The organism is Streptomyces sp. NPDC044002 (assembly GCF_056434525.1).
Genome location: NZ_JBWKEZ010000017.1, coordinates 1 through 109,604, shown reverse-complemented (window position 1 = coordinate 109,604; position 109,604 = coordinate 1). Strand labels below are relative to the sequence as shown.

Annotated in this window: 119 protein-coding genes and 4 tRNA genes (1 of these 123 running past the window's edge); 94 read left to right on the top strand and 29 right to left on the bottom strand. The window is 70.3% G+C overall.

What is annotated here, in order from left to right; all coding sequences use genetic code 11:
- The 5 genes from AC07A6_RS15830 to AC07A6_RS15810 all read left to right on the top strand — a co-directional run.
- Positions 1-998: the 3' portion of an NADH-quinone oxidoreductase subunit N gene (locus tag AC07A6_RS15830; protein WP_478777441.1), read on the top strand. It extends 547 nt beyond the left edge of the window; the window shows 998 of its 1,545 coding nt (coding positions 548-1,545); its start codon lies beyond the left edge, outside the window; its stop codon occupies positions 996-998.
- A 211-nt stretch (positions 999-1,209) separates the two neighbouring features.
- A complete protein-coding gene (gene htpX / locus AC07A6_RS15825) occupies positions 1,210-2,073 on the top strand; it encodes a zinc metalloprotease HtpX (RefSeq protein WP_478777440.1) in 864 nt (287 codons plus the stop codon).
- A complete protein-coding gene (locus AC07A6_RS15820) occupies positions 2,070-2,462 on the top strand; it encodes a YccF domain-containing protein (protein WP_469227163.1) in 393 nt (130 codons plus the stop codon). The genes htpX and AC07A6_RS15820 overlap by 4 nt, the downstream gene beginning before the upstream one ends.
- Positions 2,459-3,562: a barstar family protein gene (locus tag AC07A6_RS15815; protein ID WP_478777439.1), complete on the top strand. Its 1,104-nt coding sequence runs from the start codon at positions 2,459-2,461 to the stop codon at positions 3,560-3,562. Before AC07A6_RS15820 ends, AC07A6_RS15815 begins: the two co-directional genes overlap by 4 nt.
- 50 nt (positions 3,563-3,612) lie before the next feature.
- Complete coding sequence (locus AC07A6_RS15810; protein WP_478777438.1) at positions 3,613-4,134, top strand: SMI1/KNR4 family protein; 522 nt, start codon at positions 3,613-3,615, stop codon at positions 4,132-4,134.
- Here AC07A6_RS15810 and AC07A6_RS15805 read toward each other — a convergent pair.
- From AC07A6_RS15805 to AC07A6_RS15795, 3 genes are all read right to left on the bottom strand, one after another.
- The gene (locus AC07A6_RS15805) at positions 4,112-5,356 is read right to left on the bottom strand and encodes an APC family permease (protein WP_478777437.1); all 1,245 of its coding nucleotides are present in this window, start codon (positions 5,354-5,356) and stop codon (positions 4,112-4,114) included. The two genes, AC07A6_RS15810 and AC07A6_RS15805, sit on opposite strands and share 23 nt — an antisense overlap.
- A 66-nt stretch (positions 5,357-5,422) precedes the next feature.
- Entirely contained in the window at positions 5,423-6,850 is a 1,428-nt protein-coding gene (locus AC07A6_RS15800) for a SulP family inorganic anion transporter (protein WP_478777436.1), read from the bottom strand.
- A gap of 256 nt (positions 6,851-7,106) precedes the next feature.
- Complete coding sequence (locus AC07A6_RS15795) at positions 7,107-7,595, bottom strand: YajQ family cyclic di-GMP-binding protein (RefSeq protein ID WP_362460472.1); 489 nt, start codon at positions 7,593-7,595, stop codon at positions 7,107-7,109.
- A gap of 204 nt (positions 7,596-7,799) precedes the next feature.
- Here AC07A6_RS15795 and AC07A6_RS15790 point away from each other — a divergent pair.
- A tRNA-Tyr gene (locus AC07A6_RS15790) sits at positions 7,800-7,881 on the top strand.
- Positions 7,882-7,987: 106 nt separating this feature from the next.
- Here the strand turns inward: AC07A6_RS15790 and AC07A6_RS15785 are convergent.
- Positions 7,988-8,497, bottom strand: a complete 510-nt coding sequence (locus AC07A6_RS15785; protein WP_362460475.1) for a hypothetical protein — start codon at positions 8,495-8,497, stop codon at positions 7,988-7,990.
- A gap of 106 nt (positions 8,498-8,603) precedes the next feature.
- Between AC07A6_RS15785 and AC07A6_RS15780 the strand changes: the two genes are divergently transcribed.
- Entirely contained in the window at positions 8,604-9,044 is a 441-nt protein-coding gene (locus tag AC07A6_RS15780) for a DUF3574 domain-containing protein (protein ID WP_478777435.1), read from the top strand.
- Between the two features lie 55 nt (positions 9,045-9,099).
- On the opposite strand, the gene AC07A6_RS15775 is transcribed toward AC07A6_RS15780, so the two are convergent.
- Complete coding sequence (locus AC07A6_RS15775) at positions 9,100-9,756, bottom strand: SDR family oxidoreductase (RefSeq protein WP_362460481.1); 657 nt, start codon at positions 9,754-9,756, stop codon at positions 9,100-9,102.
- A 54-nt stretch (positions 9,757-9,810) separates the two neighbouring features.
- Positions 9,811-11,076 (bottom strand): amidohydrolase family protein, encoded by a 1,266-nt coding sequence (locus AC07A6_RS15770; protein WP_362460484.1) that lies wholly within the window; start codon positions 11,074-11,076, stop codon positions 9,811-9,813.
- A 310-nt stretch (positions 11,077-11,386) separates the two neighbouring features.
- Between AC07A6_RS15770 and AC07A6_RS15765 the strand changes: the two genes are divergently transcribed.
- The 11 genes from AC07A6_RS15765 (at position 11,387) to AC07A6_RS15715 (ending at position 18,824) form a co-directional block, all read left to right on the top strand.
- A tRNA-Thr gene (locus tag AC07A6_RS15765) sits at positions 11,387-11,459 on the top strand.
- A gap of 48 nt (positions 11,460-11,507) precedes the next feature.
- Positions 11,508-11,580: transfer RNA gene (locus AC07A6_RS15760), tRNA-Met, on the top strand.
- A gap of 86 nt (positions 11,581-11,666) precedes the next feature.
- Positions 11,667-11,831 (top strand): 50S ribosomal protein L33, encoded by a 165-nt coding sequence (gene rpmG, locus AC07A6_RS15755; protein ID WP_007265873.1) that lies wholly within the window; start codon positions 11,667-11,669, stop codon positions 11,829-11,831.
- A 214-nt stretch (positions 11,832-12,045) separates the two neighbouring features.
- Positions 12,046-12,498 carry a MaoC family dehydratase N-terminal domain-containing protein gene (locus AC07A6_RS15750; RefSeq protein ID WP_362460488.1) on the top strand — a complete coding sequence of 151 codons (453 nt, stop codon included), beginning with the start codon at positions 12,046-12,048 and terminating at the stop codon, positions 12,496-12,498.
- 1 nt (position 12,499) lies between these two features.
- Positions 12,500-12,928 (top strand): MaoC family dehydratase, encoded by a 429-nt coding sequence (locus AC07A6_RS15745; RefSeq protein ID WP_362460491.1) that lies wholly within the window; start codon positions 12,500-12,502, stop codon positions 12,926-12,928.
- Between the two features lie 699 nt (positions 12,929-13,627).
- A complete protein-coding gene (locus tag AC07A6_RS15740; RefSeq protein ID WP_362460493.1) occupies positions 13,628-13,921 on the top strand; it encodes a hypothetical protein in 294 nt (97 codons plus the stop codon).
- 687 nt (positions 13,922-14,608) lie between these two features.
- Positions 14,609-15,163 carry a TetR/AcrR family transcriptional regulator gene (locus AC07A6_RS15735; RefSeq protein ID WP_362460496.1) on the top strand — a complete coding sequence of 185 codons (555 nt, stop codon included), beginning with the start codon at positions 14,609-14,611 and terminating at the stop codon, positions 15,161-15,163.
- Between the two features lie 81 nt (positions 15,164-15,244).
- Positions 15,245-16,720: a DHA2 family efflux MFS transporter permease subunit gene (locus tag AC07A6_RS15730; protein WP_478777434.1), complete on the top strand. Its 1,476-nt coding sequence runs from the start codon at positions 15,245-15,247 to the stop codon at positions 16,718-16,720.
- Between the two features lie 150 nt (positions 16,721-16,870).
- Positions 16,871-17,269 carry a DUF3291 domain-containing protein gene (locus tag AC07A6_RS15725; protein WP_362460503.1) on the top strand — a complete coding sequence of 133 codons (399 nt, stop codon included), beginning with the start codon at positions 16,871-16,873 and terminating at the stop codon, positions 17,267-17,269.
- The gene (locus tag AC07A6_RS15720) at positions 17,270-18,370 is read left to right on the top strand and encodes a UDP-N-acetylmuramate dehydrogenase (protein WP_362460506.1); all 1,101 of its coding nucleotides are present in this window, start codon (positions 17,270-17,272) and stop codon (positions 18,368-18,370) included.
- A gap of 1 nt (position 18,371) precedes the next feature.
- Positions 18,372-18,824: a hypothetical protein gene (locus tag AC07A6_RS15715; RefSeq protein WP_050779686.1), complete on the top strand. Its 453-nt coding sequence runs from the start codon at positions 18,372-18,374 to the stop codon at positions 18,822-18,824.
- Here the strand turns inward: AC07A6_RS15715 and AC07A6_RS15710 are convergent.
- Positions 18,778-19,797, bottom strand: coding sequence for an adenosine deaminase (locus AC07A6_RS15710; RefSeq protein WP_362460511.1), 1,020 nt, complete (start codon positions 19,795-19,797; stop codon positions 18,778-18,780). The two genes, AC07A6_RS15715 and AC07A6_RS15710, sit on opposite strands and share 47 nt — an antisense overlap.
- Before the next feature lie 294 nt (positions 19,798-20,091).
- Positions 20,092-21,318: a pyridoxal phosphate-dependent aminotransferase gene (locus AC07A6_RS15705; protein ID WP_362460514.1), complete on the bottom strand. Its 1,227-nt coding sequence runs from the start codon at positions 21,316-21,318 to the stop codon at positions 20,092-20,094.
- Between the two features lie 195 nt (positions 21,319-21,513).
- Here AC07A6_RS15705 and AC07A6_RS15700 point away from each other — a divergent pair.
- The 10 genes from AC07A6_RS15700 to AC07A6_RS15655 all read left to right on the top strand — a co-directional run bounded on the left by AC07A6_RS15700 (position 21,514) and on the right by AC07A6_RS15655 (position 34,910).
- Positions 21,514-21,586 (top strand) — tRNA-Trp (locus AC07A6_RS15700).
- Positions 21,587-21,691: 105 nt separating this feature from the next.
- Complete coding sequence (gene secE / locus AC07A6_RS15695) at positions 21,692-21,973, top strand: preprotein translocase subunit SecE (protein WP_042801552.1); 282 nt, start codon at positions 21,692-21,694, stop codon at positions 21,971-21,973.
- An 84-nt stretch (positions 21,974-22,057) separates the two neighbouring features.
- Positions 22,058-22,987, top strand: coding sequence for a transcription termination/antitermination protein NusG (nusG, locus tag AC07A6_RS15690; protein ID WP_362460518.1), 930 nt, complete (start codon positions 22,058-22,060; stop codon positions 22,985-22,987).
- A 170-nt stretch (positions 22,988-23,157) separates the two neighbouring features.
- Complete coding sequence (gene rplK, locus AC07A6_RS15685; RefSeq protein WP_007265885.1) at positions 23,158-23,592, top strand: 50S ribosomal protein L11; 435 nt, start codon at positions 23,158-23,160, stop codon at positions 23,590-23,592.
- Between the two features lie 87 nt (positions 23,593-23,679).
- Positions 23,680-24,408 carry a 50S ribosomal protein L1 gene (gene rplA / locus AC07A6_RS15680; RefSeq protein WP_125817862.1) on the top strand — a complete coding sequence of 243 codons (729 nt, stop codon included), beginning with the start codon at positions 23,680-23,682 and terminating at the stop codon, positions 24,406-24,408.
- Positions 24,409-24,563: 155 nt separating this feature from the next.
- A complete protein-coding gene (locus AC07A6_RS15675) occupies positions 24,564-25,481 on the top strand; it encodes an SCO4651 family lipoprotein (RefSeq protein WP_478777433.1) in 918 nt (305 codons plus the stop codon).
- A gap of 284 nt (positions 25,482-25,765) precedes the next feature.
- Positions 25,766-26,296: a 50S ribosomal protein L10 gene (gene rplJ, locus AC07A6_RS15670; RefSeq protein ID WP_054222541.1), complete on the top strand. Its 531-nt coding sequence runs from the start codon at positions 25,766-25,768 to the stop codon at positions 26,294-26,296.
- 110 nt (positions 26,297-26,406) lie between these two features.
- Positions 26,407-26,790, top strand: a complete 384-nt coding sequence (gene rplL, locus AC07A6_RS15665; RefSeq protein ID WP_478777432.1) for a 50S ribosomal protein L7/L12 — start codon at positions 26,407-26,409, stop codon at positions 26,788-26,790.
- Between the two features lie 575 nt (positions 26,791-27,365).
- Positions 27,366-30,848 carry a DNA-directed RNA polymerase subunit beta gene (gene rpoB, locus AC07A6_RS15660; protein WP_478777431.1) on the top strand — a complete coding sequence of 1,161 codons (3,483 nt, stop codon included), beginning with the start codon at positions 27,366-27,368 and terminating at the stop codon, positions 30,846-30,848.
- Positions 30,849-31,010: 162 nt separating this feature from the next.
- Positions 31,011-34,910: a DNA-directed RNA polymerase subunit beta' gene (locus tag AC07A6_RS15655; RefSeq protein WP_007265891.1), complete on the top strand. Its 3,900-nt coding sequence runs from the start codon at positions 31,011-31,013 to the stop codon at positions 34,908-34,910.
- A gap of 61 nt (positions 34,911-34,971) precedes the next feature.
- On the opposite strand, the gene AC07A6_RS15650 is transcribed toward AC07A6_RS15655, so the two are convergent.
- The 6 genes from AC07A6_RS15650 to AC07A6_RS15625 all read right to left on the bottom strand — a co-directional run bounded on the left by AC07A6_RS15650 (position 34,972) and on the right by AC07A6_RS15625 (position 43,276).
- Positions 34,972-36,012: a M48 family metalloprotease gene (locus AC07A6_RS15650; RefSeq protein ID WP_478777430.1), complete on the bottom strand. Its 1,041-nt coding sequence runs from the start codon at positions 36,010-36,012 to the stop codon at positions 34,972-34,974.
- Positions 36,009-36,956 (bottom strand): hypothetical protein, encoded by a 948-nt coding sequence (locus AC07A6_RS15645; RefSeq protein ID WP_478777429.1) that lies wholly within the window; start codon positions 36,954-36,956, stop codon positions 36,009-36,011. Before AC07A6_RS15645 ends, AC07A6_RS15650 begins: the two co-directional genes overlap by 4 nt.
- A 16-nt stretch (positions 36,957-36,972) precedes the next feature.
- Positions 36,973-39,105: a hypothetical protein gene (locus AC07A6_RS15640; protein WP_478777428.1), complete on the bottom strand. Its 2,133-nt coding sequence runs from the start codon at positions 39,103-39,105 to the stop codon at positions 36,973-36,975.
- The gene (locus AC07A6_RS15635) at positions 39,102-39,893 is read right to left on the bottom strand and encodes a hypothetical protein (RefSeq protein ID WP_478777427.1); all 792 of its coding nucleotides are present in this window, start codon (positions 39,891-39,893) and stop codon (positions 39,102-39,104) included. The genes AC07A6_RS15640 and AC07A6_RS15635 overlap by 4 nt, the downstream gene beginning before the upstream one ends.
- 124 nt (positions 39,894-40,017) lie before the next feature.
- Positions 40,018-40,731: a Crp/Fnr family transcriptional regulator gene (locus AC07A6_RS15630; RefSeq protein ID WP_478777426.1), complete on the bottom strand. Its 714-nt coding sequence runs from the start codon at positions 40,729-40,731 to the stop codon at positions 40,018-40,020.
- A 61-nt stretch (positions 40,732-40,792) separates the two neighbouring features.
- The gene (locus AC07A6_RS15625; RefSeq protein ID WP_478777425.1) at positions 40,793-43,276 is read right to left on the bottom strand and encodes a YfhO family protein; all 2,484 of its coding nucleotides are present in this window, start codon (positions 43,274-43,276) and stop codon (positions 40,793-40,795) included.
- Between the two features lie 401 nt (positions 43,277-43,677).
- On the opposite strand from AC07A6_RS15625, the gene rpsL reads away from it, so the two are divergent.
- From rpsL to glmM, 41 genes are all read left to right on the top strand, one after another.
- Entirely contained in the window at positions 43,678-44,049 is a 372-nt protein-coding gene (rpsL, locus tag AC07A6_RS15620) for a 30S ribosomal protein S12 (protein ID WP_007265893.1), read from the top strand.
- Between the two features lie 2 nt (positions 44,050-44,051).
- Positions 44,052-44,522: a 30S ribosomal protein S7 gene (gene rpsG / locus AC07A6_RS15615; protein ID WP_007265894.1), complete on the top strand. Its 471-nt coding sequence runs from the start codon at positions 44,052-44,054 to the stop codon at positions 44,520-44,522.
- 39 nt (positions 44,523-44,561) lie between these two features.
- Positions 44,562-46,694, top strand: coding sequence for an elongation factor G (gene fusA, locus AC07A6_RS15610; RefSeq protein WP_362460555.1), 2,133 nt, complete (start codon positions 44,562-44,564; stop codon positions 46,692-46,694).
- 150 nt (positions 46,695-46,844) lie between these two features.
- Positions 46,845-48,038 (top strand): elongation factor Tu, encoded by a 1,194-nt coding sequence (gene tuf / locus AC07A6_RS15605; RefSeq protein WP_125817857.1) that lies wholly within the window; start codon positions 46,845-46,847, stop codon positions 48,036-48,038.
- A gap of 179 nt (positions 48,039-48,217) precedes the next feature.
- Complete coding sequence (locus AC07A6_RS15600; RefSeq protein ID WP_478777424.1) at positions 48,218-49,228, top strand: hypothetical protein; 1,011 nt, start codon at positions 48,218-48,220, stop codon at positions 49,226-49,228.
- A 477-nt stretch (positions 49,229-49,705) separates the two neighbouring features.
- Complete coding sequence (gene rpsJ, locus AC07A6_RS15595; protein ID WP_003948644.1) at positions 49,706-50,014, top strand: 30S ribosomal protein S10; 309 nt, start codon at positions 49,706-49,708, stop codon at positions 50,012-50,014.
- 14 nt (positions 50,015-50,028) lie between these two features.
- A complete protein-coding gene (gene rplC, locus AC07A6_RS15590; RefSeq protein WP_007265899.1) occupies positions 50,029-50,673 on the top strand; it encodes a 50S ribosomal protein L3 in 645 nt (214 codons plus the stop codon).
- A gap of 4 nt (positions 50,674-50,677) precedes the next feature.
- Positions 50,678-51,328 (top strand): 50S ribosomal protein L4, encoded by a 651-nt coding sequence (gene rplD / locus AC07A6_RS15585; RefSeq protein WP_042812330.1) that lies wholly within the window; start codon positions 50,678-50,680, stop codon positions 51,326-51,328.
- Positions 51,328-51,651, top strand: coding sequence for a 50S ribosomal protein L23 (rplW, locus tag AC07A6_RS15580; protein ID WP_007265901.1), 324 nt, complete (start codon positions 51,328-51,330; stop codon positions 51,649-51,651). Before rplD ends, rplW begins: the two co-directional genes overlap by 1 nt.
- Positions 51,652-51,690: 39 nt before the next feature.
- Positions 51,691-52,527, top strand: a complete 837-nt coding sequence (rplB, locus tag AC07A6_RS15575; protein ID WP_007265902.1) for a 50S ribosomal protein L2 — start codon at positions 51,691-51,693, stop codon at positions 52,525-52,527.
- A 12-nt stretch (positions 52,528-52,539) separates the two neighbouring features.
- Entirely contained in the window at positions 52,540-52,821 is a 282-nt protein-coding gene (gene rpsS / locus AC07A6_RS15570; protein WP_007265903.1) for a 30S ribosomal protein S19, read from the top strand.
- 43 nt (positions 52,822-52,864) lie between these two features.
- The gene (rplV, locus tag AC07A6_RS15565) at positions 52,865-53,212 is read left to right on the top strand and encodes a 50S ribosomal protein L22 (RefSeq protein WP_007265904.1); all 348 of its coding nucleotides are present in this window, start codon (positions 52,865-52,867) and stop codon (positions 53,210-53,212) included.
- Positions 53,212-54,051: a 30S ribosomal protein S3 gene (rpsC, locus tag AC07A6_RS15560; RefSeq protein ID WP_007265905.1), complete on the top strand. Its 840-nt coding sequence runs from the start codon at positions 53,212-53,214 to the stop codon at positions 54,049-54,051. The genes rplV and rpsC overlap by 1 nt, the downstream gene beginning before the upstream one ends.
- A gap of 5 nt (positions 54,052-54,056) precedes the next feature.
- Positions 54,057-54,476, top strand: coding sequence for a 50S ribosomal protein L16 (rplP, locus tag AC07A6_RS15555; RefSeq protein WP_007265906.1), 420 nt, complete (start codon positions 54,057-54,059; stop codon positions 54,474-54,476).
- On the top strand, positions 54,476-54,700 hold the full coding sequence (gene rpmC / locus AC07A6_RS15550) for a 50S ribosomal protein L29 (RefSeq protein ID WP_007265907.1): 225 nt from the start codon (positions 54,476-54,478) through the stop codon (positions 54,698-54,700). The genes rplP and rpmC overlap by 1 nt, the downstream gene beginning before the upstream one ends.
- Entirely contained in the window at positions 54,700-54,981 is a 282-nt protein-coding gene (gene rpsQ, locus AC07A6_RS15545) for a 30S ribosomal protein S17 (RefSeq protein WP_007265908.1), read from the top strand. The genes rpmC and rpsQ overlap by 1 nt, the downstream gene beginning before the upstream one ends.
- A gap of 99 nt (positions 54,982-55,080) precedes the next feature.
- The gene (gene rplN, locus AC07A6_RS15540) at positions 55,081-55,449 is read left to right on the top strand and encodes a 50S ribosomal protein L14 (protein WP_003956455.1); all 369 of its coding nucleotides are present in this window, start codon (positions 55,081-55,083) and stop codon (positions 55,447-55,449) included.
- Positions 55,450-55,451: 2 nt separating this feature from the next.
- Positions 55,452-55,763, top strand: coding sequence for a 50S ribosomal protein L24 (gene rplX, locus AC07A6_RS15535; RefSeq protein WP_007265909.1), 312 nt, complete (start codon positions 55,452-55,454; stop codon positions 55,761-55,763).
- Positions 55,763-56,314: a 50S ribosomal protein L5 gene (gene rplE, locus AC07A6_RS15530; RefSeq protein WP_030298216.1), complete on the top strand. Its 552-nt coding sequence runs from the start codon at positions 55,763-55,765 to the stop codon at positions 56,312-56,314. The genes rplX and rplE overlap by 1 nt, the downstream gene beginning before the upstream one ends.
- 5 nt (positions 56,315-56,319) lie before the next feature.
- On the top strand, positions 56,320-56,505 hold the full coding sequence (locus AC07A6_RS15525; protein WP_003956452.1) for a type Z 30S ribosomal protein S14: 186 nt from the start codon (positions 56,320-56,322) through the stop codon (positions 56,503-56,505).
- Between the two features lie 223 nt (positions 56,506-56,728).
- Positions 56,729-57,127 (top strand): 30S ribosomal protein S8, encoded by a 399-nt coding sequence (gene rpsH, locus AC07A6_RS15520; protein WP_007265911.1) that lies wholly within the window; start codon positions 56,729-56,731, stop codon positions 57,125-57,127.
- 20 nt (positions 57,128-57,147) lie between these two features.
- Positions 57,148-57,687, top strand: a complete 540-nt coding sequence (rplF, locus tag AC07A6_RS15515; protein WP_007265912.1) for a 50S ribosomal protein L6 — start codon at positions 57,148-57,150, stop codon at positions 57,685-57,687.
- A 2-nt stretch (positions 57,688-57,689) separates the two neighbouring features.
- The gene (rplR, locus tag AC07A6_RS15510) at positions 57,690-58,073 is read left to right on the top strand and encodes a 50S ribosomal protein L18 (RefSeq protein ID WP_007265913.1); all 384 of its coding nucleotides are present in this window, start codon (positions 57,690-57,692) and stop codon (positions 58,071-58,073) included.
- A gap of 45 nt (positions 58,074-58,118) precedes the next feature.
- Positions 58,119-58,721, top strand: coding sequence for a 30S ribosomal protein S5 (rpsE, locus tag AC07A6_RS15505; protein WP_007265914.1), 603 nt, complete (start codon positions 58,119-58,121; stop codon positions 58,719-58,721).
- On the top strand, positions 58,721-58,903 hold the full coding sequence (rpmD, locus tag AC07A6_RS15500) for a 50S ribosomal protein L30 (protein WP_005313525.1): 183 nt from the start codon (positions 58,721-58,723) through the stop codon (positions 58,901-58,903). The genes rpsE and rpmD overlap by 1 nt, the downstream gene beginning before the upstream one ends.
- 2 nt (positions 58,904-58,905) lie before the next feature.
- Positions 58,906-59,361 carry a 50S ribosomal protein L15 gene (rplO, locus tag AC07A6_RS15495; protein WP_362460570.1) on the top strand — a complete coding sequence of 152 codons (456 nt, stop codon included), beginning with the start codon at positions 58,906-58,908 and terminating at the stop codon, positions 59,359-59,361.
- Between the two features lie 188 nt (positions 59,362-59,549).
- Complete coding sequence (gene secY / locus AC07A6_RS15490) at positions 59,550-60,863, top strand: preprotein translocase subunit SecY (RefSeq protein ID WP_478777423.1); 1,314 nt, start codon at positions 59,550-59,552, stop codon at positions 60,861-60,863.
- A complete protein-coding gene (locus AC07A6_RS15485) occupies positions 60,863-61,510 on the top strand; it encodes an adenylate kinase (RefSeq protein WP_478777422.1) in 648 nt (215 codons plus the stop codon). The genes secY and AC07A6_RS15485 overlap by 1 nt, the downstream gene beginning before the upstream one ends.
- Before the next feature lie 101 nt (positions 61,511-61,611).
- Entirely contained in the window at positions 61,612-62,463 is an 852-nt protein-coding gene (gene map, locus AC07A6_RS15480) for a type I methionyl aminopeptidase (RefSeq protein WP_125817852.1), read from the top strand.
- Positions 62,464-62,612: 149 nt separating this feature from the next.
- Complete coding sequence (gene infA, locus AC07A6_RS15475) at positions 62,613-62,834, top strand: translation initiation factor IF-1 (RefSeq protein ID WP_003956442.1); 222 nt, start codon at positions 62,613-62,615, stop codon at positions 62,832-62,834.
- A gap of 62 nt (positions 62,835-62,896) precedes the next feature.
- Entirely contained in the window at positions 62,897-63,010 is a 114-nt protein-coding gene (gene rpmJ / locus AC07A6_RS15470; protein WP_003956441.1) for a 50S ribosomal protein L36, read from the top strand.
- A gap of 196 nt (positions 63,011-63,206) precedes the next feature.
- Positions 63,207-63,587, top strand: a complete 381-nt coding sequence (gene rpsM, locus AC07A6_RS15465; protein ID WP_007265919.1) for a 30S ribosomal protein S13 — start codon at positions 63,207-63,209, stop codon at positions 63,585-63,587.
- 54 nt (positions 63,588-63,641) lie between these two features.
- On the top strand, positions 63,642-64,046 hold the full coding sequence (gene rpsK / locus AC07A6_RS15460) for a 30S ribosomal protein S11 (protein ID WP_003956432.1): 405 nt from the start codon (positions 63,642-63,644) through the stop codon (positions 64,044-64,046).
- A gap of 188 nt (positions 64,047-64,234) precedes the next feature.
- Positions 64,235-65,257 carry a DNA-directed RNA polymerase subunit alpha gene (locus AC07A6_RS15455; protein WP_007265920.1) on the top strand — a complete coding sequence of 341 codons (1,023 nt, stop codon included), beginning with the start codon at positions 64,235-64,237 and terminating at the stop codon, positions 65,255-65,257.
- A gap of 106 nt (positions 65,258-65,363) precedes the next feature.
- Positions 65,364-65,843, top strand: a complete 480-nt coding sequence (gene rplQ / locus AC07A6_RS15450; RefSeq protein ID WP_478777421.1) for a 50S ribosomal protein L17 — start codon at positions 65,364-65,366, stop codon at positions 65,841-65,843.
- A 143-nt stretch (positions 65,844-65,986) separates the two neighbouring features.
- A complete protein-coding gene (truA, locus tag AC07A6_RS15445; protein ID WP_478777420.1) occupies positions 65,987-66,850 on the top strand; it encodes a tRNA pseudouridine(38-40) synthase TruA in 864 nt (287 codons plus the stop codon).
- Positions 66,851-66,919: 69 nt separating this feature from the next.
- A complete protein-coding gene (locus AC07A6_RS15440) occupies positions 66,920-68,539 on the top strand; it encodes an ABC-F family ATP-binding cassette domain-containing protein (protein ID WP_478777419.1) in 1,620 nt (539 codons plus the stop codon).
- 11 nt (positions 68,540-68,550) lie between these two features.
- Positions 68,551-69,834, top strand: coding sequence for a glycosyltransferase family 87 protein (locus AC07A6_RS15435; RefSeq protein ID WP_478777418.1), 1,284 nt, complete (start codon positions 68,551-68,553; stop codon positions 69,832-69,834).
- 241 nt (positions 69,835-70,075) lie between these two features.
- The gene (rplM, locus tag AC07A6_RS15430; protein ID WP_362460589.1) at positions 70,076-70,519 is read left to right on the top strand and encodes a 50S ribosomal protein L13; all 444 of its coding nucleotides are present in this window, start codon (positions 70,076-70,078) and stop codon (positions 70,517-70,519) included.
- A 42-nt stretch (positions 70,520-70,561) separates the two neighbouring features.
- Positions 70,562-71,077, top strand: a complete 516-nt coding sequence (gene rpsI, locus AC07A6_RS15425; RefSeq protein ID WP_007265926.1) for a 30S ribosomal protein S9 — start codon at positions 70,562-70,564, stop codon at positions 71,075-71,077.
- Between the two features lie 136 nt (positions 71,078-71,213).
- Entirely contained in the window at positions 71,214-72,572 is a 1,359-nt protein-coding gene (gene glmM, locus AC07A6_RS15420) for a phosphoglucosamine mutase (protein WP_362460594.1), read from the top strand.
- On the opposite strand, the gene AC07A6_RS15415 is transcribed toward glmM, so the two are convergent.
- Entirely contained in the window at positions 72,569-73,537 is a 969-nt protein-coding gene (locus tag AC07A6_RS15415) for a DUF389 domain-containing protein (protein WP_478777417.1), read from the bottom strand. The two genes, glmM and AC07A6_RS15415, sit on opposite strands and share 4 nt — an antisense overlap.
- 15 nt (positions 73,538-73,552) lie before the next feature.
- The gene (gene coaA / locus AC07A6_RS15410) at positions 73,553-74,572 is read right to left on the bottom strand and encodes a type I pantothenate kinase (RefSeq protein ID WP_469111600.1); all 1,020 of its coding nucleotides are present in this window, start codon (positions 74,570-74,572) and stop codon (positions 73,553-73,555) included.
- 279 nt (positions 74,573-74,851) lie between these two features.
- Between coaA and AC07A6_RS15405 the strand changes: the two genes are divergently transcribed.
- The 9 genes from AC07A6_RS15405 (at position 74,852) to AC07A6_RS15365 (ending at position 83,813) form a co-directional block, all read left to right on the top strand.
- Positions 74,852-75,631: a hypothetical protein gene (locus AC07A6_RS15405; protein WP_362460603.1), complete on the top strand. Its 780-nt coding sequence runs from the start codon at positions 74,852-74,854 to the stop codon at positions 75,629-75,631.
- On the top strand, positions 75,628-76,395 hold the full coding sequence (locus AC07A6_RS15400) for a hypothetical protein (protein ID WP_478777416.1): 768 nt from the start codon (positions 75,628-75,630) through the stop codon (positions 76,393-76,395). The genes AC07A6_RS15405 and AC07A6_RS15400 overlap by 4 nt, the downstream gene beginning before the upstream one ends.
- Positions 76,396-76,516: 121 nt before the next feature.
- Positions 76,517-78,379: a glutamine--fructose-6-phosphate transaminase (isomerizing) gene (gene glmS / locus AC07A6_RS15395; protein ID WP_478777415.1), complete on the top strand. Its 1,863-nt coding sequence runs from the start codon at positions 76,517-76,519 to the stop codon at positions 78,377-78,379.
- 14 nt (positions 78,380-78,393) lie between these two features.
- Positions 78,394-78,762 (top strand): holo-ACP synthase, encoded by a 369-nt coding sequence (locus AC07A6_RS15390; RefSeq protein ID WP_125604279.1) that lies wholly within the window; start codon positions 78,394-78,396, stop codon positions 78,760-78,762.
- Between the two features lie 3 nt (positions 78,763-78,765).
- Positions 78,766-80,193, top strand: coding sequence for an NAD(P)H-hydrate dehydratase (locus AC07A6_RS15385; protein ID WP_478777414.1), 1,428 nt, complete (start codon positions 78,766-78,768; stop codon positions 80,191-80,193).
- A gap of 382 nt (positions 80,194-80,575) precedes the next feature.
- Positions 80,576-81,712 (top strand): alanine racemase, encoded by a 1,137-nt coding sequence (gene alr, locus AC07A6_RS15380; RefSeq protein ID WP_478777413.1) that lies wholly within the window; start codon positions 80,576-80,578, stop codon positions 81,710-81,712.
- A 38-nt stretch (positions 81,713-81,750) separates the two neighbouring features.
- Positions 81,751-82,926 (top strand): alpha/beta fold hydrolase, encoded by a 1,176-nt coding sequence (locus AC07A6_RS15375; RefSeq protein ID WP_478777412.1) that lies wholly within the window; start codon positions 81,751-81,753, stop codon positions 82,924-82,926.
- Positions 82,883-83,446 (top strand): tRNA (adenosine(37)-N6)-threonylcarbamoyltransferase complex ATPase subunit type 1 TsaE, encoded by a 564-nt coding sequence (gene tsaE, locus AC07A6_RS15370; protein ID WP_125817839.1) that lies wholly within the window; start codon positions 82,883-82,885, stop codon positions 83,444-83,446. The genes AC07A6_RS15375 and tsaE overlap by 44 nt, the downstream gene beginning before the upstream one ends.
- Before the next feature lie 154 nt (positions 83,447-83,600).
- Complete coding sequence (locus AC07A6_RS15365) at positions 83,601-83,813, top strand: hypothetical protein (protein ID WP_478777411.1); 213 nt, start codon at positions 83,601-83,603, stop codon at positions 83,811-83,813.
- A gap of 63 nt (positions 83,814-83,876) precedes the next feature.
- Here the strand turns inward: AC07A6_RS15365 and AC07A6_RS15360 are convergent, their stop codons facing one another.
- Positions 83,877-84,434 (bottom strand): hypothetical protein, encoded by a 558-nt coding sequence (locus AC07A6_RS15360; RefSeq protein ID WP_362460625.1) that lies wholly within the window; start codon positions 84,432-84,434, stop codon positions 83,877-83,879.
- Positions 84,435-84,569: 135 nt separating this feature from the next.
- Here AC07A6_RS15360 and tsaB point away from each other — a divergent pair, with 135 nt between their 5' ends.
- The 5 genes from tsaB to AC07A6_RS15335 all read left to right on the top strand — a co-directional run bounded on the left by tsaB (position 84,570) and on the right by AC07A6_RS15335 (position 87,904).
- A complete protein-coding gene (gene tsaB, locus AC07A6_RS15355; RefSeq protein ID WP_362460628.1) occupies positions 84,570-85,232 on the top strand; it encodes a tRNA (adenosine(37)-N6)-threonylcarbamoyltransferase complex dimerization subunit type 1 TsaB in 663 nt (220 codons plus the stop codon).
- Complete coding sequence (gene rimI / locus AC07A6_RS15350; RefSeq protein ID WP_362460632.1) at positions 85,229-85,750, top strand: ribosomal protein S18-alanine N-acetyltransferase; 522 nt, start codon at positions 85,229-85,231, stop codon at positions 85,748-85,750. The genes tsaB and rimI overlap by 4 nt, the downstream gene beginning before the upstream one ends.
- Positions 85,743-86,900 (top strand): tRNA (adenosine(37)-N6)-threonylcarbamoyltransferase complex transferase subunit TsaD, encoded by a 1,158-nt coding sequence (gene tsaD, locus AC07A6_RS15345; protein WP_478777410.1) that lies wholly within the window; start codon positions 85,743-85,745, stop codon positions 86,898-86,900. The genes rimI and tsaD overlap by 8 nt, the downstream gene beginning before the upstream one ends.
- Positions 86,897-87,172, top strand: a complete 276-nt coding sequence (locus tag AC07A6_RS15340) for a hypothetical protein (protein ID WP_478777409.1) — start codon at positions 86,897-86,899, stop codon at positions 87,170-87,172. The genes tsaD and AC07A6_RS15340 overlap by 4 nt, the downstream gene beginning before the upstream one ends.
- Before the next feature lie 81 nt (positions 87,173-87,253).
- Complete coding sequence (locus tag AC07A6_RS15335) at positions 87,254-87,904, top strand: hypothetical protein (protein WP_478777408.1); 651 nt, start codon at positions 87,254-87,256, stop codon at positions 87,902-87,904.
- 105 nt (positions 87,905-88,009) lie between these two features.
- On the opposite strand, the gene AC07A6_RS15330 is transcribed toward AC07A6_RS15335, so the two are convergent.
- Entirely contained in the window at positions 88,010-89,191 is a 1,182-nt protein-coding gene (locus AC07A6_RS15330; RefSeq protein ID WP_478777407.1) for a class I SAM-dependent methyltransferase, read from the bottom strand.
- 90 nt (positions 89,192-89,281) lie between these two features.
- Between AC07A6_RS15330 and AC07A6_RS15325 the strand changes: the two genes are divergently transcribed.
- A complete protein-coding gene (locus AC07A6_RS15325; protein ID WP_478777406.1) occupies positions 89,282-90,229 on the top strand; it encodes a polysaccharide deacetylase family protein in 948 nt (315 codons plus the stop codon).
- Positions 90,230-90,243: 14 nt separating this feature from the next.
- Positions 90,244-91,113 (top strand): polysaccharide deacetylase family protein, encoded by an 870-nt coding sequence (locus AC07A6_RS15320; RefSeq protein WP_362460712.1) that lies wholly within the window; start codon positions 90,244-90,246, stop codon positions 91,111-91,113.
- 641 nt (positions 91,114-91,754) lie between these two features.
- Here AC07A6_RS15320 and AC07A6_RS15315 read toward each other — a convergent pair.
- Both AC07A6_RS15315 and AC07A6_RS15310 read right to left on the bottom strand, forming a co-directional pair.
- A complete protein-coding gene (locus AC07A6_RS15315) occupies positions 91,755-92,276 on the bottom strand; it encodes a GNAT family N-acetyltransferase (RefSeq protein ID WP_478777405.1) in 522 nt (173 codons plus the stop codon).
- Positions 92,273-93,502, bottom strand: a complete 1,230-nt coding sequence (locus AC07A6_RS15310; RefSeq protein WP_478777404.1) for a Tat pathway signal protein — start codon at positions 93,500-93,502, stop codon at positions 92,273-92,275. Before AC07A6_RS15310 ends, AC07A6_RS15315 begins: the two co-directional genes overlap by 4 nt.
- Positions 93,503-93,676: 174 nt before the next feature.
- Between AC07A6_RS15310 and AC07A6_RS15305 the strand changes: the two genes are divergently transcribed.
- Together AC07A6_RS15305 and AC07A6_RS15300 are read left to right on the top strand one after the other, a co-directional pair.
- Positions 93,677-93,886 (top strand): hypothetical protein, encoded by a 210-nt coding sequence (locus tag AC07A6_RS15305; protein ID WP_362460651.1) that lies wholly within the window; start codon positions 93,677-93,679, stop codon positions 93,884-93,886.
- Positions 93,879-94,136, top strand: coding sequence for a hypothetical protein (locus tag AC07A6_RS15300; RefSeq protein ID WP_478777403.1), 258 nt, complete (start codon positions 93,879-93,881; stop codon positions 94,134-94,136). Before AC07A6_RS15305 ends, AC07A6_RS15300 begins: the two co-directional genes overlap by 8 nt.
- A gap of 577 nt (positions 94,137-94,713) precedes the next feature.
- On the opposite strand, the gene AC07A6_RS15295 is transcribed toward AC07A6_RS15300, so the two are convergent.
- A complete protein-coding gene (locus AC07A6_RS15295) occupies positions 94,714-95,610 on the bottom strand; it encodes an RNA polymerase sigma-70 factor (protein WP_478777402.1) in 897 nt (298 codons plus the stop codon).
- Positions 95,611-95,789: 179 nt separating this feature from the next.
- Here AC07A6_RS15295 and AC07A6_RS15290 point away from each other — a divergent pair, with 179 nt between their 5' ends.
- A complete protein-coding gene (locus AC07A6_RS15290) occupies positions 95,790-96,848 on the top strand; it encodes an NAD(P)/FAD-dependent oxidoreductase (RefSeq protein WP_478777401.1) in 1,059 nt (352 codons plus the stop codon).
- A gap of 22 nt (positions 96,849-96,870) precedes the next feature.
- Here AC07A6_RS15290 and AC07A6_RS15285 read toward each other — a convergent pair whose 3' ends face one another.
- On the bottom strand, positions 96,871-97,179 hold the full coding sequence (locus AC07A6_RS15285; RefSeq protein WP_125817832.1) for an ArsR/SmtB family transcription factor: 309 nt from the start codon (positions 97,177-97,179) through the stop codon (positions 96,871-96,873).
- Between the two features lie 105 nt (positions 97,180-97,284).
- On the opposite strand from AC07A6_RS15285, the gene AC07A6_RS15280 reads away from it, so the two are divergent.
- Both AC07A6_RS15280 and AC07A6_RS15275 read left to right on the top strand, forming a co-directional pair.
- Positions 97,285-97,593 carry a putative quinol monooxygenase gene (locus AC07A6_RS15280; RefSeq protein ID WP_478777400.1) on the top strand — a complete coding sequence of 103 codons (309 nt, stop codon included), beginning with the start codon at positions 97,285-97,287 and terminating at the stop codon, positions 97,591-97,593.
- Between the two features lie 64 nt (positions 97,594-97,657).
- The gene (locus AC07A6_RS15275) at positions 97,658-97,951 is read left to right on the top strand and encodes a YciI family protein (RefSeq protein WP_362460669.1); all 294 of its coding nucleotides are present in this window, start codon (positions 97,658-97,660) and stop codon (positions 97,949-97,951) included.
- A 129-nt stretch (positions 97,952-98,080) separates the two neighbouring features.
- Here AC07A6_RS15275 and AC07A6_RS15270 read toward each other — a convergent pair whose 3' ends face one another.
- From AC07A6_RS15270 to AC07A6_RS15255, 4 genes are read right to left on the bottom strand one after another with little or no spacing between them, the layout of a single operon-like run.
- Complete coding sequence (locus tag AC07A6_RS15270; protein ID WP_478777399.1) at positions 98,081-99,490, bottom strand: FtsW/RodA/SpoVE family cell cycle protein; 1,410 nt, start codon at positions 99,488-99,490, stop codon at positions 98,081-98,083.
- Positions 99,478-100,740 (bottom strand): LCP family protein, encoded by a 1,263-nt coding sequence (locus tag AC07A6_RS15265; RefSeq protein ID WP_478777398.1) that lies wholly within the window; start codon positions 100,738-100,740, stop codon positions 99,478-99,480. Before AC07A6_RS15265 ends, AC07A6_RS15270 begins: the two co-directional genes overlap by 13 nt.
- Before the next feature lie 55 nt (positions 100,741-100,795).
- Positions 100,796-102,241, bottom strand: a complete 1,446-nt coding sequence (locus tag AC07A6_RS15260; RefSeq protein WP_478777397.1) for a sensor histidine kinase — start codon at positions 102,239-102,241, stop codon at positions 100,796-100,798.
- A gap of 10 nt (positions 102,242-102,251) precedes the next feature.
- Positions 102,252-102,932 (bottom strand): response regulator transcription factor, encoded by a 681-nt coding sequence (locus AC07A6_RS15255; RefSeq protein ID WP_478777396.1) that lies wholly within the window; start codon positions 102,930-102,932, stop codon positions 102,252-102,254.
- 298 nt (positions 102,933-103,230) lie between these two features.
- On the opposite strand from AC07A6_RS15255, the gene groES reads away from it, so the two are divergent.
- A complete protein-coding gene (gene groES, locus AC07A6_RS15250; protein ID WP_030011064.1) occupies positions 103,231-103,539 on the top strand; it encodes a co-chaperone GroES in 309 nt (102 codons plus the stop codon).
- Between the two features lie 111 nt (positions 103,540-103,650).
- Positions 103,651-105,279, top strand: coding sequence for a chaperonin GroEL (gene groL, locus AC07A6_RS15245; RefSeq protein WP_362460685.1), 1,629 nt, complete (start codon positions 103,651-103,653; stop codon positions 105,277-105,279).
- Between the two features lie 151 nt (positions 105,280-105,430).
- Here groL and AC07A6_RS15240 read toward each other — a convergent pair whose 3' ends face one another.
- Both AC07A6_RS15240 and AC07A6_RS15235 read right to left on the bottom strand, forming a co-directional pair.
- Complete coding sequence (locus tag AC07A6_RS15240; protein WP_478777395.1) at positions 105,431-106,123, bottom strand: ester cyclase; 693 nt, start codon at positions 106,121-106,123, stop codon at positions 105,431-105,433.
- Between the two features lie 85 nt (positions 106,124-106,208).
- Positions 106,209-106,982, bottom strand: a complete 774-nt coding sequence (locus tag AC07A6_RS15235; protein WP_362460693.1) for an SDR family NAD(P)-dependent oxidoreductase — start codon at positions 106,980-106,982, stop codon at positions 106,209-106,211.
- Positions 106,983-107,155: 173 nt separating this feature from the next.
- On the opposite strand from AC07A6_RS15235, the gene AC07A6_RS15230 reads away from it, so the two are divergent.
- The gene (locus AC07A6_RS15230; RefSeq protein ID WP_362460696.1) at positions 107,156-108,052 is read left to right on the top strand and encodes a LysR family transcriptional regulator; all 897 of its coding nucleotides are present in this window, start codon (positions 107,156-107,158) and stop codon (positions 108,050-108,052) included.
- Positions 108,053-108,176: 124 nt separating this feature from the next.
- Here AC07A6_RS15230 and AC07A6_RS15225 read toward each other — a convergent pair whose 3' ends face one another.
- The gene (locus tag AC07A6_RS15225; RefSeq protein WP_362460698.1) at positions 108,177-108,503 is read right to left on the bottom strand and encodes a WhiB family transcriptional regulator; all 327 of its coding nucleotides are present in this window, start codon (positions 108,501-108,503) and stop codon (positions 108,177-108,179) included.
- Between the two features lie 379 nt (positions 108,504-108,882).
- Here AC07A6_RS15225 and AC07A6_RS15220 point away from each other — a divergent pair, with 379 nt between their 5' ends.
- Complete coding sequence (locus tag AC07A6_RS15220; protein WP_003948568.1) at positions 108,883-109,494, top strand: response regulator transcription factor; 612 nt, start codon at positions 108,883-108,885, stop codon at positions 109,492-109,494.
- Positions 109,495-109,604: the final 110 nt, after the last annotated feature.

Genomic DNA, 109,604 nt, shown 5'->3' with positions numbered 1-109,604 from the left:
CCTCGGTCACCGCCACCGCCGTCTCCCTGATGGGCGTCAGCTTCGTCTACGCCGCCACCGGCTCCCTGCATCTCTCGCAGGTCGCGGGACGGCTCGAAGAGGTACCCGGGCAGCTCGACACCCTCGCCATGGCGGGCGTCGCGCTCACCCTCGTCGGCTTCGCCTTCAAGACCGCCGCCGTCCCCTTCCACTTCTGGGTCCCCGACACCTACGTGGGCGCCCCGCTCCCCGTCGCCGGATACCTCTCGGTGATCGGCAAGGCCGTCGGCTTCACCGGCCTCATCCTCGTCACGGTGATCGCCTTCCCCGCGTACTCCGACGTCTGGGGCCCGGCCCTGGCCGTCCTCGCCGCGCTCACCATGACCCTCGGCAACGCCGCCGCCCTGCGCCAGTCCGCCGACCGCGCCCACAGCGCCGTACGCCTCCTCGCCTGGTCCTCCGTCGGCCAGGCCGGCTACCTCCTGGTCCCGATCGCCGCGGCCGCGTACACCGACCGCGACCAGATCGGCTCCACCGTCGCCTACGCGCTCATGTACGCCGCCGTGAACCTCGGCGCCTTCGCCGTGGCCGCCCTCGTGGCCCGTACGAAGCCGCTGCACCGGATCAGCGACTACCGCGGCCTGTACGCGGAGCGCCCCGCCGCCGCCCTCGCGATGGCCTTCTTCCTGCTCTGCCTCGCCGGACTGCCGCCGGGCGTCATCGGCCTCTTCGCCAAGGTCGCCGTCTTCCGCTCGGCCGTGGACGCGGGCCTGGGCTGGCTGGCCGTGCTCATGGCCGTCAACGTCGTCGTCGCCCTGTACTACTACCTGCGCTGGACCGCGCTCCTGTTCCGTACCCCGGAGCCGGGAACCGGGCCCGCCGCGGACCTGCCCGCCCGCACGAAGGCGCCCTGGCCCGTCGCCGCCGCCATCGCCCTCACCGCCGTGACCGCCCTCGTCCTCTCCGGCGCCCCGCAGCTCGTCCTGCGCTTCGCCTCCGGCAGCCTCTTCCCGCTGTAGCCCGTCCGGCCGCGCCCTCCCGCGGGGACTCACCCGTACGGAGTAACGCCCGCCGTCGCCGCCCGGCCCGTGCCACCGGGGCGGCGGCCCCGCCGTGCCCTGGGAACCAGACGCGGCCGGATCGCGTTGACCAGGAAGGGAGGGTCCACTGGACCGAAGTCCCTCAGATCCACGACGGGGCTCCCCTGCCGCACCACTTGGAGGGCGTACCGTGCACCGCCGGCACAACGGGCTGAAGACCGCCGTACTCCTCGGCGGGATGTCCGCACTCATCATCCTCATCGGAAGCTTCTTCGGACGGGGCGGCCTGATAGTCGCCGTCCTCGTCGCCCTGGGGACGAACGCCTACGCGTACTGGAACAGCGACAAGCTGGCTCTACGCGCGATGCGCGCCCGCCCCGTCAGCGAGTTCGAGGCCCCCGAGCTCTACCGCATGGTGCGCGAGCTCTCCACCTCCGCGCGCCAGCCCATGCCCCGCCTCTACATCTCCCCGACCGAGGCCCCCAACGCCTTCGCGACGGGCCGCAACCCGCGCAACGCCGCCGTCTGCTGCACCGAGGGCATCCTGCGCATCCTCGACGAGCGCGAGCTGCGCGGGGTCATCGGGCACGAGCTGAGCCACGTCTACAACCGCGACATCCTCATCTCGTCCGTCGCCGGAGCCCTCGCCTCCGTGATCATGTTCCTGGTGAACTTCGCCTGGCTGATCCCGGTGGGCCGCTCCAGCGACGACGAGGGCCCCGGCATCTTCGGCATGCTGCTGATCATGATCCTCGGCCCGCTGGCCGCGTCCGTGATCCAGCTCGCCATCAGCCGCTCGCGCGAATACGAGGCCGACGCCTCCGGTGCCCAGCTCACCGGCGATCCACTCGCCCTGGCCGACGCCCTGCGCAAGCTCGACGCCGGCACCAAGCAGCTCCCGCTGCCCCCCGAGCCCCGCCTGGAGACGGCGAGCCACATGATGATCGCCAACCCGTTCCGGCCCGGCCAGGGCCTCTCCAGGATGTTCTCGACCCACCCGCCGATGGCCGAGCGCATCGCCCGGCTCGAACAGATGGCAGGACACAGCCGGTGAAAACCATCCTGAACGTCATTTGGCTCGTGCTCAGCGGGATCTGGCTCTTCCTCGGCTACTGCGTCGCCGGCCTGATCCTCTGCATCACCATCATCGGCATCCCCTTCGGGATAGCCGCCTTCCGCATAGCCGTCTACGCCCTCTGGCCCTTCGGCTACACCACGGTCGAACGCCACGACGCGGGCGCGCCGTCCTGCGTCGGCAACGTCCTGTGGCTGGTCCTGGCCGGCTGGTGGCTGGCCCTCGGGCACATCGTCACCGGCATCGCCCTCTGCGTCACGATCATCGGCATCCCCTTCGGCATCGCCAACTTCAAGATGGTCCCCCTCTCCCTCCTCCCCCTGGGCCGCGAAATCGTCCCCACGGACGCCCCCTTCGCCTCCCGGTGACGGCCGGCATCCGCTTCGCCCTGCGGGGCGAGGACGAGGACCACGAGGAAGAACAGCTCTGGGCGCTGTGCGAGGACGCCGAGAACCTCTTCGCGGACCCGCCCGAGCCGGTACGGCGGCGGTACGAACTGCTGGGCTGCGCCCTTGACGCGGAGCTGCCGCGGGCGCTGGGCTTCCTGATCCTCCAGCCGCTCGACAAGAACGGCCGGGCCACGGGGGAGTGGAACCTGGACGGCGTCCGCGTCCTCGCCACCCGCCCCTGCGCCCGCGACCTGTCACGGACCGACGTGAGCATCGAGGCCGTACGGTGCGACGACCAGGCGGACCACCCGCACCGGGTCGCCCTCTCCGTCGGCTTCGCCCTCTTCGACGCCCAGGGCGGGCCCCTGGGCCACTGCCGGGACCTCGCCGAGGTGCTGCCGGCCGAAGCGCCGCCCCCGCACCACGTACGCCTCCTCGGCTGCGCCGTGCGCGGGCCGCTGCTCGACGCACTGGACGCGCCGGAAAGCCGGAAGAAGTGGCGCAACCTCGGCTACCGGCGGCTGGAGGCGCTGGACACCGCGGGGGAGACCCTCGCCGTGGCCGGGTACCCGCACATCGTCGAGTGGCAGCCCTCGCCGCGCGGCCCCGGCCTGTACGACCTGACCGTCGACATGGAGCCACAGCCCTCCGTCGTCGCGCGGATCTGGCCCCTGTGGCGCGACGGCCACCCGGCCGTCCCCAACCTGTGGGCGAGTTTCGACAGCGAGGGCCGGGACCACTGGCTCGGCCCCGCCCTGGTCCACCCCAGGGGGCCGGACCGGCCGGGCGGCGGCACCCACCACCTCGACGGGCGCCACGTCACCGACGCCGAAGGCTTCCTCTGCGCCCTCGGCGAGGCCGTCAACGGCCCCGGCGGCTACTTCGGACGCTCCCTCGACGGCGTCGCGGACGCCCTGTGCGGCGGCTTCGGCGTCCGCAGGCCCTTCACCCTCGTCTGGCACGACCACGAGGTGGCCCGCCGCAGCCTCGGCCTCCAGCCGCTGGTCGGCCGCCCCGCCACCTTCGACGAACTCCTCGAATTCCTGGAAGGGGAGGGCGTCGAGGTCGTCCTCGCCTGAGTTGTCCACAGGCCCGGGCGGCTGTCAGTGGGGTGCGCCACCATGAACACATGAACGAAACCGAGCAGTTGCTGGAGCAAGTGACCGACCGGGTGCGGGCCTCCGCGCGCGGGCGCGGCGAAGCCCTTCCCGAGCCCCTGGCGGATAGGGAGGCCGAACGCGCCGCGCACGCCCTGGGCTTCGCCCTGCCACCCCTCCTCACCGCGCTCTACACACGGATCGGTGACGGCGGATTCGGGCCCGAGTGCGGCCTGCTGCCGCTGCGTCAGGCCATGGCGGAATACGGGGCCGGCCGCGCCTCCGACTGGGGCTGGCCCGAGGGCGTCCTGCCGATAGCCGACCTGGGCTGCGCCATGTACGCGTGCGTGGACTGCCGCTCCGAGACCGCCCGGGTCCTGCTGTTCGAGCCGAATCCGGGGGATCCCGACCTCGCCTGGTACCTCAAGTCCCCGAGCCTGGCGCGCTGGCTGCGCGACTGGCTGGACGGCACCGGTTGGTTCCGCGAGGAATGGGACGAGGACGAGATGGAGGTGACCCCCTGGACGGAGTTCAGCTCCCGGTGCGCGGCCTGAGCCCGCCCCGCCGCACCGCGTAGACCAGCGCGCCCACCGCCAGCACCGCCGCCCCCGAGACCGCCGACGCGAGGGGCAGCGCACACGCCAGCACCACACAGCCGGACAGCCCCACCGCTGCCACGGCCCGGTCCTTGACAGCTGAACCGAGAGTCCACGCGGAAGCGTTCGCGATCGCGTAGTAGACGAGCACTCCGAAAGAGGAGAAGCCGATCGCGCCCCGCAGATCGGCGGTGGCCGCGAGCACCGCCACGACCGCACCCACCGCGAGCTCCGCGTGGTGCGGCACCTGATGCCGGGGATGTACGGCCGCCAGCGCGCGCGGCAGATGGCCGTCCCGGGCCATCGCCAGGACCGTGCGCGACACCCCGAGCACGAGGGCCAGCAGAGAGCCCAGCGCGGCCAGCGCCGCGCCCGCCCGGACCACGGGGGACAGTCCGGGCCACCCGGCCGCGCGCACCGCGTCGGCCAGCGGGGCGGCCGACGCCGCCAGCCCGTCGCTGCCGAGCACCGACAGGGCCGCCACCGCCACGGCGGCGTACACCAGCAGCGCGATCCCCAGCGCGAGCGGCACCGCGCGCGGGATCGTGCGCTCCGGATCACGCACCTCCTCGCCCAGGGTGGTGATCCGGGCGTAGCCCGCGAAGGCGAAGAACAGCAGACCCGCCCCCTGCAACAGCCCGGCCGCCTTCCACTCCCCGCCGGCCAGGGCCCCCGGATCCGCCGCACCGGAGGTCAGGCACGCCACGACGACCCCGGCCAGTACCGCCAGTACCGCCGCCACGATCAGCCGGGCGATCCGGGCCGACTTCTGCACCCCGCCGTAGCCCGCGGCGGTCAGGGCCACCACCGCCGCGACGGCCACCGCGTGCTGCCGCCCCGGCCACACGTACGCCCCGACGGTCAGCGCCATCGCCGCACAGGAGGCCGTCTTGCCGACCACGAACCCCCAGCCGGCCAGGTACCCCCAGAACGGGCCGAGCCGCTCGCGGCCGTAGACGTAGGTCCCGCCGGAGGCCGGATACCGGGCGGCCAGCCGGGCCGATGACCAGGCGTTGCAGTACGCCACCAGGGCGGCCACCGCGAGGGCCGCGAGCAGTCCGCCGCCCGCCGCACGGGCCGCCGGGGCGAGGGCGGCGAAGATTCCCGCGCCGACCATGGCGCCGAGTCCGACGACGACGGCGTCGGACACCCCCAGGCTGCGCTTCAGCTCGTTGTCCACGGGCGGAGGGTAGCCGGGCCGGATGACGGCTGGGATGACGGGCCGGATCCGCGGACCGGGGCCGCCCTAGCTGACGCCCTCCCGGCCCGGCAGCGGCATGCGCGCCCGCTCCCACCCCTCCAGAGCGGTCAGACAGGCGTGGTCCAGGTGCCGCAGCCCGCTGAGGTCCAGCCGCACCGACGGCCCGTGCGGCAGTGCCTCCAACGCGTCCAGCAGCTTCGGCAGCCGCAGGAAACTGGCGTTCCCCACGACCCGGACGCACAGCTCGCCGCCCTCCCACGCCTCCTCGATGTGCACGTGCGAGGTCTCCCAGGCCGCCTTGGCCACCGCCAGGCCCAGCCCGATCAGCACCCCCTCGAAGAGGCTGGTGGCCACGATCGAGACGGCGGTCACCACCAGCACCACCGCCTCGCCCCGGTGGCTCCGCCACAGGGCCGCCACCGCCCGGGCCGGCAGCAGCTTCCAGCCCGCGTGCAACAGCACCCCGGCGAGCGCGGCCAGCGGGACCACCTCCAGCAGCTGCGGAAAGGCCACCGCGAACAGCAGCAGCCAGCCGCCGTGCATGATCCGGGACGCCCGGGTACGGGCCCCGGCCTCCACGTTCGCCGAGCTGCGCACGATCACGGCGGTCATCGGCAGCGCCCCGAGCAGCCCGCACACGGTGTTCCCGATGCCCTGCGCCACCAGCTCCCGGTCGTAGTCGGTGCGCGGCCCGTCGTGCATCCGGTCGACGGCCGCGGCACTGAACAGGGTCTCGGCGGAGGCGATCAGCGCGAGCGCGATCACGGTCCCGACGGCTCCGACGGACCCCAGCACCCCGAAGCCGGACCATCCCGGCGGCGCCACCGCGTCCAGCACCCCCGTCACCCGGACCCGCTCGACGGGCAGCCGCAGCACCGCGGCCACGACGGTGGCGGCCGCCACCCCGACCAGCGCGCCCGGCACCAGCCGCGCCCGGGCCGGCACCCGCCGCCAGAGCACCAGGACGGCGATGGTCCCCGCACCCAGCGCCACGGCGGCCCAGTCGGCCTGCGCCCCGAGCTCGTGCACCGTGGCCATCTTGGCCAGGGTCTGGCCGGGAGCCTCCACCCCGCCCACGGCATAGAGCTGCCCGGCGATCAGCACGAGCCCGATCCCCGCCAGCATCCCGTGCACCACGGCGACCGAGATCGCCCGGAACCACCGCCCGAGGCGCAGCACCCCCATGCCCAGCTGGAGCACCCCGGCGGCCAGCACCAGCACCCCGAGGGCGGCCAGGCCGTAACCCTGCACGGCCTCGTAGACCAGCACCGTCAGCCCGGCCGCGGGACCGCTGACCTGGAGGGCGCTGCCCCGGAACCAGCCGGTGACCAGCCCCCCGACCACCCCGGTGACGATCCCCAGCTCGGCCGGTACACCCGAGGCGACGGCCACCCCGACACAGAGCGGAAGCGCCACCAGCGCGACGACGACGGACGCGCCGAAGTCCGCTCGGAAATTGCCGGCCCCGGGCATGCGGGAACCCCCTCGTCACGCGGTGATGGATGTCACCCAGCGTGCTGGGCGCATCCGCCCCCGCCCAGTCACCACCGGGAGGCCGGGCAGGAGCACGCGCCGCTCACGCCCCGCACACACCTTGCGCTCCCCGGCCGGGCGCCCACGGTGCGCATGACGAAGGGCACAACGCGGGCGGCCGCCGGTGCGCCCGGCGATCCGCCCCCGTTGTGCCCCACGGGTCCGCTCAGTGACGCTCGCGCGCCTCAGCGGTGGTTCAGCGGTAGTTCACGAACTGGATCGCGAAGTCCAGGTCCTTGCCCTTGAGGAGGGCCTGGACGGCCTGGAGGTCGTCACGGCTCTTGGAGCTGACGCGCAGCTCGTCACCCTGGACCTGGGCCTTCACGCCCTTGGGGCCCTCGTCCCGGATGATCTTCGCGACCTTCTTGGCGTTCTCCTGGGAGATGCCCTCCTCGATCGACGCGAAGATCTTGTACTCCTTGCCGGACAGCTGCGGCTCGCCGGCGTCCAGCGCCTTCAGCGAGATCCCGCGCTTGACCAGCTTGGTCTCGAACACGTCGAGGACGGCCTTGACGCGCTCCTCGGAGACCGCCTCCATGAGGATCTTGTCGCCGGACCAGGCGATGGTCGCGTTGGTGCCCTTGAAGTCGAAGCGCTGCGAAAGTTCCTTGGCGGTCTGGTTGAGGGCGTTGTCGACCTCCTGCCGCTCGACCTTCGAGACGATGTCGAAACTGGAGTCGGCCATGTGCTGTGGCTCCTTGAAGTCGGCTGTGATGGGCCCCGGAGGGCCGCGGCCGGACATCCCCGGACCGCTCCGCAAAGCCTAGCCACCACGCCCACGTGGGGCGCTGATCAATCCGGTGGCGAACCATCCCCGAGCATCGGGTATCGTTTACGTCGTTGCCAGGGAACAACGCCGAAAGGCGGAGGAACCGAAGCGACATCCCATGGCGGTGTGCCCGAGTGGCCAATGGGAGCGGACTGTAAATCCGTCGGCTTAGCCTACCCAGGTTCGAATCCTGGCGCCGCCACGCGAGTGGAACCCCCGTTCATCTGCGGAAACGCAGTGGACGGGGGTTTCTTCGCATACCCCGACGCCCACCGGCCCCCATCCGGCCGCGCAGGACCCGGGCCCGCTCAGGGCCGGGGCGCGGTGACCGTCAGGTGGTAGGTCGTGTCGATCCAGAAGCCGTTCGCCGCCGCCGCCTCCACCTCCAGGACGAACTGGCCCGGCGGGAGGGGTTCGAGGGCGCACCACAGCCCCCAGGCCACCTGCGGCAGCCCCCTCAGGGGGAAGGGCTTCGAGGAGAACTCCCTCAACCCCAGCGGAGAGCTGTTCAGGGCCGCCGAAGCCCGGCCCACCTCCAGCCGCCACGGCCGGGTCAGGAACGGCACCGCCGCCCGCTTGGTGTTCAGCACCGGGAAGAACAGCGGCCGCCCCGACGGGATGCTGCACCGGCGCACCACCCGGCCGCCGTAGGTCCCCGCCAGGAACCACACATCCCGAGGCTGGCGCCGGCCGGCGTACGCGCCCGTCGTGTCCCCCACCGGACTCTCCTCGTCCGGCGCGGACAGGGCCCACCGCCACCACCGGGCCGCGAGCCGGCCGCCCTCCGCCGCGCTCACGCGCCACTCGCCGTCGCCCATGCCCCACCCCGGAACCCCGTACGGCCGCCCCCTGCGGCCGATTTCGGGGTGACCCTATCGGCCCCCCGCCACGCACCGAAGCGGTCGGCCGGTCGTTTCACGGGGCATGACATGGACTTCGGACAAACACGGCAAAGCCGGAGGCGGCGTACTGCTCGCCCTGCTCGGCGCCGGTATCCCCGCCCTGGTCGGAGCCGCGCTGCACGGCCACACGGGAGAGCCCTACCGGGAGACCCGCCTGCACTTCGCCGCACAGCGCCCCGACGGCCGGGAACCCGTCGCGAAAGGGGAGTTCACCCGGTTCCTCGACCGCGAGGTCACCCCCGCCTTCCCCGAAGGGCTCACCCTCCGCGACACGTACGGCCAGTGGCGCGGCGACGACGGCGCCGTCATCCGCGAGCCCGGCTACGAGGTCGTGCTGCTCTACCCCAGCACCGAGGCCGACGAGCGCGGCACCCGCGTCGAACGGATCCGCCGGCAGTACGAGAAACAGTTCCGCCAGCACCCCGTCCGGCGCGTCGACGACGAGGTGCAGGCCGGTTTCTGACAACCGGTCGGCCCCACCGCACCCCGCCCACAGCACCCCGCCCACCGCACCCGCGTCAGTTGCCCGCCACGTCCTTCACGGCCACCGAGACCGGCGCCGAGCCCGAGACGAGCTCCAGCGTCAGCCCCGCCGTCGCCGGAGTCTCGACCAGCTCCGCCAGCACCGCCGCCACGTCGTCGCGCGGCACGAGCCCCCGGCCCGTGTCCGCCTCCAGCCGGACCAGCCCCGTACCGGCGTCGTCCGTCAGCCGGCCCGGCCGCAGCACCGTCCACTCCAGCCCCAGCCGGGTCCGCAGATGGGCATCGGCGTCACCCTTCGCCCGCAGGTACACGTCGAAGACCTCCTCGCCCTCGTGCCGCGGGTCGGCACCCATCGTGGAGACCATCAGGAAGCGGCGCACCCGCGCCCGTTCGGCGGCATCGGCGAACAGCACCGCCGCGGCCCGGTCCACGGTGTCCTTGCGCGCCGCACCGCTGCCGGGACCGGCACCGGCGGCGAACACCGCCACGTCCGCGCCCTGCAGGATCCCCGCGACGTGCTCGACCGAAGCCGACTCCAGGTCGCACAGCACCGGTTCGGCACCGGCCTCCCGCAGGTCGCCGCCCTGCTCCGGATCACGGATGATGCCCGCGACCTCGTACCCGCGCGCGGCGAGCAGGCGCTCCAGCCGCAGCGCGATCCGACCGTGTCCACCCGCGATGACGATGCGCATGCCCCGACCGTACGACGGCCCGCCCGCCCCCGCCCGCGAACACCCCGCGAAGCACTACGGTCCCGGCTCCGTACGGCCCTGCCGCGGCAGGTCCAGGGCCACCGCCACCGCCGAGTCGCAGTACTCCCGCACGGCACTCGTACGGGCTACCACGCGCCCCCGGTGGATCACGATGCGGCTGTACGCGAGCGACAGCACCCCGGCGATCCGGTCCCCGCGCACGGCCAGCAGCTCCGCCGGGAAGCCGGCCTCCACCCGGACCTCCGGCAGCCCCATCGCCTCCCGGGCGGCGGCACTGACCGCCTCGTACGCCTCGCCCGCGCGCAGGCCGCCCTGGGAGGCCAGCAGGTACGCCGCTTCGAGCGGATCGCCCCGGCCCACCGGGTTCCCGGCGTCCCGCAGCGCCCCGCTGCCGGCCGCGACGCGGACCCCGGCCGAGCGCAGCAGGCGGACGGGGGCCGTGCGCAGCCCGCGGCGCTCCAGGGCCGCGCAGTCGCCCTGGGGCAGGCAGGTGACCCGGACGCCGGCGGCGGCGAGCCGGTCGGCCGCACGGGTGGCCGAGTCCAGCGGGAGCCGGGACAGACCGCCGCACGGGCCGATGGTCACCCCGGGCCGCAGCCCGCCGGCCATGGCCGCCAGCCGGGCCAGCCGGCCCGGGTCGTCACCGTCGGTGTGCAGGTCCACCGGGCAGCCGTGCTCCGCGGCCAGCTCCAGGACCGCCTCCAGGAAGCCCGTCGGGTCGGGGTCGAGGTCCGGACAGCCGCCGATCACCGAGGCGCCCATCTTCACGGCGTCGCGCAGCATGGCGAGCCCGTCCGCGCCGGCCACCCCGGTCAGCAGCCGGGGCACCGCCACCGTCGTCAGGTCCGCCAGCCCGCGCAGGGAGCGGCGGGCCTGGAGGACGGCCTCCATGGGCCCGAGCCCGTGCACGTCGCCGATCCGGACGTGGGAGCGCACCGCGGTGGCGCCGTGGCCGAGCTGGAGCAGGGCCGCTTCGGTGGCCCGGCGCTGCACCTCGTCGGGGGCGTACGAGACCGGCCCCTCGCCGTCGGCGGTCAGCGCGGTGTCCCCGTGGGCGTGCGGCTCGGCGGGGGCGGGCAGGAGCAGGTAGCCGCGCAGGTCGACCCGCGACAGGGCGGGGGCGGGCAGGCTCCCGGCGGTGCCCACGGCCTGGATGCGACCGCCGTTGAGCCGGACGTCGACGGTCCGGCCGTCGGTGAGCCGGGCCCCGGTGAGCAGGAGCCCCGTCGCCTCGGCGGCGGGTCCGCCGACGGGATTGCGCGGGGACGGGGAGGGCTGCTGCGGCTGGCTGTCGGACATCGCGCTCCTGCGGTGGCTCGGGCGGTTCCTGTGCCGTGGCCGCAGCCGGCGGCCCAAGATCACGCAGCGTGCTCCGAGCCTAGGGCGCGGGGGTCCCGGGTTCGCGGAGGAGCGCAATAGTCGTACCGGTGTGGTCCCGGTGTGGTCGGGCGGCGGGGGAGCGGAGTGTGACCCCGGGCACAAACGGGCCGTTTTTCGGGGCAGGAGAGGCCCGAGAGCCCTGTGGAATGGCCGGGCGGGCGCTTCGGAGCCCAGTCGCCCCAAAGGATTTGGGCGATCGGCTGGCAACCGTGTAATGTCTTCCTCGCTCGCCCCAATAGCTCAGTCGGTAGAGCGTCTCCATGGTAAGGAGAAGGTCTGCGGTTCGATTCCGCATTGGGGCTCTGGTGAGAGAGGTTCCCCACCCTCGGGTGGGGAACGGATCTCATCAAAGCGGCGTAGCTCAGTCGGTAGAGCAAGCGGCTCATAATCGCTGTGTCACCGGTTCAAGTCCGGTCGCCGCTACACCCAGTAGCCGATTGCGGGGTCGGTCTCCCGATCGGCTACTCTTTTATGCGTTCATCCGTCCCAATCCGTCAAGGAGCACTCACGTGGCTGCCACCGACGTCCGCCCGAAGATCACGCTGGCCTGCGTGGAGTGCAAGGAGCGGAACTACATCACCAAGAAGAACCGGCGTAACAACCCGGACCGCATGGAGATGAAGAAGCACTGCCCGCGCTGCAACTCGCACACCGCGCACCGCGAGACCCGCTAGTCACTGGCGAAGTCTCCAATATAGGCACCGTCATGAGGTCGTCCCCTTCAATGGGGGCGGCCTCGTGTCGTTTCCGCACCAGATCTTGATCAGGTGTGCGGTACGCCGCCCGGGTGCGGCCGGAGTGCGCGATTCGTGCCGCCTTCGAGCGCGCCCCTTCACCATGTCCGTGCAACGTGTCCAAACGTGTCCCTGCAACAGGAGGCAGTGAGCCATGGCCCTCGATCAGACCTTCGTGGGGCGGACCTACCCGCCCACCGAGCCGTACGAGGTCGGCCGGGAGAAGATCCGCGAATTCGCGGTCGCGGTGGGTGACGAGAATCCCGTCTACACCGATCCCGAAGCCGCCAAGGCGTTTGGTCACCAGGACGTGATCGCCCCGCCGACTTTCGTGTTCGCCATCACCTTCGCGGCCGCCGGCCAGGTCATCGAGGACCCGCAGCTGGGCCTGGACTACAGCCGCGTCGTGCACGGCGACCAGAAGTTCGCGTACGTCCGCCCCGTGCGGGCGGGTGACCGGCTCAGCGTGACCTCCACCATCGAGGCCGTGAAGTCGCTCGCCGGCAACGACATCATCGACATCCGCGGCGAAGTCCACGACGAGTCCGGCGAGCACGTGGTGACGGCGTGGACCAAGCTCGTGTCCCGCGCCCCCGAGGAGGCCTGAGATGACCGCGCAGATCCACTACGCCGACGTCGAGGTCGGCACCGAGCTCCCGGCGGCGTCCTTCCCCGTGACCCGCGCCACGCTCGTCCGCTACGCCGGCGCCTCGGGTGACTTCAACCCGATCCACTGGAACGAGAAGTTCGCCAAGGAGGTCGGGCTGCCGGACGTGATCGCCCACGGCATGTTCACCATGGCCGAGGCGATCCGCGTCGTGACCGACTGGGCGGGCGACCCGGGCGCGGTCGTCGAGTACGGCGTCCGCTTCACGAAGCCGGTCGTGGTCCCGAACGACGACCAGGGCGCGCTGATCGAGGTCACCGCGAAGGTCGCCGCCAAGCTGGACGACAACCGCGTACGGGTCGACCTGACGGCCCTCAGCGCCGGCCAGAAGGTCCTGGGCATGTCCCGCGCCGTGGTGCAGCTGGCCTGACGGGGCGGGGTGGGGTGGGGGCTCGCGGTGCGGGGGCTCGCGGTGCGGGCCCGCTATCTCCCCCTCGACCCCGTGGGGTGGGGCGGGGGTTGCCCACCCGCCTCCCTGGGTGCGGGCCGGTGGGCCGGGTGAGCGGGATCCCCACGGCCCGGATCAGAGAAGTCTGGGGGCTTCCCGTCAGTCCCATCGTCCTTCCGTGTCGTGCCGGCCTGTCAAGGGCGCTCCTTCGTCGCGTCACTTCGTGATCGCCTTCGGCGACCCTTGACAGGCCGACCCGCCCCGGAAAGCCGAAAGACTGCCGGGAAACCCCCAAAGAAACGGCACGGTCCATCGTCGGAGGAGCGGGTCCGTCAGCGATGAGCGAGGGGCCGGGGGCCAGCCCGCCGGGCATCCGGGCCCTCAGATGCCCGGTTTCCGGGTCGCGGGCGCGACTACCTGCACGAGAGGTTGATCAGAGCCCCCAGGGAAGCCCCCAAGCGCGACAGATCGCTACGCGCTTCTCTGATCTCGGCGGCCGGCGGCCCGTCGTCCCTCTCTGGGGGCGTGCGCCCGTGGTTAGAGGGTTCCAGGCGCAAGACCCCCATACGCACCTCAGCGCCTTCCCCTTACTGCGTCGATGCGTGGACAGAGGGTAGGCACGAGGGGCATCGCGCCGACCGGAGCGGTCGCCGCGCACAGTGAGCGAGTAGTGGGGGCGACATGGCCATCATCGTCACATTCGAGATTCCGGGCGTCGGGCAGGAGCTCTACGACGCCTGCATCAGCCGCCTCACCGACGGCGGCGAGTTCGCCTCGCTCGCCGACATCCCGGCTCCCGGACTGATCTCCCACATGGCCGGTCCGGTCGACGGCGGGTGGCGGGTCGTCGACGTGTGGGAGTCCGAGGAGGCACTCGAGAGCTTCTCCAAGATCCTCCAGCCGATCCTGGCCGACCTGGGACACGCCGACGCCGAGCCGCAGATCATCCCTGCGCACAACGTCGTCACCAGCTGACGAGCCGCGACAACGACGCCTCCGCAACCCAGGTGGTTGCGGAGGCATCATCGATTCCGGTCTCAGCCAGACCAGTGGGCGGACACTCCCGAGAGCGTGGCCGAGAATTCCTGAGCCCCGGACGGCCGTCCGACGCCAAGCCGGGAGGAGCGCGTAGCGATCTGTCGCGCCTGTCGGCTCCCTGGGCTGCTCTTTTCGCCCTCTGGTGCGGGTATCGGCCCAAGACGGCCGCTGGACGCTGAGATGTGAGGAGCGCGTAGCGATCTGTCGCGTCTGGGGGCTTCCCTGGTGGCTCTGATGGGCCTCTCGTGCGGGTTGCCGCGCCCGCGACCCGGAAACAGGGCAACTGAGGGCCCAGATGTCCGGTCTGCCGGCGCCCGGTCCCTCGCCTGGTCCCTGAGGGACCCGTCCCTTCTCCTCTGGACCGTGCCGTTTCTTTGGGGGTTTCCCGGCAGTCTTTCGGCTTTCCGGTTCGGGTCGGTCGGTCAAGGGTCGCCGTAGGCGATCACGAAGTGACGCGACGAAGGAGCGCCCTTGAGGGACCGGGCCGAACCGGAAGGACGATGGGACTGACGGGAAGCCCCCAACCCGCTCTGAGACCGCCCCAGGGGATCCCGCTCACCCGGCCCCGCCCCGCCCCACACCCCCCGCTTGACATGGTTAGTGATTGAGTACTAACTTACTTACATGGCAAGGATGAGTGCGGACGAGCGGCGCGAGAGCGTCATTCGCGCGGCGATCGTGGAGTTCGCCTGCGGCGGCTACTACGGGACCTCCACCGAGGCGATCGCCAAGCGGGTCGGGGTTTCGCAGCCCTACCTCTTCCGGCTGTTCCCCAGCAAGCAGGCCATCTTCCTCGCGGCGGCGGCCCGCTGTATGGAGCGGACCCGGGAGGTGTTCGCCCAGGCGGCCGACGGGCTCCAGGGTGAGGACGCCCTGCACGCCATGTCCGCCGCCTACAACAAGCACATCGCCGACGACCCGCAGGTCGTCCAGATGCAGCTGCAGATGTACGTCACCGTGGCGTCCGCCGAGGCGGCCGGGGACCTGGAGTTCGGCCGGCTGGTGCGTGCCGGCTGGCTGGAGCTCTGGGACGCCGTGATGGCCCCGCTCGGCGGGGACGCCGGCGAGACGACCACCTTCATGGCCTACGGAATGCTCATCAACACCCTCACCGCGATGGGCTTCCCGCCCAGTCATCGCGTCTGGGAGGGGTTCCCCTCGGCGAGTCCCGAGTGCTGACCCCCGCCCCTGACGGCTACGCCGTCTTTTTTTGCCCGCGAAAGTTAGTCAGCAATAACTAACAACCCCCAGGGGGAAACCGTGAACCAGCCAGCCGAGACGAAGCTCAGCAGGCCCGCGATCTGGGCCTTAATCCTGACGGGCGCCGCCAGCTTCATGGCCGCCCTCGACAACCTCGTCGTCACCACCGCCCTCCCCGCCATCCGCGCCGACCTCGGCGGCGGGCTGGAGGACCTGGAGTGGACGGTGAACGCCTACACGCTCACCTTCGCCGTCCTGCTGATGTTCGGCTCCGCCCTCGGTGACCGCTTCGGCCGGCGCCGGCTCTTCATCGCCGGGCTCGTCGTCTTCACCGGCGCGTCCGCCGCCGGCGCCATGTCGTCCGGGATCGACCAGCTGATCGCCGCCCGCGCCGTGCAGGGCGTGGGCGCGGCGATCATGATGCCGCTCAGCCTCACCCTGCTCACCGCAGCCGTTCCCGCGGCCCGGCGGGGCGTGGCACTCGGCATCTACGGAGCCGTGAGCGGACTGGCCGTCGCCACCGGGCCCCTCGTCGGCGGCAGCATCACGGAGCACATCTCCTGGCAGTGGATCTTCTGGCTCAACGTGCCCATCGGCCTCGCCGTGATCCCGCTCTCCCGCCTGCGCCTCGCCGAGTCCACCGCCCCGAACTCCCGCCTCGACATCCCGGGCACCCTCCTGATCAGCGGCGGCCTCTTCGGCATCGTCTACGGCCTGGTCACCGCCAACATCCACGGCTGGACCAACGCCACCGTCCTGACCTCCCTCATCGGCGGCGGCGTCCTCATCGCGGGCTTCGTGGGCCACGGCTTCCGCAGCGCCAACGCCATGCTGCCCATGCGGCTCTTCCGCGACCGGGGCTTCTTCGGGATCAACATCGCCAGCCTGATGATGTACCTCGGCATGTTCGGCTCGATCTTCCTGCTCAGCCAGTTCCTCCAGGGCGTCGTCGGCTACTCGCCCGCCGAAGCCGGTCTGCGCATGCTCCCCTGGACGGGTATGGCGGTCATCGTCGCCCCGATCGGCGGGGTGCTGTCCGACCGGATCGGCGGCCGCCCCGTCGTCGTCGCCGGTCTGGCCCTCCAGGCCATCGGCCTCGGCTGGTTCGCCATGATCCTGAGCACGGACCTCTCGTACGCCGCCCAGCTCCCGGCGCTCGTCCTGAGCGGGATCGGCATGTCCCTGTTCTTCGCCCCCGCCGGCAACCTGCTGATGTCCACGGTGACCGCCGCAGACCAGGGCAAGGCCTCCGGCGCCAACAACGCCCTGCGCGAGGTCGGCGGCGCCCTCGGCGTCGCGGTCCTGGCCTCCGTCTTCTCCGCCCAGGGCGGCTACGAGACCCCGCAGGCCTTCACCGACGGCACCGTCCCCGCCCTGTGGATCGGCGCGGTCGTCCTGGCCGTGGCCTCCGCCCTCGCCCTGCTGCTCCCGGGCAAGGCCGAGATCGCCGAGTCCCAGGCGCAGGCCCCGGCGGAAGAGGCCCCGGCCCCGGCCCCGGCCGCGGCCCCCGCCCCCACGCCCGTCCGCGTCGGCTGATCCAGGAGCGTCATGTACTACCCGCAGAGAAGATGAGCCCCCGCCCCGCCCCCGCCCCCGTCCGACTCGGCCGAACCAGGAGCGCCGTGCACTACCCGCAGAGAAGATGAACCGCCCACAGCGCCTGAACCGTGCGAAGGAGACCCCGTCATGCCCGACATCCCCTGGCTCACGCCCACCCAGGCCCCCGAAGGAGCCGAGGTCTACGTCATGGCCTCCCGCTTCGAGACCTCCACGCTCCTCGGCGCCGTCCGGTTCTTCCTCAAGGCGCCCGGAATCATCAGCCAGATCCGCAAGGCCCCCGGCGCCCACGGCGCGGCCCTCCGGGCCCGCGTCCTGGGCCGGACCTTCCTCACCCTCTCCGCCTGGGAGGACCGGGACGCGCTCTACCGCTTCGCCCGCAGCGAGCCGCACCGCTCCAGCTCCCGCGCCGCCGGCGCCTACATGAAGGAATCCGCCTTCACCTTCTGGACCGTCCCGGCCTCCGAACTCCCCATCACCTGGGACGAGGCCGAGCGCCGGCTGGCGGAGCGGAAGCAGGGCTACTGAGTGCCCCGCCGGGATGCGAGGGGGACGGACCGTACTCTTGTCCACGTGCAGGAACTCCACGACGCCCCCCTCGCCCCGCTGACCACCTTCCGCCTCGGCGGCCCCGCGGCCCGGCTGGTCACCGCGACCACCGACGCCGAAGTGGTCGAAACCGTGCGCGCCGCGGACGAGAGCGGTACCCCGCTCCTGGTCATCGGCGGCGGCAGCAACCTGGTCATCGGAGACCAGGGCTTCGCCGGCACCGCCCTGCGCATCGCCACCACCGGCTTCACCCTGGACGGCACCACCCTGGAGCTCGCCGCCGGCGAGAACTGGTCCGACGCCGTCGCCCGCACCGTCGAGGCCGGGCTCGCCGGCATCGAGTGCCTCGCCGGGATCCCCGGCTCGGCCGGCGCCACCCCGATCCAGAACGTGGGCGCGTACGGCCAGGAAGTCTGCGACACCATCACCGAGGTCGTCGCCTACGACCGCACCACCGGCGAGACGGTCACCCTGACCGCCGCCGAGTGCGCCTTCCGGTACCGCAACAGCACCTTCAAGGACCAGCCCGACCGCTACGTCGTCCTCCGCGTGCGCTTCGCCCTGGAGGACGCGGGCGGCCTCTCCGCCCCGATCAAGTACCCCGAGACGGCCCGCGCCCTCGGCGTCGAGGCCGGCGACCGCGTCCCGGCCGCCCTCGCCCGCGAGACCGTACTGCGCCTGCGCGCCGGCAAGGGCATGGTCCTGGACCCCGCCGACCACGACACCTGGTCGGCCGGCTCCTTCTTCCACAACCCGATCCTGACCGACGCGGCCTACGCGGCCTTCCTGGTCCGCGTCCAGGACCGCCTCGGCGCCGACACCGCCCCGCCCGCCTACCCGGCCGGCGAGGGCCGTACGAAGACCAGCGCGGCCTGGCTCATCGACAAGGCCGGATTCACCAAGGGCTACGGCACCGGCCCCGCCCGCATCTCCACCAAGCACACCCTGGCCCTCACCAACCGCGGCGAGGCCACCACCGAGGACCTGCTGACCCTCGCCCGGGAGGTCGTCGCGGGCGTCCACGCGGCCTTCGGCGTCACCCTCGTCAACGAGCCCGTGACGGTCGGCGTCGACCTCTGACATGCACTGCCCCCTGCACGGGGCCGGTACGGACCCCACACGGCTGGTGGGGCGCGAGATCCGCCGGGTCGTCGCGTCCTGGCACATCTGCGAAGGCGAGCGCTCCGAGGCACCGCTCGACGTCTGGCTGATCGACAGCGTCGGCGAGTGCACGCGCATCACCACAGGGTCCGACCAGTGCCTCATCGTCGAGTGCGCCGAGCCGCACGAGCCGTACGACCTGGGGGAGTGGGGCCGGATCGAGGTCGGCGAGGACCTCGGCGAGCACCCCTTCCTGCGCCACCTCGGCCAGACCGTCGAATCGGTCGCCGAGTTCGCGCTGCCCGAGCAGGGGCGCACCCACCTGGAGATCGGCTTCCCCGACGGTCACCGGGTACGGGCCGACTGCCACGAGGGCGACCTGCGGCTCACCCGGCCAGCCAGTGCTCGATCCCGTCCAGAAGCTTCGCCTTGACCTCCTCCGGCGCGGCCGACCCGCGCACCGACTGACGGGCCAGCTCGGCGAGCTCCGCGTCCGTGAAGGCGTGGTGGCGGCGCGCGATCTCGTACTGGGCCGCGAGCCGGGACCCGAAGAGCAGCGGGTCGTCCGCGCCCAGCGCCATCGGCACCCCGGCCTCGAAGAGGGTCCGCAGCGGTACGTCCTCGGGCCGCTCGTACACGCCGAGGGCGACGTTGGAGGCCGGGCAGACCTCGCAGGTGATCTGCCGGTCGGCGAGCCGCTTCAGCAGCCGGGGGTCCTCGGCGGCCCGTACGCCGTGCCCGATGCGGGCGGCGTGCAGGTCGTCGAGGCAGTCGCGGACGGAGGAGGGGCCGGTCAGCTCGCCGCCGTGCGGGGCCGCGAGCAGGCCGCCCTCGCGGGCGATGGCGAAGGCGCGGTCGAAGTCGCGGGCCATGCCGCGGCGCTCGTCGTTGGAGAGCCCGAAGCCCACGATGCCGCGGTCGGCGTAGCGGACCGCGAGGCGGGCCAGGGTGCGGGCGTCGAGGGGGTGCTTCATGCGGTTCGCGGCGATCAGGACGCGCATGCCGAGGCCGGTCTCGCGGGAGGCGCTGTCGACGGCGTCGAGGATGACCTCGACGGCCGGGATCATCCCGCCGAGGAGGGGCGCGTAGGAGGTGGGGTCGACCTGGATCTCCAGCCAGCCGCTGCCGTCGCGGACGTCCTCCTCGGCCGCCTCGCGGACCAGCCGCTGGATGTCCTCGGGCTCGCGCAGGCAGTTGCGGGCGGCGTCGTAGAGCCGCTGGAAGCGGAACCAGCCGCGCTCGTCGGTGGCGCGCAGCTTGGGCGGCTCCCCGGCGGTCAGGGCGTCGGGGAGGCGGACGCCGTACTTGTCGGCGAGCTCCAGCAGGGTCGACGGGCGCATCGAGCCCGTGAAGTGCAGGTGGAGGTGGGCCTTCGGCAGAAGCGTGAGATCGCGTACGTGCTCCATCTGGTGATCCTGCCGCATCGGTCACCCGATTGGCAGCGGATTACCTGAACGGGACGTTGCCCGAACATGAATCTGACGCCGGTGGGGTGGGCGGTTGGGCCGCTGCGCGGAGCGGTCCCCTACCCTCCCTTCCTCCGTTCCCCGGGGCTCCGCCCCGGACCCCGCGCCTCAAACTCCCCCAGCTACCGCTGGGAGGTGCCCCCAGGCGAGGCTGAATCAGGCCGGACGCGCCGGAGCGGCGCCGCCCCCGCAGGGGTGACGCCGCTCCGGGATGTCCGCGGAACCGCCGGAGGCCTAGGCCTTGGCCTCCGCCAGGAGCTTCTGGATGCGGGACACGCCCTCGACCAGGTCCTCGTCGCCCAGGGCGTAGGACAGGCGCAGGTAGCCCGGGGTGCCGAAGGCCTCGCCCGGGACGACCGCGACCTCGGCCTCGTCCAGGATCAGCGCGGCCAGCTCGACGGAGGTCTGCGGGCGCTTGCCGCGGATCTCCTTGCCGAGCAGCTCCTTGACCGACGGGTACGCGTAGAACGCGCCCTCGGGGGTCGGGCAGAGGACGCCGTCGATCTCGTTGAGCATCTTCACCATCGTCTGGCGGCGGCGGTCGAAGGCCTTGCGCATCTCGGCGACGGCGTCCAGGTTGCCCGAGACGGCGGCCAGCGCGGCGACCTGGGCCACGTTGGAGACGTTGGAGGTGGCGTGCGACTGGAGGTTGGTCGCGGCCTTGATGACGTCCTGCGGGGCGATGACCCAGCCCACGCGCCAGCCCGTCATGGCGTACGTCTTGGCGACGCCGTTGACGATGATGCACTTGTCGCGCAGGGCCGGGACCAGCACGGGCAGCGAGGTGAACTTCGCGTCGCCGTAGACGAGGTGCTCGTAGATCTCGTCCGTGAGGACCCACAGGCCGTGCTCGGCGGCCCACTCGCCGATCGCCTTCGCGTCGTCCTCGCTGTAGACCGCGCCGGTCGGGTTGGAGGGGGAGACGAACAGGACGACCTTGGTGCGCTCGGTGCGCGCGGCCTCCAGCTGCTCGACGGAGACGCGGTAGCCGGTGGTCTCGTCGGCGACGACCTCGACCGGGACACCGCCGGCGAGGCGGATCGACTCCGGGTAGGTGGTCCAGTACGGGGCGGGGACGATGACCTCGTCGCCCGGGTCGAGGATCGCGGCGAAGGCCTCGTAGATGGCCTGCTTGCCGCCGTTGGTCACCAGCACCTGGGAGGCGTCGACCTCGTAGCCGGAGTCGCGCAGCGTCTTGGCGGCGATGGCCTTCTTCAGCTCGGGCAGGCCGCCGGCGGGCGTGTAGCGGTGGAACTTGGGGTCGCGGCAGGCCTCGACCGCCGCCTCGACGATGTAGTCCGGCGTCGGGAAGTCGGGCTCGCCCGCGCCGAAGCCGATCACCGGGCGCCCGGCGGCCTTGAGGGCCTTGGCCTTGGCGTCGACGGCGAGGGTGGCGGACTCGGAGATGGCGCCGATGCGGGCAGACACCCGGCGCTCGGAGGAAGGCGTTGCAGAGGTCATGGGGCCAATCGTCCCAGACGGCCGAGAAGGCCCGCACACCGTTTCAAACACCGGACGGAGCAGATCCGGATGGCTTCTGTTCGACGTCACGGCCCGGACCACGTACACTCACCTGTCGTTGGTCCTCAACAGCCGCCCCAGAGCGTGAGCACTCCGTGCACCCGCTCGGATGCGGTAGGTTGGGGAACGCAACAAAGGGTCGTAGCTCAATTGGTAGAGCACTGGTCTCCAAAACCAGCGGTTGGGGGTTCGAGTCCCTCCGGCCCTGCTTCACACTCCTTCTCGGATGTGTGCGCAGGTACGTACTTCGATGCAACGCCGTGCGGCGCAACCGGGCGCGGCTACGGCCACGACCCGGATTCAGGTGAGAGACGTGACGGACGCCCTGGGCTCCATCGACATGCCTGATGCCGACAGCGACACTCGCGAGAAGAAGGCCCGCAAGGGCGGCAAGCGCGGAAAGAAGGGCCCCCTGGGCCGTCTCGCGCTTTTCTACCGCCAGATCGTCGCGGAGCTCCGCAAGGTCGTCTGGCCCACCCGTAACCAGCTCTCGACGTACACCACCGTGGTGATTGTCTTCGTCGTCATCATGATCGGTCTGGTGACCGTGATTGACTATGGGTTCCAGGAAGCCATCAAGTTCGTCTTCGGCTGATCCCCGCGGAGGGCGGCGCCTTGATGGGTGCCGCCTTTTTTCGCATGTTCCACCACCTTTTGTATCCAGGAAGAAGCAGCCACCGTGTCTGACCCGAACCTGAACGCGAGCCACGACTCCGTCGAGTCCGTCGAGGACCAGCTCGACATCGTCGAGGCGGCGGACGCTGTGGACCCCGACGAGGTCGAGCTCGCCGACGCCGAGGCCGGTATCGCCGCCGAGGAAGCCGCGCTGCACGTCGAGGACGAGGTCGACGCCGAGGCTGACGAGGACGCCGACGAAGACGCCGAGGACGAGGGCGACATCGAGGACGAGGCCGGCGTCGAGGTTGACGCCGACGCCGACGTCGAGATCGAGGCCGACGAGGAAGCCGCCCCGGCCGAGCCCGCAGAGCCCGTCGACCCCATCCAGGCCCTCCGCGACGAGCTGCGCCTGCTGCCCGGCGAGTGGTACGTGATCCACACCTACGCGGGCTACGAGAAGCGCGTGAAGGCCAACCTGGAGCAGCGCGCCGTCTCGCTGAACGTCGAGGAGTTCATCTACCAGGCCGAGGTGCCCGAGGAAGAGATCGTCCAGATCAAGAACGGCGAGCGCAAGAACGTCCGGCAGAACAAGCTGCCCGGTTACGTGCTCGTCCGCATGGACCTGACGAACGAGTCCTGGGGCGTCGTCCGCAACACCCCGGGTGTCACCGGCTTCGTCGGCAACGCGTACGACCCGTACCCGCTGACCCTCGACGAGATCGTCAAGATGCTCGCCCCCGAGGCGCAGGAGAAGGCCGCCAAGCAGGCCGCGGAAGAGGCCGGCCTGCCCGCGCCCGCCGTCAAGCGCACCATCGAGGTCCTGGACTTCGAGGTCGGCGACTCGGTCACCGTCACCGACGGCCCGTTCGCCACGCTCCAGGCGACGATCAACGAGATCAACCCGGACTCGAAGAAGGTCAAGGGCCTCGTCGAGATCTTCGGCCGCGAGACCCCGGTCGAGCTGAGCTTCGACCAGATCCAGAAGAACTGATCTTCCGGATTCAAAGCTTCCGAAACAGGTCAGACCAGCCCGTAAAGGGCGGTCTGACCTGCTCGGTTTTTAGCCCCGCGCCCATACCCGTTATCGTGGTGCGGTATGCCTCCATCCGGATGACCGGACGGACGGCTGAAAACTCTCACTAGGACCCGGAGAGAAGAGCAATGCCTCCCAAGAAGAAGAAGGTCACGGGGCTTATCAAGCTCCAGATCAAGGCCGGTGCGGCCAACCCGGCTCCGCCGGTCGGCCCCGCGCTCGGTCAGCACGGCGTCAACATCATGGAGTTCTGCAAGGCCTACAACGCCGCGACCGAGTCGCAGCGTGGCATGGTCGTGCCGGTGGAGATCACGGTCTACGAGGACCGTTCCTTCACCTTCATCACCAAGACCCCGCCGGCCGCGCGCCTCATCCTGAAGAGCGCTGGCATCGAGAAGGGCTCCGGCGAGCCGCACAAGACCAAGGTCGCGAAGCTCACGCGTGACCAGGTCCGCGAGATCGCCACGATCAAGATGCCCGACCTCAACGCGAACGACATCGACGCCGCCGAGAAGATCATCGCCGGCACCGCCCGTTCGATGGGTATCACGGTCGAGGGCTGATCCAGCCCCCCGCAGTTCCCCAGTGGTAGGGCCAAGCGCTGGTCCGTACCACGACTCCATGCCTGAAGCACTTACACAGGAGCAGAAGTGAAGCGCAGCAAGACTCTCCGCGCTGCGGACGCCAAGGTCGACCGGGACAAGCTCTACGCCCCGCTCGAGGCCGTCCGTCTCGCCAAGGAGACCTCCACCACCAAGTTCGACGCCACCGTCGAGGTTGCCTTCCGCCTGGGTGTCGACCCGCGCAAGGCCGACCAGATGGTCCGCGGCACCGTGAACCTCCCGCACGGCACCGGTAAGACCGCCCGGGTCCTGGTCTTCGCGACCGGTGACCGTGCTGCGGCCGCGGAAGCCGCCGGCGCCGACATCGTCGGCGACGACGAGCTGATCAACGAGATCGCCAAGGGCAACCGCCTCAACGAGTTCGACGCCGTCGTGGCGACCCCGGACCTCATGGGCAAGGTCGGCCGCCTCGGCCGCGTGCTCGGTCCGCGTGGTCTCATGCCGAACCCGAAGACCGGCACCGTCACCATGGACGTCGCCAAGGCTGTCACCGACATCAAGGGTGGCAAGATCGAGTTCCGCGTCGACAAGCACTCGAACCTGCACTTCATCGTCGGCAAGGTCTCCTTCACCGACGAGCAGCTGGTCGAGAACTACGCGGCCGCTCTGGACGAGATCATCCGTCTGAAGCCGTCCGCCGCCAAGGGCCGCTACATCAAGAAGGCCGCCCTGAGCACCACGATGGGCCCCGGCATCCAGCTGGACTCCAACCGCACCCGGAACCTCCTCGTCGAGGAAGACCCGGCTGCTGTCTGAGCCTCACGGCTCGCCTGAGTGGCTGAACGGGCCCCTCGCTCCCTCGGGAGCGGGGGGCCCGTTTCCGTTTCCCCTGGCCGATAACCCGTACGACTTTTCCGTGTATCTGCCATATGGTCGGACGGTTCGACGATCACACAGGGGTGGGGACTCCAATGTTCACGTACCGCAAGAAGACCGCAGGCGCCGCGCTGGCCGCCGTACTGCTCGTGGGCGGGGCCACGACCGCGTGCGAGGACGGGAAGAAGGCCGAGGGCGGCAAGGCGGCTTCCGCGCCGTCCGCGCAGGCCTCCCCGTCCGCCTCCGCCGCGGCCAAGGGCACCGACACGGCCCCGGCCGCGTTCCTGCAGAAGGCCAAGAAGACGTCCGAGGAGATCACCTCCCTCCGATACACCCTGACGGGGACGGCTTCGGGCCAGCAGGTCTCCTCCGAGGCCTCCATGCGGCTCAAGCCGTCCATGGCGATGTCGATGAAGGCCACCTCGCAGGGCCCCGCCGAGTCCGGCACCGTCGAGATCCGCATGGTCGACGGGGCCGTGTACCTGGGCTCCGAGGGCACGTGGCTGAAGTTCGACATGAAGACCCTCGACCCGGCGACGGCCAAGAAGATGGAGAGCGCCCAGGGGAGCGCGAACAGCTCCGGCGAGAACCCCGGGGACCGGGCCGACCAGCTGATGGGGGCCAAGGACCTCAAGACGGTCGGAGAGGAGAACGTCGACGGCGTGAAGACCACGCACGTCTCCGGGACCGTCACGACCGAGCAGATGCGCGCCGGCATCGCGACGACCTCCACCCCGGAGGCCCGGGAGCGCCGGGAGAAGAGCCTCAAGCAGCTGGAGGGCGAGGGCATCAAGAGCCTCGGCGTCGACATGTGGATCGACGAGTCCGGCCGCACCAAGCAGGTCCGCACCCGCGGTGAGGGCACCAAGGGCCCGATGGACACGACGATCAAGTTCCTGGACTACAACAAGCCGGTCGAGATCACGGCACCGCCGGCCGACCAGGTCGTCGACCTCGCCGAGATGATGAAGCGCTCCCGCGCGGGCTCCGGCGCCGGCGGCGAGCAGGGCTGACCAGGCAGGACGTGTGGAGCGGATCCGCCGTAAGGGCGGATTTGCTCTGCAACGGATGCTTCGCGTACGCTTCCCCAGAAGCCAAAGACCGCTGGTCGTTGCCGTGCCTGGAAGGGTGCGGCGGCCGAAGGATCCGCTGAGTGCGGACGACCCGCGTAGGTGACTGTGGAAGGTTCCCGGGATTTCTGTTCCGGTTGAGCCGTGCCCTGGCGCCTGCGCCGGGGCGTTTCGTTTTTCAGCCCCTTCCGAGCGGTCCTCATCACCCGGAAGGAGGCGAACGCACCATGCCGACGCCCAACAAGGCTGCATCGGTAGCCGAGCTCAAGGACGCGTTCCAGAGCTCGAACGCCGCCGTGCTGACCGAGTACCGGGGTCTCACCGTCGCGCAGCTCAAGACGCTGCGTCGCTCCCTTGGTGAGAACGCCCAGTACGCCGTGGTGAAGAACACGCTGACCAAGATTGCGGCCAACCAGGCCGGGATCACCGCGCTGGACGAGCACTTCGCTGGTCCGACCGCGGTCGCCTTCATCACCGGTGACCCGGTGGAGTCGGCGAAGAGCCTGCGTGACTTCGCCAAGGAGAACCCCAACCTGATCATCAAGGCGGGTGTCCTTGATGGTAAGGCGCTCTCCGCCGATGACATCAAGAAGCTTGCGGACCTCGAGTCCCGCGAGGTTCTGCTCAGCAAGCTGGCCGGCGCGTTCAAGGGCAAGCAGTCCCAGGCTGCCTCGCTCTTCCAGGCGCTGCCGTCGAAGTTCGTCCGCACCGCGGAAGCGCTTCGCGTCAAGCTCGCCGAGCAGGGCGGTGCCGAGTAATTCGGCTCGCGCACTGATCCACGCCGCCTAGTGCGTGGGTCGTAGCGGGCCGCTACGCCCGCCTCTCTATACATCCGGCACCTGCCGAATTAGTGGAAGGATCGCCCATCATGGCGAAGCTCTCTCAGGACGACCTCCTCGCCCAGTTCGAGGAGATGACCCTCATCGAGCTCTCCGAGTTCGTGAAGGCCTTCGAGGAGAAGTTCGACGTCACCGCCGCCGCGGCCGTCGCCGTTGCCGGCCCCGCCGCCGGTGGCCCGGCCGCCGAGGTCGAGGAGGAGAAGGACGAGTTCGACGTCATCCTCACCGGCGCCGGCGACAAGAAGATCCAGGTCATCAAGGTCGTGCGCGAGCTGACCTCCCTGGGTCTGAAGGAGGCCAAGGACCTCGTCGACGGCACCCCGAAGCCGGTCCTCGAGAAGGTCAACAAGGAGGCCGCTGACAAGGCCGCCGACGCCCTCAAGGCTGCCGGTGCGGCCGTCGAGGTCAAGTAACACCTCTGAGGCCGCCTGACGGCCTCTGCGAAGGGCGATCACCCGTAAGGGTGGTCGCCCTTTGGCGTATCCGCAGTGCCTGACTTGCCCTCCTCTCGTTGGGGAGTAGGGTGATCTTCGTTGTCCCGAAGCAGGGTCCGGAGATGATCCGCTCGGAGCACGGGGCCTTGACGAACGGCCAGCGGCGCGCAATTCTCAGTCCCGTCGTGAGGTCGGCCGGCTCGATCCGAGATCCGAGGGATGGATCGAGGCATGGATCGACTACGAAGAGGGCAGTACTGATACGCGCTCTGTGTACGAGAGCCGCAGCGTGTTGGTTGAACAACGGTAGGGAAGGGCCTGTTGCCGGTTTCCGGAAACCTGGTCTGGACATCAGTGAGCCGAGTGGCTACACTGACCCTTTGCGCTGCCTGTTAGCTGTCCCCTGCCCGTCGCCAGGGGCATGCCCACGCTCGAGCACATCTGACTGACCGCCTCTGACCTGGTCTTTTCGCCAGATCGGGAGCACCTTGTCTTCTGTGTCGGCTGGGACCGGTACGCGCGTAGTGAGTCCGAGCCCTCGGAAGGACCCCCTCTTGGCCGCCTCGCGCAACGCCTCGACCAATACGAACAACGGTGCCAGCACCGCCCCGCTGCGCATCTCCTTTGCAAAGATCAAGGAGCCCCTCGAGGTTCCGAACCTCCTGGCGCTGCAGACCGAGAGCTTTGACTGGCTGCTCGGCAACGCCGCCTGGAAGTCCCGCGTCGAGTCGGCGCTTGAGAGTGGACAGGACGTCCCCACCAAGTCCGGTCTGGAAGAGATCTTCGAGGAGATCTCGCCGATCGAGGACTTCTCCGGGTCGATGTCGCTGACGTTCCGCGACCACCGGTTCGAGCCGGCGAAGAACTCCGTCGACGAGTGCAAGGAGCGCGACTTCACGTACGCGGCGCCGCTCTTCGTCACGGCCGAGTTCACGAACAACGAGACCGGTGAGATCAAGTCTCAGACGGTCTTCATGGGCGACTTCCCGCTCATGACCAACAAGGGCACCTTCGTCATCAACGGCACCGAGCGCGTCGTCGTGTCGCAGCTCGTCCGTTCCCCGGGTGTCTACTTCGACTCCTCCATCGACAAGACGTCCGACAAGGACATCTTCTCCGCCAAGATCATCCCGTCCCGGGGTGCCTGGCTGGAGATGGAGGTCGACAAGCGCGACATGGTCGGCGTCCGCATCGACCGCAAGCGCAAGCAGTCCGTCACCGTCCTCCTGAAGGCTCTCGGCTGGACCACCGAGCAGATCCTCGAGGAGTTCGGCGAGTACGAGTCCATGCGCGCCACCCTGGAGAAGGACCACACCCAGGGCCAGGACGACGCGCTGCTCGACATCTACCGCAAGCTGCGTCCGGGCGAGCCGCCGACCCGCGAGGCCGCTCAGACGCTGCTCGAGAACCTCTACTTCAACCCGAAGCGCTACGACCTCGCGAAGGTCGGCCGCTACAAGGTGAACAAGAAGCTCGGCGCCGACGAGCCGCTGGACGCCGGTGTGCTCACCACCGACGACATCATCGCGACGATCAAGTACCTCGTGAAGCTCCACGCGGGCGAGACCGAGACCATCGGTGAGTCGGGTCGCAACATCGTCGTCGAGACCGACGACATCGACCACTTCGGCAACCGTCGTCTGCGCAACGTCGGCGAGCTCATCCAGAACCAGGTCCGCACGGGTCTGGCTCGTATGGAGCGCGTCGTGCGCGAGCGCATGACCACCCAGGACGTCGAGGCGATCACGCCGCAGACCCTGATCAACATCCGGCCGGTCGTCGCCTCCATCAAGGAGTTCTTCGGCACCAGCCAGCTGTCGCAGTTCATGGACCAGAACAACCCGCTGTCGGGTCTGACGCACAAGCGTCGTCTCTCGGCGCTGGGTCCCGGCGGTCTCTCCCGTGAGCGGGCCGGCTTCGAGGTCCGTGACGTGCACCCGTCGCACTACGGCCGCATGTGTCCGATCGAGACCCCCGAAGGCCCGAACATCGGTCTGATCGGCTCGCTTGCGTCCTACGGTCGCGTCAACGCGTTCGGTTTCATCGAGACCCCGTACCGCAAGGTCGTCGACGGCGCCGTCACCGACGAGGTCGACTACGTCACCGCCGACGAGGAAGACCGCTTCGTCATCGCCCAGGCGAACGCCCGCCTGGACGACGAGCTGCGCTTCACCGAGAACCGCGTCCTGGTCCGCAAGCGTGGCGGCGAGGTCGACTACGTCGAGCCGTCCGACGTGGACTACATGGACGTCTCGCCGCGCCAGATGGTGTCCGTCGCCACCGCGATGATCCCCTTCCTCGAGCACGACGACGCCAACCGTGCCCTCATGGGCGCGAACATGATGCGCCAGGCCGTTCCGCTCATCAAGGCGGAGGCCCCGCTCGTCGGCACCGGCATGGAGTACCGCTGCGCGGTCGACGCCGGCGACTCGATCAAGGCGGAGAAGGACGGTGTCGTCCAGGAGGTCTCGGCCGACTACATCACCGTCGCCAACGACGACGGCACGTACACCACGTACCGCGTCGCCAAGTTCTCCCGCTCGAACCAGGGCACCTCGGTCAACCAGAAGGTGATCGTCAACGAGGGCGACCGCATCGTCGAGTCGCAGGTCCTCGCCGACGGCCCGGCGACCGAAGAGGGCGAGATGGCCCTCGGCAAGAACCTGCTCGTCGCGTTCATGCCCTGGGAAGGCCACAACTACGAGGACGCGATCATCCTGTCGCAGCGCCTCGTACAGGACGACGTCCTCTCCTCGATCCACATCGAGGAGCACGAGGTCGACGCCCGTGACACCAAGCTGGGCCCCGAGGAGATCACCCGGGACATCCCGAACGTCTCCGAGGAGGTCCTCGCCGACCTCGACGAGCGCGGCATCATCCGCATCGGTGCGGACGTCGTCGCCGGCGACATCCTCGTCGGCAAGGTCACGCCGAAGGGTGAGACCGAGCTGACCCCCGAGGAGCGCCTGCTCCGCGCGATCTTCGGTGAGAAGGCCCGCGAGGTGCGTGACACCTCGCTCAAGGTCCCTCACGGTGAGATCGGCAAGGTCATCGGCGTCCGCGTCTTCGACCGCGAGGAGGGCGACGAGCTTCCCCCGGGCGTGAACCAGCTGGTCCGCGTCTACGTCGCCCAGAAGCGCAAGATCACCGACGGTGACAAGCTCGCCGGCCGTCACGGCAACAAGGGTGTCATCTCCAAGATCCTCCCGATCGAGGACATGCCCTTCCTGGAAGACGGCACCCCGGTCGACATCATCCTGAACCCGCTGGGTGTCCCGTCCCGAATGAACCCGGGACAGGTCCTGGAGATCCACCTCGGCTGGCTCGCCAGCCGCGGCTGGGACGTCTCCGGCCTCGCGGACGAGTGGGCGCAGCGCCTCCAGGCGATCGGCGCCGACCAGGTCGCCCCCGGCACCAACGTCGCCACCCCCGTCTTCGACGGTGCGCGTGAGGACGAGCTGGCCGGCCTGCTCCAGCACACGATCCCGAACCGCGACGGCGAGCGCATGGTGCTCCCGACCGGTAAGGCGCGTCTGTTCGACGGCCGCTCCGGCGAGCCGTTCCCGGACCCGATCTCGGTCGGGTACATGTACATCCTCAAGCTGCACCACCTGGTCGACGACAAGCTGCACGCCCGTTCGACCGGTCCGTACTCGATGATCACGCAGCAGCCGCTGGGTGGTAAGGCGCAGTTCGGTGGTCAGCGCTTCGGTGAGATGGAGGTGTGGGCGCTCGAGGCGTACGGCGCCGCCTACGCCCTCCAGGAACTCCTGACGATCAAGTCCGACGACGTGACCGGCCGCGTGAAGGTCTACGAGGCCATCGTCAAGGGCGAGAACATCCCCGAGCCGGGCATTCCCGAGTCCTTCAAGGTGCTCATCAAGGAAATGCAGTCGCTCTGCCTCAACGTGGAGGTGCTGTCCTCGGACGGCATGTCCATCGAGATGCGCGACACCGACGAGGACGTCTTCCGCGCGGCGGAGGAGCTCGGTATCGACCTGTCCCGGCGCGAGCCGAGCAGCGTCGAAGAGGTCTGACGGGCCTGGGGGGGGGGGGGGGGGGGGGGGGGGGGGGGGGGGGGGGGGGGGGGGGGGGGGGGGGGGGGGGGGGGGGGGGGGGCCCCCCCCCCCCCCCCCCCCCGCCCCGGGACCGTTCAGACCATGATTGAGACTCGACCCCGAAAGAGGGATTGACGCACAGTGCTCGACGTCAACTTCTTCGACGAGCTGCGGATCGGCCTTGCCACCGCGGACGACATCCGAACCTGGTCGCACGGCGAGGTCAAGAAGCCGGAGACCATCAACTACCGCACCCTCAAGCCCGAGAAGGACGGACTCTTCTGCGAGAAGATCTTCGGTCCGACCCGGGACTGGGAGTGCTACTGCGGCAAGTACAAGCGTGTCCGCTTCAAGGGCATCATCTGTGAGCGCTGTGGCGTCGAGGTCACGCGCGCCAAGGTGCGCCGTGAGCGCATGGGCCACATCGAGCTCGCCGCTCCCGTCACCCACATCTGGTACTTCAAGGGCGTCCCGTCGCGCCTGGGCTACCTGCTGGACCTCGCGCCGAAGGACCTCGAGAAGGTCATCTACTTCGCCGCGTACATGATCACGTTCGTCGACGACGAGCGCCGTCAGCGCGACCTGCCGTCGCTGGAGGCCCACGTCTCCGTCGAGCGCCAGCAGATCGAGAACCGCCGTGACGCGGACCTCGAAGGCCGTGCCAAGAAGCTCGAGAGCGACCTGGCCGAGCTGGAGGCCGAGGGCGCCAAGGCCGACGTGCGCCGCAAGGTGCGCGAAGGCGCCGAGCGCGAGATGAAGCAGCTCCGCGACCGCGCCCAGCGCGAGATCGACCGCCTCGACGAGGTGTGGAACCGCTTCAAGAACCTCAAGGTCCAGGACCTGGAGGGCGACGAGCTCCTCTACCGCGAGCTGCGTGACCGCTTCGGCACGTACTTCGACGGTTCGATGGGTGCCGCGGCGCTGCAGAAGCGCCTGGAGTCCTTCGACCTGGAGGAGGAGGCCGAGCGCCTCCGCGAGATCATCCGTACCGGCAAGGGCCAGAAGAAGACCCGTGCGCTCAAGCGCCTCAAGGTCGTCTCCGCGTTCCTGCAGACCAGCAACAGCCCCAAGGGCATGGTCCTGGACTGCGTCCCGGTCATCCCGCCGGACCTGCGTCCGATGGTGCAGCTGGACGGTGGCCGCTTCGCGACCTCCGACCTGAACGACCTGTACCGCCGCGTGATCAACCGCAACAACCGCCTGAAGCGCCTTCTCGACCTCGGTGCCCCCGAGATCATCGTGAACAACGAGAAGCGCATGCTCCAGGAGGCGGTCGACGCCCTCTTCGACAACGGCCGTCGTGGTCGCCCGGTGACGGGCCCCGGCAACCGTCCGCTGAAGTCCCTCAGCGACATGCTGAAGGGTAAGCAGGGTCGATTCCGTCAGAACCTTCTCGGTAAGCGTGTGGACTACTCCGCGCGTTCCGTGATCGTCGTCGGTCCGCAGCTGAAGCTGCACCAGTGTGGTCTGCCCAAGGCCATGGCGCTGGAGCTCTTCAAGCCGTTCGTGATGAAGCGCCTGGTCGACCTGAACCACGCGCAGAACATCAAGAGCGCGAAGCGCATGGTCGAGCGCGGCCGCACGGTCGTCTACGACGTGCTCGAAGAGGTCATCGCCGAGCACCCGGTGCTGCTGAACCGTGCGCCTACGCTGCACCGCCTCGGCATCCAGGCCTTCGAGCCCCAGCTGGTCGAAGGCAAGGCCATCCAGATCCACCCGCTCGTCTGCACCGCGTTCAACGCGGACTTCGACGGTGACCAGATGGCCGTCCACCTGCCGCTCTCCGCGGAGGCGCAGGCCGAGGCCCGCATCCTGATGCTGTCCTCGAACAACATCCTCAAGCCGGCCGACGGCCGTCCGGTCACGATGCCGACGCAGGACATGGTCCTGGGTCTGTTCTTCCTGACCACCGACGGTGAGCTCCGTGACGTCAAGGGTGAGGGCCGCGCGTTCGGCTCGACCGCCGAGGCGATCATGGCGTTCGACGCCGGCGAGCTCGCGCTGCAGTCGTCCGTCGACATCCGCTTCCCGGTGGGCACCATCCCGCCGCGCGGCTGGGTGCCGCCGGTCGCCGAAGAGGGCGAGCAGGAGTTCCAGCCGGGCGACAGCTTCCGTCTGAAGACGACCCTGGGTCGCGCGCTCTTCAACGAGCTGCTGCCCGAGGACTACCCGTTCGTCGACTACTCGGTGGGCAAGAAGCAGCTCTCCGAGATCGTCAACGACCTGGCGGAGCGCTACCCCAAGGTCATCGTGGCGGCGACGCTCGACAACCTGAAGGCGGCCGGCTTCCACTGGGCGACCCGTTCGGGCGTCACCGTGGCCATCTCCGACGTCGTCGTGCCCGAGGCCAAGAAGGCCATCGTCGCGGGCTACGAGGCTCAGGACGAGAAGGTCCAGAAGCAGTACGAGCGCGGTCTGATCACCAAGGACGAGCGCACGCAGGAGCTCATCGCGATCTGGACCAAGGCGACCAACGAGGTTGCCGAGGCGATGAACGCGAACTTCCCCAAGACGAACCCCATCTTCATGATGGTTGACTCGGGTGCCCGAGGAAACATGATGCAGATGCGACAGATCGCCGGTATGCGTGGTCTGGTGTCGAACGCGAAGAACGAGACCATCCCGCGTCCGATCAAGGCGTCCTTCCGTGAGGGCCTCACCGTTCTGGAGTACTTCATCTCCACGCACGGTGCCCGTAAGGGTCTGGCGGACACCGCCCTGCGTACCGCCGACTCGGGTTACCTCACCCGTCGTCTGGTGGACGTCTCGCAGGACGTCATCATCCGCGAGGAGGACTGCGGCACCGAGCGCGGCCTCAAGCTCAAGATCGGTGTCAAGGACGAGACCGGTGTCCTCCGCAAGGCGGACGACGTCGAGACCTCCGTGTACGCCCGCATGCTGGCCGAGGACGTCGTCATCGACGGCAAGGTCATCGCGCCGGCGAACGTGGACCTCGGCGACGTGCTCATCGACGCCCTCATCGCGAACGGCGTCGAGGAGGTCAAGACCCGCTCGGTCCTGACCTGCGAGTCCGCGGTCGGCACCTGTGCCTTCTGCTACGGCCGCTCGCTGGCCACCGGCAAGCTCGTCGACATCGGCGAGGCGGTCGGCATCATCGCCGCCCAGTCCATCGGTGAGCCCGGTACCCAGCTGACGATGCGTACCTTCCACACCGGTGGTGTGGCCGGTGACGACATCACGCAGGGTCTGCCGCGTGTCGTCGAGCTCTTCGAGGCCCGTACCCCGAAGGGTGTCGCCCCGATCTCCGAGGCCGCCGGCCGCGTGCGGATCGAGGAGACCGAGAAGACGAAGAAGATCGTCATCACGCCCGACGACGGCAGCGAGGAGACGGCCTTCCCGATCTCCAAGCGCGCCAAGGTCATCGTGCACGAGGGCGACCACGTCGAGGTGGGCCAGAAGCTCACCATGGGTGCCACCAACCCGCACGACGTGCTGCGCATCCTCGGCCAGCGTGCCGTCCAGGTCCACCTGGTCGGCGAAGTCCAGAAGGTCTACAACTCGCAGGGCGTGTCGATCCACGACAAGCACATCGAGATCATCATCCGGCAGATGCTGCGCCGCGTGACGATCATCGAGTCCGGCGACGCGGAGCTCCTGCCGGGCGAGCTCGTCGAGCGCTCGAAGTTCGAGACCGAGAACCGTCGCGTGGTCACCGAGGGCGGTCACCCCGCCTCCGGCCGTCCGCAGCTGATGGGTATCACCAAGGCCTCGCTGGCGACGGAATCCTGGCTGTCGGCCGCCTCCTTCCAGGAGACGACCCGAGTCCTGACGGATGCGGCGATCAACGCCAAGTCCGACAGCCTCATCGGCCTCAAGGAGAACGTCATCATCGGTAAGCTCATCCCGGCCGGTACGGGCCTGTCCCGCTACCGCAACATCCGGGTCGAGCCGACCGAGGAGGCCAAGGCCGCGATGTACTCGGCCGTCGGCTACGACGACATCGACTACTCGCCCTTCGGCACCGGCTCCGGCCAGGCTGTCCCGCTGGAGGACTACGACTACGGCCCGTACAACGGCTGAGTCGGACATGAGCAGTAACCGCAGGGCGGTCACCCGAGAGGGTGGCCGCCCTGCGGCGTTCCTAGCCCCGGGGCTCCAGGTAGCGCTGGAGGTGGTGGAGGCGGGTGCGGTGGTCGGGATGGGTGGAGAGCAGCCGCGACAGAACGCCGTCGTCGCCGGAAGCAGGGGCCTCCTCGGCCAGTACGTCGTGCAGCATCCGGGAGAGCATCGGAGCGAAGCCCAGTGCGGCCGCGTGCCGGTCGGCCCGGAGTTCGGCGCGGCGTCCGACGGCGGCGGACAAGTAGGGCAGCGCGAGGAGGAGCAGCGGCAGGCCGTAGGTCAGGGTCAGGGTGGCGAAGACCAGCCAGCCGAAGAGGACGATCAGGATGCCTGCGGCCACGTACGAGAATCCGCTCGCGATGCGTATCAGCTTCACCGTGCCCGCGGCCAGGCCGAGCCAGGCCAGCCGGCCCGGGAGCGCGTACCACCAGCTGAGCAGCCCCGTCCACGCGTGCCCGGCGGTGTGATGGCCCAGCTCGTGGGCGAGCACCGCGGCCAGCTGGGCCTCGGGCAGACGCTCCAGGGCGCGCCGGGTGACGGCGACGATGTGGCCGGCGGCGGCGAGGGCGTTCAGGTCGTCGCTGTCCTCGATCCACAGCTCGTAGCCGGTGCCGTCCACCCCGGCGCGGGCGGTGACCTCACGCCACAGGGGGGCGAGCACCGCCAGCTCGGAAGGGAGCGGATGCTGGAGCCGGAGCAGGTGGCGGGCGAGGAAGCGCTCGCTGGGCCGGTGGAACGTGAGGGCCCCGGAAACGAGCCACAGTGCGGTCGGCACCCAGGCCGGCAGCCCGAGCCAGGCCTCCAGCAGCGTGGCCGTTCCCAGCACGACGAGCAGGCTCGTCAGGAATCCGGGCAGGTGGAGGGCGAGCCGGCCGAGGGCGGTGGCGTCCGCGGTGCGCTGCCGGGCGCGGTAGTGGACGCGGGTGCCCGGTGGGTGGCGATAGCCGAGGTGGTCATGGTCAGGCCGGGGCTGGGAGGGGACGTACGCGGGCGCGGGCGCGGGGGCCTCCGGGTACCGGGGGTACTCGGGCGGGGGCCCGGGCGACTCGGCGGGCTTGGTCACGGCGCCTGCTCCGGGTCGACGGGCGGATGGGGGCGGCGTCCGTAACCGGGCGGCAGCTCGGGGAGCTCCGGCGTGGGCAGCGTGGCACGGGGGTGGGGCGCGAGGGCTTCGTTGATCTGCTCGATCATGAGCTGCCGGGTGCGGTCCAGCTCGTGGGCCTCACCGCCGTCCGGGCCCAGCAGCGTCTTGACCTGGTCGAGCTGCGAGCGGAGGAGCGCGAGCTGGTGCTTCTCCATGCTGTCGAGTGCGAGCCGGGTGTCCTCGGGGTGCCGGGCCAGATGCAGGGCCCAGGCCTGAACGCCGCCCCGGGCGAAGTGCTGCTGGTAGAAGGCGATCTTCTGGGCCTCGTACCGCTGGAGCTCCAGCTCGTGGCGGGCCGCCTGGAGGCGCCGCTCGTGCTCGATGTTGTCGGCGTCGCGGCGCAGGCGCACCGTCCAGTCGACGCGCAGTCCCACGCCTTCGCCCAGCGGCTTGCCCGCGCCCACCGTGGCGAGCAGCGCTTCCTCGGCAGCCGCGCTGCCGCCGATGTGGAAGCCGCGGGTCACCGGCCTGCAGGACTGCTCCAGCTCGCCGAGCAGGAGCCGGGGGACGTCACGGCAGCCGCTCTGGACGTACACGGCAGGGTGCGCGACCTGCCAGGTGAGCTCGACCGTCGCCGTGAACTCGTGGGCGTCGTTGTCGCTGGGCAGTGCGATCTCCGCCCGGACGGGATGCGACCCCATGTCCACCTCGTACACGGCTGTGTAGAGGCGTGCGGTCCTGGGGCGCGGCCGGTTCGGCGGCAGGTACGGAACGTACGTGCCCTTCGGCGTCGCGTAGACCAGGGCGTGGTCGATGCGGGTCGCCCCCCTGCCGCCGAAATCGAAGCGGCCGATCTGGCGGACCGTGACGACGGGGTCGGTCAGCTTGCTGTGCCGCTGGGCGTGCTGGTCGTAGTCGTACATCGTGCGGGCCTTCCCTTCAGGCGGGCGTGGGGCGGGTGAGCGCGACGCGCAGGCGGGTAGCGGCCTCCGGATACGGGCCGCCGTCCGCGCCCTGCGGGTTCCGCAGCAGGTAGTCCAGGCGGGAGGTCTCCCGGGGGGTCGCGGCCAGCCTGGACAGCAGCGAGGCCAGCGCCCATTCCGTCTTCTCGTCCTGGTCGGCGGCCCGGATCCAGCCGCGCAGCACCTGCTCGGCGTCCTCCGTGTAGGCGCGGTCGTCGAGGGCGTCGCGCAGGAGCCGCACGATCGCGGGCGCCGTCGGGGTGTCGTCCCGGTCGGCGCGCGCGTACCAGTCGAGGACCAGCGGGCGTCCGTGCCCGGCCTCCTCGTCCCGCCGGCCGCAGGCGGTGAGGAAGCCGCGCACGGCGAGTTCGTGGGCCGAACGGTGGTCAGGGAGGGCCCGCAACAGTTCGGCGAGGACGGTGTCCGCCCGGGGCGACAGGAGGAGGAGGGCGACCGACTTCGGGAGTTCGTCGCGCACCTGCTGGTCCGGCTTCTTCTTGCCGTGCTGCCGGTGTGCCTGTGCGCGCAGGGCGGCCAGGGCGGCCTCCGGGCGCTCGGTCCCGATCAGCCCCTGGGCCCGCACCCCGACCCAGCAGGGGCGGGGGTCGTCGGCGTCCGCGCTCCAGGCGTCGACGATGCGGGGGATGTTCGGCGCGTCGATCTGGTGGGCGAGGGTGAGGGCGCTGACTGCCGTCGTCCGTCTCCGGGCCCTGTCCGAGCGGGCCCAGGGTTCGATGATCAGGGCCATCGCGGACGGCAGGTCCGTGCGCGCGAGTACGGCTGCGGTGGCCGCGGCACGGGTGCGCACAAGTGGCCGGCCGTCGTCCGCCAGCTGGTTCAGCCACTTCACCAGGGCGGGCCGGGCGGCGGGATGGCCGGTCCACACCTCCGGCAGCAGGACGAGGGCGGTCCGGTCGTCGAGGAAGGCCGCTTTGACCTGGGTGACCTTGCCCCACTCGGTGTCCTCGCGCTCCGGGTACGTGCGCGCCCGGGCGAGCTGGAGCCGTTTGCCGATGTGGGTGCTGAAGACGGGGATGGCTTCGTACCGCTTGGGGTCGCCGACCCGCTGGAGCTGGGAGTACAGCAGGTCGCTGAGCTCTGCCGTCAGGGCGTACGGGCCGCCGTCGAAGGCGGCCAGGGCGATGAGGAAGGCCTTCTCCCGCAGGTGGACGATCTCCTCGGGCTCCGCGAACCACTCGCGCACCTGGTCCTTCAGCGCGCGCAGGGAGTAGTCGGCCAGCTCGCTCGCGTCGCTCAGGCCCACCGCGTACTGGCGTAACTCTGTCGCGTACCCGACGACCTCGCGGAGCTGGTGGTCACGGGAGAGGAACTCGCCGACGGCCGGAAGGGCGAGCAGACGGGCGGCGGCCTCGGCTCCGACGTCCACGGTGAGCCGGGCGGCCAGGACCGCCTTCTGGCCCGGAGGCTTCCATTCCTCCGGGCGGATGGCGCCCTCCAGGTACGACCCCACACCGGTGGTGATCACCAGATGGGTCTTCCGTTCGCGCATGAGGTCGCGGAGCTTGTTGAACTGCGCTTCGCGCAGGGGGTCGTCACGGCTGGTGTTCAGGTCGCACAGCAGGTAGCCGGCTGCCTTGCCGGATGTGCCGAACAGGCCTGCGAGCTTCCCCGGGGCCGTGGTGGCGTCCAGGGCGTGCACCGGGGTGGCGCCCACGGAGCGGAGGAGCATCAGGGCGGCGGCCCGGCGTCCGGTGAAGGGCGTGCCCGTGAGCACGAGGACCTGCTCCTTCAGGAGCCGGTCGCGGAGCTGCGCGAAGCGGGTGCCCTCGTCGACGAAGACGGCGGACAGCCGGTCCAGGTACGCGGGCGGGATCTCCCCCGATGCCGGGGAGTCGCTCCCGAGCCCGCCAAAGCTGTAGTGGATCTCGGTGGTGACGTTGCCGAAGATCCGGTCGGCCACGACGCCGTGGTTGGTGCCGTCGAACGCCATCGACTTCGGTGCGTGCGCATGCAGCTCACGTCGGGTGGCCCAGGGCTGCTGGGCCTCCTCCTCGGCCGTCTTCTCCTCTTCGGCCGCGCCCCCGTCCTCCGCCGCTGCCTGCTCGGGCTCTTCGGCAGGGTCCGCGGTCTGGTCCGGCTGGTCGCTCACCGGCGGTCACCGAAGATGATGTCGCCGTGGACCACGCCGGCACGGACGGCGTTGCCCTCGATGTGATTGGCGAGGATTCCGTCGTTGACGCCCTGGAAGCGGATGCCGGCGGTGTCCGGCCGGCCCTCGCCGGCGGTCTCCCCTCCCTCTCCCGCCCGTCCGGGTTCTCGTGGGGCCTCCGGTGCGGGGGCCGACGCGGGTCCGGTGACCGATCCCGTCGGCAGGGGGCCGTGCAGCCAGGCCCGGAGCGGGCCGTTCTTGCTGTCCACGGTGACCTCGTGGAACTCCTCCGCAGGGATCCCCGGGTGGTTGTGCCGCACGATCCCGGTGTGAACGGAGGGGGACACGCAGAGGGCGTAGTCGTCCGTCCGCTCGCGCAGCGCCGCCCGCAGCGGTTCGCCGTCCAGCAGCCGACAGGCTTCGTTGAGGTCGGTGCCCACCCAGCCCTCGTGCTCGTCGATCATCACCATGCCGCTCGCGAGCACGACCCGCAGCCGGAGCTGGGCCGAGCTGGCCGCCAACCGGTTGATCGCGCGGAGCTGGGCGGGGACCTCCGTCAGCAGGGTGCGGAGCAGCACGTTCAGGGGGACGTGCGGGTCGATCAGCTCCATGACGGCGTCGCCCCGGTCGGCGCGCAGCCGTAACGTCCTGTCGACCCCTGCGGCGAGCAGGGTCCGGTCCACGACGTCGTACAGCATCCGGCGCAGGTAGGTCTGCTGGACGTCGTCACGGTCACTGAACCGCTCGGTGTCGACGAGGAGGAAGCTCCGGGGCAGCGGGTTGGTCATGATCGCCTCTCGTGGTGGGTTCCCGTGGTGACGGGTCGTGAGAAGAGGGTGGCGCAGGCGGGCGCGCCGCCGAGAGGGCGGATGACACACCCGGAGTGTGACGGCCTGCACTGAAGGGGACGGGTCAGCCCTCGCCCTGCGCCTGCGCGATCCGGCGCAGTACGCCCGGCCGTGCGATCACCGTCGTGCGGCGGCCCGTGATGACGACCCCGCGGTCGCGCAGGTGCTTGAGCTCGCGCTGGACCATCTCGCGGGAGGCCCCGATGGCTCCGCCGATCTCCTGCTTGCTGAGGGGGACGGTGATCTCGATGCCTTCCCCGGTGCGCCGCCCGTGCGTATGAGCCAGGTCCTGGAGGAGCACCGCCAGACGTTCGCGGACACTCAGCGAGGCGAACTCCAGCCGCCTCCGGTCGCCGGCGCGTGCGCGGTCCGCGGTGAGGGCCAGGAGCTCGAAGGCGGCGGAGGGGACGCGGGCGAGGAAGCCGCGGAAGCGTTCGGAGGCGACGGCCACGGCGCGCACCGGTTCGAGCGCGGTCACGGTGGCGGAGCGGGCGCGCCCCGTCAGGGCGGCGGATTCGCCGACGATGTCGCCCGGGCCGCGCAGGGCGAGCAGGGCCTCTTTGCCGTTGGAGGCGGAGGTGGTGACCTTCGTCCAGCCGTGGAGGATCAGCAGCACGTGGGCGGCGGGTTCGTTCTGGTGGATGAGGTGCGCGCGGGTCGCGAACGTCAGCTCGCGGCCCAGTGCCCGTAACGCTGCGCCGTCCTCGTCCTCCAGGCGGGCCAGGAAGGGGACACGGTCGTCCAGCCCTCCGTCATCCGCCACGTGCTCCGCTGCCATGCGTGCCCCCCGGTCGTCAGGGCGGTCAATGTACTGGCCACCGGGGAGGCGCGGCGGTGGATCAGCGGATTTCGCGGCGGCGCCTGAGGTAGCCGGCCGTGGTGACCGACGCCAGGGTGAGGAGGGCCAGGGCGGCGGCTGCGAGGCCCTGGGGGAGGCCCTTCGGGGTGAAGGTGCAGGAGAGGGTGCGGGTGGTCGGGGTGACCTGGAGGGAGAGGAGGCCGTGGAAGTCGCGGATCGGGGCCGAGCACTGCCAGCCGGGGATGTTGGTGACCGCCAGGACCGCGGTGCCGGAGGTGTTCGGGGGGAGGGTGGCTTCCAGGGTGTGGCCGCCGATGCGGACGGAAGAGGCGCCCGTCGACTTCAGGGCGGTGATCCGGGTGTCCAGGGCGGTCCGGTCCAGGCAGCCGATGGGGGTCGGGCCGGCGGTGGCGTTCTCCGTGCGGGTCTCCACCGTCGCGGTGACCTCGCCCGAGGCGGGTACCGGGCCCAGGGGGACGACGCCCGTCATGCGGTCCATGAGGGGGAGCTCGGTGCGCCCGGTGCGGAGGGTGCCGTACAGGGCGGGGGAGTACCAGTAGGCCTCGGAGCCCGGGGTGCACCGGGCGGCGTACGTCTGGGTGGTCGGGGTGCCCGTGCGGGTGGTGCCCGGGACCTCGTAGACCGTGGCGCCCAGGACGTTCTCCTGGTGGGCGTAGACCGAGTCCGCGGGGTTGGGGGAGGTGTAGGGGGTGGTGCGGAGCGTGACCAGGGGCGGAGCGGGCTGCTTCAGCGCCGTCCAGGTGCCCGGGACGGGGCCCGGGTGGACGCGGGCGCCGATCGAGAAGATCGCGTCGAGCACCGGGTTGTCGGCGCCGAAGAAGGTCCGGCCGTCGTTCTTGAAGCCGTAGCCGAGGGGTTCCAGGGCCTGGTAGGTCGCTTCCGGAAGGTAGCTGCTGTAGTACTGCGGGCCCTCCGCCTGAAGGGCGAGGGCGTCGTTGTACGAGGTCTGCGGCGCGCCCGAGTCCGTCCGGTAGGCGGGCCAGCCGTCCACGCTCCGGACCGCCTCGAAGTGGTTCGTGATCGAGCGGTTCGAGGTCGGGACGGGGGCCGCCCAGCGCTCGCGGGAGCGGCGGGCGTCCGCGTTGGCCGCCGCGACCGTCGATTCGGCGAAGACCACGCCGGTCATGAGGAGGGCCGCCAGGGGGAGGAGGGCGCGGTGCCCGTCCGACCGGGTGAGGAGGAGCAGGGCGAGGAGGGAGACCGCGCCGCCTCCCAGGACGGCCGGCCAGGTCCAGCCGCCGAAGTCGTTCGTGTGGCGGAGCACGAAGGTGGCCAGCAGGAGCAGGGCCGCCGACAGGGCCAGGTGGAGGGGACGGGGGCGGTTGGCCAGGGCGAGCCAGGCCAGGACGACGACCATCCCGCTGAACACGAACGCCTCGCGGTACGGGTTGCCGTTCGGCACCGCCAGGCCGTGCCACACGTACTGCGTCGGGGGGAACTGGAAGGAGACCAGGACGAGGAGGGTGGCCGCCGCCCACGTCAGGCGGGTACGGGCCGCGATCCGGGTGTTCAGGAGGAAGCTGCCCGCCAGGATCAGGCCCAGCGAGGCCACGTACAGGCGCGGGCGGCCGCCCCACAGGTGGGTGGCCGGCAGCATGCCGGACAGGAAGATCTCGATCCGGACCGGGTCGAAGGCGCCGGCCTTGGTGGGCTGCGCCGCCCCGCTGGACAGGAAGGACGGCAGGAGGAGGGGGAGGGTCAGGAGGATGCCGGTCGCGGCGGCGGTCGCCGCGCGCCAGAGGGCGCGCAGGCGCTGGGCGCCGGTCAGCTCCAGGGTGATCAGGCGGATGGCCAGCAGTACGCAGGCGGCCATCGTGGCCATCATCGCGGTGTAGAAGTTCCCGAACCAGGCGAGGGCGACCAGCAGTGCCACCCCCGTCCAGCGGCGCCCCTCCAGGCACCACTCGACGGCGATGCCGAGCAGGGGGAGGGCCACCAGGCCCCAGAGCCACATCGGGATGTACGAGGCGTCGCTGAGGGCCCAGCCGCACAGGCCGTACGTCGCCCCGAGCACGCCGCGCTGCCACCACGGCCCGGGGTGCAGCTTGCCCAGGTAGACCGTCATGACCGCGGCCGCGGTGCCCATGGTGACCGGGGTGATCACGAAGACGGCGAGGTCGACGTGCTCGCGGGGCACGAGGACGGCCAGCCAGGAGAAGGGATTGCCCAGGTAGGTGTAGTAGTCGGACAGGAACTGTTGTCCGAAGCCGCCCCGCCAGGTGAACAGCACGTCACCGGCGGCCTGGCCGTGGACCAGGTCCCACAGCGCCCGGTGGAAGGGGACGTACTGGTTGGCCTGGTCGTTGATGGCCCGGCCCTTGTCCCCGAAGGGGAAGGTGCCCCGGGCCGCCCAGGCGGCGCAGAAGGCGCCCGAGGTGACGAGGAAGGCGAGCAGGGGCCCGTACAGCCGGGAGAGTGCGGCGCGCCGCTGTGACGTGGGGGTTCGGCCGCCGTCGGGGGGCGGGTTCCCCGCCGTCGTCGGCTGCGGTGTGACCGTCCCCAATGTCCTGCTCCTGGCGCTCGTACGTTTTGGACTGACTCGCTGGGATTCGCTGCGCAGTGTAGTTCGCCCTCCCTACCACGCCCGTGCGCGGTACGCGCGCCCACCCCGGTCCCGGGCTTCCCGCCCGTGCGGCGCCTGAGCTGTGCGGTCGTCGCGGCGGCGGCGGGGCGGCTTATGTTTTGACCGGAGTGGATGCGGTGGGTACGCTCAGACCTTGTGCCTGGGGTGTGCCTGGGCTCCCGTGCGTGTCCATCAACCGCACGCGAGAGTCAACGGCCACTGCGATCCACGCGTCTTTCCGCGCTTGCGGGGAGGTCCGCCGGATCCGACACACCCGACCGCGTGGGTCGGCAAAGTTCCAGGTTAGCTTCACTACACGGCACACAGAAACCGGAGAAGTAGTGCCTACGATCCAGCAGCTGGTCCGTAAGGGCCGGCAGGACAAGGTCGAGAAGACAAAGACCCCCGCGCTCGAGGCCTCGCCCCAGCGTCGCGGCGTCTGCACGCGTGTGTTCACGACCACCCCGAAGAAGCCGAACTCGGCGCTCCGTAAGGTCGCGCGTGTGCGTCTGACCTCCGGCATCGAGGTCACCGCTTACATTCCGGGTGAGGGACACAACCTGCAGGAGCACTCGATCGTGCTCGTGCGTGGTGGCCGTGTGAAGGACCTGCCGGGTGTTCGTTACAAGATCATCCGCGGTGCGCTTGACACCCAGGCTGTCAAGAACCGCAAGCAGGCCCGCAGCCGCTACGGCGCCAAGAAGGAGAAGTAAGAATGCCTCGTAAGGGCCCCGCCCCGAAGCGCCCGGTCATCATCGACCCGGTCTACGCATCTCCTCTGGTGACCTCGCTCATCAACAAGATCCTGCTGAACGGCAAGCGCTCCACCGCCGAGCGCATCGTCTACGGCGCCATGGAAGGCCTCCGCGAGAAGACCGGCAACGACCCGGTCATCACGCTGAAGCGCGCGCTGGAGAACGTCAAGCCGTCCCTCGAGGTCAAGTCCCGCCGTGTCGGTGGCGCGACCTACCAGGTCCCCGTCGAGGTCAAGCCGGGTCGCCAGTCGACCCTGGCCCTCCGCTGGCTCGTGGGTTACTCCCGCGCCCGCCGCGAGAAGACCATGACCGAGCGCCTGATGAACGAGCTGCTCGACGCCTCGAACGGTCTTGGCGCTGCCGTCAAGAAGCGTGAGGACACGCACAAGATGGCCGAGTCCAACAAGGCCTTCGCGCACTACCGCTGGTAGTCCCAACCCACATCGAGACCGAGAGAAGACTGAGCCGATATGGCTACCACTTCGCTTGACCTGGCCAAGGTGCGCAACATCGGCATCATGGCCCACATCGACGCGGGCAAGACGACCACCACCGAGCGCATCCTGTTCTACACCGGTGTGTCGTACAAGATCGGTGAGGTCCACGACGGCGCTGCCACGATGGACTGGATGGAGCAGGAGCAGGAGCGTGGTATCACCATCACGTCTGCCGCCACCACCTGCCACTGGCCGCTCGAAGATGTTGACCACACCATCAACATCATCGACACCCCGGGTCACGTCGACTTCACCGTCGAGGTGGAGCGTTCGCTCCGCGTCCTCGACGGCGCCGTCACCGTGTTCGACGGTGTGGCCGGCGTAGAGCCGCAGTCCGAGACCGTTTGGCGTCAGGCGGACCGCTACGGCGTCCCGCGCATCTGCTTCGTCAACAAGCTCGACCGCACCGGCGCCGAGTTCATGCGCTGCGTCGACATGATCAAGGACCGCCTCGGTGCGGTTCCGATCGTCATGCAGCTCCCGATCGGTGCCGAGGCCGACTTCCAGGGTGTCGTCGACCTCGTCCGCATGAAGGCCCTCGTGTGGTCCGCCGAGGCCACCAAGGGCGAGATGTACGACGTCGTCGACATCCCGGCCTCGCACACCGAGCTCGCTGAGGAGTGGCGCGCCACCCTCGTCGAGCAGGTCGCCGAGAACGACGAAGAGATGATGGAGCTCTTCCTCGAGGGCGTCGAGCCCACCGAGGAGCAGCTGCACGCGGCCGTGCGCCGCATCATCCTCGGCTCCGGCAAGGGCAAGGGCGAGCCCACGATCACCGCGGTGTTCTGCGGTACGGCGTTCAAGAACAAGGGCGTCCAGCCCCTGCTCGACGCCGTCGTGCGCTACCTCCCGTCGCCGCTCGACATCGAGGCCATCGAGGGCCACGACGTCAAGGACGCCGAGGTCGTCGTCAAGCGCAAGCCGTCGGACGAGGAGCCCCTCGCCGCGCTCGCGTTCAAGATCATGAGCGACCCGCACCTCGGCAAGCTCACCTTCGTCCGGGTTTACTCGGGCCGCCTGGAGGCCGGCACTGCGGTGCAGAACTCCGTCAAGGGCAAGAAGGAGCGCATCGGCAAGATCTACCGCATGCACGCGAACAAGCGTGAGGAGATCGACTCGGTGGGCGCCGGCGACATCGTCGCCGTCATGGGCCTGAAGCAGACCACCACCGGTGAGACGCTTTGCGACGAGAAGGCCCCCGTGATCCTGGAGTCCATGGACTTCCCGGCTCCGGTCATCCAGGTCGCCATCGAGCCCGCCTCGAAGGGCGACCAGGAGAAGCTGGGTGTCGCCATCCAGCGCCTCGCGGAAGAGGACCCGTCGTTCCACGTCCACTCGGACGAGGAGACCGGCCAGACCATCCTCGGCGGTATGGGCGAGCTGCACCTCGAGGTGCTGGTCGACCGTATGAAGCGCGAGTTCAAGGTCGTCGCCAACGTCGGCAAGCCGCAGGTCGCGTACCGCGAGACGATCCGCAAGGCCGTCGAGCGTCACGACTACACCCACAAGAAGCAGACCGGTGGTACCGGTCAGTTCGCCAAGGTGCAGATCGCGATCGAGCCGATCACGGACGCCGATGGTCCGGCGTACGAGTTCGTCAACAAGGTCACCGGTGGCCGCGTGCCGAAGGAGTACATCCCTTCGGTCGACGCCGGTGCGCAGGAAGCCATGCAGTTCGGCATCCTGGCCGGCTACGAGATGACTGGCGTCCGCGTCACGCTTCTCGACGGTGGCTACCACGAGGTCGACTCCTCCGAGCTCGCCTTCAAGATCGCCGGTTCGCAGGCCTTCAAGGAGGCCGCGCGCAAGGCTTCTCCCGTGCTCCTCGAGCCGATGATGGCCGTCGAGGTCACCACGCCGGAGGAGTCCATGGGTGACGTCATCGGCGACATCAACTCCCGCCGTGGCCAGATCCAGGCCATGGAGGACCGTCACGGAGCCAAGATCGTCAGGGGCCTCGTGCCGCTGTCGGAGATGTTCGGCTACGTCGGCGACCTCCGCAGCAAGACCTCGGGTCGCGCCAGCTACTCGATGCAGTTCGACTCCTACGCCGAGGTTCCCCGGAACGTCGCCGAGGAGATCATCGCGAAGGCCAAGGGCGAGTAACTCTTCCGAGTACACGCTTTAGGCTTGTCACCGGAGCCTCTGGGGCAACAGGAGCAAACCTCCCGTTGCCCCGGGGAACCCGGCTTTCCAGCAAAGATCACCTGGCGCCGATCTGTAAGGCGTACAGAACCACTCTCCAGGAGGACCCCCGTGGCGAAGGCGAAGTTCGAGCGGACTAAGCCGCACGTCAACATCGGCACCATCGGTCACATTGACCACGGTAAGACGACCCTCACGGCCGCCATTACCAAGGTGCTGCACGACGCGTACCCGGACCTGAACGAGGCCTCGGCCTTCGACCAGATCGACAAGGCTCCTGAGGAGCGCCAGCGCGGTATCACCATCTCCATCGCGCACGTCGAGTACCAGACCGAGGCGCGTCACTACGCCCACGTCGACTGCCCGGGTCACGCGGACTACATCAAGAACATGATCACCGGTGCCGCGCAGATGGACGGCGCCATCCTCGTGGTCGCCGCCACCGACGGCCCGATGCCGCAGACCAAGGAGCACGTGCTCCTGGCCCGCCAGGTCGGCGTTCCGTACATCGTCGTCGCCCTGAACAAGGCCGACATGGTGGACGACGAGGAGATCCTGGAGCTCGTCGAGCTCGAGGTCCGTGAGCTCCTCTCCGAGTACGACTTCCCGGGCGACGAGCTCCCGGTCGTCCAGGTCTCCGCGCTCAAGGCGCTCGAGGGCGACAAGGAGTGGGGCGAGAAGCTCCTCGGCCTCATGAAGGCCGTCGACGAGTCGATCCCGACCCCGCCGCGTGACACCGAGAAGCCGTTCCTCATGCCCGTCGAGGACGTCTTCACGATCACCGGTCGTGGCACCGTCGTCACCGGTCGTATCGAGCGTGGTGTCCTGAAGGTCAACGAGACCGTCGACATCATCGGCATCAAGACCGAGAAGACCACCACCACGGTCACCGGCATCGAGATGTTCCGCAAGCTGCTCGACGAGGGCCAGGCCGGTGAGAACGTCGGTCTGCTCCTCCGTGGCATCAAGCGCGAGGACGTCGAGCGCGGCCAGGTCATCATCAAGCCCGGTTCGGTCACGCCGCACACCGAGTTCGAGGCCGCCGCGTACATCCTGTCGAAGGACGAGGGTGGCCGTCACACCCCGTTCTTCAACAACTACCGCCCGCAGTTCTACTTCCGTACCACGGACGTGACCGGCGTCGTGACCCTCCCCGAGGGCACCGAGATGGTCATGCCGGGCGACAACACCGACATGTCCGTCCAGCTGATCCAGCCGGTCGCCATGGAGGAGGGCCTGAAGTTCGCCATCCGTGAGGGTGGTCGCACCGTCGGCGCCGGCCAGGTCACCAAGATCACGAAGTAATTCGTGTTCTGACCTGGTAGCCCGCACCTGTGGGCACCATGTTTGAGGCGAGGGCCCCTTTCCCACCGCTCCGGCGGTGGGGGAGGGGCCCTTCGTCGTACCCCTGTAAAGCCCGCGTAAAGGCGTTGTGAGAGGCTCCGCAGCAGTACGAACGGGCGATCGACCAGGGCGGGAAGCACATGGGGCAGCAGGACGGCAGACGCGACGAGCCGCAGGGGTGGCGGACCGGGCCGGCATGGCAGGAGATGGAGGGGCGCGGCCGGCGCAAGCGGCGCGTGAAGGCCGCGGCGGCGCTCGTTGCCATCGGGGCGGCCGCGCTGGTCGTCGTACGCCCGGAACTGCTCATCGACCGGGTGACGGGGAAGGCGGAAGCGCGCAGGGCGGCCGCCGAGGCCTCGCCGCTGCCCGCCGAGTCGGTACGTCCGACCGCGGCCCCGGAGGCCGCCTACCCGGACCGTCCGACCCTGAAGGAGCCGTTCCGGGGCTCGCCGGCCGCCCAGTGGGCCGACGGAGCCGCCGGCATCGAGGTCCCGGAGGCGACGGCCGTCGGCGGCATGTCCCGGGAGGCGGTCGCCGACGCGCTGGCGAAGGCGAAGCAGTTCCTGGTCGGGGCCAACCTGGACCCCGCCACGCTGCGGGGGGAGCGGCCGGCGGCGGCGATGGCGCTGCTGGACCCGAAGGACGACAAGACCCGGACGGCGATGGCGAAGGCCTTCGAGAAGCCGGGGCGGGACCAGGACCCGCTGGACTGGTTCACCCGGTACGACCCGGCCGAGCTGAAGCCGGCGGGCGACGTGGTCAAGGTGCGGGGCCGGATGTGGGTGGAGGCCGGCGAGCAGCCCGGGCAGGCCCACGTGCGGGCGGACTACTCGTTCGTCTACCCGTTCACGAAGGTCGGGGGGAACCCCGAGGACGTCGCGCGGACCATCGTCCGCCGCGAGTTCACCTTCTCGATCGCGGACCCGGACAAGTGGGAGGGCACCGCCGGCAAGCTGTGGCTCTTCCAGATCAACCGGGACATCGCCAACAGCTCCTGCGACCGCTTCGACGGCTACCTGCACCCGTCGTTCTTCTCGGACCCGGACAACGACGGAACGGCGCCCTCCGGGCCGCCGGTGGACCCGTACGACCGCAGCAAGGAGATCACGGTCGAGGGCCAGGAGGGCTGCGGGACCGTGTCCCGGACCTGATCAGCGGCCCGGCCTGCGAGAACCCCGCCGGGCAGAGGGTGCGGCGCGGTTTGACGTGTCCGCGCGGCGGGGTATTCTCTTCGGCCCGATTGGCCAGGTACGTGTCTCGTATGGCAGACTACTCAAGTTGCTCGGTTGAGTGCCGATGCTGTGCGCCTCCCGCCGGGAGGACCGGAAGCGAGTCCCACAGTACTCGTCGTCCTTAATCTGCCTTTCGGGGCAGCAATGAGGGCGGACGTACGGGAATCTTCTGGGAAGTGTCAGCACGGTGCCCACCAGGCACTCGGTGGGTGTTTCTCCCCCGAGACGCGGTCAGGACCGCATCCCCTTGGACGAGGGAATTTCCGTATGGGAATTTTCTGTAGAGGGTGTGCGACACGCCCGACCGCGTGGGTCGGAGAGAAGCCGCGGAACCCCGTTCCGCAGCCTCCCGGGAGCCAGAGCGTTTCCACACAGAGACAGGACTACGGAGTAGCCATGGCGGGACAGAAGATCCGCATCCGGCTCAAGGCCTACGACCACGAGGTCATCGACTCCTCGGCGAAGAAGATCGTCGAGACGGTGACCCGCACTGGTGCGTCGGTCGCGGGCCCGGTGCCGCTGCCCACTGAGAAGAACGTGTACTGCGTCATCAAGTCGCCGCACAAGTACAAGGACTCGCGCGAGCACTTCGAGATGCGCACGCACAAGCGCCTGATCGACATCCTCGACCCGACGCCCAAGACCGTTGACTCGCTGATGCGCCTGGACCTTCCGGCCGGCGTTGACATCGAGATCAAGCTCTGAGAGGCGTCGAGAAGATGGCAAAGCAGATCAAGGGCGTCCTGGGCGAGAAGCTCGGCATGACCCAGGTCTGGGACGAGAACAACCGTGTCGTCCCGGTGACCGTCGTCAAGGCCGGACCCTGCGTCGTGACCCAGGTCCGTACCAACGACATCGACGGCTACGAGTCGGTCCAGATCGCCTTCGGCGAGATCGACCCGCGCAAGGTGAACAAGCCCCTCAAGGGCCACTTCGCCAAGGCCGACGTGACCCCCCGCCGCCACCTGGTGGAGCTCCGCACCTCCGACGCCAGCGAGTACACGCTCGGCCAGGAGATCACTGCTGAGGTGTTCGAGTCCGGCGTCAAGGTTGACGTCACGGGCAACAGCAAGGGCAAGGGCTTCGCCGGTGTCATGAAGCGGCACAACTTCCGGGGCCTCGGCGCCGGTCACGGTGTGCAGCGCAAGCACCGCTCCCCCGGTTCGATCGGTGGCTGCGCCACCCCTGGGCGTGTCTTCAAGGGCATGCGCATGGCCGGTCGCATGGGTAACGAGCGCGTCACCACCCAGAACCTGACCATCCACGCGGTTGACGCGGAGAAGGGTCTGCTCCTCATCAAGGGTGCGGTCCCCGGTCCGAACGGCGGCCTCGTCCTGGTCCGTACCGCGGCCAAGGGGGCTTGAGGTAATGAGCACCATTGACATCCTTTCGCCGGCAGGCGACAAGGCCGGTACCGTCGAGCTCCCCGCGGAGATCTTCGACGCGAAGACCAGCGTTCCGCTGATCCACCAGGTCGTCGTCGCGCAGCTGGCTGCTGCCCGTCAGGGCACGCACAAGACCAAGACCCGTGGCGAAGTCCGTGGTGGTGGCAAGAAGCCTTACCGCCAGAAGGGCACCGGCCGCGCCCGTCAGGGTTCGACCCGCGCTCCGCAGTTCGCCGGCGGTGGCGTCGTCCACGGCCCCGTGCCGCGTGACTACTCGCAGCGGACCCCCAAGAAGATGAAGGCCGCCGCCCTCCGCGGTGCCCTCTCGGACCGTGCGCGTCACTCCCGCATCCACGTCGTCACCGGCGTGGTCGAGGGTGCCGCCTCCACGAAGGCCGCCAAGACGCTGTTCGGCAAGATCTCGGAGCGCAAGAACCTGCTCCTGGTCGCCGAGCGCTCTGACGAGCTGGCGTGGCTGTCCGCCCGCAACCTGCCCCAGGTTCACATCCTGGAGCCGGGCCAGCTGAACACGTACGACGTGATCGTCTCTGACGACGTGGTCTTCACCCAGGCCGCGCTCGAGTCCTTCGTGTCTGGCCCCAAGGCCGATGAGACCGAAGGGAACGAGGCCTGATGTCTGAGGCGACCGTTACCAGCAAGACCTTCACCGACCCGCGCGACCTGCTGATCAAGCCGGTCGTCTCGGAGAAGAGCTACGCGCTGCTGGACGAGAACAAGTACACGTTCATCGTCGCGCCCGGCGCCAACAAGACCCAGATCAAGCAGGCCGTCGAGGCGGTCTTCTCGGTCAAGGTCACCGGGGTCAACACGATCAACCGTCAGGGTAAGCGCAAGCGCACCAAGACCGGTTTCGGCAAGCGCGCCAACACCAAGCGCGCCATCGTGACCCTTGCCGAGGGCAACCGTATCGACATCTTCGGCGGCCAGGCCTCCTAACGGAGGTCTAGTCGTCCGGAATCGGACGAGGACTGAGAAATGGGTATCCGCAAGTACAAGCCGACGACCCCGGGCCGTCGTGGCTCCAGCGTCGCCGACTTTGTCGAGATCACGCGGTCCACGCCGGAGAAGTCGCTGGTCCGCCCCCTGCACAGCAAGGGCGGCCGTAACAACACCGGTCGTGTGACCGTTCGCCACCAGGGTGGCGGACACAAGCGCGCCTACCGCGTGATCGACTTCCGTCGTCACGACAAGGACGGCGTGCCGGCCAAGGTCGCGCACATCGAGTACGACCCCAACCGCACCGCGCGCATCGCGCTGCTGCACTACGCCGACGGCGAGAAGCGCTACATCATCGCGCCGCGCGGTCTGCAGCAGGGTGACCGGATCGAGAACGGCCCCACGGCCGACATCAAGCCGGGCAACAACCTCGCGCTCCGCAACATCCCGGTCGGTACCACGATCCACGCGATCGAGCTCCGTCCCGGTGGCGGCGCCAAGTTCGCCCGCTCCGCCGGTGCCTCCGTGCAGCTGCTCGCGAAGGAGGGCGTGATGGCCCACCTCCGCATGCCGTCCGGTGAGATCCGTCTCGTCGACGCGCGCTGCCGCGCCACCGTCGGCGAGGTCGGCAACGCCGAGCAGTCGAACATCAACTGGGGCAAGGCCGGCCGCATGCGCTGGAAGGGCGTCCGCCCGACCGTCCGCGGTGTCGCGATGAACCCGGTTGACCACCCGCACGGTGGTGGTGAGGGCAAGACCAGCGGTGGTCGCCACCCGGTCTCCCCGTGGGGTCAGAAGGAGGGTCGTACTCGCTCGCCGAAGAAGGCTTCGAGCAAGTACATCGTCCGCCGCCGCAAGACGAACAAGAAGCGCTAGGAGCGGGTTTAGATGCCGCGCAGTCTCAAGAAGGGGCCCTTCGTCGACGACCACCTCGTAAAGAAGGTGGACGCCCAGAACGAAGCCGGCACCAAGAACGTCATCAAGACCTGGTCCCGTCGCTCGATGATCATCCCCAGCATGCTGGGTCACACGATCGCGGTGCACAACGGCAAGACCCACGTCCCGGTGTTCGTCACCGAGTCGATGGTCGGCCACAAGCTCGGCGAGTTCTCGCCGACTCGCACCTTCCGCGGCCACGTCAAGGACGACCGGAAGTCGAAGCGCCGCTAATCGCGGGGTGGTTACGACTATGACTAACACCGAAGGGACAACCATGGAAGCCAGGGCCCAGGCGCGGTACATCCGCGTCACGCCCATGAAGGCCCGCCGCGTGGTGGACCTCATCCGTGGCATGGATGCCACGGAGGCTCAGGCGGTCCTGCGTTTCGCCCCGCAGGCCGCGAGCGTGCCGGTCGGCAAGGTGCTGGACAGCGCCATTGCCAACGCCGCGCACAACTACAACCACCCGGACGCCTCCACGCTGGTCATCAGCGAGGCGTACGTGGACGAGGGCCCGACCCTGAAGCGGTTCCGTCCGCGTGCCCAGGGCCGTGCCTACCGGATCCGCAAGCGGACCAGCCACATCACCGTGGTCGTCAGCAGCAAGGAAGGTTCCCGGTAATGGGCCAGAAGGTAAACCCGCACGGGTTCCGACTCGGCATCACCACGGACTTCAAGTCCCGCTGGTACGCCGACAAGCTGTACAAGGACTACGTCAAGGAAGACGTCGCCATCCGTCGGATGATGACGTCCGGCATGGAGCGCGCCGGCATCTCGAAGGTTGAGATCGAGCGCACCCGTGACCGCGTGCGTGTGGACATCCACACCGCCCGTCCCGGCATCGTCATCGGCCGCCGTGGCGCCGAGGCCGACCGCATCCGCGGTGACCTCGAGAAGCTCACGGGCAAGCAGGTCCAGCTGAACATCCTCGAGGTCAAGAACCCCGAGCTCGACGCTCAGCTCGTTGCCCAGGCCGTTGCCGAGCAGCTCTCCTCCCGCGTCTCCTTCCGTCGTGCCATGCGCAAGAGCATGCAGGGCACCATGAAGGCCGGCGCCAAGGGCATCAAGATCCAGTGTGGCGGCCGTCTCGGCGGCGCCGAGATGTCCCGCTCCGAGTTCTACCGCGAGGGTCGTGTGCCGCTGCACACGCTGCGCGCGAACGTGGACTACGGCTTCTTCGAGGCCAAGACCACCTTCGGCCGTATCGGCGTGAAGGTCTGGATCTACAAGGGCGACGTCAAGAACATCGCCGAGGTTCGCGCCGAGAACGCTGCGGCCCGTGCGGGTAACCGCCCGGCCCGTGGTGCCGGCGCTGGCGACCGTCCCGCCGGCCGTGGTGGCCGTGGTGGCGAGCGCGGCGGCCGTGGTGGCCGCAAGCCGCAGCAGGCTGCTGGTGCCGAGGCCCCCAAGGCCGACGCTCCCGCCGCCGCTCCGGCTGAGAGCACCGGAACGGAGGCCTGACCGACATGCTGATCCCTCGTAGGGTCAAGCACCGCAAGCAGCACCACCCGAAGCGCAGCGGTATGGCCAAGGGCGGTACTGAGGTCTCGTTCGGCGAGTACGGCATCCAGGCGCTCACCCCCGCCTACGTGACGAACCGCCAGATCGAGGCGGCTCGTATCGCGATGACCCGCCACATCAAGCGTGGCGGCAAGGTCTGGATCAACATCTACCCGGACCGTCCGCTGACGAAGAAGCCTGCCGAGACCCGCATGGGTTCCGGTAAGGGTTCCCCGGAGTGGTGGATCGCGAACGTGCACCCGGGCCGGGTCATGTTCGAGCTGTCCTACCCGAACGAAAAGATTGCGCGTGAGGCTCTCACTCGTGCGGCCCACAAGCTGCCGATGAAGTGCCGCATCGTCAAGCGCGAGGCAGGTGAGTCGTGATGGCGACGGGAACCAAGGCGTCCGAGCTCCGCGAGCTCGGCAACGAGGAGCTCGTTGCCAAGCTGCGCGAGGCCAAGGAGGAGCTGTTCAAGCTCCGTTTCCAGGCGGCCACCGGCCAGCTGGAGAACAACGGCCGGCTCAAGTCCGTCCGTAAGGACATCGCTCGCATCTACACCCTGATGCACGAGCGTGAGCTCGGTATCGAGACGGTGGAGAACGCCTGATGAGCGAGAACAACGTGACTGAGAAGACCGAGCGCGGTTTCCGCAAGACCCGTGAGGGTCTGGTCGTCAGCGACAAGATGGACAAGACCGTCGTCGTCGCCGTCGAGGACCGCGTGAAGCACGCGCTGTACGGCAAGGTCATCCGCCGTACGAACAAGCTCAAGGCGCACGACGAGCAGAACGCTGCCGGCGTCGGCGACCGCGTCCTCATCATGGAGACGCGTCCGCTGTCGGCGACGAAGCGCTGGCGCATCGTCGAGATCCTCGAGAAGGCCAAGTAATCACTTGAAGGGGTAACCCTTCAGGTTCGTTCCGCCAGGCTCGGCCGGGGCTTCCTCTGAAGCCCCGGCCGGGAACCGGCAGACAAACAGGAGATAGACGTGATCCAGCAGGAGTCGCGACTGCGTGTCGCCGACAACACTGGTGCCAAGGAGATCCTTTGCATCCGTGTTCTCGGTGGCTCGGGTCGCCGCTACGCGGGCATCGGTGACGTCATCGTCGCCACCGTCAAGGATGCGATCCCCGGTGGCAACGTGAAGAAGGGTGACGTCGTCAAGGCGGTCATCGTTCGCACCGTCAAGGAGCGCCGCCGCCAGGACGGCTCGTACATCCGCTTCGACGAGAACGCCGCCGTCATTCTGAAGAACGACGGCGACCCTCGCGGCACCCGTATCTTCGGCCCCGTGGGCCGTGAGCTGCGCGAGAAGAAGTTCATGAAGATCATCTCGCTCGCGCCGGAGGTGCTGTAAGCATGAAGATCAAGAAGGGCGACCTGGTCCAGGTCATCACCGGTAAGGACAAGGGCAAGCAGGGCAAGGTCATCGCGGCCTTCCCGACCGAGTCCCGCGTTCTGGTCGAGGGTGTCAACCGGGTCAAGAAGCACACCAAGGCTGGGCAGAACCAGGCCGGCGGCATCGTGATCACCGAGGCCCCCGTCCACGTGTCCAACGTCCAGCTGGTCGTGGAGAAGGACGGCAAGAAGGTCGTCACCCGCGTCGGTTTCCGCTTCGACGACGAGGGCAACAAGATCCGCGTTGCCAAGCGCACGGGTGAGGACATCTGATGGCTACCACTCCGCGTCTGAAGACGAAGTACCGCGAGGACATCGCGGGCAAGCTGCGTGAGGAGTTCTCCTACGAGAACGTCATGCAGATCCCCGGCCTCGTCAAGATCGTCGTGAACATGGGTGTCGGCGACGCCGCCCGTGACTCGAAGCTGATCGACGGTGCCATCCGCGACCTGACGACGATCACCGGTCAGAAGCCGGCCGTCACGAAGGCCCGCAAGTCCATCGCGCAGTTCAAGCTGCGCGAGGGTCAGCCGATCGGCTGCCACGTCACCCTCCGTGGTGACCGCATGTGGGAGTTCCTGGACCGTACGCTGTCGCTCGCGCTGCCGCGTATCCGTGACTTCCGTGGTCTGTCGCCGAAGCAGTTCGACGGCCGTGGCAACTACACCTTCGGTCTCACGGAGCAGGTCATGTTCCACGAGATCGACCAGGACAAGATCGACCGTACCCGGGGTATGGACATCACCGTGGTCACCACGGCGACCAACGACGACGAGGGCCGCGCGCTCCTTCGTCACCTCGGCTTCCCCTTCAAGGAGGCGTAAGCGAGATGGCGAAGAAGGCTCTCATCGCGAAGGCTGCCCGCAAGCCCAAGTTCGGTGTGCGTGCGTACACCCGCTGCCAGCGCTGCGGTCGTCCCCACTCCGTGTACCGCAAGTTCGGCCTGTGCCGCGTCTGCCTTCGTGAGATGGCTCACCGTGGCGAGCTGCCGGGCGTGACCAAGAGCTCCTGGTAATTCCCTTCCGTCCGTAAGGACTTGGGAAGTTCCAGAGGCTCTCGGTAAGCATCTGGTCGGCGGATGCCCGGCCGCGCATGCCTTAGGCTTGTGTGGTTGGGCGTCCGCCGCCCATAACGACTTACTACGCCGTAGGTCCCCGCACCGCACCCGTCCCGCCTCTGAGCGGGGAGAGGGATGGCGCATACAGGAAACCCCGGCGAGAGAGGCCGAAGGCCACTTCATGACCATGACTGACCCGATCGCAGACATGCTGACCCGTCTGCGTAACGCTAACTCGGCGTACCACGACACCGTCGTGATGCCGCACAGCAAGATCAAGTCGCACATCGCGGAGATCCTCAAGCAGGAGGGTTTCATCACCGGCTGGAAGGTCGAGGACGCCGAGGTCGGCAAGAACCTCGTCCTCGAGCTGAAGTTCGGGCCGAACCGTGAGCGCTCCATCGCGGGCATCAAGCGGATCTCGAAGCCCGGTCTGCGCGTGTACGCGAAGTCCACCAACCTGCCCAAGGTCCTCGGCGGCCTCGGCGTGGCGATCATCTCCACGTCGCACGGTCTCCTGACCGGCCAGCAGGCAGGCAAGAAGGGCGTAGGTGGGGAAGTCCTCGCCTACGTCTGGTAGTCGGGAACGGAGGAAAAGCAATGTCGCGAATCGGCAAGCTCCCCATCCAGGTTCCCGCCGGTGTGGACGTCACCATCGATGGCCGCACGGTTGCGGTGAAGGGCCCCAAGGGTCTGCTCACCCACACCGTCGCCGCGCCGATCGAGATCGTCAAGGGTGAGGACGGCGTTCTGAACGTCACCCGTCCGAACGACGAGCGTCAGAACAAGGCCCTGCACGGCCTGTCCCGCACGCTGGTGGCGAACATGATCACCGGCGTGACCCAGGGATACGCCAAGGCCCTCGAGATCAGCGGTGTCGGTTACCGCGTGGCCGCGAAGGGCTCCGACCTGGAGTTCCAGCTCGGCTACAGCCACCCGATCCTGGTCACGGCGCCCGACGGCATCTCGTTCAAGGTCGAGTCCCCGACCAAGTTCTCGGTCGAGGGCATCGACAAGCAGAAGGTCGGCGAGGTCGCCGCCAACATCCGCAAGCTGCGGAAGCCCGACCCGTACAAGGCCAAGGGTGTCAAGTACGCCGGCGAGGTCATCCGCCGCAAGGTCGGAAAGGCTGGTAAGTAGCCATGGCATACGGTGTGAAGATCGCCAAGGGCGACGCGTACAAGCGCGCTGCCAAGGCTCGCCGCCACATCCGCATCCGCAAGAACGTCTCGGGTACGGCGGAGCGTCCGCGCCTCGTCGTGACGCGTTCGAACCGCAACATCGTTGCTCAGGTCATCGACGACCTCAAGGGTCACACCCTTGCGTCCGCGTCGACCCTGGACGCTTCGATCCGCGGTGGCGAGGGCGACAAGAGCTCCCAGGCCCAGGCCGTCGGCGCGCTCGTCGCCGAGCGTGCCAAGGCCGCGGGTGTCGAGACCGTCGTCTTTGACCGCGGTGGCAACCGATACGCCGGGCGCATTGCCGCTCTGGCTGACGCCGCCCGCGAAGCCGGGCTGAAGTTCTAAGCCCCGGTTCCGGGACTCACGGACGTAACAGAGAGAGGTAATCCAATGGCTGGACCCCAGCGCCGCGGCAGCGGTGCCGGTGGCGGCGAGCGGCGGGACCGGAAGGGTCGCGACGGTGGCGCTGCCGCCGAGAAGACCGCTTACGTTGAGCGCGTTGTCGCGATCAACCGTGTCGCCAAGGTTGTCAAGGGTGGTCGTCGCTTCAGCTTCACCGCGCTCGTCGTGGTGGGTGACGGTGACGGCACCGTAGGTGTCGGTTACGGCAAGGCCAAGGAAGTTCCCGCGGCCATCGCCAAGGGCGTCGAGGAAGCCAAGAAGAACTTCTTCAAGGTTCCCCGCATCCAGGGCACCATCCCGCACCCGATCCAGGGCGAGAAGGCGGCCGGCGTTGTCCTGCTGAAGCCTGCTTCCCCCGGTACCGGTGTTATCGCCGGTGGCCCGGTGCGCGCCGTTCTGGAGTGCGCCGGCGTTCACGACATCCTGTCGAAGTCGCTCGGCTCCGACAACGCGATCAACATCGTGCACGCGACCGTGGAGGCCCTGAAGGGCCTGCAGCGTCCCGAGGAGATCGCGGCTCGCCGTGGTCTGCCGCTCGAGGACGTCGCCCCCGCGGCCCTGCTTCGTGCGCGCGCTGGGGCGGGTGTCTGATGGCCCGCCTCAAGATCACGCAGACGAAGTCGTACATCGGCAGCAAGCAGAACCACCGCGACACCCTTCGTTCGCTCGGGCTCAAGCGCCTGAACGACGTGGTCGTCAAGGAGGACCGCCCCGAGTTCCGCGGCATGGTGCACACCGTCCGCCACCTCGTGACGGTTGAGGAGGTTGACTAATCATGGCTGAGAACAGCCCGCTGAAGGCTCACAACCTCCGTCCGGCCCCCGGTGCCAAGACCGCGAAGACCCGTGTGGGTCGCGGTGAGGCGTCGAAGGGTAAGACGGCTGGTCGTGGTACCAAGGGTACGAAGGCCCGCTACCAGGTTCCGCAGCGCTTCGAGGGTGGGCAGATGCCCCTCCACATGCGCCTGCCGAAGCTGAAGGGCTTCAAGAACCCGTTCCGCACCGAGTTCCAGGTTGTCAACCTGGACAAGCTCGGTGCCCTCTACCCCGAGGGTGGAGAGGTCACGGTGGCCGACCTGGTCGCCAAGGGCGCGGTTCGCAAGAACAGCCTCGTCAAGGTCCTGGGCCAGGGCGAGCTCTCCGTGGCGCTGACGGTTTCGGTTGACGCCGTCTCCGCCTCCGCCAAGGAGAAGATTGCCGCCGCCGGCGGCTCCGTCACCGAGCTCGTCTAAGACGAAACTCTTGTGACAAATAGCTAGAAACCCGACCGGGGATGCCTCACAAAAGGGGCATCCCCGGTTGGTCGTTCCACGGGGGGTGCACTCGCCGGTAAGGTGGCGTGCACCTTTGCTTGTACGTATTCGTCGATCCTTCAGACCGTCACCTCTGACGCAGTAGCGCGGGGGTCGCAGGAGGCACCGTGCTCACCGCGTTCGCCCGGGCGTTCAAGACGCCCGACCTGCGCAAGAAGCTGCTCTTCACACTCGGCATCATCGTGCTGTATCGGCTCGGGTCCCACATCCCGGTACCCGGCGTGAGCTACAAGAACGTCCAGATCTGTGTCGACCAGATGGGGAACAGCAACAGCCTCTTCGGTCTGGTCAACATGTTCAGCGGCGGTGCGCTGCTGCAGATCACGATCTTCGCGCTCGGCATCATGCCGTACATCACGGCGAGCATCATCCTGCAGCTGCTGACCGTGGTCATCCCGAAGCTGGAGAACCTCAAAAAAGAGGGCCAGGCCGGCACGGCGAAGATCACTCAGTACACGCGCTATCTGACGGTCGCGCTCGCGATCCTCCAGGGCACCGGCCTGGTCGCCACCGCGCGTACCGGCGCCCTCTTCGGCACCTGCCCGGTCGCTCGCGAGATCGTCCCGAACCACTCGATCTTCACCACCATCACCATGGTGGTCACCATGACCGCCGGTACCTGTGTCGTCATGTGGCTCGGTGAGCTGATCACCGACCGCGGCATCGGCAACGGCATGTCCATCCTGATGTTCATCTCGATCGCGGCCGGCTTCGTCGGCGCCCTCTGGACCATCAAGCTCCAGGGCAAGATCGCTGATGGCTGGGTGGAGTTCGGTGTCGTCATCCTCGTGGGTCTCGCGATGGTGGCCCTGGTGGTCTTCGTCGAACAGGCGCAGCGCCGGATCCCGGTCCAGTACGCGAAGCGCATGATCGGCCGCCGTGCCTACGGCGGTACGTCCACCTACATCCCGCTCAAGGTGAACCAGGCCGGTGTCATCCCGGTCATCTTCGCCTCGTCGCTGCTGTACATCCCGGCGCTGATCGTGCAGTTCAGCGGTTCGACGGCGGGCTGGGCGACCTGGATCCAGAAGCACTTCGTCAAGGGCGACCACCCGTACTACATCGCCGCCTACTTCCTCCTGATCGTCTTCTTCGCGTTCTTCTACGTGGCGATCTCGTTCAACCCCGAGGAAGTTGCGGACAACATGAAGAAGTATGGTGGGTTCATCCCGGGCATCCGCGCCGGCCGGCCTACCGCCGAGTACCTGAGCTACGTACTCAACCGGATCACTTGGCCGGGGTCGCTGTACCTGGGTCTGATCGCTCTTGTGCCGACAATGGCGTTGGCCGGCTTCGGAGCGAACCAGAACTTCCCGTTCGGCGGGACGAGCATCCTCATCATCGTGGGTGTGGGTCTGGAAACCGTGAAGCAGATCGAGAGCCAGCTCCAGCAGCGCAACTACGAAGGGTTCCTCCGCTGATGCGAATCGTCCTCGTCGGGCCCCCCGGTGCGGGCAAGGGAACGCAGGCCGCGTTCCTTGCCAAGAACCTGTCGATCCCGCACATCTCCACGGGTGACCTCTTCCGCGCCAACATCAGCCAGAACACCGAGCTGGGCCGCCGCGCGAAGGCGTTCATGGACGCCGGTGAGCTCGTCCCGGACGAGATCACCATCGGCATGGCCAAGGACCGGATGGAGCAGGACGACGCCAAGGGCGGCTTCCTCCTCGACGGCTTCCCGCGCAACGTGGCCCAGGCCGAGGCGCTCGACGTCATGCTCAAGGAAGCGGGCATGAAGCTCGACGCCATCCTCGACCTGGAGGTCGAGGAGGACGAGGTCGTCAAGCGGATCGCCGGCCGGCGCATCTGCCGCAAGGACTCCGCGCACGTCTTCCACGTGATCTACGCGGCGCCGAAGGTCGAGGGCGTCTGCGACAAGTGCGAGGGCGAGCTCTACCAGCGCGACGACGACTCCGAGGCCACGGTCCGCAACCGGCTGGAGGTCTACCACACGCAGACCGAGCCGATCATCGACTACTACAAGGCCCAGGGCCTGCTGGTGACCATCTCCGCCCTCGGCGAGGTGCACGAGATCACCAAGCGGGCGATGGACGCCCTCAAGAAGTAGTCACTCCAGTTCGTGACCGACAGTACGGCCGCGGTGTCCCTCGGGCATCGCGGCCTTACTGTTGATGAAGACCCGTTTTCGAAGGTGGAAGGTCCCCGTTCATGGTTCAGCTGAAGACCCCCGAGCAGATCGCGAAGATGCGGGAGGCAGGGCTGGTCGTCGCCGCGATCCACGCGGCGACCCGTGAGGCGGCCGTGCCGGGCTCCACGACGCGGGACCTGGACATGGTGGCCCGGAAGGTGATCGCCGACGCCGGCGCGAAGTCGAACTTCCTCGGGTACGGCGGTTTCCCCGCGACCATCTGCACCTCGGTGAACGAGGTCGTCGTCCACGGCATCCCGGACGACAAGACGGTCCTGAAGGACGGCGACGTCATCTCCATCGACGCCGGCGCGATCGTGGACGGCTGGCACGGCGACGCGGCGTACACGGCCTTCGTGGGCACCGGTCACGCTCCGGAGCTGATCGAGCTGTCCCGCGTCACCGAGGAGTCGATGTGGGCCGGCATCGCGGCCATGAAGCTCGGCAACCGCCTGGTGGACATCTCGAAGGCGATCGAGGGCTACATCAAGCGCCAGCCGCGGCCTTCGACCGGTGAGCACAGCCTCGGCAAGTTCGGGATCATCGAGGACTACGGCGGCCACGGCATCGGTTCCGAGATGCACATGGACCCGCACCTGCTGAACTACGTCTCGCGCAAGCGGGGCAAGGGCATCAAGCTGGTCCCGGGCCTGTGCCTGGCGATCGAGCCGATGGTCTCGCTGGGCACCGCCCAGACGGAGGTCCTCGCGGACGACTGGACGGTCATCACCACGGACGGCACCTGGTCCTCGCACTGGGAGCACTCGGTCGCCCTGACCGAGGCCGGCCCGATCGTCCTGACCAGCCCGGACTGCGGCAAGGCGAAGCTGGCGGAGTACGGGATCACGACGGCCCCGGACCCGCTCGGGTAGCCGTCGCTTAATGATCTAGACTCATGGGCAAACTTTCCGGATTCGTCTTTCTGGGTGCCCTGACGTAGACTGACTCGTCGGCTCACGTGCATTTCCATGCCCTGCATGGGCACAGCGCCGATCAAGGTAGCCGATTCGAAAGGCGAAGCGTGGCCAAGAAGCAAGGTGCCATCGAGATCGAGGGCACCGTGATCGAGTCCCTCCCGAACGCCATGTTCAAGGTGGAACTCCAGAACGGTCACAAGGTCCTCGCGCACATCAGCGGCAAGATGCGTATGCACTACATCCGCATCCTTCCCGATGACCGGGTCGTTGTGGAGCTGTCTCCCTACGACCTGACGCGTGGCCGGATCGTCTACCGATACAAGTAGATCTTGCCCCCGCACCCCGCTCCGGCGCGGGTGGTGGCACTGACCCGGAGAACCTCACCAACATGAAGGTCAAGCCGAGCGTCAAGAAGATCTGCGACAAGTGCAAGGTGATCCGCCGTCACGGCCGGGTCATGGTCATCTGCGACAACCTGCGCCACAAGCAGCGCCAGGGCTGACGCACGCCGACCGACCTGCACTACGCAGTTCTTCGCGCGACGTAAGAAAACGTACATAAGCAGAGCCCGCCCAGCCCTCACGGGCCGGCGGCACCTCCGGCGGGGGCCGGGGACCCGGACGTACCATCGCCCATTCGGGCGGTCGGCGGTCGGGAGCGGTTCTGCTGCAGACCCCCGAACACACAGGAGCCATTGAATGGCACGCGTTTCCGGTGTTGACATCCCGCGCGAAAAGCGTGTGGAGATCGCACTCACCTACGTCTTCGGTATCGGGCGCACCCGGTCCAAGGAGATCCTCGCCTCCACCGGCGTGAACCCGAACACCCGCGTTCGTGACCTGGCCGAAGAGGACCTCGTCAAGATCCGCGAGTACGTGGACGCCAACCTCCGTACCGAGGGTGACCTCCGCCGCGAGATCCAGGGCGACATCCGCCGCAAGATCGAGATCCAGTGCTACCAGGGCATCCGCCACCGTCGTGGCCTGCCCGTGCACGGTCAGCGCACCAGCACGAACGCGCGTACCCGCAAGGGCCCGCGTCGCGCGATCGCCGGTAAGAAGAAGCCGGGCAAGAAGTAGTCCTGTTCAGCGGTCTTGCGCTGTAGGACCGACCACCTCCCGTAGGAGTAAGAGATGCCCCCCAAGGGTCGTCAGGGCGCTGCCAAGAAGGTGCGCCGCAAGGAAAAGAAGAACGTCGCTCACGGGCACGCCCACATCAAGAGCACGTTCAACAACACCATCGTTTCGATCACGGACCCGTCCGGCAACGTGATCTCCTGGGCCTCCGCCGGCCACGTCGGCTTCAAGGGCTCGCGCAAGTCCACCCCCTTCGCCGCGCAGATGGCCGCCGAGTCGGCCGCCCGCCGCGCGCAGGAGCACGGCATGCGCAAGGTCGACGTCTTCGTCAAGGGTCCCGGCTCCGGCCGTGAGACCGCGATCCGCTCCCTCCAGGCCACCGGCCTCGAGGTCGGCTCGATCCAGGACGTCACCCCCACCCCGCACAACGGCTGCCGCCCGCCGAAGCGCCGCCGCGTCTGACGACTGCCGGACTTCTCGCTTCGTCGAAGCGAGAGGCCGCGTCTGACGCAGCGGACGCACCTGTGCGTCTTTGAGTGTCCGGGCGGTACGAATCCCTTCGGGGGGACGTACCGCCCGTACCCTTGCTGTACCTGGCTTTACCCGTCGGGCGTCAAATAGTGGGCGTCCACGACTGAAGGAACACAGACATGCTTATCGCTCAGCGTCCTTCGCTGACCGAAGAGGTCGTCGACGAGTACCGCTCGCGGTTCGTGATCGAGCCGCTGGAGCCGGGCTTCGGCTACACCCTCGGCAACTCCCTGCGCCGTACCCTCCTGTCCTCCATCCCGGGTGCCGCTGTCACCAGCATCCGCGTGGACGGCGTCCTGCACGAGTTCACCACCGTGCCGGGCGTCAAGGAAGACGTCACGGACATCATCCTCAACATCAAGCAGCTGGTCGTCTCCTCGGAGCACGACGAGCCGGTCGTGATGTACCTGCGCAAGCAGGGTCCCGGCCTGGTCACCGCTGCCGACATCGCGCCCCCGGCCGGTGTCGAGGTGCACAACCCGGACCTGGTCCTCGCCACGCTCAACGGCAAGGGCAAGCTGGAGATGGAGCTGACCGTCGAGCGCGGTCGCGGCTACGTCTCCGCCGTCCAGAACAAGCAGCTGGGCCAGGAGATCGGCCGCATCCCGGTCGACTCCATCTACAGCCCGGTCCTCAAGGTCACCTACAAGGTCGAGGCGACCCGAGTCGAGCAGCGCACCGACTTCGACAAGCTGATCGTCGACGTCGAGACCAAGCAGGCCATGCGCCCGCGCGACGCCATGGCGTCCGCCGGCAAGACCCTGGTCGAGCTGTTCGGTCTGGCCCGCGAGCTCAACATCGACGCCGAGGGCATCGACATGGGCCCGTCCCCGACGGACGCCGCCCTGGCCGCCGACCTGGCGCTGCCGATCGAGGAGCTGGAGCTCACCGTTCGGTCGTACAACTGCCTCAAGCGCGAGGGCATCCACTCCGTGGGTGAGCTCGTCGCCCGCTCCGAGGCCGACCTGCTCGACATCCGCAACTTCGGTGCGAAGTCGATCGACGAGGTCAAGGCGAAGCTGGCCGGCATGGGCCTGGCCCTCAAGGACAGCCCGCCCGGATTCGACCCGACCGCCGCCGCCGACGCCTTCGGCGCCGACGACGACGCGGACGCCGGTTTCGTCGAGACCGAGCAGTACTGAGAAAGCTTGCGGGGAGCTCGCGCTCCCCGCACCCACCCCCTCGCGACCGCCTGGGGGAACTGACACCGGTACCTGACACGGCCGGTGCAGATTTGAAGGAGTAACAATGCCGCGTCCCGCAAAGGGTGCCCGCCTGGGCGGCTCCGCCGCGCACGAGAAGCACCTCCTCGCGAACCTCGCGAAGGCCCTCTTCGAGCACGGCCGCATCACCACCACCGAGGCCAAGGCCCGCCGCCTGCGTCCCTACGCCGAGCGTCTGGTCACCAAGGCCAAGAAGGGCGACATCCACAACCGTCGCCTGGTGCTGCAGACGATCACGGACAAGAGCATCGTGCACACGCTGTTCACCGAGATCGCCCCGCGCTACGAGAACCGCCCCGGTGGTTACACGCGCATCACCAAGATCGGCAACCGTCGTGGCGACAACGCCCCGATGGCCGTGATCGAGCTGGTCGAGGCCCTGACCGTGGCCCAGCAGGCCACCGGTGAGGCCGAGGCCGCCACCAAGCGCGCGGTCAAGGAGGCGGAGGCCAAGGCCGAGGCCACCGAGACCGAGGCTCCGGCCGAGGAGTCGAAGGACGCCTGACGTCCCTCCCCGCGTCAGCGGGGATGACCCCGAGGCTTGATCTCGTTCCGGGATCGAGTTCGCTCGGTCGGCTCTGAACGGGCCCGCCCCTTCCTGGGGGCGGGCCCGTTCTGCATTGCTGTGCTTCTGAGAGGATCTGTCACGTGAGTGACGAGGTGGAGCCCGGGCACGTCCGGGTACGGCTGGACCTGAGCTACGACGGCAAGGACTTCTCCGGCTGGGCGAAGCAGCGCACGCTGCGGACCGTCCAGGGCGAGCTGGAGAGCGCCCTGCAGACCGTGATGCGGCTCAAGGAGCCCGTCGAGCTGACCGTGGCCGGCCGGACCGACGCCGGGGTGCACGCCCGCGGGCAGGTCGCGCAGTTCGACCTGGCCGAGGAGGTGTGGGCCGAACACCACGACAAGCTGCTGCGCCGCCTCGCGGGGCGCCTCCCGCACGACATCCGGGTGTGGAAGGCGGCCGAGGCCCCCGAGGGCTTCAACGCCCGCTTCTCCGCGATCTGGCGCCGCTACGCCTACCGCGTCGGCGACCACCAGGCGGGCGTGGACCCGCTGCGCCGCGGGCACGTGCTGTGGCACCAGTGGCCGCTGGACGTGGACGCCATGAACGAGGCCGCCGCCGCGCTCGTCGGCGAGCACGACTTCGCCGCGTACTGCAAGAAGCGCGAGGGCGCCACCACCATCCGCACGCTCCAGCAGCTCAGCTGGGAGCGCGGGGAGGACGGCGTCATCACGGCGACGGTCCGCGCGGACGCGTTCTGCCACAACATGGTCCGCTCGCTGGTCGGCGCCCTGCTCCACGTCGGCGACGGGCACCGGCCCGTCGAATGGCCCGGGCAGGTGCTGGCGGCCGCCGTACGGGACTCCTCGGTGCACGTGGTCAAGCCGCACGGGCTGACCCTGGAGGAGGTCGGCTACCCGGCCGACGAGCTGCTGGCCGCCCGCAGCAAGGAGGCCCGGAACATGCGGACGCTGCCGGGCGCGGGCGGCGGCTGCGGGGGCTGCTGACCCCTCCGCCCCGCCAGGGCGCCGCAAACCGGTTGGGCGGATCACCGCCCGACCGGGACAATGCCCCGCATGGGACATCTCGAAGCCAGCCACCTGGAGTACTACCTTCCCGACGGGCGGGTCCTGCTCCCCGACGTCTCCTTCCGCGTGGGGGAGGGGGCGGTGGTGGCCCTGGTGGGTGCGAACGGCGCCGGCAAGACCACCCTGCTGAAGCTGATCTCGGGCGAGCTCCAGCCGCACGGCGGCGGCGTCGCGATCAGCGGCGGCCTCGGGGTGATGTCGCAGTTCGTGGGCTCGGTCCGGGACGAGACGACCGTACGGGACCTGCTGGTCTCGGTGGCGCAGCCGCGGATCCGGGAAGCGGCCAAGGCCGTGGACCACGCCGAGCACCTGATCCTCACGGTCGACGACGAGGCCGCGCAGATGGCGTACGCGCAGGCGCTCAGCGACTGGGCCGACGTACAGGGCTACGAGGCGGAGACCCTGTGGGACGTGTGCACCACGGCCGCGCTGGACATCCCCTTCGACCGGGCCCAGTACCGCGAGGTGCGGACGCTCTCGGGCGGTGAGCAGAAGCGGCTGGTGCTGGAGGCGCTGCTGCGCGGGCCGGACGAGGTGCTGCTGCTCGACGAGCCGGACAACTACCTCGACGTCCCGGGCAAGCGGTGGCTGGAGGAGCAGCTGAAGGCCACCCGCAAGACGGTGCTCTTCGTGTCGCACGACCGGGAGCTGCTGTCCCGGGCCGCCGAGAAGATCATCAGCCTGGAGCCGAGCCCGACGGGTACGGACGTCTGGGTGCACGGCGCGGGCTTCGACACGTACCACCAGGCCCGCAAGGAGCGCTTCGCCCGCTTCGAGGAGCTCAAGCGCCGCTGGGACGAGGAGCACGCCCGCCTGAAGGCCCTGGTCCTGCGGCTGCGGAACCAGGCCGCGAGCAGCCCGGACATGGCCTCGCGGTACCGGGCGATGCAGACCCGCTTCCAGAAGTTCGAGGAGGCCGGCCCGCCGCCGGAGCCGCCGCGCGAGCAGGAGATCAAGATGCGGCTCAAGGGCGGCCGCACGGGCGTGCGCGCGCTGACCGTGGAGAACCTGGAGCTGACCGGCCTGATGAAGCCGTTCTCGCTGGAGGTCTTCTACGGCGAGCGGGTCGCGGTGCTCGGCTCGAACGGCTCCGGCAAGTCGCACTTCCTGCGGCTGCTGGCGGGCGAGGACGTCAAGCACACCGGTGACTGGAAGCTGGGCGCGCGGGTGCTGCCCGGCCATTTCGCGCAGACGCACGCGCACCCGGAGCTGTTCGGGCGCACGCTCGTCGACATCCTGTGGACGGAGGCGGCGAAGCCGCTCGGCCCCGCGATGGCGGTGCTGCGCCGGTACGAGCTGGAGCGCCAGGGCGAGCAGAAGTTCGAGAAGCTCTCGGGCGGCCAGCAGGCGCGTTTCCAGATCCTGCTGCTGGAGCTGGCCGGGACGACGGCGCTGCTGCTGGACGAGCCGACGGACAACCTCGACCTGGAGTCGGCGGAGGCCCTGCAGGACGGCCTGGAGTCGTACGAGGGAACCGTGCTGTGCGTCACGCACGACCGCTGGTTCGCCCGGACCTTCGACCGCTACCTGGTCTTCGGTTCGGACGGCGTCGTGAGGGAAACTCAGGAGCCCGTCTGGGACGAACGCAGGGTCGAGCGCAAGCGCTGAGGGGGACTGCCGTGGGGCTGCGGCCGGGCGTCTGGGTCATGCGGTGGCGGCAGCCGGCCACGGCGGTGCGGGTGACCGCGTGGCTGCTCGGGCCGGCGCCGCGGTCGTTGCGGGTGGTGTCGGCCGGGGTCCTGGTGTTCCTGGCCGTCTCCACGAGCCTGCGGGCGAACTGGGGCTCCGACAACGCCTTCGTGGTCAAGGCCGCGCGGACGCTGCTGGACGGCGGCTCCCCGTACGAGGACAAGCGGTTCCTGTACCTGCCCAGCGCGGTGCTGGTGGCGGTGCCCGAGGCGCTGCTGCCGCGGGAGGTGCTGCGCTGGCTGCTGCCGGTGGGGATGTCGGGGCTGCTGGGCGCGGGCTGGCTGGCGGCGCTGCGGCTGTTCTCGGTGCCGTTGCGCTCGCGGCTGGCGGTGGGCGGGTTCGCGGTGCTGGCCCTGGCCTACAAGCCGTACGCGAACCTGGTGCTGATCGGGAACTGGACGGCGGTCTCGGCGGCCGCGCTGCCCTGCGCGCTGCTGCTCGCGCACCGGGGGAGGTGGGGGGCGGCCGGGCTGGTGGTGGGGCTGGCGATCGCCTGCAAGCCGATGCTGGTGCCGGCCGGGCTGCTGTTCCTGCTGGCCCGGCGGTGGCGGGGGCTGGCGGTGGCGGTGCTGGTGCCGCTGGGGATGTCGCTGGCGGGGGCGCTGGTGATGCCGAGCCCGTCGCTGTTCTTCACCAAGACGCTGCCGTTCCTCTTCCAGGGGCAGGACGCCTACGCGCTGCCCTGGGACGCCTCGCCGATCGCGGTGCTGCCGCGGCTGGGGGTGCCGCAGCCGGTGGCGGTGGCGGTGGCCTTCGCGGGGGCCGGCGCCGGGCTGTGGGCGGCGTGGACCCGCTGGCGGCGGCCGGATCCCGAGGGTGACGGGGGCGAGCTGAGGCTCGTGGAGACGGCCTGCAGCGTGATGCTCGCCGCATTTCTGGTCTCGCGGCCCTCCTTCGACCACTACCTGCTGGTGGTGCTTCCGCTGCTGCTCGCGTCGGGGGTGCGGGCGGGCTCGATGCCCCGCTCGCCCTGGTTCTGGCTGGCCCTGACGCCGCAGGCGGCGCTGGTCCCGTGGCCGGACGAGCTGGCCGGAAAGCGGCGCGCCTTTAAGGACGCGGCGGCCCTCTGCGGGCTCGCGGGTCTGCTGGTGCGTCGTGCACTGCGCTCAGGTCGGGTTACTCTGGAACCCGTAACAACTGCGGGGTCCCCACCCAGGACCGAACCGGAGTGCGCCGCGACGCCAGCAGAATCGGCATCGCGGACCGCGTTTTGACCCGTATGGGTCCTCTTGGGTATCCTGCTGGTTTGTTATGCGTATTGGCTTTCTCATTCTCACGTGAAAGGGCCTTACGCCGGTCCACCGGACCGATGACCAGCAGTTTTGTTTTCACTCGGGTGCGTCCCCGATGTGAACGAGGGCTGTCGTGATCGTCCGTGGTGACCCTGTCAGGACCCTTCCCGCAGGGCTTGCGCCCTATGGGATGACCCACCACTGAAGAAGCGAAGGCATACGCGTGCGTACGTACAGCCCCAAGCCCGGCGACATCTCGCGCCAGTGGCTCGTCATTGACGCCCAGGACGTCGTCCTCGGCCGTCTGGCGACCCAGGCCGCTGCCCTCCTGAAGGGCAAGCACAAGCCGACCTACGCCCCCCACATGGACATGGGCGACTTCGTCATCATCATCAACGCCGACAAGGTTCACCTGTCCGGCAACAAGGCCTCCCAGAAGATGGCGTACCGCCACTCCGGTTTCCCGGGCGGTCTGCGCTCCGTGCGCTACGACGACCTCCTGGCGAACAACCCGGAGAAGGCCGTCGAGAAGGCCGTCAAGGGCATGCTCCCCAAGAACACCCTGGGCCGTCAGATGCTCTCGAAGCTGAAGGTCTACTCGGGCGACCAGCACCCCCACGCTGCCCAGCAGCCGGTGCCGTTCGAGATCACCCAGGTCGCGCAGTAGTTCCGGCCACCCCCTAAGACGTAGAGAATTCTGAGGAGCATCGTGGCCGAGACCACCGCCGAGACCCCCATCGACGAGTTCGAGGGCGTCGAGGAGTACACCACCGAGTCGGACGTCGTCGTCGAGGGCGACTACACCTCCGAGTCGCTTGCCGGTCGCTTCGGTGACCCCCAGCCGGCCGCCGGCCTGGGCCGTCGCAAGAACGCCATCGCCCGCGTCCGGATCGTTCCGGGCACCGGCAAGTGGAAGATCAACGGTCGCACCCTTGAGGACTACTTCCCCAACAAGGTGCACCAGCAGGAAGTCAACGAGCCCTTCAAGCTCCTGGAGCTTGACGGCCGCTACGACGTCATCGCCCGCATCTCGGGTGGCGGCGTCTCCGGTCAGGCCGGCGCCCTGCGCCTCGGCGTGGCCCGCGCGCTGAACGAGGCGGACGTGGACAACAACCGCCCGGCGCTGAAGAAGGCCGGCTTCCTCTCCCGCGACGACCGTGCGGTCGAGCGCAAGAAGGCCGGTCTCAAGAAGGCCCGTAAGGCTCCGCAGTACAGCAAGCGTTAATCTGCGCCTGCTGTTCAGCAACGAAACCGCCCCGGCAGCACTCTCCGTGCTGCCGGGGCGGTTCGTTTACCGCCAAAAGCGGCAAACAACTGTCACTAGCGGTCACCAAGCGAAGCTTGAACTCGGGAGGACAACAGTGGGACGACTCTTCGGGACGGACGGTGTACGAGGCGTCGCCAACGCGGATCTGACGGCTGAGCTCGCGCTCGGCCTCTCCGTGGCGGCCGCACATGTACTGGCCGAGGCGGGCACCTTCGAGGGCCACCGGCCGACGGCCGTGGTCGGCCGCGACCCGCGCGCGTCGGGCGAGTTCCTGGAGGCCGCGGTCGTCGCGGGCCTCGCCAGCGCCGGCGTGGACGTCCTGCGCGTCGGTGTGCTGCCCACCCCGGCGGTGGCGTATCTCACCGGTGCGCTGGGCGCCGACCTCGGTGTCATGCTCTCCGCGAGCCACAACGCCATGCCGGACAACGGCATCAAGTTCTTCGCGCGCGGCGGCCACAAGCTCGCCGACGAGCTGGAGGACCGCATCGAGTCCGTGTACGAGGAGCACCGCACGGGCGCGCCCTGGGAGCGTCCCACCGGCGCCGGCGTCGGCCGCGTCTCCGACTACGACGAGGGCTTCGACAAGTACGTCGCCCACCTCATCGGCGTCCTCCCCAACCGCCTCGACGGCCTGAAGGTCGTCCTGGACGAGGCCCACGGCGCGGCCGCGTACGTCTCGCCCGAGGCCTTCACCCGGGCCGGCGCGGAGGTCGTCACGATCGGCGCCGAGCCCGACGGCCTGAACATCAACGACGGCTGCGGCTCCACCCACCTGGACCTGCTCAAGCGGGCCGTGGTCGAGCACGGCGCCGACCTCGGCATCGCCCACGACGGCGACGCGGACCGCTGCCTCGCGGTGGACGGCAGCGGCGCCGAGGTCGACGGCGACCAGATCCTCGCCGTCCTGGCGCTGGCCATGCGCGAGGCCGGGCAGCTGCGCGGGAACACCGTGGTCGGCACCGTCATGTCCAACCTGGGCTTCAAGCTCGCCATGGAGGCCGAGGACATCCAGGTCGTGCAGACCGGTGTCGGCGACCGGTACGTCCTGGAGGCCATGAAGGAGCACGGCTACGCCCTGGGCGGTGAGCAGTCCGGTCACGTGATCATCCTCGACCACGCGACGACCGGTGACGGCACCCTGACCGGCCTGATGCTGGCGGCGCGCGTCGCGGCCACCGGGCGCACGCTGGCCGAGCTGGCCGGGGTCATGCAGCGGCTGCCGCAGATCCTGATCAACGTCCCGGACGTGGACAAGTCCCGCGTCGCCACCTCGGGCGAGCTGGCCGCGGCCGTCGCCGACGCCGAGCGCGAGCTGGGCTCCACCGGCCGGGTGCTGCTGCGCCCCTCCGGCACCGAGCCCCTCGTCCGGGTGATGGTGGAGGCCGCCGACATCGAGCAGGCCCGCACGATCGCCGGGCGGCTCGCGGACGCGGTGAAGTCGGCGCTCGGCTAAACGCCCCTGCTGCCCCGTGGCGCACCCGGCCGGCGGATCATCCGCGCCTGCTGGGTGCGCCACAGCAGTTTCCAGCCGACGAGGGTCAGCGAGCCGGAGACGATGATGCCGAGCAGGTTCAGCAGCAGCTGTTCCGCGGAGCCCCACATCTGGCCGAACTCGCCGTAGCTGAGCGCCACGGCCGCGTTCGCGGCGGCGGGGACCGTGGTCACCGAGATGGCCACCCCCACCAGCGCCCCCGACTTCGCCGACGTCAGCGACAGCATCCCGGCCACGCCGGCGAGGACCGCGACGACGAAGGAGAACGGGTCGGGCTGCCAGATGAAGCTGGTGTTGGGCCGGGGCCTGTCGAGCATCCCGGGGTGGAACAGGTCCAGGGCGTCCATGGCCAGGCTGAACACGGTCGTCGCCACGATCGCCGCGGCGAAGCCGACCAGCAGCGCGATGGTGGAGCGCCACACCGCCTTCGGGAGGCGCTGCACCAGGCCCGTGCAGATCCCGGCGAGCGGCCCGAACTCGGGTCCGACGGCCATCGCGCCGACGATCAGGATCGCGTTGTCGAGCACCACGCCGCAGGCCGCGATCATCGTGGCGATGATCAGGAACGCGCAGTAGGTGATCGTGAGGGTCGACTCCTCGTGGGTCGCCTCGGAGAGCTGCTCCCAGATCACCGCGTCCGCCGCCTCGCCGGGGGCCTCCTCCTCCGCCTCGTCGGCGCGGGTGGAGATGGACAGGTCGATGTTCTCGACGGCGATGGACCCGGTCCGGTCGATACCGAGGGCGCGCATCTCCTGGAGCAGCTCGTCGGCCGACTCGCGCGCCACGTCGCACAGCACCAGGTCGCCCCCGGGATCGCGGGCGGCGCCCTCCAGCACCACCAGGTGGGTGGTGCCGACGGTCTGCTCGATCTGGCCCACCACCTGCTCGGTGAGGGCGTGCGGGACGATCATCCTCAGATGCAGCATGGCCGCACCCTAGTGCTACAGCTTGCGCAGGCTCAGCTTCTGCACCTTGTGGTCCGGTCCCTTGCGCACGACGAGGGTGGCGCGGCCGCGGGTGGGGGCCACGTTCTCCAGCAGGTTGGGCTTGTTGATGGTCCGCCACATGGTCTGCGCGTACTCCATGGCCTCCTCCTCGGAGACCTGGGTGTACTTGCGGAAGTAGGAGAAAGGATTCTGGAACGCGGTCTCGCGCAGCTTCCGGAACCGGTTGAGGTACCAGCGCTCGATGTCCTCGGGGCGCGCGTCCACGTACACGCTGAAGTCGAAGTAGTCGGCGAGGCCGACGCGGGTACGGCCGTCCTTGCCCGGCAGTGCGGGCTGCAGGACGTTGAGGCCCTCGACGATGAGGATGTCGGGGCGGCGCACGACGAGCTGCTCGCCCGGCACGATGTCGTAGATCAGGTGGGAGTAGACGGGGGCCTTGACCTCGTCCTTGCCCGCCTTGATGTCGGCGACGAAGCGGGTCAGCGCCCGGCGGTCGTAGGACTCCGGGAAGCCCTTGCGGGAGGTCAGGCCGCGCCGCTGGAGCTCCTTCATCGGGTACAGGAAGCCGTCCGTGGTGACCAGCTCGACGCGCGGGTGCTCGGGCCAGCGGGCCAGGAGGGCCTGGAGCAGGCGGGCCACGGTGGACTTGCCGACGGCGACGGAGCCGGCGACGCCTATGACGAAGGGGGTGCCCTGCTGGGCGCCGTGGCCGTTGCCGGCGTCGCCGAGGAAGGTGTTCAGGGTGCCGCGGAGGTTGCTGGTGGCGCCGACGTACAGGTTCAGCAGGCGGGAGAGCGGCAGGTACACGTCCCGCACCTCGTCGAGGTCGATGACGTCGCCCAGGCCGCGCAGCCGCTCCACCTCTTCCGCGGTCAGGGGCAGCGGGGTCCGCTCGCGCAGGGCGCTCCACTCGGCCCGGGTGAGGTCGACGTACGGAGACGGGTCCTGGGCCCGGCGGGGACCCGGGCGCTCCGTTGCGCGGTCCGGTGTACAACGCGTCGGCGAGGTGATCACACCGCCATTGTCGGGGCTCCGGGGCCCTCGTGGGTGGTGGGGTCGGTCACGTGGCGGGTGGCTGCCGGGAAAACAGGGGGTGGCGGCGGTAGGTCGGGGGCGTGGTGGGGTTGTGCACGAGTGGGTATCGATCGGAAGCCCGGCCGGTCTCGTGCGCATCACGATTCGGCCGGATCACCCGAAAACCCGTTCGCGTGATCGATTGGACGCCGTACATTGTTCGTCGCCGTGGCGCCGACCTGCGCCCTGACGGCGTTCTTTTCCTGGGGGAGATTCTTCGTGCGTACCGCGTTCGTCCGCCGTGCCGTCCTGACCGCCTCGGCCGTGTCCCTGAGCCTGCTGGCCACCGCCTGCGGTTCCGACTCCGGCGACTCGGGCAAGAAGGACGACGCCAAGGCGGGCCCGCAGCAGTCCGCCCCCGCGGCCGCCGCGGCCAAGGGGAAGTCGGCCGCCGAGCTGGCGCCGCTGCTGGTCGCCCAGGCCGACCTGCCCGAGCACAAGGTCGAGGCGGACGCGGCGGCGAAGGCCGCGGCCGGGGCGAACGCCAACGCCGACAAGCCCGAGTGCAAGCCGCTGGTCCAGCTCCAGACCCTGGTCCCGGTCGGCCAGCCGGCCGGCACCGCGACGATCGCCGCGACGGAGAAGCCGAAGAAGCCGTCCGAGGGCGCGAGCCTGGACGACAAGCTCGACGCGCTCAAGGGCGGCCTGGCCGTCACCCGCACCTCGGTGGGCCTCGCCTCGTACGACGGCAAGGGCGCCGAGGAGGCCTTCGGCGCGCTGAAGACCGCGAGCACGGCCTGCGCGGCCGGCTACACGGTCACCCAGGACGCCGAGAAGACCAAGATCGAGAAGGTGGCCGCCTCCGCCGCGGTCACCGCCGGTGACGAGGCCCTGGCCTACAACACCGTGATGGACCTGAAGGACGGCGACAAGGCCACGATGCAGTTCGTGGTCGTGCGCAAGGGCAACACCCTGGCCACCTTCTACGCGATGAACCTGACGGGTGCGGCCGCCCAGCCGAAGGCGGTCGTGGAGGCGCAGGTCAAGAAGCTCGGATGAGAGGCGTCCGCGCGCGGCGCGCGGCCGCACTGGGAGCCTCGGCGGTCTCCGGTCTGACGCTGGCCCTGCTGGCCACCGGCTGCGGGACCGCCCGGCCCGGCATGGTGGTGGAGATCGTCCCGGCGGAGCTGCCCGCCGACGCGGCCGACCGCGTCTCGAAGGGGAAGGCGCCGGAGCCCCCGGCCCGGCTGATCGTGGCGCAGGGCGACCTGGTGGACCACAGGGTCAGCCCCGAGGGGGCGGACAGCCCGCTGGTGAGCGTGGACCGGCCGGAGTGCCGGGAGCTGGCCTTCGCGGCCACCGGGTTCCTGCCGACGGGCCGGACAGGCTGGGCCAAGGTGTCGGTGGTCGCCGTACCCGCGCCGCTGCCGCAGGACGCCACGGAACGGCAGAAGCGGGCGGCCGCCCAGGACGCGGCCAGCTCGACCGTGACGGTGGTGACCCTCGGCTCGTACGCGGGGGACACGGCCGGCCGGCACTTCGCCGAGGTGCGGGCCGCGGGCGAGGCCTGCACGGACGGCTACTCCGCGACGGCGAACGGGGAGACCGTCAAGGTGACGCGGGTCGTCCCGCACGCCGCACACGGCGGCGACGAGGCCGTCGGCTACACGGTGGAGGCCGAGCAGGACGGCGAGCGCCACGCCACCGAACTCGTGGTGGTGCGCAAGGGCGGCACGCTCGCGAACTTCGTGGCGGGCCGGACCTCCGGGGCGGCGGAGCTCGCGGCTCCGGTGGTCGAGGCGCAGCTGCTCAAGCTGGGCTGAGGATCCTCGAACGGGGGATTCGAAAACATCGTCAACCCTGCTCCGGCGCATTCGCCGGGGCGGGGTTTTCGTCTTGTTCGGGTACGGGGCAGACGGGCGGCCACGGCGTACGCTGCCGCCTATGTGCGGAATTGTGGGTTACGTAGGGGCGCAGTCTGCGCTCGATGTGGTCATCGCCGGACTGAAGCGGCTGGAGTACCGCGGCTACGACTCGGCCGGGGTCGCCGTGCTCGCCGACGGGGCGCTCGCCAACGTCAAGAAGGCCGGGAAACTCGTCAACCTGGAGAAGGAACTGGTCAGTCGGCCGCTGCCGGCCGGCTCCACGGGCCTCGGGCACACCCGGTGGGCGACCCACGGCGGGCCCACCGACGTCAACGCCCACCCCCACCTGGACAACTCCGGCCGGGTGGCGGTCGTGCACAACGGCATCATCGAGAACTTCGCCGCGCTGCGCGCCGAACTCGCCGAGCGCGGCCACCGGCTGGAGTCCGAGACGGACACCGAAGTGGTGGCGCACCTGCTGGCCGAGCGCTTCGAGGCCGCCGGGGGCGCCGGGGGAGGGGGCCTGGCGCAGGCGATGCGGCAGGTGTGCCGGCGGCTGGAGGGCGCGTTCACCCTGGTCGCGGTGCACGCCGACGAGCCGGACGTGGTGGTCGGCGCGCGCCGGAACTCCCCCCTGGTGGTGGGCGTTGGAGAGGGTGAGAACTTCCTCGCCTCGGACGTGGCCGCGTTCATCGCCCACACCCGGTCCGCGATCGAGCTGGGGCAGGACCAGGTCGTCGAACTCCGCCGCGACGGGGTCACGGTGACCGGCTTCGACGGTGCGCCCGCGACCGTGCGGGCGTACCACGTGGACTGGGACGCCTCGGCGGCCGAGAAGGGGGGCTACGACTACTTCATGCTCAAGGAGATCGCCGAGCAGCCGAAGGCCGTCGCCGACACGCTGCTGGGCAGGATCGACGCGAGCGGCCTGCTGACCCTGGACGAGGTGCGCATCCCCGCCTCGGTGCTCCGGGAGGTCGACAAGGTCGTGATCGTGGCCTGCGGTACCGCCTACCACGCGGGCATGATCGCGAAGCTGGCCATCGAGCACTGGACCCGCATCCCGTGCGAGACGGAGCTGGCCAGCGAGTTCCGCTACCGCGACCCGATCCTCGACCAGCGGACGCTGGTGATCGCGATCTCGCAGTCCGGCGAGACCATGGACACCCTGATGGCGCTGCGGCACGCGCGCGAGCAGGGCGCCAGGGTGCTGGCCGTCTGCAACACGAACGGCTCGACCATCCCCCGCGAATCGGACGCCGTGCTCTACACGCACGCCGGTCCGGAGGTGGCCGTCGCCTCCACGAAGGCGTTCCTGACCCAGCTGGTCGCCTGCTACCTCGTCGCGCTGTACCTCGGGCAGGTGCGGGGCACGAAGTGGGGCGACGAGATCCGGGCGGTGATCCGGGAGCTGTCGGACATCGCCGCGGCGGTGGACAGGGTGCTGGAGACGATGGAGCCGGTACGGGCCCTGGCGCGCTCCCTCGCCGACAAGGACACCGTGCTCTTCCTGGGCCGCCACGTCGGCTACCCGGTGGCGCTGGAGGGTGCGCTCAAGCTCAAGGAGCTGGCGTACATGCACGCCGAGGGCTTCGCGGCGGGCGAGCTCAAGCACGGGCCGATCGCGCTGATCGAGAAGGACCTGCCGGTGGTGGTCGTCGTACCGTCGCCGCGCGGGCGCTCGGTCCTGCACGACAAGATCGTCTCGAACATCCAGGAGATCCGGGCGCGCGGGGCGCGGACCATCGTGATCGCGGAGGAGGGCGACGAGGCCGTGGTCCCCTACGCCGACCACCTGATCCGGATCCCGGCCACCCCGACGCTGCTCCAGCCGCTGGTGGCGACGGTGCCGCTCCAGGTGTTCGCGTGCGAGCTGGCGACCGCGCGGGGGAACGAGGTGGACCAGCCGCGTAACCTCGCGAAGTCGGTGACCGTGGAGTAGTTGGGGTTGTTGTCGTGATCGTCGGAGTGGGGATTGACGTTGCCGAGATCGAGCGGTTCGGTGCGGCACTGGAACGGACGCCGCAGATGGCTCGGCGTCTCTTCCTCGAATCCGAGCTGACGCTGCCGAGCGGCGAGCGGCGCGGTACCGCCTCGCTCGCCGCCCGGTTCGCGGCCAAGGAAGCCCTGGCCAAGGCCCTGGGGGCGCCCGCCGGGCTGCTGTGGACCGACGCCGAGGTGTACGTCGAGGACACCGGGCAGCCCCGGCTGCGGGTGTCCGGCACGGTCGAGGCGCGGGCGCGGGCGCTCGGGGTGAAGTCCTGGCACATCTCCCTCAGCCACGATGCAGGCGTCGCGTCGGCGGTGGTGATCGCCGAAGGTTAGTCCATGCGTAATGCCTACAGCGTGGAGACCGTACGGGCCGCCGAGCGCGAGCTGATGGCACGGCTGCCGGAGGGCGCCCTGATGGCCCGGGCGGCGGCCGGACTGGCCGCCGTGTGCGCGGAGTTGCTGGCGCGGCGCCGGGGCCGGATCTACGGGTCCCGGGTCGTGCTGCTGGCCGGCCCCGGGGACAACGGCGGCGACGCGCTGTACGCGGGCGCCCGGCTGGCGCGGCGCGGGGCCGCGGTGACGGCGGTGCCGATGGACCCGGCGCGGATCCACCCCGGCGGGCTGGCCGCGCTGCGGGCCGCCGGGGGACGGGTCGCGGAGTCGGTGCCCGCGCGGGCCGACCTCGTACTGGACGGGCTCACCGGGATCGGCGGCCGGGGCGGGCTGCGGCCGGCGGCGGCCGCGCTGGTCGAGCGGATCCCGGCGGGGGCGCTCGTGGTCGCCGTGGACCTGCCGAGCGGCGTCGACGCGGACACCGGGGAGGTCGCCGGCCCGGCGGTGTCGGCCGACGTGACGGTCACCTTCGGCGCGTACAAGCCCGGGCTGCTGATCGACCCCGGGGCCTCGCGGGCGGGCGCGGTGCGGCTCGTCCCGATCGGGCTGGAACTGCCGGACCGGGCGGAACTGGAGGCGTTCCAGCACGCCGACGTGGCGCGGCTGCTCCCGCTGCCGGGGGCGTCGAGCGACAAGTACCGGCGGGGTGTCGTCGGGGTCGTCGCCGGGTCGGAGCAGTACCCGGGCGCGGCCGTGCTCGCCGTGGCGGGGGCGCTGCGGGGCGGCGCGGGCGCGGTGCGGTACGTGGGCCCGGCGGCGGAGGCCGTGCTGGCGCGGTACCCCGAGGTGCTGGTCGGGCGGGGGCGGGTGCAGGCCTGGGTGGTCGGCCCCGGTCTGGGGTCCGGGCGGGCCGCCGAGGTCGAGCGGGCCCTGGCGGACCGGGACGTGCCGGTGCTGGTCGACGCGGACGGGCTGCGCGGGCTGGACCCGGAGGTGGTGCGGGCACGCCGGGCGGCGACCCTGCTGACCCCGCACGCGGGGGAGGCGGCGGCGCTGCTGGGGGTCGCGCGGGAGGAGGTCGAGGCCGGGCGGCTGGCCGCCGTGCGGGAGCTCGCGGGGCGGTACGGGGCGGCGGTGCTGCTGAAGGGGTCGACGACGCTGGTCGCCTCCGGCGGGGGTGGGGGCGGGGGTGCCGGGGTCGTCCGGGTCAACCCGACGGGTACGCCCTGGCTGGCGACCGCCGGGAGCGGGGACGTGCTGTCCGGGCTGGCGGGGGCGCTGCTCGCCGGTGGGTTGTCGGGGGCCGACGCGGGGGCGGTGGCCGCCTATCTGCACGGGCTGGCGGGGCGGTTCGCCGCCGGGGGTGCGCCGGTGGTGGCGCAGGAGGTCGCCGCCGCGCTGCCGGAGGCGTGGCGCTCGGTGCGGGCCTGACCCGGCCGGGGGTCGGCCCTGCGGGGCTGTCCCCTACCCGCCCTTCGCCCGTTCCCCGGGGCTGCGCCCCGGACCCCGCTTCCCGGGGGCTCCGCCCCCGGACCCCCGCGCCTCAAACGCCGGCGGGGCTGGGTGGGGCAAGCGCCGGCGGGGCTGGGGTGGGGCAGACGCCGGCCGGGCTGGGGTGGGGCAAGCGTCGGCCGGGCTGGGGTGGGGCAGACGTCGGCAGAGCTGGGGTGGGGCAAGCGCCCGCAGAGCTGGGGTGGGGGAAACGCCGGCCGGGCTGGGGTGGGGCAAACGTCGGCGGGAGCGCGTAAAGGGGGCAAGGCGGGCGAAGCATGCCCGATCACCGGGCCGTACTGGTTCTGAGAGACTGTGGGCGATGAACGAGACACCGATGCGCGTGTGCGCCGAGATCGATCTTGACGCGGTACGGGAGAACGTGCGCGCCCTGCGGGCGCGGGCGCCCCGGGCCGAGCTGATGGCCGTCGTCAAGTCGAATGCCTACGGGCACGGTGCCGTCCAGTGCGCCCGCGCGGCCCAGGAGGCCGGTGCCACCTGGCTCGGCACCGCCACCCCCGAGGAGGCGCTCGCCCTGCGCGACGCCGGGATCCGGGGGCGGATCATGTGCTGGCTCTGGACCCCCGGCGGGCCCTGGCGGGAGGCCATCGAGGCCGACCTCGACGTGTCCGTCAGCGGGATGTGGGCCCTGGACGAGGTCCGGGCCGCCGCCCGCGCGGCCGGCCGTCCCGCCCGCATCCAGCTCAAGGCCGACACCGGCCTCGGCCGCAACGGCTGCCAGCCCGCCGACTGGGCCGAGCTGGTCGGCGCGGCCGTCGCCGCGCAGGCCGAGGGCACCGTCCAGGTCACCGGCGTCTGGTCCCACTTCGCCTGCGCCGACGAGCCCGGCCACCCCTCCATCCGGCTCCAGCTCGACGCCTTCCGCGACATGCTGGCCTACGCGGAGAAGGAGGGCGTCGAGCCCGAGGTCCGGCACATCGCCAACTCGCCCGCGACGCTGACCCTCCCCGAGACCCACTTCGACCTCGTGCGCACCGGGATCGCCGTCTACGGCGTCTCCCCCTCGCCCGAACTCGGCACCCCCGCCCAGCTCGGGCTGCGCCCCGCCATGACCCTCAAGGCCTCCCTCGCGCTGGTCAAGACGGTCCCCGCCGGGCACGGCGTCAGCTACGGCCACCACTACGTCACCGAGTCCGAGACGCACCTCGCCCTGGTCCCCGCCGGCTACGCCGACGGCGTCCCGCGCAACGCCTCCGGCCGCGGCCCGGTGCTCGTGGCCGGCAAGGTCCGCCGCGCCGCCGGGCGGATCGCCATGGACCAGTTCGTCGTCGACCTCGGCGAGGACCTCGCCGAAGCCGGCGACGAGGCCGTCATCTTCGGCGACGCCGAGCGCGGCGAACCGACCGCCGAGGACTGGGCCCAGGCCGCAGGCACCATCGCGTATGAGATCGTCACCCGTATCGGAGGCAGGGTGCCCCGGGTCTACCTCGGCGGCTGAGCGGGCCGAGCGGGCCTGGTGGGGAGGACGGCGACGCCGTGAGCGAGAACTGGCGCAAGGCCGGCTGGGCCGGCGCCGCCATCGGCGTGCTGGCGGCGGGCGCCGCGGCCGGTGTCGCGGTCGAACGGATCACCGTGGGGCGCGGCATCCGGATGAAGGCGCGCCTCGCCCTCGACGCCGCCGGGGACTTCGGTTCGCTGCGCGGGACCGAGGGCGGCTGCCGCGCCGAGGACGGCACCGAGCTCTACTACGAGGTCGACGAACCGCCCGCGGACGGCAAGAAGCGCCGCCTGCGGCGCAAGAACCCGGCGGAGGGCGCCACCGTCGTCTTCTGCCACGGCTACTGCCTCTCCCAGGACTCCTGGCACTTCCAGCGCGCGGCCCTGCGCGGAGTCGTCCGCTCCGTGTACTGGGACCAGCGCAGCCACGGCCGCAGCGCCCGGGGCCTGGCCCAGGCCGACGGCGTGCCGGTGACCATCGACCAGCTCGGCCGCGACCTGAAGGCCGTCATCGACGCGGCCGCGCCCGAGGGCCCGCTCGTCCTCGTCGGCCACTCCATGGGCGGCATGACCGTCATGGCCCTCGCCGAGCAGTTCCCGGAGCTGGTCCGCGACCGGGTGCTCGGCGTGGCCCTCGTCGGCACCTCCAGCGGCCGGCTCGACGAGGTGACGTACGGGCTGCCGTCCGTCGGGCTGGGCGCGGTGCGCCGCATCCTGCCCGGGGTGCTCAAGGCGCTCGGCTCCCAGGTCGAGCTGGTGGAGAAGGGCCGCCGGGCCACCGCCGACCTCTTCGCCGGGATGATCAAGATGTACTCGTTCGGCTCCCGCGACGTCGATCCCGGCGTCGCGCGCTTCGCCGAGCGGCTGATCGAGGCGACCCCGATCGACGTGGTCGCGGAGTTCTACCCGGCCTTCCAGACCCACGACAAGAGCGCCGCCCTCCAGCGGTTCGCGGACATCCCGGTCACCGTAGTCGCCGCGGACCGGGACATGATCACCCCGGCCGAGCACAGCGTGACCATCAAGGAGCAGCTCCCGGCCGCCGAGCTGGTGGTGCTGGAGGACACCGGGCACCTGATGATGCTGGAGCGCCCGGACATCGTGACCGGGCTGCTGACCGGCCTGCTGGCGCGCACCGGAGCCGTCCCCGCAGCGGCTAACGTTGGGGGACATGGAAGAAGTACCGCGGGAAGCGCCGCGCAGCCCGGCCGCTGAGGCCCTGGCCGAGGCCGCCGCAGAAACCCTGATCACCGTCGACTCGCCCGCCTCCATGCAGGAGCTGGGCCGCAGGATCGCCGGCCTGCTGCGCCCCGGCGACCTGGTCCTGCTGACCGGCGAACTCGGCGCGGGCAAGACCACGCTGACCCGCGGGCTGGGTGAGGGCCTGGGCGTGCGCGGGGCCGTGACCTCGCCGACCTTCGTGATCGCCCGGGTGCACCCGTCGCTGGGCGACGGTCCGCCGCTGGTGCACGTGGACGCGTACCGCCTCGGCGGCGGGCTCGACGAGATGGAGGACCTGGACCTCGACGTCTCGCTGCCCGAGTCCGTGGTCGTCGTCGAGTGGGGCGACGGCAAGGTCGAAGAGCTCTCCGACGACCGGCTGCACGTGGTGATCGGCCGTGCCGTCGGGCACGAGGAGGTCCTGGACGACGTGCGCGAGGTCGCGCTGCGCGGCGTCGGCGAGCGCTGGGCCGGCGCGGAGCTGGCGGGACTGGCGGGGCTGACGGCGCGGTAGCCGCCGGGGCGCCGTGGTTCAGGCCACTGCTGCGACAACGTACCGACAACTCGTCGGGAAAATATTGCGTTGGCGCAGGCTCGCGTGATGACATGGTACCGAGCGCTGGTTAGGTGTACCTAAGTACGGCGTCCCGGGGTCTCAGGAGGCAGCCATGTCGGCAGCAGGAGCAGAGCGAGCGCCCGTCGTGTCCATGCGGGCCCTGCTCGCGGCGGGCGTGGCCGCCACGGCGGTGTCCACGCCGCCCGCGCGCGCCGCGGCCGGACCGGGACCGGGGGCCGGGCCCGGGACCAGCGCCGACACCGGCATCGACTCCGAAATCGACGCCGACGCCGAACGGGCCGCCCCGGAGCCCGAGGCGGCCTGATACCCACGTTCGAGTGAACCGCGCCGCACGTCGCCGCGCGGGCGACCCCGTGGAGGAGCGCCGTCAGGCGACGACGACGACCTTCGTGTCGCGCGTCGCGAACGCCCACATCGCGTCGCCGTCGGCACGCGCCATGCGGATCCCGCCGGTCTTCTTCGCCGCGTCCGGCTCCGGCATCGTGCCGTCCACGCGGGCGCTGAAGCCGATCGCGATCCCGTCGGTGGTGGTGAACCGTACGACGTGCTCGATCGGCACCCCGTCCGTGCCGGTGACCGTCGCCGAACGCGAGACGACCATGTAGCTGCCGGGCACCGGGTGCACCGTGCTCGGCATCACCGCGAACGTCTTCGGCTCCTTGCCGTCCTCCGCGACCAGCCACACCCGCTTCTGCGACACCGAGTACACGACCCGCGTGCCGGTCCCCGACTCCGCCGGCAGCACCGTCGGCTTCGCCGGCTCCTGCTTGGCCGGGGGCTGGTTCTGGGCCGCGGCCGGGGCCTGCCCGGCGGGCTTCGCGGGGTGCGCCGGCGCGGTCGCGGAAGCCTGGTAGCCCAGGAAGCCGATCGCGGCGAGTGCCGCCGCGGTGAGCCCGGCCACGATTCCCGAGCTGCTGCGTGCCACCTTGCTCCACCTCTCCGCGCCTCGGGCCGTCGAACTCTCGGGCGACCCGCGTGTGTACCCGGTCGAAAGGTAGCAGCCGGGCCCCGCACCGACCGGCCGCAAGGCCCTGGGGCCGGGGAGTCGTAGGCTGTTCGCGTGCTCTTGCTCGCCGTAGATACCGCCACGCCCGCCGTCACCGTCGCCCTGCACGACGGGGAATCCGTCCTCGCCGAGTCGAACCAGGTCGACGCCCGCCGTCACGGGGAGCTCCTGCTGCCCTCCGTCGACCAGGTCCTCGCCGAGGCCGGGGTCAAGCTCGAAGCCGTCACCGGCATCGTCGTCGGCGTCGGCCCCGGCCCCTACACCGGGCTCCGCGTCGGCCTCGTCACCGCCTCCACCTTCGCCGCCGTCCTCGGCGTCCCCGTGCACGGCCTGTGCACCCTCGACGGCCTCGCGTACGCGGCCGGCGCCGCCGGGATCGAGGGCCCCTTCACCGTCGCCACCGACGCGCGGCGCAAGGAGGTCTACTGGGCGCGCTACGAGGACCCGCGCACCCGCGTGGGCGAGCCCGCCGTCGACCGCCCGGCCGACATCGCCGAGCAGGTCGCCGGCCTCCCCGCCGTCGGGCAGGGCGCCGTCCTCTACCCGGACGTCTTCCCGGACGCCCGCGGCCCCGTGCACCAGTCGGCCGCCTCCCTGGCCGCCCTGGCCGCCGAACGCCTCGCGGCGGGGGAGGCCTTCCTGCCCCCGACGCCGCTCTACCTGCGCCGCCCCGACGCGCAGGTGCCCAAGAACTACAAGGTGGTCACCCCGCAGTGACGGCCCCGACCGCAGTGCTCCGCGAGATGCGCTGGTGGGACATCGAGCCGGTGCTGGAGCTGGAACACGAGCTGTTCCCCGACGACGCCTGGTCGGCCGGGATGTTCTGGTCCGAACTCGCCCACGCGCGCGGCCCGCAGGCCACCCGCCACTACGTCGTCGCCGAAGAGCCCGGCACCGGCCGCATCGTCGGCTACGCCGGACTGGCCGCCGCCGGCGACCTGGGCGACGTACAGACCATCGCGGCCGCCAAGGACCAGTGGGGCACGGGCCTCGGCGCCCGGCTCCTCACCGACCTGCTGGGCGCCGCCACCGCGTTCGAGTGCGCCGAGGTGCTGCTGGAGGTACGGGTGGACAACACCCGCGCCCAGCGGCTCTACGAACGGTTCGGCTTCGAGCCGATCGGCTTCCGGCGCGGCTACTACCAGCCCGGGAACGTCGACGCGCTCGTGATGCGCCTGACCGACCCGGCACAGACCCGAAACGAAAACCCTGAGAGCAGTGAGAGCAATGGCTGACGAACCGCTCGTCCTCGGCATCGAGACCTCCTGCGACGAGACCGGCGTCGGCGTCGTCCGCGGCACCACCCTGCTGGCCGACGCGGTCGCGTCGAGCGTCGACGAGCACGCCCGCTTCGGCGGGGTCGTGCCCGAAGTGGCCTCCCGCGCCCACCTGGAGGCGATGGTCCCCACCATCGAGCGCGCCCTGAAGGAAGCCGGGGTCAGCGCCCGGGACCTCGACGGCATCGCAGTCACGGCCGGCCCCGGGCTCGCGGGGGCGCTGCTGGTGGGCGTCTCGGCGGCCAAGGCGTACGCGTACGCGCTCGGCAAGCCGCTGTACGGGGTGAACCACCTCGCCTCCCACATCTGCGTCGACCAGCTGGAGCACGGGCCGCTGCCCGAGCCCACCATGGCGCTGCTCGTCTCCGGTGGACACTCCTCGCTGCTCCTCGCCCCGGACATCACCAGCGACGTACGGCCGCTGGGCGCGACCATCGACGACGCGGCGGGCGAGGCCTTCGACAAGATCGCGCGCGTGCTGCAGCTCGGCTTCCCCGGCGGTCCCGTCATCGACCGGCTGGCGAAGGAGGGCGACCCGAAGGCGATCAGCTTCCCGCGCGGCCTGACGGGCCCGCGCGACCCGGCGTACGACTTCTCCTTCTCCGGCCTGAAGACGGCGGTCGCCCGCTGGATCGAGGCCAAGCGCAACGCGGGCGAGGAGGTGCCGGTGCGCGACGTGGCCGCGTCCTTCCAGGAGGCCGTGGTGGACGTGCTGACGCGCAAGGCGATCCGCGCCTGCAAGGACGAGGGCGTCGACCACCTGATGATCGGCGGCGGCGTGGCGGCCAACTCCCGGCTGCGCTCGCTCGCGCAGGAGCGCTGCGACGACGCGGGGATCATCCTGCGGGTGCCGCGGCCGAAGCTGTGCACCGACAACGGCGCGATGGTGGCGGCGCTGGGCGCGGAGATGGTCAAGCGCAACCGGCCGGCCTCGGACTGGGACCTGTCGGCGGACTCCTCGCTGCCGGTGACGGACCCGCACGTCCCGGGCACGTCGCACGACGGCGACCACGGGCACGGGCATGACCACGGCGCCGGGCACTCCCATTCCCACTCCCACTCCCACGACCACGTGCACGAACTCAGCAAGGACAACCTCTACTCGTGAGCACCGTCGCGCTGATGTGGGAGGCCCGGGCCGTCGACGGTCGGGGCAACGAACTCATGGAGTGGGCCCGGGCGCAGGTACTGGCCCGGGAGCCGGTGCGCCGCGAGGTGCTGCGCGCCCCGCAGGACCGGGTGCTCGTGATCACCTGGTGGGAGGCCCCCGAGGGCCTGGCGGCGGACCTGCCCGAGCTGCCCGAGCCGGCCGCGGACCTGATCACCCGGGCGGTGCACCGCTGGCGGTTCGAGTCGGTGGAGGCCACGGGCGCCGGCTGAGGCCCTGCTCGGGGCGGTGGTCGGGGCGGTGTCGAGGAGTGCTGCGGCGAAGCTCGAACGGCCGCGGTTAGGGTCATGCCCATGCCGAGACTGCCCGCCCGTGAGCTACCGCCCCCGCCGCCGCCCGCGCACCTGCGCGAATGGCTGGACGAGGGCGTCGTACGGGCCGACCGCGCGCGTTTCCTCGCGGACCTGAGCCGGCGCAGCCTGGGCCTGGGGCGGCTGCTGTCGCTCTGGTGCGTCGCGGCGGCCTTCGCGCTGGGCTGGACCCTGGCCGGCCTGGCCGTGACGGCCTTCGCCGCTGGCGGCGGGCTCGGCGGCGTTGCGTGCTCCGCGGCCGGGGCGGCGGTCCTGCTGTACGCCGGGCTCTGCCTCGCGCGGGGCGCCCGGCAGGAGCGGCGGGTACGCCGGCTGCTGTGCGCCTGGGTCCTGGCGGGCCACGACCCCGAGGCGGACGCCCGCCTGCGCGCCCCGGCCCGCAGCGCGGTGTGGCTGACGGCCTCCCTGGCCCTGGGCGGCTTCGGCCTCTGGCTGGCGTTCGCGTCGGCGTCCGGAGCCAGGCCGGGCACGGACACGTACGGGGAGGTCGCCTACTTCACCGGATTCGGCATGATCCTGTGGATCACCGCCCTCCTGGGCCTGGCCAAAGCCGCGGCCTACCACCGCTGGACCCACACCCCGACCCCGGCAAGCCCGCCCCTCCCGGCACCCTCCACCCTCGCCGGGGTCTGAGCAGCGGGCCGGCCAATCCAGCCTCGCCGGCGTTTGAGGCGCGGGGTCCGGGGCAGAGCCCCGAAGCCCGGGGCCGCTCGCGCGGCGGCGCGGCACGGAACCCCGCTACCCCCGACCGCCGGCCGGACGGCCGATCAGCATCGCCGGCGCCCCCGCCACCCGCGTCAGGAACACCGTCGCCGAGTTAGGACCCTGCGGCTTCACCTTCTTGCGGAGCTCCTCCGGCTCGATCGCGGACCCCCGCTTCTTCACCGTCAGGATCCCGACCTCCCGCTCCCGCAGCAGCGCCTTCAGCTTCTTCAGCCCGAACGGCAGCACGTCCGTGATCTCGTACGCCGTCGCGTACGGCGTCTCCCGCAGCTCGTCGGCCGTGATGTACGCGATGGTCGGGTCGATGAGCCGCCCGTCCAGCCGCGCGGCCACCTCCGCGACGAGGTGCGCCCGGATCACCGCCCCGTCGGGCTCGTACAGCCAGCGCCCGACCGGCCCCGCCTCCGGGTCCGGCAGCGGCTCGGCGGTCTCCAGCCCCACCGGCCCCGGCAGCAGGGTGGCCCGTACCGTGCCGGGGGCGGTGCCGAACCACAACACGGCCTCCTTCACGTCCCCGTGGTCGGAGATCCACTCGGCCTCGGCCTCCGCCGGCACCGCCTCGTGCGGGATCCCGGGCGCGATCTTGATGGCGGCGAACTTCGCCGCCCGCGCCGTCTCCACCGCCCACGACAGCGGCGGCGAGTACGACTCGGGGTCGAAGATCCGCCCGCGCCCGCCGCGCCGCGCGGGGTCGAGGAAGACGGCGTCGTACGCGGACACGTCGACCGCCGTCACGTCCGCCTCCCGGACCTCGATCAGGTCCGCCAGCCCCAGCGCCTCGGCGTTGGCCCGCGCGACGGCCACCGTCAGCGGGTCGAGGTCCACCGCCAGCACCCGGATCCCGCGCCGCGCGAGCGCCAGCGCGTCCCCGCCGATCCCGCAGCACAGGTCCGCGACGCTCCGTACGCCGAGCCCGTGGAGCCGTTCCGCCCGGTACGCGGCCACCGGCGCGCGGGTGGCCATCTCCCCGCCGCCGGGCGTGAAGTACATCCGGAAGGCGTCCTCGGCCCCGAACTTCGCCACCGCCCGCTGCCTCAGCCGGGCCTGCCCCAGCGCGGCCGACACCAGCCCGGCGGGGTGCTCGCGGCGCAGCCGGGTGGCCACGGCCAGCTCCTGTGCGGGGTCGTAGTCGCGGAGGGAGTCGAGGAGGGCGCGGCCCTCGGGGGTGAGGAGCGCGGCGAAGTCTTCGGGGGTCACCGGTTCATTGTGGGCCAGCCGGTGGAAGGCGGGCGTCCGGCCGTGGTGTCGCCCGGGACGTGGAGTCGGATGGTGAAAACATCCGCTGCTATGCAGCTTGTACGACAAAAGGGAAATAGTTCGCAGTTTGGTCACCGGTCCGCGCGGCCCCCGCGCGGCCGGTACGGGGTGGCCCTGGCCGCACTGCTGGTCGCCGCCCTGGGTACGGGGTGCGGGGCCACGGAGCCCGAGAAGCCGGCCAAGGGCAAGCCCGGCCAGGGGGCGGAGGCGGGCGGCGCGGCCGGTGCGCTCGCCAACTCCGCCGAGAAGCTCAAGGCCGCCCAGCAGGCCCGGATCGCCGCCGCGAAGAAGTGGCGACTGGCCAAGACACCGCTCCTGGCCCCGGCCGCACCGAAGACGAAGCCCGAGATCACCACGCGCGAGGGCTTCGAGGTCGAGGACCAGGACGAACTGCCCCCGGTCTTCACCACCGTCCCGACCGAGGACAAGGTCGTCTTCCTGACCGTGGACGACGGGGCCGAGAAGGACCCCGAGTTCATCAGGATGATGAGCGAGCTGAAGATCCCCTACACGGCGTTCCTCAGCGACTACCTCGTGCGCGACAACTACCCCTACTTCAAGGAGATGCAGGCCGCGGGCGTCACCCTGAACAACCACACCCTCAACCACCGCTACATGCCCGGCCTCTCGTACGAGCAGCAGCGTGAGGAGATCTGCGGCCAGCAGGACACCATCCAGAAGCAGTTCGGCAAGCGGCCCTCGCTCTTCCGCCCGCCGTACGGCAACTACAACCAGGACACCCTGAAGGCCGCCAAGTCCTGCGGCATCAAGGCGGTTCCGCTGTGGAACGCCGAGGCGTTCGTGAACCGGATGGACTACCGCGAATGGGACCGCGACCTCCATCCCGGCGACATCATCCTCACGCACTTCCGGGGCCGGGAGGACTGGAAGGGCACGATGCCTGACATGATCCGTCATGTCATGAAGACCGTCACGGACAAGGGATATGCCGTGGCCCGCCTGGAGGACTACTTGTGAGGTACGCGCGCCGGCTGGTAGCCGGGACGCTGACGGCCGGCGCGCTCGCGCTGTCCCTGACGGGGTGCGGGAACAGCGTGGACCCCATCGAACGGCTGGGCCGCAAGACCGCGCCGGACAGCGCGTCCCCGTCCACCTCCCCGTCCGCGCCGGCCCCCGCGGCGAGCTCCGCGCAGGCCGGTGCGGCGGGGGACGAGGCGTACCGGAAGTGGGGCCTGAAGGCCCCCCTCCAGTACGCCCCCAAGCCGGCGCAGAAGCCCCAACTCCCCAAGGCCACCCCGGGCAAGGCCGCCGTGCTGGACCGAATACCCGTCGCGCCGACGGAAAAGGTCGTCTTCCTGACCTTCGACGACGGTGCGGAGAAGGACCCCGAGTTCCTGAAGATGGCGGCCGACCTGAAGCTGCCGATCAGCATGTTCCTGACGGACAACGTGGCCTCCTCGGACTACGGCCACTTCGAGAAGCTCCGCGACAACGGCTCCGGCAGCACGGTCAACAACCACACCCTGACCCACCCGAACCTCCGCACCCTGCCCTTCGCGGCGCAGAAGAAGGAGATATGCGGGCAGCAGGACCACCTGGAGAAGCGCTTCGGCAAGCGGCCCCCGCTCTTCCGCCCGCCGTTCGGGAACTACAACGACGACACCCTCAAGGCCGCCGCCGAATGCGGTGCCCCGACGGTGGTCCTGTGGCGGGCGTCGATGCAGATAAACGACTTCCAGTACGCGGAGGGCTCCGCCCTCAAGCCGGGCGACATCATCCTGGCCCACTTCCGCGGCCCGTCGGAGCTCAAGGGCGCGACGGAAACCCAGATGACGACCAAGATGCTCCAGCGCATACAGGACCAGGGGTACAAGATCGGCCGCCTGGAGGACTACCTGTAGGGGGCTCGCGGTGGGTTCTCGCGGTGCGGGCCCGCTATCTCCCCCTCGACCCCGTGGGGTGGGGCGGTGGTTGCCCACCCGCCCCCTTGTCTGCGGGCCGGGGGCCGGGGAAGCGGTATCCCCCTGGGCGGCCTCAGAGCGGGTTGGGGGTTTCCCGTCAGTCCCATCGTCCTTCCGTGTCGTGCCGGCCTGTCAAGGGCGCTCCTTCGTCGCGTCACTTCGTGATCGCCTTCGGCGACCCTTGACAGGCCGACCCGCCCCGGAAAGCCGAAAGACTGCCGGGAAACCCCCAAAGAAACGGCACGGTCGATAGTCGGAGGGACGGGTCCCTCAGCGATGGGCGAGGGGCCGGGCGTCGGCCGGCCGGGCATCCGGGCCCGTCCAGTCCCGATTCCGGGCCAGGGGAGCGGCTACCCGCACGAGAGGCCGATCAGGGCCCCCTGGGAAGCCCCCAGGCGCGACAGATCGCTACGCGCTTCTCTTTTCTCAGCGTCCGGCGACCGTCTGGGGCCGATACCCGTGCCAAATGTTGATCAGAGGCCCATTCGGCAGCGGTAGGCGCATCGGATCGCTACGCGCTCCTCATTTCTCGGCGTCCGCCGCTGCTCTTGGGCTGTTGTTCGCAAGGCGCGTCCTGCCCCTCACGGACGAAGGGCGCGGACCATGACGGCGAAGAGGGGACTGTCAGGGAAGGGCTGTTGGGTGCCGACCTGGGTGTAGGACCAGGATTCGTAGAGGCTCCGGACCTTGGGGTGGGCGGTGTCGACCAGGAGGACCGAGAGGGCTTCGGGCCGTTCGGCCAGGAGGGCTTCGTGGATGCGGTGGGCCGTGCCGGTCTTGCGCCACTGGCGACGAACCATGATCTCGGACACCGCGTACGTGCGGGTTCCGGAAGCCGGCCGGGGAGCGGTGTGGTGGCCCTGCCACCATTCGGCGCCCTCGCGCTGGGCGGCGCCGTAGGCGTAGCCGACCGGTTCGCCCTCGTCATAGCCGATGACGCAGGTGAAGCCGGGGTTCTCGCTCCAGTGGTCGACGAACCAAGGGAACCGCTGCACGAACGGGTCGTCCATCTGCGCTGCGTAGACCTCGGCGTGTACATCGATGAGGGTTTGGCGTATGGCCTTCGCAGTGGTGTGGTCGTGGTGGACGAGTTCGAGCGTCACGCGGGACTCCTCTGCTGGTTCCAGGTGCGGGTGATTTCGGCGCCGGGCGCGAGGCCGTTGAGGGCGGTGGTAAAAGTGCGGATCAGATGGTGGATGCGGCCGGTGTCCGCTGAGCCGGGAGGCGGGATCGCCGCCTGTGCGGTCGCGCAGGCCTGCTCCGCGTCCCCTTGGGCCAGCTGGGCCAGGGCGGCGTGCGCCGTGTAGTAGGCACGATTGCGGTGCTGGTCGGCGCGGAGGGCACCGAGACAGCGGTAGGCGTGGTACTCCGCCTCCTCGGCACGGCCCAGGCGCAGGTGCGCGATGCTTGTCAGGCCGTCGAGCTCCCCGTGGGTGAAGAAATCCATGGAGGCCGGCCGGCGGCGCGTGAGGTCTGCCCGGGCGAAGGAGTCTGCGGCTCGGTCGAGGGAGCGCAGGGCTCGGTCTTGGTCGCCCGTTCCGGGCAGGGCCAGAGCGAGGCGGGCGTGACTGAGAGATGCGTACAACGGATCGTTGCGGTGCACGCTGGTGGTCATGGCCGCTTCGGCGGCGGCAACGGCGTCGGCATGGCGTCCGCGCTGGTCGGCGAGCATGGCGGCGTAGCGCCACACCTGGTGCTGGACTTGGCCGTCGCCTGAGAGCCCGGCGAGGGTGACGGCACTCTCCAGATGGCGTTGCGCGCGGTCGAGCTGGCGGGAGTCGACTGCGGCCCAGAGGGCCGCAGCCGTGAAGGCCGCGGCCAGTGCGTAAAGGTGCCCGCGGACACGCTGAGTGGCACTGCCGTTCTGCTGGAGGTCCATGGTGTGGCGTGCCAAGCCGAGGGCGCGAGCCTCTGCCGGGGTGCCGCCGCCCTTCACGTCGTCCATGGCGATCAGACGGACGAGCTCCGTGCCGAGCCTGTTGATGTCCGTGCTGCCGATGGTGGGGCGGGACGCCACGGCGGCGGTCACGGCTGATCCGGCAGCGACCGCTATGAAGGTACGGCGGTGCAAGGGCTCCTCCAGGTCGCCCGAGGGCGCATCGAAGCCGAGGGCTTCGGCGGTACAACCGAACACCGCTTCCAGAGCGATGCGCTGGCGCCCCTGTGGCCGACGAGATTCCCCGCTGAGATAGCGGCGCACGGTCCGATCGGTGACGAGCCCCCGCCTCCCGGTGAGCCGTTCAATCGCGTCATTCATGCGTTCTGCCAGCTCGGCACGGGTGAGCTGCAGTTCTGCCATGCGCGCCGCCAACTCCGCGTTCGCCGCCATGAGGCCACGGTAGATCCGGACGGTATCCAGGCGCTTCCGGCTGCGTAAAGCCCGCGCAATTTCGTCCGGGTGGCCGCGACTTGAACGCGACCGGTTCGCCCTCCCCGTCAGCCGTCCGCTGGGCGTTCACTGGGCATGCAGCTCGTCCCACTGAACCGACCAGGAGAAGCCGTCATGGACGAGAAGAACAACGGAGCCGGCTCCGCCCGCCGCACACGACTGCTCGTGCCCTGCCGTTGTGCCGAACGGCCGGACGGCGAGGATCCGCCCTGGCGGCCGGGATGGCAGCCGGGTCTCAGCGCCGAGCTGACCGCCCGCGCGGCTGCTGGGTGGCAGCGGTTCACGCGCAGTGCGGCCGAGGTGCCGGAGTCGCCGAATGACTGAGCGGTACGAGTACGTCCCTCACCGCCTCCTGCGCCGTCGCGTGCGCGACATCGCGTCCGGTGCAGAGGGGGAGCTGATGGCCGTGATCAACGAGAACGTCTCGGACTCTCCCGTCCACGAGCGCTGGATGGAGCTCGCCTACATCCGGGGCGCCTCGGGCCGTGAGTTCACCACGGCCGTCACCAACATCCAACCCGCTGACCACCAGCCCAGGACGGCCGTCGGCCGCCGAGACCAGAGGAGCGCGTAGCGATCTGTCGCGCCTGTCGGCTCCCTGGGCTGCTGTTTTCGCCCTCTGGTGCGGGTATCGGCCACAGGCGGTCGTCGGACGCTGAGATGTGAGGAGCGCGTAGCGATCTGGCGCGGCTGGGGGCTTCCCAGGTCGCTCTGGTCGGCCTCTCGTGCGGGTAGTCGCGCCCCTGGCCCGGAAACCGGGCATCTGAGGGCCCGGATGCCCGGTGGGCCGGCGCCCGGCGCCTCGCTTCATCACTGACACGGCCGCTCCTCCAACCATGGACCGTGCCGTTTCTTTGGGGGTTTCCCGGCAGTCTTTCGGCTTTCCGGTTCGGGTCGGTCGGTCAAGGGTCGCCGTAGGCGATCGCGTAGCGACGCGACGAAGGAGCGCCCTTGAGGGACCGGCCCGAACCGGAAGGACGATGGGACTGACGGGAAGCCCCCAACCCTCCCTGAGACCGCCCAAGGGGCTACCGCCCACCCGGCCCCCGGCCCGCACCCAGGGAGGCGGGTGGGCAACCACCGCCCGACCCCACGGGGTCGAGGGGGAGATAGCGGGCCCGCACCGCGAGCCCCGCTCTGCCCCCGGAGGGTCACCGCCCCAGCGCCGTCTCGTGCTCCATGCGCGTCAGTTTCTGCGGGTTGCGGACCGAGTAGAGGCCCGTCACGAGGCCGTCGTCGATCCGCAGTGCCACGACCATCTCGACCTCGCCGTCGATCCGCATCAGGAGCGCCGGGTGGCCGTTGACCCGGGTCGGCTCCGCGGTCATCAGCGGGCCGAAGGCGGCGACGCCGGCCGCCAGCAGGCGGGCCACCTTCTCGGCGCCCACGACCGGTCGCGGCATGGCCTGCTTGATGCCGCCGCCGTCGCTGAGGGCGACGACGTCCGGTGCGAGGAGGTCGACCAGGCCCTGGAGGTCGCCCGTCTCCAGTGCCCGACGGAAGGCGTCGAGGGCGGCGCGGGTCTCGGTCGCGGAGACGACTCCGCGCGGCCGGCGCGCGGCGACGTGCGACCGTGCCCGGTGGGCGATCTGGCGGACCGCCGCCGGGCTCTTCTCCACGGCCTCCGCGATCTCCTCGTACCCCAGGTCGAACACCTCGCGCAGGACGAACACCGCCCGCTCGGTCGGCGTCAGCGTCTCCAGGACCAGCATCATCGCCATCGAGACGCTGTCGGCCAGCTCGACGTCCTCGGCCACGTCCGGCGCGGTCAGCAGCGGTTCCGGCAGCCAGGGGCCCACGTAGGTCTCCTTGCGCCGGCTCAGCGCGCGCAGCCGGCCGAGGGACTGCCGGGTCGCGATCCGGACCAGGTACGCGCGCGGCTCCCGCACCGTTTCGAGGTCGACCCCCGCCCAGCGCAGCCAGGTCTCCTGGAGGACGTCCTCCGCGTCCGCGGCCGAGCCGAGCATTTCGTAGGCGACGGTGAACAGCAGCTTGCGGTGGCTGACGAACGCCTCGGTGGCGGGGTCGGGACGGCCGTCCTCGTTCATGTGCGGTCTCCTGGTTCCTTCGTGCGTGGCCATGTCGCGCATACGACGCCGAATCCCGCTGCTTTGTGACAGCCCCCGCGGCTCCCGTCCTGTGACGCGCGACACGTGCGGCTCCCTGTCACAAGCGCGGCCCGGCCGGCATCTCATGTCCGACCAGTCGCGTTGACGAGGAGGACGACATGAAGGTCGTGGTGGTGGGCGCCGGCTACGCGGGGATGCTCGCGGCGAACCGGATCGCCAAGAAGGTGAAGGGCGCGGAGGTCACGGTGGTCAACCCGCGCGCCGATTTCGTGGAACGCGTACGGCTCCACCAGCAGGTCGCCGGGACCGCCGCCACGGCGACGCCCCTCGCGTCGATGCTGCGCCCCGGGATCACCGTCCGGGTCGCCACCGTCGAGAAGGTGGGCGACGGGCACGTCACCCTGGCGGGCGGGGAGAGGCTCGACTTCGACCACGCGTTCCTGGCCGTCGGCAGCACGGTCCGGGCCATGGCCGGAACCGTCCCGGTCGGGACCTGGGAGGGCGCGGAACAGGCCCGCGCGGAGCTCGGTGCCCTGCCCGCGGGCAGCACGGTCACCGTGATCGGCGGCGGCGCGACCGGCATCGAGACGGCGGCCGAGGTGGCTGAGGCCCGGCCCGACCTGCGCGTACGGATCATCGGCCCGTCGGTCGCCGACGGCTTCTCCGACCGGGCGCGGACCAAGGCCCGCACCGGACTTGAGCGCCTGGGGGTCGAGGTGGTGGACGACACCGTCACGGAGGCCGCCGGCGGAGTCGTGCACCTGCGCTCCGGGGCGGTGGCCGCCTCCGACCTGACCCTGTGGGCGATCGTGTCCGACGTACCCGACCTGGCCGCGCGCAGCGGCCTCACGGTCGACGCGCGCGGGCGGGCGCTCGTGGACGAGTGCCTGCGCAGCGTCGACGACGGACGGATCTTCGTCGTGGGCGACTGCGCGGCGGTGCCCGGCGCCCGCTTCGCCTGCGCTCTCGCCGGCCCGCAGGCCGCCCACGCCGCCGACACCCTGGTCCGCCTGACCGGCGGCCGGGAGCCCGAACCGTACGCACTGCGGTACGTGGCCCGGGCCGTCACGCTCGGACGCAAGGGCGCGGTGGCCCAGTTCACCCGCCGCGACGACACCCTGCGCCGCGCCTGCCTCACCGGACGCACCGCCGTGGTGGTCAAGGAGCTGGCCTCGCGGGGAGGCAAGTACGGCGCCCGCACGGGTACCGGGGGGTGAACGCCCCGGCCGGGGGGGGGCGCTACTCGGCCGTCAGGATGGCTAGGAGTCCGGGGAAGCGGGCCTCGATGTCGGCTCGACGCAGGCCTGCCATCCGGCTATTGCCCCGGTCGACCTGGTGGATCAGGCCGGCCTCCCGCAGGGTGCGGAAGTGGTGGGTGACCGTCGCCTTGGAGACCGGCAGGGAGAAGGAGGCGCAGGTGCGCGCCGTGCCTTCCGGGGCAACGGCCAGCTCGCGCACCACACGGCGGCGCAGGGGATCGGCGAGCGCGGACAGCACCCTGCCGAGCTCGATCTCTTCGACGGTCGGGTGACCCTCGTCGTCGGGCATGATGGCGGCCTCCTCCCTCAGGTATGGATTGGATCTTACCTCCGGCGGCTGCTAGCGTCCGATAGGTACGAACTCGATCGTACCTATCTGTGGGGGAGAACCTTGATGGACCAGCTCGTCTCGCTCGTCGGCATCGCCCGCTCCAAGCCGGAACGCGCCCAGGAGGTCATGGAGCTCCTGCTCTCCTTCGTGGAGCCCACCCGGAAGGAACCGGGCTGCCTGGAGTACCACTTCCACGAGGACAAGGAGGAGCCCGGTGTCTTCGTGTTCTACGAGGTGTGGCGCACCCAGGCCGACCTGGACGCCCACCTGGCGCTCCCGCACATGCAGGACTTCTGGGAGCGTCGAATGGACTACCTGACCACCGATGTGGAACTCCGCTTCGTGAACATGCGCAGCCCTTACGGCCATTAGGGCCTGTCCTCCGCCTCGTGGAATCGGGTCGCAGAAGCCCTGGGCTTCCCCTTACGGTTCGGACATGTTTGTTGTCACGGTGAGCTACACGGTTCCGCTGGATGAAGTCGACCCGTGGCGACCGGCCCACGGCGAGTGGCTGAACGACCTCATTTCACGCCGTCTGCTGCTGGTGGCCGGACGGCAGGTGCCTTTGGTCGGCGGTGTCTACCTTGCCCCTCGGATGCCCAGGGAAGACCTTGACGGCCTTCTCGCCGGTGATCCGTATGCCGTCAACGGCGTCGCGACACATACGGTCGTGGAGTTCACGCCGTTGCTGGTCGCGGACGGTCTGGAGGAGCTCAAGTCTCTGGAGTGAGCCCGGGTCCCGGATCGGGACTGGACGGGCCTGGATGCCCGGCGGGGGGGGGACCCCCCCCCCCCCCCCCCCCCCCCCCCCCCCCCCCCCCCCCCCCCCCCCCCCCCCCCCCCGCACCGCGAGCCCCCCTCAGCGGACCCCCGCCCCCGCCGTCACCACCGGGGTGATCGTCGTTTCCGCCGGGCCCATCGCGTCGGCTTCGCGTTGGCGTTCCGCGCTGTCGCTGATGCGCAGCAGCAGGGCGATCATGATCCAGTTGGCCAGCAGTGACGAGCCGCCCTTCGCCAGGAAGGGGAGGGCCTTGCCCGTCAGGGGGATCAGGCCCGTCACGCCGCCCGCGACCACGAAGACCTGGAGGGCCAGGGCCGCCGCGAGGCCCACCGCCAGCAGCTTGCCGAACGGGTCCCGCGCGGCCAGCGCCATGCGCAGGCCCCGCTGTACGAGCAGGGCGTAGATGATCAGTACGGCCATGACCCCGGCCAGGCCGAGCTCCTCGCCCACCGTCGTCAGGATGAAGTCGCTGCGCCCCGCGAACTTGATCAGCTCCGGGTGCCCCATCCCGAGGCCGGTGCCCGAGACGCCGCCGGTGCCGAAGCTGAACAGCGCCTGGGCGGACTGCTCCGAGTCGAGGCCCTTCGGGGGGTTCGGCGAGTACACGGCCAGGGGGTTCAGCCAGGCGGCGACGCGGCCCTTGACGTGGGGTTCCGTCGAGCCGACCACGAACGCGCCCACGGCCGCCATCAGCAGGCCGCACACGATCCAGCTGGTGCGCTCGGTGGCCACGTACAGCATCACCACGAAGACACCGAAGAAGATCAGCGAGGTGCCGAGGTCGCGCTCGAAGACGAGCACGAGCAGCGAGATGATCCACACCGTGATGATCGGCCCGAGCTGCCGCATCGGCGGCAGTCGCATGCCCAGGAACTTCCGCCCGGTCAGGGCCAGGGAGTCGCGGTGGATGACCAGGTAGCCCGCGAAGAAGACCGCGATCATGATCTTCACGAACTCGCCGGGCTGGAGCGAGAAGCCGAAGAGGATGATCCAGCGCTTGGCGCCGTACGTGTCCGCGCCGAAGAACGCCGGCGCGATCAGCAGCACCAGCGCGACGGCCATCGTGATGTAGATGAAGCGCTGGAGCAGCCGGTGGTCGCGCAGCAGCGCCACCACCAGGATGCAGGCGGCGACGCCGACCACCGTCCACATCAGCTGGTCGGGCGCGTTGGCCGTGGAGTTCCACCGCTCGATGTAGCCCTGGTCGAGCCGGTGGATGAGCACCAGCCCCAGCCCGGTGAGCAGCATCGCGAGCGGGAAGATCAGCGGGTCCGCGTACGCCGCGAACCGGCGGATGCCCAGGTGCCCCACCAGGGACAGCAGCGTCATGCTGATGACGAAGCTGGTGAGGTGCTGCGGCAGCTCGCCGTTCATGGCCAGCCCGGCGCTGACGTGGCCGAAGACGGCGATGCCGATGACCAGGAGCAGCAGCAGCGCTTCGGTGCGACGGCGGGCGCCCGCCACCGTCAGGGGCCTCAGTCCACGCACGGGATACCGCCGCCGTCGATCGCACCCTTCTCGGGCTGGGGCGGAGGCGGGGCGGATGACGGGGGAGACGCAGGGGAAGACGGGGAGGAAGAGGGAGGAGAGGGAGAAGAGGACGGCGCGGCGTCCGGGGCGCCCGGGGTCGTCGCAGTGGTCGACCGGGGACCGATCTGCTCGGCAATGAGGCGCTTTATCTTCATATCATCTACGACGTTGATGTCCTCCCCATGGTTCCTTCCGAAGCCCTCGATGGGGAGTGTCGTGAACCGCACTTTCCCCCCGGACAGGTTCTTCGCCTGCTTCACGAACGACAGCAGGTCCCACCCCGCGTCCGTCACGACGTCCTCTTTCGCCGTGTCGATCAGCTTGAGCAGCTTCACCGGGTCCGTGAAGGTCCCGGCCGAGTTCAGCTTCTGCGTCGCACCCGCGAGGAAGGCCTGCTGCCGCTTCGTCCGGTCCAGGTCGCCCATCTCCAGCCCGTGCCGCTGCCGTACGAAAGCCAGGGCCTGTCGGCCGTTCAGGGTCTGCCGGCCCGCCGGGAAGTCGGCGCCCGAGTACGAGTCCTTCACCGGCTTCTTCAGGCACACCGGTACGCCGCCCAGCGCGTCCGCGAGGTGGTAGAAGCCGGCCAGGTTCAGCTCGGCGAAGTGATCGACCGGGACGCCCAGGAAGTTCCGCACCGTCTCGATCTGCGCCCGGCGCCCCGCCTCGCGCCCCTCCCGCTCCAGCCGGCGCCGGTCCTGCACGCCGTCCCGGGACAGCTGCTCCTCCTTGGCGGCCTTCGCCAGCCCGTACGCCTTCTTGATCTTGTCCTTGCCGTTGCCCTTGTCCTGATGGCCGGGGCCCTGTCCGCCGGCTATCTGCACGAAGTCGTCGCGCGGTATCGAGAACGCCTTCGCCTCGCTGCCGTCGCCCGGTACGTGCAGCAGGATCAGGGTGTTCGCGTTGTAGCCGCCGATGTCCGAGCTCCCCGCGTGCAGCTTGTCGAGGACCTCCTCGGGCAGCGGGTCGCCGTTCTGGTCGCGCCGGCTGTCCAGGCCCATGAGCAGGATGTTCACATCGCCGTGCGCCGACTTCGCGGCGCCGTCCAGGGCCTTGGAGCTGGCGATTCCGGACGCGAGGTCGTGGTAGACGTACCAGGCGCCGCCGCCCGCCATCACCGTCAGCGCGCAGCCCGTGATCAGCAGTGTGCGTGCGAGCCGTCGGCGCCGTGAGAGCCTGCGGTGGCCGGTCTTCCTCCGTTGAGCGCTCATGCCGCTCGATCCTGGCGCAGCGGCGCTGAAGGAATCCTGAAACCTGAAGGCCCCCTCAGCGGCCGTCCCGCCCGGACGGCAGCCACAGCTCCAGCAGCGCGCCCCGGCCGCCCGGCGCGCCGAGCGCGCGTACGCCGCCCCCGTGGGCCCGCGCGATCTCCCGGGCGATGGCCAGGCCCAGGCCGGTGCCGCCGCTGGCCCGGCCCCGGTCCGCGTCGAGGCGTACGAACCGCTCGAAGACCCGGTCGCGGTCCGCCTCCGGGATCCCCGGGCCGTCGTCGGCCACTTCCAGCACCGCCCGCCCGTCCCGCGCGGCCGCCCGCACCACGACCCCGGCGTCCGCGTACCGCAGGGCGTTGTCCACCAGGTTGGCCAGGGCCCGCTCCAGCCGCGCCGGGTCCCCGTACGCCGGCACCGGCGCGGGCGCCTCCAGCCGCAGCGGCACCCGGGGCGCGGGCCGCCGCGCCGCGTCCTCGGCCGCCAGCAGTGCGAGGTCCACCGGCTCGGGGCGGGGCGCGGGCCCGCCGTCGAGGCGGGCCAGGAGCAGCAGGTCGGCGGCGATCCGCTGGAGCCGCTCGGTGTCGGCCAGCGCGGCGGCGACCGACGCCCGGTCGGGCCGCTCCATGGCGAGGGCCACCTCCAGCCGGGAGCGGACGGCGGCGAGCGGGTTGCGCAGCTCGTGCGAGGCGTCGGCGGTGAACTGGCGCTGCCGGGCGTCGGAGCGCTCCAGTCGGTCGAGGGTGTCGTTGACGGTCCGGGCCAGCTGGGCGATCTCGTCGCCGCCGCCGGGGTCGGGGACGCGCCGGTCGAGCTCGCTCGCGGTGACGGCGGCGAGCCCGGTGCGGATCGCGGTGACGGGGCGCAGCGCGCGGCCGGTGGCCCACCAGGCCAGGGCCGCCGCGAAGGCGGTCAGCGGGGGAGCGCCGGCGAGGAGGCCGGTGGCGATGGCGCGGGTGGCGTCGTCGACGTCGCCGAGCACGGTCACCGCGTAGACGGTGTGCGGATCGTGCGCGCCGGGCGGGCCGGGGGCCTCGACGGCGACGACCACGCGCCGCTGCGCGCCGGGGTGCGCGGGCGGCAGTACGGCCGAGCGGGAGTCCTGGCCGGGGCCGGGTCGCAGTCCGTCGAGGCGCGGGGGGTCCTTGGGCGTTCCGGCGGCGGTGCTGGCGACGTCGCGGCCGTGGGCGTCGCGTACGAGGACCAGGTCGACCCCGCCGTCGGGCGCGGGCAGCCGGCCGCCGGGCGGGAGGGTCCGGGTGTCGAGCTGGGCGGCGACCTTCCGCGCGGCGAGCTCGGTGCGGCCGGTGGTGTTGTCGAGGAGGTTGCTGCGCATGAGGCTGTGGAGCCACAGCCCGCCGGTGGTGAGGACCGCGGCCATCGCGAGGGCGGCGGCGAGGGCGGTCCGCGCGCGCAGGTTGCCCACGAGGGGGCCGCGCCGGCTCCCGCCGCTCCCGCTCCCGCCGCGCCGGCTCCCGCCGTCCGCCCCGGGCCCCTCACCCACCCCAGGCCCCTCACCCACCGTCGGGAGCCATGCGGTAGCCGGTGCCGTGGACGGTGAGGATGGAGCGGCGGCCGAAGGGGGCGTCGATCTTCTTGCGCAGGGAGGAGACGTAGACCTCGACGATGTTCGGGTCGATGCCGTGCGGGGCGTCCCAGACCTCGTCGAGGACGTCCTGCTTGGCGACGGCCCGGCCGGGGCGCCGCATCAGGCAGGCGAGGACGCCGACTTCGCGGGCGGTGAGTTCGATGTCGCGGCTCCCGCGGCGGCAGCGGCGGTCGAGCGGGTCGAGGAAGAGGTCCCCCGCCCGGAGCTCGGTGGGTTCGGGGGCGGCGGCGCGGCGGGCGAGGGCGCGCAGCCGGGCGGCGAGCACCAGGAAGGAGAAGGGCTTGGTGAGGTAGTCGTCGGCGCCGGCGTCGAGCCCTTCGGCCTCGTCGTGCTCGCCGTCCCGGGCGGTCAGCATCAGGACGGGGGTGGGGTCGCCGTGGGACCGCATCCGGGCGCATATCTCGGCGCCGCCGGGGCCGGGGAGCATCAGGTCGAGCAGGACGGCGTCGTACGGTCCGCCGGTGAGGGCCAGTTCGAGGCCGCGGTGGCCGTCGTGGGCGAGCTCGACCTGGTGGCCCTCGGCGGACAGGCCCTGGCGGAGGGATTCGGCCAGGTTCTCTTCGTCTTCGACCACGAGGATGCGCACGCCCCAAGCCTCACATACCGGGCAGTGGCTCCTCGGGCCCCGGGGCGCCGCGGTCCGGTTCCCGGCCGGTCGGGGTTCAGCCGAACGGGGGGTTCGGCGGCCGGAATGCGTGGAACCAGCGGACCGTGTTGGCACTCCGCTTGACCGAGTGCTAATCGCCGGAATAGTGTCACACCTGGCACTCGCCCCCGGTGAGTGCCAACACAGCGACAGGCTGGTCCGGCACCCGCGACGACGGATCGACCTGGTCGCCACCTCAGACAGTTAACCCCGGATCTCCGAAGGGGGAGGTCGGATCGTGACGACCGCCAGCTCCAAGGTTGCCATCAAGCCGCTTGAGGACCGCATCGTGGTCCAGCCGCTCGACGCCGAGCAGACCACGGCCTCCGGCCTGGTCATCCCGGACACCGCGAAGGAGAAGCCCCAGGAGGGCGTCGTCCTCGCGGTCGGCCCGGGCCGCTTCGAGGACGGCCAGCGTCTCCCGCTGGACGTCACCGTCGGCGACATCGTGCTGTACAGCAAGTACGGCGGCACCGAAGTGAAGTACAGCGGCGAGGAGTACCTCGTCCTCTCGGCCCGCGACGTGCTCGCGATCGTCGAGAAGTAATTCGCTTCAAGAAGTTTGCTTGAGCTGCGCCCCTGGTCACCCCGCTGATTGCCGGGCGGCGAGGGGCGCGGTTCGTTAAACCCGAGTTTTCGAGAGGGCTGAACCGCTCCCATGGCGAAGATCCTGAAGTTCGACGAGGACGCCCGTCGCGCCCTCGAGCGCGGCGTCAACAAGCTTGCCGACACGGTCAAGGTGACGATCGGCCCCAAGGGCCGCAACGTCGTCATCGACAAGAAGTTCGGCGCCCCCACCATCACCAACGACGGTGTCACCATCGCCCGCGAGGTCGAGCTGGACGACCCGTACGAGAACCTCGGCGCGCAGCTGGTGAAGGAGGTGGCGACCAAGACCAACGACATCGCGGGTGACGGCACCACCACCGCCACCGTGCTGGCCCAGGCGCTCGTCCGCGAGGGTCTGCGCAACGTCGCCGCCGGCGCCTCCCCGGCCGCCCTGAAGAAGGGCATCGACGCCGCGGTCAAGGCCGTGTCCGAGGACCTCCTCGCGACCGCCCGCCCGATCGAGGACAAGTCGGACATCGCCGCCGTGGCCGCGCTCTCCGCGCAGGACTCGCAGGTCGGCGAGCTCATCGCCGAGGCGATGGACAAGGTCGGCAAGGACGGTGTCATCACCGTCGAGGAGTCCAACGCCTTCGGCCTGGAGCTCGAGTTCACCGAGGGCATGGCCTTCGACAAGGGCTACCTGTCCCCCTACATGGTCACCGACCAGGAGCGTATGGAGGCCGTCCTCGACGACCCGTACATCCTGATCAACCAGGGCAAGATCTCCTCCATCCAGGACCTCCTGCCGCTGCTGGAGAAGGTCATCCAGGCGGGTGGCTCCAAGCCGCTGCTGATCATCGCCGAGGACGTCGAGGGCGAGGCCCTCTCCACCCTCGTCGTCAACAAGATCCGCGGCACCTTCAACGCGGTGGCCGTCAAGGCCCCGGGCTTCGGTGACCGCCGCAAGGCGATGCTGCAGGACATGGCCACCCTCACCGGTGCCACCGTCATCGCCGAGGAGGTCGGCCTCAAGCTCGACCAGGCCGGTCTGGACGTCCTCGGTTCCGCGCGCCGCGTGACCATCTCCAAGGACGACACGACCATCGTCGACGGTGGCGGCAACGCCGCTGACGTCGCGGGCCGCGTCAACCAGATCAAGGCCGAGATCGAGGCCACGGACTCCGACTGGGACCGCGAGAAGCTGCAGGAGCGCCTGGCGAAGCTCGCCGGCGGCGTCTGCGTCATCAAGGTCGGCGCCGCCACCGAGGTGGAGCTCAAGGAGAAGAAGCACCGCCTTGAGGACGCCATCTCCGCGACCCGCGCCGCGGTCGAGGAGGGCATCGTCTCCGGCGGTGGCTCCGCGCTCGTCCACGCCGTCAAGGTCCTGGAGGGCAACCTCGGCCTGACCGGCGACGAGGGCACCGGCGTCTCCGTGGTCCGCCGCGCCGCCGTCGAGCCGCTGCGCTGGATCGCCGAGAACGCGGGCCTCGAGGGCTACGTCATCACCTCGAAGGTCGCCGAGCTCGACAAGGGCCAGGGCTTCAACGCCGCCACCGGCGAGTACGGCGACCTGGTCAAGGCCGGCGTCATCGACCCGGTCAAGGTCACCCGCTCCGCCCTGGAGAACGCCGCCTCCATCGCCTCCCTGCTGCTCACGACCGAGACCCTGGTCGTCGAGAAGCCGGCGGAGGAGGAGGCCGAGGCCGGTCACGGCCACGGTCACGGCCACAGCCACTGACGCTGACGCGTCCGCGCGCTTCGACGAGAAGGCCCCCGCCCCGCCGTTCACACGGTGGGGCGGGGGCCTTCCCGCTTTCCGGGGCCGTTCCGGGGTCGTTCCGGGGTCGTCCGGGGCCGTCCGGCGCCGTCCGGGGTCGCCTGAGCGGGCGTCACTCCATCATGCCCAGCTGCCGCATCACGGCCATGGCGTCGTAGTGCCACCAGCCTTCCTTGATCTTGCCGTCCTGACATCGGAAGACCGTGGTGCCGGTCATCGTGCAGGTCTTGCCGGTGGGGGCGACGCCCATGAACTCGCCCTTGTGCGTGCCGGTCCAGGTCCACAGGGTGGTGACGTAGTCGTCCTGTGCCATCTGGGCGTCACGGGTGAAGGTGAAGTCGAAGGCGGCGCGCCACATCTCGGTGTCCTCGCGGATCGCGGCGTAGCCGTGCTTGTCCTCGGGGTTGGAGATGTCGTGGTCGTGGTAGTCCGGGGCGAAGATCTCCTCGATGACGGACATGTCGCCCTTCATCGCGATGTCGTCGTACATCCGGTTCACCATCAGGGTGTTGAGGTGCTCGTCGCGGACCGTGTCGAGGTTGGTGAACGTCGGCATGCCGTCGCACAAGGCCGTCATCTCGTGGAACATTCGGTCCGTCTCGGGGAGGTTGGAGTTCTTCATGGCCTCCTCGTACGAAGGGAACTCGACGAAGTTCACGTAGTGGTCCGTCTGGTCGCGGTCCTTGCCCACGACGCTGTGGGTGACGGTGCGCTTGCCCTGGCTCTGGGCGACGTACTTGTCCAGCAGATCGTTCATCGCCTCGGGCTGGTGAGTCCTGTAATCAACCAGTTGTACGAATGTCATGGTGGGCTCCCGTGCTGGCCCCGTGCTGGATGGGACGTGTCCAGTTTAAGGAGGATTCACCCGTTCAGCCCGATCTACCGGCGGGTCACTGGGGCCCGTACTTGCGGCCCGTACGGGAGGAGACCCCGCCGAGCAGCCCGCGCGGCGTCAGCTTCACCACGCCCATCAACGCCTTGTAGCGCGGGTCCGGGATCGACACGGTCTTGCCGCGCGCCAGGTCGGCGAGCGCGGCGGCCACCAGCTTGTCCGCGTCGAGCCACAGCCAGCCCGGGATGTTGTCCGTGCCCATGCCGGCCCGCTGGTGGAACTCGGTCCGCACGAAGCCGGGGCACAGGGCCATCAGGCGGACCCCGGAACCGCCGAGGTCCCGCGCCGCGCCCTGGGTGAACTGCACGACCCAGGCCTTGCTGGCGCCGTAGGTGCCGCGCGGCACGAAGGCGGCGACCGAGGCCACGTTCACCACCCCGCCGCGCCCGCGCGAGCGCATCGACTCCGTCGCCGCGGAGGTCAGCCGCAGCACCGCCTCGATGTGCACCTTCAGCATCGTCAGCTCGTCGGCCATGGAGACTTCCAGGTAGCGGCCCTTGTTGCCGAAGCCCGCGTTGTTGACGAGCAGGTCCACCGGGTGCGTGCGGTCGCCGAGGCGGGTCTCGACGGCCTTGATGCCCTCCTCGGTGGAGAGGTCGGCGGCCAGCACCTCGGCCTCGATGCCGTGCCGGTCGTGCAGCTCGGTCGCCTGTTCGGCGAGCCGCTCGGTGTCACGGGCCACCAGTACGAGGTTGTGGCCCTGGGAGGCCAGCCGGCGGGCGAAGGCGGCGCCGATGCCCGCCGTGGATCCAGTGATCAGCGCAGTCGTCATGTGCGCAAAATAGCCGCCCGCGCCGACCGGCGGGCTTCCGCGGGCACGCGCGTGCGATCCCGTGTTCCCCGGGGCCCGCGGAACACCCGCGCGGGCCGCCCGCCCGGAGCCTCCTCCCAAAGCTGCGGCTGGGGGATTGGCGCCGCGGTCAAAGCCGGTCTTATGCTCGAAGGGTGATCGAGGCACGCCACCTCCGGATCCTGCGCGCTGTCGCCGGGACCGGTTCCTTCTCCGCCGCCGCCCGCGAGCTCGGCTGCACCCAACCCGCCGTCTCCCAGCAGATGAAGGCCCTGGAGCAGTCGGCCGGGACCCCGCTGCTGGTGCGCGCCGGCCGCGAGATGCGGCTGACCCAGGCCGGTGAGGCCCTGGTGCGGCACGCCGCCGGGATCCTGGCCGGGCTGACGGCGGCCGAGGAGGAGGTCGCGGCCATCGCCGGGCTGCGGGCGGGCCGGGTCCGGCTCGTCTCCTTCCCCAGCGGCAGCTCCACGCTGGTGCCCACCGCGCTCGCGGCGATGCGCGCCGAGCACCCGGGTACGCGCATCTCCCTGGTGGAGGCGGAGCCCCCGCGGTCGGTGGAGATGCTGCGCGAGGGCGACTGCGACGTGGCGCTGGCCTTCCGCTACGCCGGGGCGTCGGCCGTGGCCGAGTGGGACGACCTGGTGGCCACCCCGCTGCTGACCGACCGGCTCGTCGGGCTGGTGCCCGAGGGGCACCGGCTGGCGGGCGCCGGCCGGGTGGGCATGGCGGAGCTGGCCGACGAGCCTTGGATCGCGGGCTGTCCGCGCTGCCGCCGGCACCTGGTGGAGGTGTGCGAGGGGGCGGGCTTCACCCCGCGGATCGACTTCGCCACCGACGACTACCCCGCAGTGGTCGGGCTGGTCGGGGCGGGGCTGGGGGTGGCGGTGCTGCCGGAGCTGGCGGTGGAGTCCGTACGGGCGAAGGGCGTGAGCACCCTGGCCGTGGAGCCGGCCGTGGAGCGGGAGGTCGTGGCGCTGACGCTGCCCGACCTGGCGCGCGTGCCGGCGGTGGCGGCGACCCTGGGTGAGCTGGTGCGGGCCGCCGCCCGCTGACCGTACGGGGGGCGTACGGCCGGACGGGTGACGGCCCGGCTCCGAGCCGCGGCGCCGCGCCCGGGGTGTGGCCGGGGGCGCGGCGGGGGTGCGGGCGGATGTGAGGGAACGTTCCTTCTGGCGGTCAGTGCGGCGGGACGGGGCCGATCGCGCTGGAGGCGGGGATCAGCCGGTGTCGTGCGCGGCCCATCAGTTCCTCGCGTTCGTCCTCGGTGAGCCCTCCCCAGACCCCGTAGGGCTCTCGGACGGCGAGTGCGTGCGCGGCGCATTCCGAACGCACCGGGCAGCGCATGCAGACCTCTTTAGCCGAGGCCTCGCGCGCACTCCTGGCCGCGCCCCGCTCGCCTTCCGGGTGGAAGAAGAGGGAGCTGTCGACTCCGCGGCAGGCGGCCAGCAGCTGCCAGTCCCACAGGTCGGCGTTCGGTCCGGGGAGGCGGGAGAAATCTGCCATTGGTAGTCCTCTTGGTGCCGGGTACTACGCGGATACGGTCCATGTCTCCACACCTACTGTCGTAGTAGATGTAAATATGACTCATTGGGACCCTAGCCTCAGACACATGGCAAACGGAAGGAAAGCCGCCAAATAGGGCATAGCTCCAGATGGAGGACAGTCGGCGCGTGGCTCCGGCGCGGTGATCGGTTCCTCACGTAGAGTGCCGAAGGTGTCCGTCCGACCCGTAACTCTTTCGAGTGACCATCGTTGAGAGAGCGAGTGCGGTTGAAACGAGAGGTTCCCGGACAGGTGTCCGAGGGCATCGACCGCACAGGTGACGATACGTACCAGCCTGGAGGCTCAAGGTGACGCGCATCAGCAGCTGCGGAGGGCGGTCATGACTTCCGTCCTCGTCTGCGACGACTCCCCGCTTGCCCGAGAGGCGCTCCGTCGCGCGGTTGCCACCGTGCCCGGCGTCGAGCGTGTGACGACGGCTGCCAACGGCGAGGAAGTCCTCCGCCGCTGGGGCGCCGACCGCTCCGACCTGATTCTGATGGATGTACGGATGCCCGGCCTGGGCGGTGTCGAGACGGTCCGCCGGCTCCTGTCCGCCGACCCGGGTGCCCGCATCATCATGCTGACGGTCGCCGAGGACCTGGACGGGGTGGCCCTCGCGGTCGCCGCCGGCGCCCGCGGCTACCTGCACAAGGACGCCTCGCGCGCCGAGCTGCGGGCCACGGTCACCCAGGCGCTCGCCGACCCCACCTGGCGACTGGCCCCGCGCCGGCTCCGCTCGGCCGAGATGGGGGCCGCCCCCACCCTGACCGCGCGCGAGATCCAGGTGCTGGAGGGCATGAGCCACGGCCGGTCCAACGCGGAGATCGGGCGCGAGCTCTTCCTCTCCGAGGACACGGTCAAGACGCACGCCCGCAGGCTGTTCAAGAAGCTCGGCGCCTCGGACCGGGCGCACGCCGTGGCACTCGGCTTCCGCTGGGGTCTCGTCCGCTGACCGCGGCACCGGCGGGCGGCGGCGGTCCTTGTGCCTTTCTGCCCCCGTGGGCGGGGGGGGGAACGCCCGCGTCCCCCAGACAAGAGCCCCCGAAGACCCCCCCCCCCCCA

What these genes read in the sequence shown, in the direction of transcription:
- AC07A6_RS15810 (WP_478777438.1), top strand. Translation starts at nt 3,613, where the DNA reads ATGAACGAAACCGAGCAGTTGCTGGAGCAAGTGACCGACCGGGTGCGG.
- AC07A6_RS15800 (WP_478777436.1), bottom strand. Translation starts at nt 6,850, where the DNA reads ATGCCCGGGGCCGGCAATTTCCGAGCGGACTTCGGCGCGTCCGTCGTC.
- AC07A6_RS15795 (WP_362460472.1), bottom strand. Translation starts at nt 7,595, where the DNA reads ATGGCCGACTCCAGTTTCGACATCGTCTCGAAGGTCGAGCGGCAGGAG.
- AC07A6_RS15785 (WP_362460475.1), bottom strand. Translation starts at nt 8,497, where the DNA reads ATGGGCGACGGCGAGTGGCGCGTGAGCGCGGCGGAGGGCGGCCGGCTC.
- AC07A6_RS15780 (WP_478777435.1), top strand. Translation starts at nt 8,604, where the DNA reads ATGACATGGACTTCGGACAAACACGGCAAAGCCGGAGGCGGCGTACTG.
- AC07A6_RS15775 (WP_362460481.1), bottom strand. Translation starts at nt 9,756, where the DNA reads ATGCGCATCGTCATCGCGGGTGGACACGGTCGGATCGCGCTGCGGCTG.
- AC07A6_RS15770 (WP_362460484.1), bottom strand. Translation starts at nt 11,076, where the DNA reads ATGTCCGACAGCCAGCCGCAGCAGCCCTCCCCGTCCCCGCGCAATCCC.
- AC07A6_RS15750 (WP_362460488.1), top strand. Translation starts at nt 12,046, where the DNA reads ATGGCCCTCGATCAGACCTTCGTGGGGCGGACCTACCCGCCCACCGAG.
- AC07A6_RS15745 (WP_362460491.1), top strand. Translation starts at nt 12,500, where the DNA reads ATGACCGCGCAGATCCACTACGCCGACGTCGAGGTCGGCACCGAGCTC.
- AC07A6_RS15740 (WP_362460493.1), top strand. Translation starts at nt 13,628, where the DNA reads ATGGCCATCATCGTCACATTCGAGATTCCGGGCGTCGGGCAGGAGCTC.
- AC07A6_RS15735 (WP_362460496.1), top strand. Translation starts at nt 14,609, where the DNA reads ATGGCAAGGATGAGTGCGGACGAGCGGCGCGAGAGCGTCATTCGCGCG.
- AC07A6_RS15725 (WP_362460503.1), top strand. Translation starts at nt 16,871, where the DNA reads ATGCCCGACATCCCCTGGCTCACGCCCACCCAGGCCCCCGAAGGAGCC.
- AC07A6_RS15715 (WP_050779686.1), top strand. Translation starts at nt 18,372, where the DNA reads ATGCACTGCCCCCTGCACGGGGCCGGTACGGACCCCACACGGCTGGTG.
- AC07A6_RS15710 (WP_362460511.1), bottom strand. Translation starts at nt 19,797, where the DNA reads ATGGAGCACGTACGCGATCTCACGCTTCTGCCGAAGGCCCACCTCCAC.
- AC07A6_RS15705 (WP_362460514.1), bottom strand. Translation starts at nt 21,318, where the DNA reads ATGACCTCTGCAACGCCTTCCTCCGAGCGCCGGGTGTCTGCCCGCATC.
- rplK (WP_007265885.1), top strand. Translation starts at nt 23,158, where the DNA reads ATGCCTCCCAAGAAGAAGAAGGTCACGGGGCTTATCAAGCTCCAGATC.
- AC07A6_RS15675 (WP_478777433.1), top strand. Translation starts at nt 24,564, where the DNA reads ATGTTCACGTACCGCAAGAAGACCGCAGGCGCCGCGCTGGCCGCCGTA.
- rplJ (WP_054222541.1), top strand. Translation starts at nt 25,766, where the DNA reads ATGCCGACGCCCAACAAGGCTGCATCGGTAGCCGAGCTCAAGGACGCG.
- rplL (WP_478777432.1), top strand. Translation starts at nt 26,407, where the DNA reads ATGGCGAAGCTCTCTCAGGACGACCTCCTCGCCCAGTTCGAGGAGATG.
- AC07A6_RS15645 (WP_478777429.1), bottom strand. Translation starts at nt 36,956, where the DNA reads ATGTACGACTACGACCAGCACGCCCAGCGGCACAGCAAGCTGACCGAC.
- AC07A6_RS15635 (WP_478777427.1), bottom strand. Translation starts at nt 39,893, where the DNA reads ATGACCAACCCGCTGCCCCGGAGCTTCCTCCTCGTCGACACCGAGCGG.
- AC07A6_RS15630 (WP_478777426.1), bottom strand. Translation starts at nt 40,731, where the DNA reads ATGGCAGCGGAGCACGTGGCGGATGACGGAGGGCTGGACGACCGTGTC.
- rpsG (WP_007265894.1), top strand. Translation starts at nt 44,052, where the DNA reads ATGCCTCGTAAGGGCCCCGCCCCGAAGCGCCCGGTCATCATCGACCCG.
- fusA (WP_362460555.1), top strand. Translation starts at nt 44,562, where the DNA reads ATGGCTACCACTTCGCTTGACCTGGCCAAGGTGCGCAACATCGGCATC.
- AC07A6_RS15600 (WP_478777424.1), top strand. Translation starts at nt 48,218, where the DNA reads ATGGGGCAGCAGGACGGCAGACGCGACGAGCCGCAGGGGTGGCGGACC.
- rpsJ (WP_003948644.1), top strand. Translation starts at nt 49,706, where the DNA reads ATGGCGGGACAGAAGATCCGCATCCGGCTCAAGGCCTACGACCACGAG.
- rplC (WP_007265899.1), top strand. Translation starts at nt 50,029, where the DNA reads ATGGCAAAGCAGATCAAGGGCGTCCTGGGCGAGAAGCTCGGCATGACC.
- rplD (WP_042812330.1), top strand. Translation starts at nt 50,678, where the DNA reads ATGAGCACCATTGACATCCTTTCGCCGGCAGGCGACAAGGCCGGTACC.
- rplW (WP_007265901.1), top strand. Translation starts at nt 51,328, where the DNA reads ATGTCTGAGGCGACCGTTACCAGCAAGACCTTCACCGACCCGCGCGAC.
- rplB (WP_007265902.1), top strand. Translation starts at nt 51,691, where the DNA reads ATGGGTATCCGCAAGTACAAGCCGACGACCCCGGGCCGTCGTGGCTCC.
- rpsS (WP_007265903.1), top strand. Translation starts at nt 52,540, where the DNA reads ATGCCGCGCAGTCTCAAGAAGGGGCCCTTCGTCGACGACCACCTCGTA.
- rplV (WP_007265904.1), top strand. Translation starts at nt 52,865, where the DNA reads ATGGAAGCCAGGGCCCAGGCGCGGTACATCCGCGTCACGCCCATGAAG.
- rpsC (WP_007265905.1), top strand. Translation starts at nt 53,212, where the DNA reads ATGGGCCAGAAGGTAAACCCGCACGGGTTCCGACTCGGCATCACCACG.
- rplP (WP_007265906.1), top strand. Translation starts at nt 54,057, where the DNA reads ATGCTGATCCCTCGTAGGGTCAAGCACCGCAAGCAGCACCACCCGAAG.
- rpmC (WP_007265907.1), top strand. Translation starts at nt 54,476, where the DNA reads ATGGCGACGGGAACCAAGGCGTCCGAGCTCCGCGAGCTCGGCAACGAG.
- rpsQ (WP_007265908.1), top strand. Translation starts at nt 54,700, where the DNA reads ATGAGCGAGAACAACGTGACTGAGAAGACCGAGCGCGGTTTCCGCAAG.
- rplX (WP_007265909.1), top strand. Translation starts at nt 55,452, where the DNA reads ATGAAGATCAAGAAGGGCGACCTGGTCCAGGTCATCACCGGTAAGGAC.
- rplE (WP_030298216.1), top strand. Translation starts at nt 55,763, where the DNA reads ATGGCTACCACTCCGCGTCTGAAGACGAAGTACCGCGAGGACATCGCG.
- AC07A6_RS15525 (WP_003956452.1), top strand. Translation starts at nt 56,320, where the DNA reads ATGGCGAAGAAGGCTCTCATCGCGAAGGCTGCCCGCAAGCCCAAGTTC.
- rpsH (WP_007265911.1), top strand. Translation starts at nt 56,729, where the DNA reads ATGACCATGACTGACCCGATCGCAGACATGCTGACCCGTCTGCGTAAC.
- rplF (WP_007265912.1), top strand. Translation starts at nt 57,148, where the DNA reads ATGTCGCGAATCGGCAAGCTCCCCATCCAGGTTCCCGCCGGTGTGGAC.
- rplR (WP_007265913.1), top strand. Translation starts at nt 57,690, where the DNA reads ATGGCATACGGTGTGAAGATCGCCAAGGGCGACGCGTACAAGCGCGCT.
- rpsE (WP_007265914.1), top strand. Translation starts at nt 58,119, where the DNA reads ATGGCTGGACCCCAGCGCCGCGGCAGCGGTGCCGGTGGCGGCGAGCGG.
- rpmD (WP_005313525.1), top strand. Translation starts at nt 58,721, where the DNA reads ATGGCCCGCCTCAAGATCACGCAGACGAAGTCGTACATCGGCAGCAAG.
- rplO (WP_362460570.1), top strand. Translation starts at nt 58,906, where the DNA reads ATGGCTGAGAACAGCCCGCTGAAGGCTCACAACCTCCGTCCGGCCCCC.
- AC07A6_RS15485 (WP_478777422.1), top strand. Translation starts at nt 60,863, where the DNA reads ATGCGAATCGTCCTCGTCGGGCCCCCCGGTGCGGGCAAGGGAACGCAG.
- map (WP_125817852.1), top strand. Translation starts at nt 61,612, where the DNA reads ATGGTTCAGCTGAAGACCCCCGAGCAGATCGCGAAGATGCGGGAGGCA.
- rpmJ (WP_003956441.1), top strand. Translation starts at nt 62,897, where the DNA reads ATGAAGGTCAAGCCGAGCGTCAAGAAGATCTGCGACAAGTGCAAGGTG.
- rpsM (WP_007265919.1), top strand. Translation starts at nt 63,207, where the DNA reads ATGGCACGCGTTTCCGGTGTTGACATCCCGCGCGAAAAGCGTGTGGAG.
- rpsK (WP_003956432.1), top strand. Translation starts at nt 63,642, where the DNA reads ATGCCCCCCAAGGGTCGTCAGGGCGCTGCCAAGAAGGTGCGCCGCAAG.
- AC07A6_RS15455 (WP_007265920.1), top strand. Translation starts at nt 64,235, where the DNA reads ATGCTTATCGCTCAGCGTCCTTCGCTGACCGAAGAGGTCGTCGACGAG.
- rplQ (WP_478777421.1), top strand. Translation starts at nt 65,364, where the DNA reads ATGCCGCGTCCCGCAAAGGGTGCCCGCCTGGGCGGCTCCGCCGCGCAC.
- AC07A6_RS15440 (WP_478777419.1), top strand. Translation starts at nt 66,920, where the DNA reads ATGGGACATCTCGAAGCCAGCCACCTGGAGTACTACCTTCCCGACGGG.
- AC07A6_RS15415 (WP_478777417.1), bottom strand. Translation starts at nt 73,537, where the DNA reads ATGCTGCATCTGAGGATGATCGTCCCGCACGCCCTCACCGAGCAGGTG.
- AC07A6_RS15400 (WP_478777416.1), top strand. Translation starts at nt 75,628, where the DNA reads ATGAGAGGCGTCCGCGCGCGGCGCGCGGCCGCACTGGGAGCCTCGGCG.
- glmS (WP_478777415.1), top strand. Translation starts at nt 76,517, where the DNA reads ATGTGCGGAATTGTGGGTTACGTAGGGGCGCAGTCTGCGCTCGATGTG.
- AC07A6_RS15385 (WP_478777414.1), top strand. Translation starts at nt 78,766, where the DNA reads ATGCGTAATGCCTACAGCGTGGAGACCGTACGGGCCGCCGAGCGCGAG.
- alr (WP_478777413.1), top strand. Translation starts at nt 80,576, where the DNA reads ATGAACGAGACACCGATGCGCGTGTGCGCCGAGATCGATCTTGACGCG.
- tsaE (WP_125817839.1), top strand. Translation starts at nt 82,883, where the DNA reads ATGGAAGAAGTACCGCGGGAAGCGCCGCGCAGCCCGGCCGCTGAGGCC.
- AC07A6_RS15365 (WP_478777411.1), top strand. Translation starts at nt 83,601, where the DNA reads ATGTCGGCAGCAGGAGCAGAGCGAGCGCCCGTCGTGTCCATGCGGGCC.
- tsaD (WP_478777410.1), top strand. Translation starts at nt 85,743, where the DNA reads ATGGCTGACGAACCGCTCGTCCTCGGCATCGAGACCTCCTGCGACGAG.
- AC07A6_RS15335 (WP_478777408.1), top strand. Translation starts at nt 87,254, where the DNA reads ATGCCGAGACTGCCCGCCCGTGAGCTACCGCCCCCGCCGCCGCCCGCG.
- AC07A6_RS15325 (WP_478777406.1), top strand. Translation starts at nt 89,282, where the DNA reads ATGCAGCTTGTACGACAAAAGGGAAATAGTTCGCAGTTTGGTCACCGG.
- AC07A6_RS15310 (WP_478777404.1), bottom strand. Translation starts at nt 93,502, where the DNA reads ATGGCGGCGAACGCGGAGTTGGCGGCGCGCATGGCAGAACTGCAGCTC.
- AC07A6_RS15305 (WP_362460651.1), top strand. Translation starts at nt 93,677, where the DNA reads ATGGACGAGAAGAACAACGGAGCCGGCTCCGCCCGCCGCACACGACTG.
- AC07A6_RS15300 (WP_478777403.1), top strand. Translation starts at nt 93,879, where the DNA reads ATGACTGAGCGGTACGAGTACGTCCCTCACCGCCTCCTGCGCCGTCGC.
- AC07A6_RS15295 (WP_478777402.1), bottom strand. Translation starts at nt 95,610, where the DNA reads ATGAACGAGGACGGCCGTCCCGACCCCGCCACCGAGGCGTTCGTCAGC.
- AC07A6_RS15290 (WP_478777401.1), top strand. Translation starts at nt 95,790, where the DNA reads ATGAAGGTCGTGGTGGTGGGCGCCGGCTACGCGGGGATGCTCGCGGCG.
- AC07A6_RS15285 (WP_125817832.1), bottom strand. Translation starts at nt 97,179, where the DNA reads ATGCCCGACGACGAGGGTCACCCGACCGTCGAAGAGATCGAGCTCGGC.
- AC07A6_RS15280 (WP_478777400.1), top strand. Translation starts at nt 97,285, where the DNA reads ATGGACCAGCTCGTCTCGCTCGTCGGCATCGCCCGCTCCAAGCCGGAA.
- AC07A6_RS15275 (WP_362460669.1), top strand. Translation starts at nt 97,658, where the DNA reads ATGTTTGTTGTCACGGTGAGCTACACGGTTCCGCTGGATGAAGTCGAC.
- AC07A6_RS15265 (WP_478777398.1), bottom strand. Translation starts at nt 100,740, where the DNA reads ATGAGCGCTCAACGGAGGAAGACCGGCCACCGCAGGCTCTCACGGCGC.
- groL (WP_362460685.1), top strand. Translation starts at nt 103,651, where the DNA reads ATGGCGAAGATCCTGAAGTTCGACGAGGACGCCCGTCGCGCCCTCGAG.
- AC07A6_RS15240 (WP_478777395.1), bottom strand. Translation starts at nt 106,123, where the DNA reads ATGACATTCGTACAACTGGTTGATTACAGGACTCACCAGCCCGAGGCG.
- AC07A6_RS15235 (WP_362460693.1), bottom strand. Translation starts at nt 106,982, where the DNA reads ATGACGACTGCGCTGATCACTGGATCCACGGCGGGCATCGGCGCCGCC.
- AC07A6_RS15225 (WP_362460698.1), bottom strand. Translation starts at nt 108,503, where the DNA reads ATGGCAGATTTCTCCCGCCTCCCCGGACCGAACGCCGACCTGTGGGAC.
- AC07A6_RS15220 (WP_003948568.1), top strand. Translation starts at nt 108,883, where the DNA reads ATGACTTCCGTCCTCGTCTGCGACGACTCCCCGCTTGCCCGAGAGGCG.